The sequence below is a fragment of the Embleya sp. NPDC050154 genome (assembly GCF_044460165.1).
In the GTDB taxonomy this organism is placed as follows: Bacteria; Actinomycetota; Actinomycetes; order Streptomycetales; family Streptomycetaceae; genus Embleya.
Genome location: NZ_JBITJP010000022.1, coordinates 1 through 111,585, shown reverse-complemented (window position 1 = coordinate 111,585; position 111,585 = coordinate 1). Strand labels below are relative to the sequence as shown.

At 70.2% G+C, this 111,585-nt stretch carries 101 protein-coding genes and 17 pseudogenes (1 of these 118 only partly in view); 52 read left to right on the top strand and 66 right to left on the bottom strand.

Going from position 1 to position 111,585, the window contains the following annotated elements; genetic code table 11:
- From ACIBSV_RS36510 to ACIBSV_RS36500, 3 genes and pseudogenes are all read left to right on the top strand, one after another.
- Positions 1-251 (top strand): annotated as a pseudogene (locus tag ACIBSV_RS36510) (IclR family transcriptional regulator C-terminal domain-containing protein) (its annotated part extends 19 nt beyond the left edge of the window); the annotation flags it as partial.
- A gap of 933 nt (positions 252-1,184) precedes the next feature.
- Positions 1,185-1,763 carry an ATP-binding protein gene (locus tag ACIBSV_RS36505; RefSeq protein WP_395870859.1) on the top strand — a complete coding sequence of 193 codons (579 nt, stop codon included), beginning with the start codon at positions 1,185-1,187 and terminating at the stop codon, positions 1,761-1,763.
- A 199-nt stretch (positions 1,764-1,962) separates the two neighbouring features.
- On the top strand, positions 1,963-2,667 hold the full coding sequence (locus ACIBSV_RS36500; protein ID WP_395870857.1) for a TetR-like C-terminal domain-containing protein: 705 nt from the start codon (positions 1,963-1,965) through the stop codon (positions 2,665-2,667).
- Here ACIBSV_RS36500 and ACIBSV_RS36495 read toward each other — a convergent pair.
- Positions 2,607-3,002: a hypothetical protein gene (locus ACIBSV_RS36495; protein WP_395870855.1), complete on the bottom strand. Its 396-nt coding sequence runs from the start codon at positions 3,000-3,002 to the stop codon at positions 2,607-2,609. The genes ACIBSV_RS36500 and ACIBSV_RS36495 overlap by 61 nt on opposite strands.
- A gap of 441 nt (positions 3,003-3,443) precedes the next feature.
- Here ACIBSV_RS36495 and ACIBSV_RS36490 point away from each other — a divergent pair, with 441 nt between their 5' ends.
- A complete protein-coding gene (locus ACIBSV_RS36490; protein WP_395870853.1) occupies positions 3,444-4,277 on the top strand; it encodes a hypothetical protein in 834 nt (277 codons plus the stop codon).
- A 4-nt stretch (positions 4,278-4,281) separates the two neighbouring features.
- A complete protein-coding gene (locus tag ACIBSV_RS36485; RefSeq protein WP_395870852.1) occupies positions 4,282-4,659 on the top strand; it encodes a GntR family transcriptional regulator in 378 nt (125 codons plus the stop codon).
- A 300-nt stretch (positions 4,660-4,959) separates the two neighbouring features.
- Here ACIBSV_RS36485 and ACIBSV_RS36480 read toward each other — a convergent pair whose 3' ends face one another.
- Positions 4,960-5,172: a hypothetical protein gene (locus ACIBSV_RS36480; RefSeq protein ID WP_395870850.1), complete on the bottom strand. Its 213-nt coding sequence runs from the start codon at positions 5,170-5,172 to the stop codon at positions 4,960-4,962.
- 567 nt (positions 5,173-5,739) lie between these two features.
- Between ACIBSV_RS36480 and ACIBSV_RS36475 the strand changes: the two genes are divergently transcribed.
- Both ACIBSV_RS36475 and ACIBSV_RS36470 read left to right on the top strand, forming a co-directional pair.
- The gene (locus ACIBSV_RS36475; RefSeq protein ID WP_395870848.1) at positions 5,740-6,327 is read left to right on the top strand and encodes an ArsR/SmtB family transcription factor; all 588 of its coding nucleotides are present in this window, start codon (positions 5,740-5,742) and stop codon (positions 6,325-6,327) included.
- A gap of 5 nt (positions 6,328-6,332) precedes the next feature.
- Complete coding sequence (locus ACIBSV_RS36470) at positions 6,333-7,601, top strand: retropepsin-like aspartic protease (RefSeq protein WP_395870846.1); 1,269 nt, start codon at positions 6,333-6,335, stop codon at positions 7,599-7,601.
- A 266-nt stretch (positions 7,602-7,867) separates the two neighbouring features.
- Here ACIBSV_RS36470 and ACIBSV_RS36465 read toward each other — a convergent pair whose 3' ends face one another.
- Positions 7,868-8,656: an AraC family transcriptional regulator gene (locus tag ACIBSV_RS36465; RefSeq protein ID WP_395870844.1), complete on the bottom strand. Its 789-nt coding sequence runs from the start codon at positions 8,654-8,656 to the stop codon at positions 7,868-7,870.
- Between the two features lie 131 nt (positions 8,657-8,787).
- Between ACIBSV_RS36465 and ACIBSV_RS36460 the strand changes: the two genes are divergently transcribed.
- From ACIBSV_RS36460 to ACIBSV_RS36445, 4 genes and pseudogenes are all read left to right on the top strand, one after another.
- Positions 8,788-10,062, top strand: a complete 1,275-nt coding sequence (locus tag ACIBSV_RS36460) for an alpha-L-fucosidase (RefSeq protein ID WP_395870842.1) — start codon at positions 8,788-8,790, stop codon at positions 10,060-10,062.
- Between the two features lie 104 nt (positions 10,063-10,166).
- A pseudogene (locus ACIBSV_RS36455) lies at positions 10,167-10,454 on the top strand (transposase); the annotation flags it as partial.
- A pseudogene (locus ACIBSV_RS36450) lies at positions 10,447-10,635 on the top strand (IS481 family transposase); the annotation flags it as partial. The pseudogenes ACIBSV_RS36455 and ACIBSV_RS36450, both read left to right, overlap by 8 nt.
- 428 nt (positions 10,636-11,063) lie before the next feature.
- Positions 11,064-11,621, top strand: a complete 558-nt coding sequence (locus ACIBSV_RS36445; RefSeq protein ID WP_395870840.1) for a hypothetical protein — start codon at positions 11,064-11,066, stop codon at positions 11,619-11,621.
- Positions 11,622-12,400: 779 nt separating this feature from the next.
- On the opposite strand, the gene ACIBSV_RS36440 is transcribed toward ACIBSV_RS36445, so the two are convergent.
- Together ACIBSV_RS36440 and ACIBSV_RS36435 are read right to left on the bottom strand one after the other, a co-directional pair.
- The gene (locus ACIBSV_RS36440; protein WP_395870838.1) at positions 12,401-13,498 is read right to left on the bottom strand and encodes an alkene reductase; all 1,098 of its coding nucleotides are present in this window, start codon (positions 13,496-13,498) and stop codon (positions 12,401-12,403) included.
- A 59-nt stretch (positions 13,499-13,557) separates the two neighbouring features.
- Positions 13,558-13,983, bottom strand: a complete 426-nt coding sequence (locus ACIBSV_RS36435; RefSeq protein ID WP_395870836.1) for a RidA family protein — start codon at positions 13,981-13,983, stop codon at positions 13,558-13,560.
- Between the two features lie 145 nt (positions 13,984-14,128).
- On the opposite strand from ACIBSV_RS36435, the gene ACIBSV_RS36430 reads away from it, so the two are divergent.
- A complete protein-coding gene (locus tag ACIBSV_RS36430; RefSeq protein WP_395870834.1) occupies positions 14,129-14,725 on the top strand; it encodes a TetR/AcrR family transcriptional regulator in 597 nt (198 codons plus the stop codon).
- A 365-nt stretch (positions 14,726-15,090) separates the two neighbouring features.
- Here the strand turns inward: ACIBSV_RS36430 and ACIBSV_RS36425 are convergent, their stop codons facing one another.
- A complete protein-coding gene (locus ACIBSV_RS36425) occupies positions 15,091-15,516 on the bottom strand; it encodes a hypothetical protein (protein ID WP_395870832.1) in 426 nt (141 codons plus the stop codon).
- A 151-nt stretch (positions 15,517-15,667) separates the two neighbouring features.
- Between ACIBSV_RS36425 and ACIBSV_RS36420 the strand changes: the two genes are divergently transcribed.
- From ACIBSV_RS36420 to ACIBSV_RS36410, 3 genes are read left to right on the top strand one after another with little or no spacing between them, the layout of a single operon-like run.
- Positions 15,668-16,342, top strand: a complete 675-nt coding sequence (locus ACIBSV_RS36420; RefSeq protein ID WP_395870830.1) for a DUF998 domain-containing protein — start codon at positions 15,668-15,670, stop codon at positions 16,340-16,342.
- A 16-nt stretch (positions 16,343-16,358) separates the two neighbouring features.
- A complete protein-coding gene (locus tag ACIBSV_RS36415) occupies positions 16,359-16,730 on the top strand; it encodes a YciI family protein (protein WP_395870828.1) in 372 nt (123 codons plus the stop codon).
- A gap of 49 nt (positions 16,731-16,779) precedes the next feature.
- Positions 16,780-18,129, top strand: a complete 1,350-nt coding sequence (locus ACIBSV_RS36410; protein ID WP_395870826.1) for an RNA polymerase sigma factor — start codon at positions 16,780-16,782, stop codon at positions 18,127-18,129.
- A 60-nt stretch (positions 18,130-18,189) separates the two neighbouring features.
- On the opposite strand, the gene ACIBSV_RS36405 is transcribed toward ACIBSV_RS36410, so the two are convergent.
- The gene (locus tag ACIBSV_RS36405) at positions 18,190-19,488 is read right to left on the bottom strand and encodes an SMI1/KNR4 family protein (RefSeq protein WP_395870824.1); all 1,299 of its coding nucleotides are present in this window, start codon (positions 19,486-19,488) and stop codon (positions 18,190-18,192) included.
- Positions 19,489-20,030: 542 nt separating this feature from the next.
- On the opposite strand from ACIBSV_RS36405, the gene ACIBSV_RS36400 reads away from it, so the two are divergent.
- Positions 20,031-21,260 carry a PP2C family protein-serine/threonine phosphatase gene (locus ACIBSV_RS36400; RefSeq protein WP_395871001.1) on the top strand — a complete coding sequence of 410 codons (1,230 nt, stop codon included), beginning with the start codon at positions 20,031-20,033 and terminating at the stop codon, positions 21,258-21,260.
- Between the two features lie 349 nt (positions 21,261-21,609).
- On the opposite strand, the gene ACIBSV_RS36395 is transcribed toward ACIBSV_RS36400, so the two are convergent.
- Both ACIBSV_RS36395 and ACIBSV_RS36390 read right to left on the bottom strand, forming a co-directional pair.
- The gene (locus ACIBSV_RS36395) at positions 21,610-22,827 is read right to left on the bottom strand and encodes a phosphatidylserine/phosphatidylglycerophosphate/cardiolipin synthase family protein (RefSeq protein WP_395870822.1); all 1,218 of its coding nucleotides are present in this window, start codon (positions 22,825-22,827) and stop codon (positions 21,610-21,612) included.
- A 186-nt stretch (positions 22,828-23,013) separates the two neighbouring features.
- Positions 23,014-23,895 (bottom strand): SigB/SigF/SigG family RNA polymerase sigma factor, encoded by an 882-nt coding sequence (locus tag ACIBSV_RS36390; RefSeq protein WP_395870820.1) that lies wholly within the window; start codon positions 23,893-23,895, stop codon positions 23,014-23,016.
- A 422-nt stretch (positions 23,896-24,317) separates the two neighbouring features.
- Between ACIBSV_RS36390 and ACIBSV_RS36385 the strand changes: the two genes are divergently transcribed.
- On the top strand, positions 24,318-24,956 hold the full coding sequence (locus ACIBSV_RS36385) for an ATP-binding protein (protein WP_395870818.1): 639 nt from the start codon (positions 24,318-24,320) through the stop codon (positions 24,954-24,956).
- Here ACIBSV_RS36385 and ACIBSV_RS36380 read toward each other — a convergent pair.
- The 9 genes and pseudogenes from ACIBSV_RS36380 to ACIBSV_RS36340 all read right to left on the bottom strand — a co-directional run bounded on the left by ACIBSV_RS36380 (position 24,918) and on the right by ACIBSV_RS36340 (position 33,501).
- A pseudogene (locus ACIBSV_RS36380) lies at positions 24,918-25,529 on the bottom strand (PP2C family protein-serine/threonine phosphatase). The gene ACIBSV_RS36385 and the pseudogene ACIBSV_RS36380 overlap by 39 nt on opposite strands.
- A 459-nt stretch (positions 25,530-25,988) precedes the next feature.
- A pseudogene (locus tag ACIBSV_RS36375) lies at positions 25,989-26,237 on the bottom strand (alpha/beta fold hydrolase); the annotation flags it as partial.
- Positions 26,238-26,578: 341 nt separating this feature from the next.
- Entirely contained in the window at positions 26,579-26,977 is a 399-nt protein-coding gene (locus ACIBSV_RS36370) for an STAS domain-containing protein (RefSeq protein ID WP_395870816.1), read from the bottom strand.
- A gap of 70 nt (positions 26,978-27,047) precedes the next feature.
- Positions 27,048-27,443 carry an ATP-binding protein gene (locus tag ACIBSV_RS36365; RefSeq protein WP_395870814.1) on the bottom strand — a complete coding sequence of 132 codons (396 nt, stop codon included), beginning with the start codon at positions 27,441-27,443 and terminating at the stop codon, positions 27,048-27,050.
- 155 nt (positions 27,444-27,598) lie between these two features.
- Positions 27,599-27,781 (bottom strand): YegP family protein, encoded by a 183-nt coding sequence (locus tag ACIBSV_RS36360; RefSeq protein ID WP_395870812.1) that lies wholly within the window; start codon positions 27,779-27,781, stop codon positions 27,599-27,601.
- 190 nt (positions 27,782-27,971) lie between these two features.
- Positions 27,972-28,361, bottom strand: coding sequence for a PRC-barrel domain-containing protein (locus ACIBSV_RS36355; RefSeq protein WP_395870810.1), 390 nt, complete (start codon positions 28,359-28,361; stop codon positions 27,972-27,974).
- An 892-nt stretch (positions 28,362-29,253) separates the two neighbouring features.
- Positions 29,254-30,141: a class I SAM-dependent methyltransferase gene (locus ACIBSV_RS36350; protein ID WP_395870808.1), complete on the bottom strand. Its 888-nt coding sequence runs from the start codon at positions 30,139-30,141 to the stop codon at positions 29,254-29,256.
- The gene (locus ACIBSV_RS36345; RefSeq protein WP_395870806.1) at positions 30,135-31,556 is read right to left on the bottom strand and encodes an FAD-binding oxidoreductase; all 1,422 of its coding nucleotides are present in this window, start codon (positions 31,554-31,556) and stop codon (positions 30,135-30,137) included. The genes ACIBSV_RS36350 and ACIBSV_RS36345 overlap by 7 nt, the downstream gene beginning before the upstream one ends.
- A gap of 754 nt (positions 31,557-32,310) precedes the next feature.
- Complete coding sequence (locus ACIBSV_RS36340) at positions 32,311-33,501, bottom strand: NAD(P)/FAD-dependent oxidoreductase (RefSeq protein ID WP_395870804.1); 1,191 nt, start codon at positions 33,499-33,501, stop codon at positions 32,311-32,313.
- Positions 33,502-33,690: 189 nt separating this feature from the next.
- Here ACIBSV_RS36340 and ACIBSV_RS36335 point away from each other — a divergent pair, with 189 nt between their 5' ends.
- The 3 genes from ACIBSV_RS36335 to ACIBSV_RS36325 all read left to right on the top strand — a co-directional run bounded on the left by ACIBSV_RS36335 (position 33,691) and on the right by ACIBSV_RS36325 (position 36,487).
- Entirely contained in the window at positions 33,691-34,296 is a 606-nt protein-coding gene (locus ACIBSV_RS36335; RefSeq protein WP_395870802.1) for a TetR/AcrR family transcriptional regulator, read from the top strand.
- Positions 34,293-34,982, top strand: a complete 690-nt coding sequence (locus ACIBSV_RS36330; protein WP_395870800.1) for an SGNH/GDSL hydrolase family protein — start codon at positions 34,293-34,295, stop codon at positions 34,980-34,982. The genes ACIBSV_RS36335 and ACIBSV_RS36330 overlap by 4 nt, the downstream gene beginning before the upstream one ends.
- A gap of 875 nt (positions 34,983-35,857) precedes the next feature.
- Positions 35,858-36,487 carry a YidB family protein gene (locus tag ACIBSV_RS36325; RefSeq protein ID WP_395870798.1) on the top strand — a complete coding sequence of 210 codons (630 nt, stop codon included), beginning with the start codon at positions 35,858-35,860 and terminating at the stop codon, positions 36,485-36,487.
- Between the two features lie 7 nt (positions 36,488-36,494).
- On the opposite strand, the gene ACIBSV_RS36320 is transcribed toward ACIBSV_RS36325, so the two are convergent.
- Both ACIBSV_RS36320 and ACIBSV_RS36315 read right to left on the bottom strand, forming a co-directional pair.
- Complete coding sequence (locus ACIBSV_RS36320; RefSeq protein WP_395870999.1) at positions 36,495-36,905, bottom strand: RidA family protein; 411 nt, start codon at positions 36,903-36,905, stop codon at positions 36,495-36,497.
- Between the two features lie 132 nt (positions 36,906-37,037).
- Positions 37,038-37,442 (bottom strand): hypothetical protein, encoded by a 405-nt coding sequence (locus ACIBSV_RS36315; protein WP_395870796.1) that lies wholly within the window; start codon positions 37,440-37,442, stop codon positions 37,038-37,040.
- A gap of 191 nt (positions 37,443-37,633) precedes the next feature.
- On the opposite strand from ACIBSV_RS36315, the pseudogene ACIBSV_RS36310 reads away from it, so the two are divergent.
- Positions 37,634-38,084: pseudogene (locus ACIBSV_RS36310) on the top strand (DUF4265 domain-containing protein); the annotation flags it as partial.
- Positions 38,085-38,425: 341 nt separating this feature from the next.
- Here ACIBSV_RS36310 and ACIBSV_RS36305 read toward each other — a convergent pair.
- The gene (locus tag ACIBSV_RS36305) at positions 38,426-38,707 is read right to left on the bottom strand and encodes a hypothetical protein (RefSeq protein ID WP_395871007.1); all 282 of its coding nucleotides are present in this window, start codon (positions 38,705-38,707) and stop codon (positions 38,426-38,428) included.
- Between the two features lie 956 nt (positions 38,708-39,663).
- Between ACIBSV_RS36305 and ACIBSV_RS36300 the strand changes: the two genes are divergently transcribed.
- A complete protein-coding gene (locus ACIBSV_RS36300; RefSeq protein WP_395870794.1) occupies positions 39,664-40,440 on the top strand; it encodes a hypothetical protein in 777 nt (258 codons plus the stop codon).
- Positions 40,441-41,106: 666 nt separating this feature from the next.
- On the opposite strand, the pseudogene ACIBSV_RS36295 reads toward ACIBSV_RS36300, so the two are convergent.
- Positions 41,107-41,574, bottom strand: a pseudogene (locus ACIBSV_RS36295) (DUF3995 domain-containing protein); the annotation flags it as partial.
- A gap of 462 nt (positions 41,575-42,036) precedes the next feature.
- On the opposite strand from ACIBSV_RS36295, the gene ACIBSV_RS36290 reads away from it, so the two are divergent.
- Positions 42,037-42,543 (top strand): hypothetical protein, encoded by a 507-nt coding sequence (locus ACIBSV_RS36290; protein WP_395870792.1) that lies wholly within the window; start codon positions 42,037-42,039, stop codon positions 42,541-42,543.
- A gap of 21 nt (positions 42,544-42,564) precedes the next feature.
- Here the strand turns inward: ACIBSV_RS36290 and ACIBSV_RS36285 are convergent, their stop codons facing one another.
- Positions 42,565-43,107: a hypothetical protein gene (locus tag ACIBSV_RS36285; protein ID WP_395870790.1), complete on the bottom strand. Its 543-nt coding sequence runs from the start codon at positions 43,105-43,107 to the stop codon at positions 42,565-42,567.
- Between ACIBSV_RS36285 and ACIBSV_RS36280 the strand changes: the two are divergent.
- From ACIBSV_RS36280 to ACIBSV_RS36265, 4 genes and pseudogenes are all read left to right on the top strand, one after another.
- A pseudogene (locus ACIBSV_RS36280) lies at positions 43,081-43,194 on the top strand (AAA family ATPase); the annotation flags it as partial. The gene ACIBSV_RS36285 and the pseudogene ACIBSV_RS36280 sit on opposite strands and share 27 nt — an antisense overlap.
- A gap of 1,176 nt (positions 43,195-44,370) precedes the next feature.
- Positions 44,371-45,174 (top strand): alpha/beta fold hydrolase, encoded by an 804-nt coding sequence (locus ACIBSV_RS36275; RefSeq protein ID WP_395870788.1) that lies wholly within the window; start codon positions 44,371-44,373, stop codon positions 45,172-45,174.
- Positions 45,174-46,085 (top strand): annotated as a pseudogene (locus ACIBSV_RS36270) (PP2C family protein-serine/threonine phosphatase); the annotation flags it as partial. The gene ACIBSV_RS36275 and the pseudogene ACIBSV_RS36270, both read left to right, overlap by 1 nt.
- Positions 46,072-46,344: pseudogene (locus ACIBSV_RS36265) on the top strand (winged helix-turn-helix transcriptional regulator); the annotation flags it as partial. The pseudogenes ACIBSV_RS36270 and ACIBSV_RS36265, both read left to right, overlap by 14 nt.
- A gap of 325 nt (positions 46,345-46,669) precedes the next feature.
- Here the strand turns inward: ACIBSV_RS36265 and ACIBSV_RS36260 are convergent.
- The 3 genes and pseudogenes from ACIBSV_RS36260 to ACIBSV_RS36250 form a co-directional block, all read right to left on the bottom strand.
- Complete coding sequence (locus ACIBSV_RS36260; protein WP_395870786.1) at positions 46,670-47,653, bottom strand: serine/threonine-protein kinase; 984 nt, start codon at positions 47,651-47,653, stop codon at positions 46,670-46,672.
- 986 nt (positions 47,654-48,639) lie between these two features.
- A pseudogene (locus ACIBSV_RS36255) lies at positions 48,640-49,452 on the bottom strand (RICIN domain-containing protein); the annotation flags it as partial.
- 572 nt (positions 49,453-50,024) lie between these two features.
- A complete protein-coding gene (locus ACIBSV_RS36250; protein ID WP_395870784.1) occupies positions 50,025-50,279 on the bottom strand; it encodes a hypothetical protein in 255 nt (84 codons plus the stop codon).
- Between the two features lie 90 nt (positions 50,280-50,369).
- Between ACIBSV_RS36250 and ACIBSV_RS36245 the strand changes: the two genes are divergently transcribed.
- Positions 50,370-51,110, top strand: a complete 741-nt coding sequence (locus ACIBSV_RS36245) for an alpha/beta fold hydrolase (RefSeq protein WP_395870782.1) — start codon at positions 50,370-50,372, stop codon at positions 51,108-51,110.
- A gap of 443 nt (positions 51,111-51,553) precedes the next feature.
- On the opposite strand, the gene ACIBSV_RS36240 is transcribed toward ACIBSV_RS36245, so the two are convergent.
- The 4 genes from ACIBSV_RS36240 to ACIBSV_RS36225 form a co-directional block, all read right to left on the bottom strand.
- Entirely contained in the window at positions 51,554-52,777 is a 1,224-nt protein-coding gene (locus tag ACIBSV_RS36240; protein WP_395870780.1) for a hypothetical protein, read from the bottom strand.
- A 749-nt stretch (positions 52,778-53,526) separates the two neighbouring features.
- On the bottom strand, positions 53,527-53,856 hold the full coding sequence (locus tag ACIBSV_RS36235) for a hypothetical protein (RefSeq protein ID WP_395870778.1): 330 nt from the start codon (positions 53,854-53,856) through the stop codon (positions 53,527-53,529).
- A 37-nt stretch (positions 53,857-53,893) separates the two neighbouring features.
- Entirely contained in the window at positions 53,894-54,760 is an 867-nt protein-coding gene (locus tag ACIBSV_RS36230) for a hypothetical protein (protein WP_395870776.1), read from the bottom strand.
- The gene (locus ACIBSV_RS36225; RefSeq protein WP_395870774.1) at positions 54,757-55,401 is read right to left on the bottom strand and encodes an RNA polymerase sigma factor; all 645 of its coding nucleotides are present in this window, start codon (positions 55,399-55,401) and stop codon (positions 54,757-54,759) included. Before ACIBSV_RS36225 ends, ACIBSV_RS36230 begins: the two co-directional genes overlap by 4 nt.
- Before the next feature lie 206 nt (positions 55,402-55,607).
- Here ACIBSV_RS36225 and ACIBSV_RS36220 point away from each other — a divergent pair, with 206 nt between their 5' ends.
- Positions 55,608-55,898 carry a hypothetical protein gene (locus ACIBSV_RS36220; RefSeq protein WP_395870772.1) on the top strand — a complete coding sequence of 97 codons (291 nt, stop codon included), beginning with the start codon at positions 55,608-55,610 and terminating at the stop codon, positions 55,896-55,898.
- A gap of 70 nt (positions 55,899-55,968) precedes the next feature.
- Here the strand turns inward: ACIBSV_RS36220 and ACIBSV_RS36215 are convergent, their stop codons facing one another.
- From ACIBSV_RS36215 to ACIBSV_RS36195, 5 genes and pseudogenes are all read right to left on the bottom strand, one after another.
- Positions 55,969-56,277 (bottom strand): hypothetical protein, encoded by a 309-nt coding sequence (locus tag ACIBSV_RS36215; protein WP_395870770.1) that lies wholly within the window; start codon positions 56,275-56,277, stop codon positions 55,969-55,971.
- A 207-nt stretch (positions 56,278-56,484) separates the two neighbouring features.
- A pseudogene (locus ACIBSV_RS36210) lies at positions 56,485-56,673 on the bottom strand (hypothetical protein); the annotation flags it as partial.
- Positions 56,674-56,732: 59 nt separating this feature from the next.
- A complete protein-coding gene (locus ACIBSV_RS36205) occupies positions 56,733-57,146 on the bottom strand; it encodes a hypothetical protein (RefSeq protein ID WP_395870768.1) in 414 nt (137 codons plus the stop codon).
- Positions 57,147-57,421: 275 nt separating this feature from the next.
- Positions 57,422-57,566: pseudogene (locus ACIBSV_RS36200) on the bottom strand (IS110 family transposase); the annotation flags it as partial.
- Between the two features lie 678 nt (positions 57,567-58,244).
- The gene (locus tag ACIBSV_RS36195) at positions 58,245-59,174 is read right to left on the bottom strand and encodes an NADP-dependent oxidoreductase (protein ID WP_395870766.1); all 930 of its coding nucleotides are present in this window, start codon (positions 59,172-59,174) and stop codon (positions 58,245-58,247) included.
- Positions 59,175-59,251: 77 nt separating this feature from the next.
- Between ACIBSV_RS36195 and ACIBSV_RS36190 the strand changes: the two genes are divergently transcribed.
- Positions 59,252-59,632, top strand: coding sequence for a winged helix-turn-helix transcriptional regulator (locus ACIBSV_RS36190; protein WP_395870764.1), 381 nt, complete (start codon positions 59,252-59,254; stop codon positions 59,630-59,632).
- Positions 59,633-60,217: 585 nt separating this feature from the next.
- On the opposite strand, the gene ACIBSV_RS36185 is transcribed toward ACIBSV_RS36190, so the two are convergent.
- From ACIBSV_RS36185 to ACIBSV_RS36170, 4 genes are all read right to left on the bottom strand, one after another.
- Positions 60,218-60,940: an alpha/beta hydrolase gene (locus tag ACIBSV_RS36185; protein ID WP_395870762.1), complete on the bottom strand. Its 723-nt coding sequence runs from the start codon at positions 60,938-60,940 to the stop codon at positions 60,218-60,220.
- Between the two features lie 132 nt (positions 60,941-61,072).
- On the bottom strand, positions 61,073-62,044 hold the full coding sequence (locus tag ACIBSV_RS36180) for an alpha/beta hydrolase (RefSeq protein ID WP_395870760.1): 972 nt from the start codon (positions 62,042-62,044) through the stop codon (positions 61,073-61,075).
- A 299-nt stretch (positions 62,045-62,343) separates the two neighbouring features.
- A complete protein-coding gene (locus ACIBSV_RS36175) occupies positions 62,344-63,174 on the bottom strand; it encodes an alpha/beta fold hydrolase (protein ID WP_395870758.1) in 831 nt (276 codons plus the stop codon).
- Between the two features lie 294 nt (positions 63,175-63,468).
- Positions 63,469-64,716, bottom strand: coding sequence for a PucR family transcriptional regulator (locus tag ACIBSV_RS36170; protein ID WP_395870756.1), 1,248 nt, complete (start codon positions 64,714-64,716; stop codon positions 63,469-63,471).
- A gap of 699 nt (positions 64,717-65,415) precedes the next feature.
- Here ACIBSV_RS36170 and ACIBSV_RS36165 point away from each other — a divergent pair.
- The 5 genes from ACIBSV_RS36165 to ACIBSV_RS36145 all read left to right on the top strand — a co-directional run bounded on the left by ACIBSV_RS36165 (position 65,416) and on the right by ACIBSV_RS36145 (position 69,122).
- Positions 65,416-65,586 carry a hypothetical protein gene (locus ACIBSV_RS36165; RefSeq protein ID WP_395870754.1) on the top strand — a complete coding sequence of 57 codons (171 nt, stop codon included), beginning with the start codon at positions 65,416-65,418 and terminating at the stop codon, positions 65,584-65,586.
- A gap of 133 nt (positions 65,587-65,719) precedes the next feature.
- Entirely contained in the window at positions 65,720-65,980 is a 261-nt protein-coding gene (locus ACIBSV_RS36160; RefSeq protein ID WP_395870752.1) for a hypothetical protein, read from the top strand.
- 754 nt (positions 65,981-66,734) lie between these two features.
- Positions 66,735-67,529, top strand: coding sequence for a SigB/SigF/SigG family RNA polymerase sigma factor (locus ACIBSV_RS36155; RefSeq protein WP_395870750.1), 795 nt, complete (start codon positions 66,735-66,737; stop codon positions 67,527-67,529).
- A 325-nt stretch (positions 67,530-67,854) separates the two neighbouring features.
- Positions 67,855-68,292 carry a hypothetical protein gene (locus tag ACIBSV_RS36150; protein WP_395870748.1) on the top strand — a complete coding sequence of 146 codons (438 nt, stop codon included), beginning with the start codon at positions 67,855-67,857 and terminating at the stop codon, positions 68,290-68,292.
- A 428-nt stretch (positions 68,293-68,720) separates the two neighbouring features.
- Positions 68,721-69,122, top strand: coding sequence for a hypothetical protein (locus tag ACIBSV_RS36145; protein ID WP_395870747.1), 402 nt, complete (start codon positions 68,721-68,723; stop codon positions 69,120-69,122).
- A gap of 408 nt (positions 69,123-69,530) precedes the next feature.
- Here the strand turns inward: ACIBSV_RS36145 and ACIBSV_RS36140 are convergent, their stop codons facing one another.
- Positions 69,531-69,701: a DUF5670 family protein gene (locus ACIBSV_RS36140; protein ID WP_020554947.1), complete on the bottom strand. Its 171-nt coding sequence runs from the start codon at positions 69,699-69,701 to the stop codon at positions 69,531-69,533.
- Positions 69,702-69,842: 141 nt separating this feature from the next.
- On the opposite strand from ACIBSV_RS36140, the pseudogene ACIBSV_RS36135 reads away from it, so the two are divergent.
- Both ACIBSV_RS36135 and ACIBSV_RS36130 read left to right on the top strand, forming a co-directional pair.
- Positions 69,843-70,165: pseudogene (locus ACIBSV_RS36135) on the top strand (hypothetical protein).
- A 32-nt stretch (positions 70,166-70,197) separates the two neighbouring features.
- Positions 70,198-70,365, top strand: a complete 168-nt coding sequence (locus ACIBSV_RS36130; RefSeq protein ID WP_395870745.1) for a hypothetical protein — start codon at positions 70,198-70,200, stop codon at positions 70,363-70,365.
- A 356-nt stretch (positions 70,366-70,721) separates the two neighbouring features.
- Here the strand turns inward: ACIBSV_RS36130 and ACIBSV_RS36125 are convergent, their stop codons facing one another.
- From ACIBSV_RS36125 to ACIBSV_RS36095, 7 genes and pseudogenes are all read right to left on the bottom strand, one after another.
- Positions 70,722-70,952: a hypothetical protein gene (locus ACIBSV_RS36125; protein WP_395870743.1), complete on the bottom strand. Its 231-nt coding sequence runs from the start codon at positions 70,950-70,952 to the stop codon at positions 70,722-70,724.
- Between the two features lie 208 nt (positions 70,953-71,160).
- On the bottom strand, positions 71,161-71,511 hold the full coding sequence (locus tag ACIBSV_RS36120) for a MerR family transcriptional regulator (protein WP_395870741.1): 351 nt from the start codon (positions 71,509-71,511) through the stop codon (positions 71,161-71,163).
- Positions 71,512-72,972: 1,461 nt separating this feature from the next.
- Positions 72,973-74,130 carry a bifunctional 4-hydroxy-2-oxoglutarate aldolase/2-dehydro-3-deoxy-phosphogluconate aldolase gene (locus ACIBSV_RS36115; protein ID WP_395870739.1) on the bottom strand — a complete coding sequence of 386 codons (1,158 nt, stop codon included), beginning with the start codon at positions 74,128-74,130 and terminating at the stop codon, positions 72,973-72,975.
- A complete protein-coding gene (locus ACIBSV_RS36110) occupies positions 74,127-74,303 on the bottom strand; it encodes a hypothetical protein (RefSeq protein ID WP_395870737.1) in 177 nt (58 codons plus the stop codon). The genes ACIBSV_RS36115 and ACIBSV_RS36110 overlap by 4 nt, the downstream gene beginning before the upstream one ends.
- A gap of 9 nt (positions 74,304-74,312) precedes the next feature.
- Positions 74,313-74,888, bottom strand: a complete 576-nt coding sequence (locus ACIBSV_RS36105; protein WP_395870997.1) for a carbohydrate kinase family protein — start codon at positions 74,886-74,888, stop codon at positions 74,313-74,315.
- 134 nt (positions 74,889-75,022) lie between these two features.
- Positions 75,023-75,166 (bottom strand): annotated as a pseudogene (locus ACIBSV_RS36100) (PfkB family carbohydrate kinase); the annotation flags it as partial.
- Between the two features lie 220 nt (positions 75,167-75,386).
- Positions 75,387-76,037, bottom strand: a complete 651-nt coding sequence (locus ACIBSV_RS36095) for a type III effector protein (protein ID WP_395870735.1) — start codon at positions 76,035-76,037, stop codon at positions 75,387-75,389.
- Positions 76,038-76,181: 144 nt separating this feature from the next.
- Here ACIBSV_RS36095 and ACIBSV_RS36090 point away from each other — a divergent pair, with 144 nt between their 5' ends.
- A complete protein-coding gene (locus ACIBSV_RS36090) occupies positions 76,182-76,616 on the top strand; it encodes an Hsp20/alpha crystallin family protein (protein WP_395870733.1) in 435 nt (144 codons plus the stop codon).
- Between the two features lie 219 nt (positions 76,617-76,835).
- Complete coding sequence (locus ACIBSV_RS36085) at positions 76,836-77,270, top strand: DUF2267 domain-containing protein (RefSeq protein ID WP_395870731.1); 435 nt, start codon at positions 76,836-76,838, stop codon at positions 77,268-77,270.
- Positions 77,271-77,375: 105 nt separating this feature from the next.
- Here the strand turns inward: ACIBSV_RS36085 and ACIBSV_RS36080 are convergent, their stop codons facing one another.
- A complete protein-coding gene (locus ACIBSV_RS36080; RefSeq protein WP_395870729.1) occupies positions 77,376-77,552 on the bottom strand; it encodes a hypothetical protein in 177 nt (58 codons plus the stop codon).
- 256 nt (positions 77,553-77,808) lie between these two features.
- On the opposite strand from ACIBSV_RS36080, the gene ACIBSV_RS36075 reads away from it, so the two are divergent.
- The gene (locus ACIBSV_RS36075; RefSeq protein ID WP_395870727.1) at positions 77,809-78,408 is read left to right on the top strand and encodes a hypothetical protein; all 600 of its coding nucleotides are present in this window, start codon (positions 77,809-77,811) and stop codon (positions 78,406-78,408) included.
- An 822-nt stretch (positions 78,409-79,230) separates the two neighbouring features.
- On the opposite strand, the gene ACIBSV_RS36070 is transcribed toward ACIBSV_RS36075, so the two are convergent.
- The 4 genes from ACIBSV_RS36070 to ACIBSV_RS36055 form a co-directional block, all read right to left on the bottom strand.
- Positions 79,231-79,704: an ATP-binding protein gene (locus ACIBSV_RS36070; protein ID WP_395870725.1), complete on the bottom strand. Its 474-nt coding sequence runs from the start codon at positions 79,702-79,704 to the stop codon at positions 79,231-79,233.
- A 1,135-nt stretch (positions 79,705-80,839) separates the two neighbouring features.
- Positions 80,840-81,562 carry a DUF2637 domain-containing protein gene (locus ACIBSV_RS36065; RefSeq protein WP_395870723.1) on the bottom strand — a complete coding sequence of 241 codons (723 nt, stop codon included), beginning with the start codon at positions 81,560-81,562 and terminating at the stop codon, positions 80,840-80,842.
- 100 nt (positions 81,563-81,662) lie between these two features.
- Positions 81,663-81,848 (bottom strand): hypothetical protein, encoded by a 186-nt coding sequence (locus ACIBSV_RS36060; protein ID WP_395870721.1) that lies wholly within the window; start codon positions 81,846-81,848, stop codon positions 81,663-81,665.
- A gap of 1,496 nt (positions 81,849-83,344) precedes the next feature.
- The gene (locus tag ACIBSV_RS36055; RefSeq protein ID WP_395870719.1) at positions 83,345-83,683 is read right to left on the bottom strand and encodes a hypothetical protein; all 339 of its coding nucleotides are present in this window, start codon (positions 83,681-83,683) and stop codon (positions 83,345-83,347) included.
- A gap of 417 nt (positions 83,684-84,100) precedes the next feature.
- On the opposite strand from ACIBSV_RS36055, the gene ACIBSV_RS36050 reads away from it, so the two are divergent.
- Together ACIBSV_RS36050 and ACIBSV_RS36045 are read left to right on the top strand one after the other, a co-directional pair.
- Positions 84,101-84,511: a thioredoxin family protein gene (locus tag ACIBSV_RS36050; protein WP_395870717.1), complete on the top strand. Its 411-nt coding sequence runs from the start codon at positions 84,101-84,103 to the stop codon at positions 84,509-84,511.
- A gap of 29 nt (positions 84,512-84,540) precedes the next feature.
- Entirely contained in the window at positions 84,541-85,038 is a 498-nt protein-coding gene (locus ACIBSV_RS36045) for a hypothetical protein (RefSeq protein ID WP_395870715.1), read from the top strand.
- Between the two features lie 255 nt (positions 85,039-85,293).
- Here the strand turns inward: ACIBSV_RS36045 and ACIBSV_RS36040 are convergent, their stop codons facing one another.
- The gene (locus tag ACIBSV_RS36040) at positions 85,294-85,662 is read right to left on the bottom strand and encodes a hypothetical protein (RefSeq protein ID WP_395870713.1); all 369 of its coding nucleotides are present in this window, start codon (positions 85,660-85,662) and stop codon (positions 85,294-85,296) included.
- Between the two features lie 908 nt (positions 85,663-86,570).
- Here ACIBSV_RS36040 and ACIBSV_RS36035 point away from each other — a divergent pair.
- Entirely contained in the window at positions 86,571-86,705 is a 135-nt protein-coding gene (locus tag ACIBSV_RS36035; protein WP_395870711.1) for a hypothetical protein, read from the top strand.
- A 531-nt stretch (positions 86,706-87,236) separates the two neighbouring features.
- Here the strand turns inward: ACIBSV_RS36035 and ACIBSV_RS36030 are convergent.
- The 3 genes and pseudogenes from ACIBSV_RS36030 to ACIBSV_RS36020 form a co-directional block, all read right to left on the bottom strand.
- Positions 87,237-87,710 (bottom strand): SRPBCC family protein, encoded by a 474-nt coding sequence (locus ACIBSV_RS36030; protein WP_395870709.1) that lies wholly within the window; start codon positions 87,708-87,710, stop codon positions 87,237-87,239.
- 262 nt (positions 87,711-87,972) lie between these two features.
- Positions 87,973-89,342: pseudogene (locus ACIBSV_RS36025) on the bottom strand (FAD-dependent monooxygenase); the annotation flags it as partial.
- A 154-nt stretch (positions 89,343-89,496) separates the two neighbouring features.
- On the bottom strand, positions 89,497-90,360 hold the full coding sequence (locus ACIBSV_RS36020; protein ID WP_395870707.1) for a zinc-binding dehydrogenase: 864 nt from the start codon (positions 90,358-90,360) through the stop codon (positions 89,497-89,499).
- Positions 90,361-90,383: 23 nt separating this feature from the next.
- Between ACIBSV_RS36020 and ACIBSV_RS36015 the strand changes: the two genes are divergently transcribed.
- Both ACIBSV_RS36015 and ACIBSV_RS36010 read left to right on the top strand, forming a co-directional pair.
- On the top strand, positions 90,384-90,770 hold the full coding sequence (locus tag ACIBSV_RS36015; protein ID WP_395870995.1) for a MarR family winged helix-turn-helix transcriptional regulator: 387 nt from the start codon (positions 90,384-90,386) through the stop codon (positions 90,768-90,770).
- A gap of 275 nt (positions 90,771-91,045) precedes the next feature.
- Positions 91,046-94,486: a DNA polymerase III subunit alpha gene (locus tag ACIBSV_RS36010; protein ID WP_395870705.1), complete on the top strand. Its 3,441-nt coding sequence runs from the start codon at positions 91,046-91,048 to the stop codon at positions 94,484-94,486.
- A 369-nt stretch (positions 94,487-94,855) separates the two neighbouring features.
- Here ACIBSV_RS36010 and ACIBSV_RS36005 read toward each other — a convergent pair whose 3' ends face one another.
- Together ACIBSV_RS36005 and ACIBSV_RS36000 are read right to left on the bottom strand one after the other, a co-directional pair.
- On the bottom strand, positions 94,856-95,083 hold the full coding sequence (locus ACIBSV_RS36005) for a hypothetical protein (protein ID WP_395870703.1): 228 nt from the start codon (positions 95,081-95,083) through the stop codon (positions 94,856-94,858).
- Positions 95,084-95,088: 5 nt separating this feature from the next.
- Positions 95,089-95,838, bottom strand: a complete 750-nt coding sequence (locus tag ACIBSV_RS36000; protein WP_395870701.1) for an SDR family NAD(P)-dependent oxidoreductase — start codon at positions 95,836-95,838, stop codon at positions 95,089-95,091.
- A 93-nt stretch (positions 95,839-95,931) separates the two neighbouring features.
- Between ACIBSV_RS36000 and ACIBSV_RS35995 the strand changes: the two genes are divergently transcribed.
- Positions 95,932-96,540 (top strand): TetR/AcrR family transcriptional regulator, encoded by a 609-nt coding sequence (locus tag ACIBSV_RS35995; protein WP_395870699.1) that lies wholly within the window; start codon positions 95,932-95,934, stop codon positions 96,538-96,540.
- 387 nt (positions 96,541-96,927) lie between these two features.
- On the opposite strand, the gene ACIBSV_RS35990 is transcribed toward ACIBSV_RS35995, so the two are convergent.
- A complete protein-coding gene (locus tag ACIBSV_RS35990; RefSeq protein WP_395870697.1) occupies positions 96,928-97,296 on the bottom strand; it encodes a hypothetical protein in 369 nt (122 codons plus the stop codon).
- A gap of 550 nt (positions 97,297-97,846) precedes the next feature.
- Between ACIBSV_RS35990 and ACIBSV_RS35985 the strand changes: the two genes are divergently transcribed.
- On the top strand, positions 97,847-98,464 hold the full coding sequence (locus ACIBSV_RS35985) for a class I SAM-dependent methyltransferase (protein ID WP_395870695.1): 618 nt from the start codon (positions 97,847-97,849) through the stop codon (positions 98,462-98,464).
- A 19-nt stretch (positions 98,465-98,483) separates the two neighbouring features.
- Here the strand turns inward: ACIBSV_RS35985 and ACIBSV_RS35980 are convergent, their stop codons facing one another.
- Entirely contained in the window at positions 98,484-98,939 is a 456-nt protein-coding gene (locus tag ACIBSV_RS35980) for a tellurite resistance TerB family protein (RefSeq protein ID WP_395870694.1), read from the bottom strand.
- 454 nt (positions 98,940-99,393) lie between these two features.
- On the opposite strand from ACIBSV_RS35980, the gene ACIBSV_RS35975 reads away from it, so the two are divergent.
- On the top strand, positions 99,394-99,981 hold the full coding sequence (locus ACIBSV_RS35975; protein WP_395870692.1) for a GNAT family N-acetyltransferase: 588 nt from the start codon (positions 99,394-99,396) through the stop codon (positions 99,979-99,981).
- Between the two features lie 327 nt (positions 99,982-100,308).
- Here ACIBSV_RS35975 and ACIBSV_RS35970 read toward each other — a convergent pair whose 3' ends face one another.
- A complete protein-coding gene (locus tag ACIBSV_RS35970) occupies positions 100,309-101,214 on the bottom strand; it encodes a S41 family peptidase (RefSeq protein ID WP_395870690.1) in 906 nt (301 codons plus the stop codon).
- A gap of 57 nt (positions 101,215-101,271) precedes the next feature.
- Here ACIBSV_RS35970 and ACIBSV_RS35965 point away from each other — a divergent pair, with 57 nt between their 5' ends.
- Positions 101,272-101,811 carry an ArsR/SmtB family transcription factor gene (locus tag ACIBSV_RS35965; RefSeq protein WP_395870688.1) on the top strand — a complete coding sequence of 180 codons (540 nt, stop codon included), beginning with the start codon at positions 101,272-101,274 and terminating at the stop codon, positions 101,809-101,811.
- Positions 101,812-102,251: 440 nt separating this feature from the next.
- Here the strand turns inward: ACIBSV_RS35965 and ACIBSV_RS35960 are convergent, their stop codons facing one another.
- On the bottom strand, positions 102,252-103,193 hold the full coding sequence (locus ACIBSV_RS35960; protein WP_395870686.1) for a hypothetical protein: 942 nt from the start codon (positions 103,191-103,193) through the stop codon (positions 102,252-102,254).
- Between the two features lie 539 nt (positions 103,194-103,732).
- Between ACIBSV_RS35960 and ACIBSV_RS35955 the strand changes: the two genes are divergently transcribed.
- The gene (locus ACIBSV_RS35955; RefSeq protein ID WP_395870684.1) at positions 103,733-105,073 is read left to right on the top strand and encodes a radical SAM protein; all 1,341 of its coding nucleotides are present in this window, start codon (positions 103,733-103,735) and stop codon (positions 105,071-105,073) included.
- On the top strand, positions 105,070-106,086 hold the full coding sequence (locus ACIBSV_RS35950; RefSeq protein WP_395870682.1) for an aminotransferase class I/II-fold pyridoxal phosphate-dependent enzyme: 1,017 nt from the start codon (positions 105,070-105,072) through the stop codon (positions 106,084-106,086). Before ACIBSV_RS35955 ends, ACIBSV_RS35950 begins: the two co-directional genes overlap by 4 nt.
- Positions 106,087-106,146: 60 nt before the next feature.
- Here ACIBSV_RS35950 and ACIBSV_RS35945 read toward each other — a convergent pair whose 3' ends face one another.
- The 4 genes and pseudogenes from ACIBSV_RS35945 to ACIBSV_RS35930 form a co-directional block, all read right to left on the bottom strand.
- Entirely contained in the window at positions 106,147-108,822 is a 2,676-nt protein-coding gene (locus ACIBSV_RS35945; protein ID WP_395870680.1) for a cation-translocating P-type ATPase, read from the bottom strand.
- Positions 108,823-108,870: 48 nt separating this feature from the next.
- Positions 108,871-108,972, bottom strand: coding sequence for a universal stress protein (locus ACIBSV_RS35940; RefSeq protein WP_395870993.1), 102 nt, complete (start codon positions 108,970-108,972; stop codon positions 108,871-108,873).
- A 118-nt stretch (positions 108,973-109,090) separates the two neighbouring features.
- A pseudogene (locus ACIBSV_RS35935) lies at positions 109,091-109,780 on the bottom strand (universal stress protein); the annotation flags it as partial.
- 354 nt (positions 109,781-110,134) lie between these two features.
- Positions 110,135-110,695 carry a flavodoxin domain-containing protein gene (locus ACIBSV_RS35930; protein ID WP_395870678.1) on the bottom strand — a complete coding sequence of 187 codons (561 nt, stop codon included), beginning with the start codon at positions 110,693-110,695 and terminating at the stop codon, positions 110,135-110,137.
- A gap of 472 nt (positions 110,696-111,167) precedes the next feature.
- Between ACIBSV_RS35930 and ACIBSV_RS35925 the strand changes: the two genes are divergently transcribed.
- On the top strand, positions 111,168-111,503 hold the full coding sequence (locus ACIBSV_RS35925; protein WP_395870676.1) for a hypothetical protein: 336 nt from the start codon (positions 111,168-111,170) through the stop codon (positions 111,501-111,503).
- Positions 111,504-111,585 lie beyond the last annotated feature (82 nt).

Sequence of the window (111,585 nt, the reverse complement as noted above, 5' to 3'; positions counted from 1 at the left end):
CACACTCGATCACCGAGCCGGCCGGGATCCGAACGGCCATCGAGCAGGTCCAGGCGTCCGGCCTGGCCTACGAAGACCAGGAGTCGGCGCTGGGCGTGAGTTGCATAGCGGCCCCGGTGTTCAGCGGCGGGGAAGCCGTGGCCGCGCTCTCGGTCGCCGTACCCCGATCCCGCTTCCGGCCCGCCCAGCTTGCACCCGCGGTCCGCACCGCGGCGCTCGGCCTGGCGCGCGTCCTGCGGGCCGGCTCCTGAGCCCCTCCGGATCGACGAGCCGCCCTTCCCCGGACCCACCGACGCCGCACGGATGCACCAGCACCTCGACATGCACCCGCGCCCACCGTTCGTAGGTCGTCCAACCCTTCGGAGCCCTTCGGTTCGAGTTGGACCGGCAGTCGCAAGGAACGGCATCCCTGGTATCGGTGTGGACGGTCCTCGACCGATCACCCATGTCGCCCGGGAGTTGGGAATCCACGACACCACCCTCGGAACAAGGGTGGCGCGGTATCGCAGATCGACGACGGGGCCGAAGCCGGATCCCCGGAACCGCGTGTTCGGGTGAGGGTGATCTGGCGTACGAGTTGGTGCAAACAGACCGTGGTCGCCACCGCGGGAAGGACGGCGACGACGCCCTGGACGGTCATGGGGGCGTGGGTGAGGGACAGCGCCATGGACAGGCCGGCGAACGCGGCAACCACGATCCACGAATGCAGTGCCCCCGGCAGTGCAGGCTGGAACGCAGGATCGACAGCGACGCCACCACCCACGGCCCCTGGACCAGGATTGGCCACCACCGGGCCGGATCGGGCGGGGTGGTTGATCTGGACCCTGTCGTCCGCACCCCGGACGGCGCGGGCGAGTTTGTCGCCGTGGGCGGCGAGTACCGGCCCGGTCACGTCGTACGCCGCGAAGAAGTCGGCAGATGACCAGGTGACGATGCGGTGCCTCGTCCTGCCTGCCCGTCGACCGGTTCGGAGCACGTGCGGGCGCCCCTCTTTCCTCTCCTCTCGAATGTCCAGATCGTCATAGCCTTCTAATACGAAACATATCGCGTTAAGGTGTCCATATAGGGCATCGCCTCGTCGGTCGTCGGAGAGACCGGGGCGCGTCCGGACGGGGGTCAAGTAGGAAGCCATCCGACAGCCCACTGCCGCGGAGACCACCGTGAATCACTCGATCACCTGCCCAATGGCCCGGTCCGCTTTCCCGAGCACCCGCCGGGCGGATCCTCCTCCCACCGAGCGCTCGCCCGAGGCGCCGCGCGCCAAGAACGCGGACGGCGACGTGACGGCGGATCTGACCGTCCCCTCCGATCCTCGCTCCGCCCGCGCCGCCCGCGACTTCGTCCGGCTCCGGCTGACTGGCATCGGAGCTCCCGCAGAGGTGGTGGACGACGCCGTTCTGTTGGTTTCCGAACTCCACGGAAACGCGGTCCGACACGCACCCGGAGCCCATGTCACCGTGCGATTCGTGCACGACCCGAAACGATCCGTGTTCACCGTAGCCGTCCAGGACCACGGCCACGCTCACCCCCGGGCCGCCGACACCACCGACACCACCGACCCCGTCGAACTCAAGGACTCGGGCCGCGGCCTCGCGCTCGTGGCGGCAATCGCAACCGCCTGGGGCTGGCACCCGCTGCCCGACGGGAAGGCCGTATGGTTCACCATCGACCTGCCTCGGGCTTCCTGGCTCGAGGGCTACCCGATCAACGCGGGAACACCCGGCCCCCGACCACACAGGCATACCGTGGAGCGCTACCGATGAGAGACGGTCGGCCCTCTCGACGGGAGTCCGAGACGTGGTTCTTCCCCGCGCACGCGTCCGTCCCGTATCGCTCGCCCGAACAACTCGGCTCTCACCCCGAAATCGCCGGCGCGGGGAATGGCCACCGTCGAACACGGGTACCCCCCGCGGGCGTACTGCCAGTCCGACTGTCCGACCGTTGTGGAGCCCGGTGCCAGCCATGAGTGAACCAGCGCACACGCCCGGATCCGTTCGTCCCGGTGGACGCACGGCGCGAACCCGCGCGGAGGTACTGAGCGCTGTGTTGGCGGAACTCGGTGAGCCCGAACGGGGCGGACTCACCATGGAGAACGTGGCGCGTCGCTCCGGTGTGCACGTGGCCACCCTCTACCGGCGTTGGCGCACGGTCGAAGGCTTGATCGTGGACCTCCTGACGTGGATCAGTTTCAACGAGCTTCCCTTTCCCGACACCGGATCATTGAACGGTGACCTTCGGGCACTGTCGCGGTCGATCGTGGCGTTGTACCGGGACGACATCCGATTCCGCACCCTGATCGAGACCATCGTCGCGGGCGCCACCCGGGATCCGGTGGCGGAACGCGCCCTGCACGACTTCTTCGCCGACCGCAACGCCGGCGCCGCGGTGATCGTCGAGCGTGCGATCGCACGCGGTGAACTGCCCGCCGAGACCGACGGCGTCGAACTCATCTCGGCGCTGGGCGCGCCGGTCTACTACCGGATGCTCGTCGTGCGCCGGCCACTCGACACCGCGCTCGCGGACCGCGCCGCGGCCGCGGTCCACACCGCCGCCCTCGCCGGCGTCTTCGCGAGCACCGACCCCATCGTGAAAGCATCCGCTGGAACTCACGTCACCGACGGCGGCTCGCCGTCGCGAGGTCCCGCCGACAGCGACAAGATCCGGTGACGACTCGATGCACGGACCCGGAACGCGCGGTGAACACGGCTGAGATCGTCACCCAAGCGCAGTGATCGCAGGGCCGTGCCCCAGGCGCCCACCTGATCGAGCATCGAGCCCGCCGCCGCGTACTGATGTTCGCGCGGTCGCAATTCGGTCTCGTCGACATAGTCCGCGTGGATCGTGAGCGCCACCTGGGCCGCCACGTCCGCAACCTGGAGTCCGCCCAGGACGAGTCCGAGGTGTTCCACGGCCTCGGCTCCGTCGTCCGCGACTCCGCTCTCGTTCGGCAGTCGAGAGTCCTCGTAGGTGCCGACGGCCTTGTTCGCGTTCGGGAGCGTCACCAAGCGGAGGTTGGGATCGGCCAATCGCTTGGGCGCGTGCCGAAGTTGGCGCTCCCTCTTGTCTCGAACGCTCATGTACGTGCTGCCGCCCGTCACCCTCTCGGCCTGTGCCGCGAAGAGGTCGACCCGACTGTCGGCGTCGACGCTTTCGAGAGGAAGCCTGTTGCCCGGCCGCTCGCCGGGTGAGCGGCGCGATGGCGCCACGAGAGGCGCCGTGGGGTACACCCTCGGCGCGATGCCGCGCGGTGACGCCGAACGCGTGGCCGATGGCCTTTCGCGCGGAGCCGGAAGTCGACGATCCGAGGAGTCGCCCGGGAAACGGGCGGACTCGGATCGAAGGACGAAGGGCGAAGGAGGACGCCGCCGACGACCACCTCGCCATTGACTTGTCGCAAGCCTTGACGCACCCTATTGAGGCAAGAGATGAGACAAGGGGGCGTCATGTCGACAGGAACGACTCCCGATGGTGCCCGGTCGACGCGCCCGGCGGATCTCGAGCGGGCCGGCGTGTGGCTGGCCGGGCACGGCCTGGTCGACGTCCGACCGACACCTTTGCTGGCCGCGCGTCTGGCGGCCCGGCGAGGTACCCGTCTGGCCGCTCACGTCCTGCTGGCCGTGTTCATCATGGTGGTCGCCCTCATCTACGTCACCGACCGGCCCGCCGGCGCCTCGGATGACGGGTCCGGGCCCTACCGGCACTGGTCGTTGCCGGTCCTGACGGCGGCGGTGGCCGCTCTGGTGCTGGCCCAGTCGCTGCTGGACAGGTGGGTACGGCGGGTCGATCGACGGGCCGGCGCGACGTTGCCGCGGCGGGTCGCCCACCCGGTCCGGCTCGGCTGGCGCACCGTTCTCGGCGGGCCGCGGGCCGCGTTCGCGGTTGCCACGTTCGCGGGCGCGACGGCGTTGGCGATCGCCGCCCTGACCGTGCGGGACTCCGCCGCGCGCCACGCGGCACTCGTCCTGCTCATCGCCCTGTGCGGGGTCGCGGTCGCAACGGTCGTGCAGTTGCGCCATATTCTGACGCACCCGGTCGTGGCCGACGACGAGGTCTCGCTGACCGCCGACGTCATCATGCGGGTCGAGGACGCCCGCGAGGTCGCCACGCCCACCGTGGTGTGGTGCCTGCCGGTCGCGTCGGTCTTCGACACCGCGCTCGGCTGGTGGAACGCCGCCTGGCTCGTCTTCGTCGTCCTGGGCGCCGTCACGCTCGTCCTGATCACCGCGCGGACCGCCCGGAGCAGCACGGTGGCGCGGCACGCCACGAGCGGCCGGTGAACCGGTGATCGTCATCGACTCGGCCTCGCCCGTCCCGCCGTTCGAGCAGCTCCGCGCGCAGCTCGCCCGGCAGATCCGGGACCACACGCTGGCCGTGGGCACCCGGCTGCCGACCATCCGCCGCCTGGCCGCGGACCTCGGCTTGGCCGCCAACACCGTCGGCCGGGCCTACCGGGAGCTGGAGGAGGCAGGGCTGATCGAGACCCGCCGAGCGGCCGGCTCGTTCGTGGCCGCGGCCGGCGAGGAGGGACGCGAGCGTGCACGCCGCGCCGCCGCCGAGTACGCCGCCGTCATCGCCGGTACCGGCATCGACGCCAACGAGGCCATCCGTATCGTCCGAGCGGCACTGACCAACGGCACCGCGACATCGCCCTCGTCCTGACCGGCCGTCTCACACCTGCCGGCCGGCGACCCGCAACGATCCGGGCACGACGCCGCGCCGGGACTCTCGCGTAGGGCGATGTGGGTAAAAGAGCGTACTGTCCTGCGAGTTGTGCCCGGTTCCGGGTTCAGCCGAAGTCGAGGCCGTTGCCGCGGCGTTCGCCCCGCCAGGCCGACAGGGTGGGTTCGAGCAACTTCCGAGCAGCTGACGAACCGAATCGACGCGGAGTCCGGGACGGGCGAGGCGCCACGCTGCGGGCCGGGCAAGCCGTGACCGAAGCGGCCGCCGGCCCCGTAGCCGTCACCGAAAGCACCGGTCCTGGTGCCGCCCAAGACCGTTTGCCGGCCCGTCGACCCGGGCGAAGTGGTGGACCGACCGGTCGAGTCGGCCCAGGGTGCGCCGGCCGGCCGGGACGGCGAGGAGGATGTCCGTGCCGCCGTCCGGGTGGCCGGGTACGAGGGGCGGCAGCAGCGCGCCGCCCGCGCCGCGGATCAGCATGGCCGGCGGGTGCACACGCGGATGGAAGATCCGAAGGCGGCCGATGTTCGCGGTGGTGAGGCCGCAGGCGAGGACGAGCGTGAGAATGCCGGTGCACCGACCGCCACCGACTCAACAGCGGCAGCGACCGCCAGGCCAACCGCGCACTGCACACCATCGTGCTCGTCCGCACGCGCCACGACCCACGCACCCGCGCCTACGTCGCACGACGCACCCTTGAACGACTCGAGACGAAGGACATCTTCAGATGCCTCGAGCGCTTCGTAGCGCGCGAGGGCTACCGCTACCTGACCTGCGACTCGAGGAGCGACCCCGCAGTGTCGACGGCTCCTTGACCATCTGTAGGAGCTTCAGAGTCAAGCTCGGACGCTCACCGCCCGCCGGGCCACCTGGTTGATCAACGCCGGCCCGGACGGCTCGCCGAGGACACGGCGATCAAGCGCAAGAAGCCGCCGGCCCGCTTGCCACGCCGAGCTGAAGCCGTCCTTGGCTGCGCCTGCCCCCACCCACCATTCTCACAGGCCCCATTGGTGAGCCGGAGCGGGAAGCAACATCGTTAGCATTAGTGCTAACGTTAGTCGTATGTCTAGTAAGACGAGACGAGTTCTCACTACCGAGGCCGAGATTGCGGCGTACCTGCACCGGACGCGCATGGCGATCCTCGATGCCCTGCGCGACGGTGCCGCCACGGCAACGCAGGTCGCCAGAAGGCTCGACGTCCACCCCGCCAACCTCACCCGACACATCCGGATCCTGGAAAGTGCCGGCTTGGTGATCCTCGTCGAGAAGCGGGACACGGGTCGGAACCTGGAGAAGTACTACGCGGCGTCAGCCGAGCGTTTCACGGTCGCGCCCGCTCCGACCGACATGACCGCACCACACAAGATCGCGCTGACCTTCGCCCGCAGTGAGTTGTCGGCCGCGCTGGCGCGACTGCCCGACAAGTCGAGTGACCCCATCGTGGCCCTGACACTCGGCGTTCGTATCGCTCCCGGCGACGCGAGCGCGTTCGCCGACGAGCTGGTCCGGCTCGGCGAACGCTTCTCGGCGGCCGACCGGGAGGACGGTCGGCCCTATCAACTCGTCCTCGCCATCTACCCCGGGGAGGACGTCACGGCCGACGGGCGGCAGGAGATTCGGCTGCCACCCGCGAAGGACGAGAGGGGGTGACACGGGTGTCACGAGGAACCGAGGCACTGGCGCGCGCCGGACGGGCGGTGACACGCCGACTCGGCATGCGTTCCCGGCCCACCCGCGTCGCGCAGCCGGCCTGGGACGCCTGGCGGGCCGGGGATCTACCGCTCGCCCGCGAACTCGCGGCGAACCTGCTCGCTACGGGGCATGCCGTGGACGAAGCACGGCACGTGCTCGTTCTCGCCGACTCCGTGCTCGGCAACTACGACGGCGCCATCAACACACATCGGATGATCGCCCCTCGCTACGAACGTCTCGATGAACTGAACGAACCGATCCTGTGTGCGCACATCCACCGAGGAGACATCGCGGGCGCCGTGACGCTGGCGGAACGACGGGGCCTTGCGCGACGCGGCGCGATCGGAGCACGTTTGCGCCTGGCCGTTGAGCGGCCCCTCGGAATCGATATCGACGGCGTCGTCGACGTCCCCTTCACCGACGACCCGCTCACGCCGTTCATGCCCGGTTTCGCCGGGCACCTCAATGACCGACCGACCGTACTCCGCCTCGACACCGGCGGCTCATTCGTGCACCTTTCGCGGGAGCTTGCGGCCGCCCACGGGATCGACACGATTGCCTCGGCACGGGAGTTCGCGGCGCTCGGCCGGCACCGGGTCGGCTACGGACTGGCCGATCTGGAGATCGGGACGATCCGTCTGCGCAATGTGCCCGTGGCCGTGCATGAAAAGGGACTTCCGCCGGCCGCGGCCTTCGACGTCCCGCTCGGGCCGATCGTCGGCACCAACATTCTGGAGCGCTTCCTGACGACGGTCGACGCGCCGAATCGGCGTCTCGTCCTGTCCCGCCGTGGCGACAACATCGCCCGCGCCCGGCATCTGGCCCGTCTCGGTGCGGCACAGCACGTGGCACCGTTCGGCCTGTGGAGCGATCACCTGATGATCGCCCGTGGTCGCGTCGATGGGATCAGTGGCGTCAACCTATTCGTCGACTCGGGCCTGGTGGCGCTCACCCCCGATCAGGGACAGGTGGCGATGCTCGTGCCACGGCGCACTCTTGCCCGGTGGGGAGTGGCCAGGCCGCAGACCGGCCGGTTCGCCGAACTCCCCGGCACGCTTGCCATCGGCACGGCATCGAGAGAGGGAATGACCGCCTACCCCGTAACGGATCGCGTCTGGCGCGACTTCGGCGACTGGGGCGGAATCCGCGTGGACGCGCTGATCTCCTGGGGGTACCTCCGCCATTTCACCTGGACGATCGACTTCGAACGCAGGGAGTACCTGTTCGCTTAAGACCAGCCCTGACCGCGATTTCGCGAAACCACAACCGGATCGCTGCCGGGATGACCGCACCGTGAGAGTCGGGCCCGTCTGCGAAAACGCAACCGCTGGGGTTCGTCGAGGTCGGTGACCGGCTCGTGCAGCGCACGGAGCGGCGCCGCCCGCTGGAGCGTTCGGTGCGGCCTGTACGCATTGTCATGGTGATCCCCTGGACTGGTCAGTGGTCCCGGAACGAATCGCCCGCGTCGGCCCGCACCACGACCTGCCGCGTCGCCGAGTCAGTGTTCGTCGTTGCGCCCCGCACGAACAGTGCGTGGCGAAGCGCCGAGTTCACGTCTGCAGGCCTTGTTGAAGGCCTGCAGATCAGGAATTCCCACTTGCGAGGCGACCGCTGGGATCGCCAGAGTCGAGTTCCGCAACAGGTGCGCGGCGACCTGGAGGCGACGCCGCCGCAGATAGGCGACCACGGTCTCGGCGAAGGCGACGCGAAACAGGCGGGTGAGTTGGTTGTGCGAGACCCCCGCGGCCCGGGCGATGGCCGGAACCGTCAGCGGACTCGCCATGTTCACCTCGATGTGGGCCAGCGCCGCAGCCAGTGCCGGATGGCGCTCCTCCGCCTGTGGCACCTCGCCGGCCGCCAGCGCCCACAGCACTGTCCACACCTCTGCGGCGGCCCGCAACGGGGTCATCGAGTGCCACGCTACCGCCCTCAGCAGTGCGTCCGACAGATGTGGCGCCTCCGCGCCGCAGTCCAGCACGGCTGGTACTCGGTGAGGCGTACCGGTGGTCCCGAGCTCGAAGTGCGCGTACAGGTGCTCCGAGCGGCCCCGGTACCGGAACTCCACCACCGCGCCGGGTGGAACGAGGCTCGCACAGCCGGGCCGGACCTCGTGGGCCACCCCGTCGACGATCAACTCGGCGCTGTAGCGGTACAGGTGCAGCTGCCACAGTTCGGGCAGCTGGAACACCTCACGCTCGATCCCCAGCCCGTGCACTCCCACCCCGACCTGCGCCACGCGCGGAGGTGAGTCCAGGTGGGCGATATGCCTCGCCGAAGTTTCGACCATGGTGAGAAATTACCAGTAACTGGTGAACCTGGCCCACGTCAGGAGCACCTACTTGGTTCTACTGTGCACATCAGTAACCACTTGAGTCGGACGCCCTCCCACGTCCCCACACCTTCTTCAAGGAGCACCCCATGCCCATGCAGCCCTGGTTCACCGATGCCAAGCTCGGCATTTTCGTCCACTACGGGATCTATGCCGTCGACGGCATCCCGGAATCCTGGGCCATGTACGACGGAACCGTCAGCCGCGAGCAGTACCTGGCGCAGCTCGACGGCTTCACGGCCGCCCGCTACGACCCCTACGCGTGGGCCGCGCTGTTCAAGCGTGCCGGTGCGCGCTACGCCGTCCTCACCGCGCGTCACCACGACGGCGTCGCCCTCTGGGACAGCGAGTGCGGCGACCTCAACGTCGCCAAGCGCACCCCCGCAGGCCGAGACCTCGTCCGGGGATTCGTCGACGCCCTGCGCGGCGAGGACCTGAAGGTCGGCCTGTACTACTCCCACTCCGACTGGAACCACCCCGATTACGCCAGCGTGATCCACCCCGACCCGTCCCATCACACGTACATCCCCGGCAACACACTGGTCGAGCCCGCCGACGGCCGCGAAGACCCCGCCGCCTGGGTTCGCTACCTCTCCTACCGGGACGGCCAGGTCAGCGAACTGATGCAGCGCTACCGGCCCGACCTGCTCTGGTTCGACGGCGAGTGGGAGCGCAGCGAGCAGCAGTGGGGCACGGACGTGCTCGCCGACATGATCCTCGCCGAGAACCCGGACACCATCCTCAACGCCCGGATGCTCTCCCGGGGCGACTACGCCACCCCGGAACAGGGCATCCCCCTCCGGGCGCCCACGGGCCCCTGGGAGCTGTGCCTGACGATCAACGATTCCTGGGGCTATCGGCACGCCGACAACAACCACAAGAGCGTGCGTCAGCTCGTCCGCTACTTCACCGAGACCATCGGCATGGGAGGCAACCTGCTGCTCGACGTCGGCCCGATGGCCGACGGCCGCATCACCGCCGAGCAGTCGTCCCGGTTGGAGGGCCTCGGCGCGTGGATCGCCCGCCACCATGCGGCCGTCCACGGCACTGGCGCCGGTCTGCCGCCCGGGCACCACTACGGGCCCAGCACCCTCTCCTCCGATCAGCGAACCGTCTACCTGGTCTGCTACGGCACCCTTCGCGAGCACCTCGCCCTCAAGGGTCTGCGCACCCGGGTCAAGCACGCGACCGTAGTGGGCACCGGCACGGAACTGAGCCACCACGTCACCGGCGGCCTGGGCGAGGTCCCCGGAATCACCTGGATCAACGCCCCTGCGGAAAAGGACCAGGACGAGTACGCGACCGTCCTCGCCGTCGAGCTCGACGGTGAACTCGAGCTCTATCGGGGCCAGGGACGAAACTGACCGCGGGTCCGGATAAGCGGTCCCAACAAACAGTGCATTCGGTGTGCCTATCGGCTTGTTCGGTCGTTGGGCCCGGTGTGCGCAGAGGCGAGTCGCGTCCGTCGATCGTTTCGGACGAACTGTGCTCCCTGTTCGAGCCGTTGCTACCCGAGCCGGCGCCGAGATCGGTGCCCGGGCGGCCTCGTGCGCCGGATCGGCGCGCGTTGTGCGGGACCCTGTTCGTCCTGCATACGGGTATCCAGTGGGAGTTCCTGCCGCAGGAGTTGAGGTTCGGATCGGGGATGACGTGTTGGCGTCGTCTCGCGGCCTGGAACGAGGCCGGCGTGTGGGATCGGCTGCACGCGATTCTCCTCGCGAGACCGCACGCGGCCAAACAGCTCGACTGGTCGCGGGATCGACTCCAGCCATATCCGGGCCGCCCGACGCGCCGTCGGACGCAAAACCAGGTCCAACGCCGGATTCGCCTACCTCCACAACGCCGTCGACGACCACTCCGGCCTCGCCTACGGCGAAATCCTCACAGACGAGAGGAAGGAGACCGCCATCACGTTCCGTGAACGCGCACGCGAGTACCTGGGTGGGTGGCGCGACTACGTCGACGCCCCCGCGCCCTTACTCGCGATCGGGGCCGACGACTCCTCGTGGACGGCGGAGCAACAGCCCGACTACCACTCGCAGTTCGTCGCCGTGGCCACCCCCGGCCATGCGGGAGGTTTCGACCGAGCCGCAGTTGCTGCTGCACCTCAACCGTCGCCAACGGGGCACCGTCGGGCGTGGATTGGAGGACGAGAAACGTCCGTGCCGGATCATGCTCCGGCCCGCATCCGCGGCCCGGCGGTAGGTTCGGACATCGAGGCGTGGATGATCCCCCTGTCTGCGGCCAACCCCTGGCGCGGGCCTCGGAGATCGTGCACAGCCGAACCCGGACACCGCCCGCGCGTGCGCTACCGTATGCGGTCGGAGCCAGACGTGCGGCTCTTGGCGAGGGAGCGAGAGGCGACGTGAACATCGACGAGGCCGTAACCTTCTTCCGGGAATTCCTTACTGCGGTGTACGCGCAGGACGTCGCCAACCTCACCGAGCCCGACGATCGGCTCGAACTGCGGGTCGCGCGTACGGAGGCCTTCATGTACTCCTCACCCGGGACCAGTATGACGTCCCCGTTCATGCGTCCCCGGCGCATGTCGGCCGAGAGACTGGCCGAGATCGCGAAGAGGGCCGCAACACCGGTACGCCGCCCGCTGTACGTGGCGGTGGAGTACGAGGTACCCGGATGGGGCACCTGCTTCGCCGCCGACGTCGGCGGCGGGGACGAGCACAACTCCATCGCCTACGAACGCCAGTACTGGGCGATGACAGTCGACGGGCAGCCGAAGATCGTCGCGCAGTACGGGATCGACTTCTACGCCGAAGGTCTCGCCTGGGAGAACATCATGGGAGCGGTGATCGGACCCGTCGGCGAACCGGTCTCGGTCCGAGCCTTGGAGGAACCCCAAGTCCCGCGTGACCGGCACGACTACCAGCGCATCGTCGCCTCGGCCCCGCGGAACGGCGTTTGATGTGACGCTCGAGTGCCGGTCCGTCCAGTGCCCGCGCCGCATTCCGGCGCGGGCGTAGTACAGGCTCGGCGGGACCACGAACACCACGGCCGCCGGCAGACCCCAGCCCACCCCGACCGCACGGCTGCCTTGGGCGCTGTGGGCGCCGGTCAGCGAGAACACGGCGAACAGCGGGTACTTCGGGTCCAAGCCGTCGGTCACCCGACGCGCGAACAACGACGCCGGGGCCAGCGTGTGAGACACGCCATCGCAGTCGCGCAGATCCGAACCGCTGGAACCGCACCCCGACACAAGGGGGGCGTCACGCCCTGCACCCACACTCCTGGGAACCCGACGGTTCTGTCACGCACCACCACGCGCCCCGCCCCACAATCACCCTGGGGGCGCCCCGAGGCGCAGGCGACGTTCCCTCCTATCGGCATACCGCGACTCCGACCCGCTGACAACAAACCACCGCCAGGAAACTCGGAGGACATGGGACACGTTGGCCATACTCTCCAGCAGCGAGTTCAACTCATTGACCAGCCCGTTCGTGCTGTCGCCCGCGTCCTGGGTAGCGAGCTGGTGGAACAGGCCGAGGACGTGGCAGAGGCCGGACATGTCCCTGCCTGACCCTCCGTCGCGGCGGTACGTCTTGTGGTGAGTGTGGATCCCCCGAAGGTTCGCCGCGGCCCGCACCATCCCCCTGCCGGCACTTCGCCCCGCCGCGTAGCGGCGGGGCGAAGCAACCAGGCTCGGATCGGCCGACAGCATCCCTGTGGGGGCCGCGCACCGGGCGATTATGCGACTGCCGCGACCTTGGGGTCATCCGTCGCGGCCGGGTAGTCGATGTATCCCTCCGCCCCTCCCCCGTACAGGTGCTCCGTCGGTGGCCCCGCCAGCGGGATGCCGTTGGCCAGGCGGGCGGGCAGGTCCGGGTTCGTCATGAACAGGCGGCCGAGGGCGACCACGTCCGCGTGCCCGTCCCGCACCAACCGGGCCCCCGCGCCGGGGCTGCTCGGCACCGGACCGTTCGTGTTGGCGACGAGCGTCCCCGACCAGCGCGTCCGCAGGTCCGCGATCGCTCCGTACGCACCGTTCTCCAGCACGTGCAGATAGGCCAGGCCCAGCGGGTCCAGTGCGTCGACCAGCGCGCGGTACGTGGTGCGTGCGTCGGCCTCCGCGAGCTGGTTCTCGGCGTTGTCCGGCGAGATGCGCAGCCCCACCCGGTCCGCACCGACCTCGGTGACGACCGCCTCGACGACCTCCATCGCGAACCGCAGGCGGCCGGTGGCCGAGCCGCCGTACTCGTCCGTGCGCAGGTTGGTGTTGTCGGCGATGAACTGCTGGATGAGGTAGCCGTTCGCACCGTGGATCTCCACGCCGTCGAAGCCCGCCTCGATCGCACGCCGAGCTGCACTCGCGAAGTCGCCGACCGTCCGGGCGATTTCACCGACCGTCAGCTCACGCGGGGTCACGTGGTCGAGCATCCCGTCCCGGGTGAAGATCTGCTTCCCCTCGATGGCGACGGCCGACGGGGCCACCGGCAGCTCGCCGTCCGGCAGCGTCAGCGGGTGGGTCATCCGGCCCACGTGCCACAACTGGGCGAAGACCGTGCCGCCCCCGGCGTGCACCGCGTCCGTCACCTCCCGCCAGCCACGCGCCTGCGCGTCGGTCACCAGACCCGGGATGCCGGGGCCGCCCTTGGCGAGCGCGTTGACGTACACGCCCTCCGTGATCAGCAGCCCGGCTCCGGCGCGCTGCCGGTAGTACGTCGCCGCGTGCCGGCTCGGCACCCCCGTCACGTCGTCGGCCCGGCCGCGCGTCATCGGGGCCATCGCCACACGGTTGGCCAGTTCCAGCCGCCCCGCCCGGTACGGCTCCAGCAACTCCCGCATTTCTCCACCCTCGTTTGCCGTGTCCGTGTCCCGCGCCACTCCCCTCACGCCCCCGGCGCTCATGCGGCACTCCGGTCCAGCGCGACGACCTCGACCTCGATCTGCCAGTCGGGCCGAGCCAGCGAGACGACCTCGACGATGGTGTCGGCCGGGTAGGGCTCGGCCAGGAACTCACCGCGCAGTGTGATCACGTGCGGGAGATTCGTCGCCATGTCCCGCACGAAGATGCCGACCTTGATCACGTCCGCGAAGGCCAGACCGGTCGCATCCAACACCCGCGCGACATTCCTGAACGCCTGCCGTCCCTGCGCCAGGAACCCGCCCTCGACGGTCGTCCCGTCCTCCTCGAACCCCGCCTGACCGGACACGTACACGAAGCCCCCGGCCCGGACGGCCTGCGATATCCGATACGGCGCGTACCAGTCCGGCGTGGTCGCGATCTTCTCGACGCGCCCCACGGTGGTCGCGCTCTCGTTGCTGGACATACCTCTCCCCTTGTCTCGGCGGCATCCGGTACCGGGCCCCGCTCGATCACGTTACGAAACGTTCCGTAACGCCAAGGAAGTTAGATCCTCCCGAGCGACTTGTCAAAACGAAACGTAACGTCACGCCAGCGGTAGAGTGGGAACCATGACCCCCGACCCGAACAGTGAACGGCGCAGCGAGCGCGCCCGCCGGGCGATCCTCGACGCGGCGTTCGACCTGGTGAGCCGCAAGGGCTTCGCGAAGGTGACCATCGAGGCCATCGCCGCCCAGGCCGGCGTGGGCAAGCCCACGATCTACCGTTGGTGGCGCTCCAAGGGCGCGGTGGTGCTGGAGGCGATGAACGAGGAACTCGGCGACGACTTCGCCTTCCCCGACACCGGTGACATCGCCGCCGACCTCACGACCCAGATCACCGCGGTGAGCCGGCGGCTGATCACCGGCCGGATCAGCGAGGCCTTCAAGGGCGTCGTGGGCGAGGCCCAGAACGACCCCGCACTGATGAAGGCGTTCCGCGAAACGATCCTCGAGCCCAGCATCGCGCAGTGCCGGGCCCGCCTGGATTCCGCCGTCGCCGCCGGGCAACTCCGCTCCGACGTACCCACCGACGTGATGGTCGACCTCTTCTACGCGCCGATCCACTACCGGCACTTCCTGGGCTTCGGCGAAGACGCCGTCAGGCGCAGCGCCGATCTCGTCCAGGACGTCCTGCTCGGCCTGCGACCCCGGCCGGACACGGGGTGAACGACCGGCGCCCGGCCCCTCGTCGAGGATGCTGTCGGCCGACCCGGGCCTGGGATGCCTCGCCGGCCATGACGCGGCGGGGCGAAGTGCTGTCGGGGGGCTGGTGCACCAATCGACGCGCGCCGACGCCCACGTGACAGGCCGCGAACGCGAGGACGGGTCACTCCCGGCCCGCGCCGTCACCGTTCCTCGTCGTCGAAGTGGACCACGCAGGCGTTACCGCGCCGAACCGAAGTACGCCGCCCCGATCAGAGACGGTCCGTCCGTATCCCACGAAGGAGTGTGTCCGGCGGTGGTGGTCCACCGCGGCGCCCGCCGCCCACGACGCGGGCGCCGCCGCGTACGACCCCGGGTAGCCTCCGGGCTCAGACCCTGGTCATGGTCGACGTGTATCCGCCCCCACCGGGGTAGACCCAGTCACCGGTCATCACCGTGTCGTCGGCGTTGAAGGTGCCCCGGAAATACGCCGGGCTGCCTTTCGCCCCCGCCCAGATGGTGAGTGTGTCGCCGGCGAGTTCGTAGACGTAGTCGAATGTGTTGCCGTTCGAGTCGTAGTACCGCGACACCACGTCCGCGCCGGCGGGCTCGCCGAACGGACGGAGGTTCCCGATCACTTCCAGGCCACTGACCGGCTCACCGAACTGCGTGAGCTCGACCTGCTGGCTCAGGAAGAACCCGCCGGGCATCCACTCGTATCGCACGCTCCCCTCGGCCCCGCCGGTCACCGCCCAGGTGCCGACCAGGCGATCCAAGGCCTTGAGCTCGACGCTCGGCTGGTTGCTTTCGGACATGTCGTCCTCCTTCTTGTCGATGGTCGCCGATACCTCGAAGCCGTCGACCCGACCTCGACATCCGGCGCGTGTGGCGTGGATCACGCCTGGAAGGTGTCGAGACCCGGGATTCGGTACCGAGGTATCCGGCAGGACCCACCAAGGAGGAGTCATGACGAACACCGTCACCACCGACGCCGCCCCCGCGATGCGCCGCTCGGATCACCTGTTCATCGCCGGGGCGCTGGCCGGGCCGGTGTTCTTCGCCTCGGCGGGCGTCCAGATGGCCACCCGCGAGGGCTTCGACATCACCCGGCACCCGATCAGCCAACTCTCCACCGGTGGGGCCGGCTGGATCCAGATCACCACGTTCGTACTCGCGGGTCTCGGCGCTCTCGCCCTGGCCGCCGGCATCGCGCGGGCCCTGACCGAAGGTGTCGGACGACGGACGGTACCGGTCCTCGTCGCGGTCTTCGGCGTCGGGATGATCTCCGCCGGACTGTTCACCATGGACGCGGAGAACGGCTTCCCGGTCGGCACCCCCGACCGGCCGGTCGAACGCATGTCCTGGCACGGCATCGTCCACTCGGCCTCGGCCGTCGGCGCCTACATCGCCCTGGCCGTCGCCGCGATCGTGTTGACCGTGCGCTGCGCGCGCCGCCGGGCGATCGGCGCGGCTGTGCTGAACGGCGTGGTCGCGACGGTCCTGCTGCTGCCGATGTCGGAGGACCACATGAGCATCCGGATCGCCGTGAACGGCCTGGTCGCCTTCGGCTGGACGACCGCCCTTGCGCTGACGCTCCGCCGTGTCCACCGGCCCGATTCGACCTACCATCGGCAGGGATGATCGGAAAGGAAGCGTCATGAAATACCTGCTTCTCGGCTACACCTCGGCCGCCGCCTGGGACGCCGCGACCGCCGATGCCCCGACGGAGGACGCGCTGGCCGCGTTCGCCGCCTACCAGGCGTTCGAGAAGGAACTCCGCGCGACCGGCGAACTCGTCGGCACCGAGGGCCTGGGCCACCCCGCGGTCAGCACCACCGTGCGCCGGACCCCGACGGGTGTGACCGCGACCGACGGACCGTTCGCCGAACTCAAGGAGGTCCTCGCCAGCTTCGCCGTCATCGACGTGACCGGCCGGGAACGTGCCCTGGAAATCGCCTCTCGGATCGTGGAGGTCCTGGGCGAGCCGATCGAGATCCGGCCCATCATGGGCGAGGACTTCGCGTCATGAGCAACAGGCTGTCGCACGACCCGGCGCGGACGGCGCGCCACATCCCGCGATGAACGACGGGCCGGGCGCGACCGCGGATGTCGAACTCCTGCTTCGCACCGAAGCGCCACAGGTGCTTGGCGCGTTGACGCGCCGTTTCGGCCGCTTCGACATCGCCGAGGACGCCGTACAGGAGGCGCTGTTGACGGCGAGCCGGACGTGGCCCGTCGACGGCGTGCCGGACGAACCGCGGAGCTGGTTGATCCGGATCGCCCACCGGCGGATGGTCGATCTCCTGCGCTCCGAGCAGGCACGGCACCGGCGCGAGCAGAAAGCGGGCATGGCCGAACTGATCCTGCGCGAGCCGACCCGCCAGGCGGCCCCCGCGCGGGAGACCGACGACGGCCTCATCCTGCTACTGCTGTGCTGCCACCCCGTGCTGAGCCCCGACTCCCAGGTGGCACTCACGCTGCGCGCGGTCGCCGGCCTCACGACCGCCGAAATCGCGCACGCCCACGGAACGACCGAGGCCACGATGGCGACGCGGATCAGCCGCGCCAAACGACGACTGGCCGACGCCGGAGCCCGCTTCACCCTGCCCACCGACACGGACCAGGCCTCCCGGATGAGCGCCGTCATGCGGGTGCTCTACCTCGTTTTCAACGAGGGCTACACCGCCTCCGCGGGAGACGAACTCGCTCGCACCCGGCTGACGAGCGAGGCAATTCGGCTGACCCGGATGCTCGTCGACGCGGTGCCGGACGACGCCGAGGCGACCGGCCTGCTGGCGCTGATGCTGCTCACCGAGTCGCGACGGCCGGCCCGCACCGGCGACGACGGCGCGTTGATACCGCTGGACCGGCAGGACCGCTCCCGCTGGAACCGCGATCTGATCCGCGAGGGCACCCGCCTGATCGACGGCGTCTGGCACCGCCGTGAGCCGGGCCCCTACCGACTCCAGGCGGCGATCGCGGCGCTGCACGCCGCGGCCACCACGCCGGAGGCGACGGACTGGCCGCAGATCGCGATGCTCTACCTGTGGCTGGAACGACTCGCCCCGACCGCGCCGGTGCGACTGGCCCGAGTGGTCGCCGTCGCGCGCGCGTACGGCCCGGTTCGGGGACTGGCGCTGCTCGACGACCTCAACCGGCGCCACGCATTGGATCAGGATCCGCTCACTCACCGACGCGAACGCGCGGTGCGGGCCCATCTCGCACATGCCACCGGCGACACGGCGGCTGCGAGGACCCTGTACCGCGAGGCCGCCGCGCTGACCGACAACCGGGTCGAGCGCCGCTACCTGCTCGACGAAGCCGACCGGCTCACCCCCCGAACCGATCGTCCATCCCCGGGCGACGCCCGCGATGCCCCGGCGATTTCGAAGGGGACATCCCACCTGCCCCCTGAAACCAGCGAGTAGCGTCGGGGCCGGCGCGGTGGCCAACACCCCGTTTCCGGCCCCCGCCGCTTCGAACCGTGCCTACCAACCCTCGCGGCTGCGGAGCAGGCTGTTCCGGTACGCCGTCAGGAACCGCTCGAACGACGAGGCCCGCACGGGCAGCGGGCCGCCTTGGATCTCCCAGGAGAAGACCTGTCCGCGGACGCCGTCGGCCTCGGGGGCAAGGTCGATGCAGTGCAGATTGCCGCCACCGTCCCGTGCGAACGGGACCCAGCCGGGATGCCACCATCGGTATCGGACGGACTTGTCGTCCGGATCCAGTTGGTGTGGCTCCGCGCTGTCGAAGGTGCCCTCGGCGAGAAGGTCGGTGAGCCCGCGCCGGGTGCTGATCATCTCCGAGACGGACATCCCGTCGTACTCGAACACGTCCAGACCGGCCGAGCCGCCGAACAGCCGTAGGTACGCCCGGAATTCGGCCGGCAGCGGTTCACCGACCGCGGCCTCGAGTTCGGCGATCGCGGCCGGATCCGCCGCGCCCCGTCTGCTGCTCAACCTTTCGGCGGCACCGGCGTCATGCGCGGCGAGCCAGTCGGCGATGTCGGACACGGTCGTGGTCAGTCGCTCGGTGCAGGCGTCGATGTCGACGGAATTCGGCACCTCATGACGCACGAGCGACAAGGCCGTGGCGGCATGTTCGGCACGCCATTGGGCGACCTCGGATGCGCCGTCGATCAGATCGACCGCACCGTGCTTCCGCAACAGGGCTTCAATGTCGCGGTGATGGCGGACGCCGGCGATGTGCAGCGCGTGGGTTCTGCGATTCCCGGTACCCTTCACGGCGAGCACGTCCGCCCCGGCCGCCAACAGCGCTTCCACGACTTCGATGTCCCCGCCGTGTGCGGCCAACATCAGCGGGGTCCAGCCGTCCGGGCGGGGCACGTTCGGGTCGGCTCCGGCACGCAGCAGCGCGGACACGACCGGCAAAGGCTCGGCACACCCCAGCGCGTGGGTCAGGACTGTCCCGAAATTCGGATCGTCCGGGTCGTTCGGATCGCACGGATCGCTGTGGTTGACGTCGGCGCCCGCGCTGATGAGGTACTCGACGATCGGAAGGCAGCCATCCCGGGCTGCCGTACCCAACATCGTCGAGCCGCCGACGAAGACGCCTGCCACCTGCGCGTCGACCGGCAGTCCCGCGACGACGAACGGCCGAACCAACTCCACCGCACCGGTGTCGACAGCCCGGAAGGCGACCAGATCCACCAAACCGTGATCGTCGTACTCGACTGCCGGATCGACACCCTGGGCGAACAGGCGACTCAGCGCGTCGGGGTTCTTCTCGTCGATCGCGGCAAGAAGCGCACGTGTCAGCTGTTGCATTCTCGAAAGTTAGCACGCCTGTTCGATCGACATCCAAGCACATTCCGCCCGGGTCACCGAGCACACCCGACCCGCACGCGCCGGCGCGCCGGGGGCCGCGACGGCGACCCGGTTGTCGGGCCGCTTCGTCGAAGTCGCCGCCGAACTTGCAGCCACCACGTGCCGCCCGCCCCACGCCAACCGGCCGCACAGGACACGGCCGTTGCGACGGGACTGTAAAAACGTCCTGATACTCCCACCACCGGACATGAGAGCACCGGCGATCACCTCTCGAGGCCGCCATCGGCCCCGTGTCGGAGGTCCGCGGCGGGCGCCGCCGTCGATCCGCCGTCGTCGAGTCCTGGCAATACATGACCTTGACCGGGGCACACTCACCCCGGGAAATGCACCACACCGTCCCGCAGGCAGGCGAGACCCACTCGCCGTCCTGGCTCGATCCCGACTTCCCGGGGTCGGTGGCGGCGCGTTCCCGCCCGCGATGCGTCGCGGTTGTGGCTGTTGTCGTGTCGGCACGGAGGAGTGCCGGTGGCCTGGGGAGTGATCTGGTGCGTGAACGAATTGGACTGGCCGAGGTGTTGGCGGCTGCGGAGGGTACCGCGCCGGTGCGTTCCCTCGATGTCGTGGCACACAATCTGCGCGAGCGTTTCGACGCGCGATACGTGTCCTTCCTGTTCGTCGACGTCGTCGGACGAAGGCTGCTGCGCGTCAACGACAACCCCCGTACCGACCACGAACACCACGCCGAACAGGTCCCTCTCGCCGGCAGCAGCGTCTACGACGAGGTCCTGCGCGCCCAGAAGCCGGTCGTGACACCACAGGGCGACCAGGGTCAGCGGGTACTCACCCCCGTCACCAACCGCGGCGACACCATCGGTGTCCTGGAACTGTTCCTCACCCACGTCACCGCGGACGTGCTGGCCCAGGTCGAGGAGGCCGCGCACGCACTGGCGTACATCATCGTCACCGACCGCCGCTTCACCGACCTCTACCACTGGGGCAACCGCACCACCACCGTCAGCCTGGCCGCGGAGATCCAACGCCAACTCCTGCCCTCCGCCCCCACCTGCGAAGCCCCCGAATTCACCCTCGCCGGCGCCCTGGTCCCCGCCTCCGACATCGCCGGCGATACCTACGACTACGCCCTCGACCACGACACCCTGCACCTATCCGTCACCGACGCCATGGGTCACGACGTCGACGCCTCCCTCATGGCCACCCTCCTGGTCAACGCCTCCCGAGGCGCCCGCCGTGCCGGAGCCGACCTCGCCGAACAGGCCCGCCAGACCCACCAGGCCCTCCTCGACCACGGCCGGCAGACCTTCGCCACCGGCCAGCTCCTGCGCATCGGCCTCGACGGAAGCAGCGCCCAACTCGTCAACGCCGGCCACCCCTGGCCCCTACGACTGCGCGACGGAACGGTCGAAGAACTGCGCCTGGCGGTGAATCTGCCCTTCGGCGTCGTCGGACAGGGCGCCTACCGCGTGCAAGACCTCGACCTGCACCCCGGCGACCGCCTCCTGCTCCACACCGACGGCATGCAGGACCGCGAAGCGCATACCGTCGACCTGCCCGGCCTCGTCCGCAAGACGGCCGCCGAACACCCGCGTGAGGTCGTACGCACCCTGGTCGCCGCCGTCGCCGACGCCTACGACGGCAGACCGCCCAAAGACGACGCCACCGTCCTGTGCCTGGACTGGCACGGCCCCCGACCCGGCCCCGGCCCCGAAATCCGGCACCCGGACTCGGCCCGGTTCTCGTACGGCCATGGCTGATCCGTCGACGGCGACGGATCAGGCTTCTCTGCGCGTGGTTCGCCACTCGACCGCTCGGTGACGGCCGTGATTACCCAGGGCCCCAGACGTGTTGCCTTGGCTGGGGAAGTTGTCCGTCGGCGCCGGCTTCCCCCTGGTCGACGCTCGCGCGGTCCGGCACCCGCTCACCCCCGTCCGGCTGTCGGGCCGCGCTCTTCCCGGACTGCCCGGGAGGATCGGCCCGATGATTCGGCTCGGTGGTGGTGAACGGCGCGGAGACGGCGTAGGGGTGCCGGGGCGCGGCCGCGTCCGTCTTGAGCGAATCTCGCAGGCGCACTCGCTGCGCGGCCCCGGCAATCGTGTCCGGTGGCTACAGGAAGCGTCTGATGGGGAGGACCGCTGCCTCTCGCAGGCGTTGCCCGGTGGCCCGACGCCGCCAGCGGTCGGGGTCGATGGTCACGCTACGTTCGAGGTCCGCGTCGTAGTCCCGGTCGAGTTCCGCGGTGAACGCCTCGTCCAGGACGGCGAGCATGACTTCCTCGTCGTGGTCCATGGAGCGGCGGTTGAAGTTGGTCGAGCCGATCAGCGAAGCCACCCCGTCCACGGTCATGATCTTGGCGTGCATCATGGTCGGCTGGTACTGGCGGATGCGCACGCCCGCGTCGAGGAGTCGGGTGTAGTGGTGCTGGCCGGCGAGTTGGCAGGCACGTTGGTCGGTGTGGGGGCCGGGGAGCAGGATTTCCACCGTGACGCCGCGGCGGGCGGTGGCGCACAGCAGGTCGACGAAGTAGGTGTCCGGGGCGAAGTAGGCGGTGGCCAGGCGGAAACGTTGTTCGGCGGAGGTGAGCATGACGCGGATGAGGGTCTGCATGTCCTGCCATCCGACTCCGGCCGAGCCACGCACGACCTGGACGATCGAGGTCCCGACCTGGTCGTGTTCGGTGAAGCGGTCGCGGTCGTCGAAGAGTTCGTCGTGGCATTCGGCCCAGTTCTGGGCGAATGCGGCGGCGATCCCGTCCACGGCCGGGCCCCGGACCTTGACGTGGGTGTCGCGCCACTCGTCGGGGTTGCGGGCGTCGCCGCACCATTCCTGGGCGATGCCGACGCCGCCGGTGAAGGCGGTGTGCTCGTCGATGACGAGGGCCTTGCGGTGGCAGCGATGGTTCTGTTTGAACGGCGACAGCCACAACGGTTTGCGGAACCAGGCCACTTGGACACCGGCGTCGTCCATGACGTCGAGGAGGTCCTGCTCGATCTCCTTCGCGCCGAAACCGTCGAGGAGCAGTCTCACCCGCACGCCGGCCCTGGCCCGGTCGGCGAGTGCGGCGGCGAAGTCGCGGGCGATGCGACCTCGCCAGTAGACGAAGGTCATCATGTCGATGGTGTGCTCGGCGCCGCGTATCGCGTCGAGCATGGCGGGGAAGATCGCATCGCCGTTGCGCAAGGGGACGAGTTCGTTGCCTTCGGTGGCCGCCATTCCCAGCAGGCGCTCCAGTCGCCGACGCAGGCGCTGCTTGCGGGCCGGTACATCGTGCCGGGCCGTCACCTCGGTGCCGTCGGCGTGTTCCGTGTTCTCCCGAGTGCTCATGCGGCACCTTCCGACGGTTGGGATGGCGAGCGCGTCGGTCATCCGCGGACAGATCAGCAGCGGGGCGGTGGTGCCCGTGTTCATCGCAACGACTCGGCCGATGCGGTGCGTGGGAGGGTCCGCCACGCGCGGTCGCGAACGAGGCGACGCGGTCGTTCCCCGGGCAATACGTACCTCGATCGGGTTTCAGTCGGCGAGGAGTTGGGTGCGCAGTCCGGTCAGGGTTCGGGCCAGGAGGCGGGAGACGTGCATCTGGGAGATGCCCAGGCGCTCGCCGATCTGGGACTGGGTCAGGTCCTGGCCGAAGCGCATGGACAGGATGTCCCGCTCGCGCTGCGGCAGGGCCGCGATCAGCGGCTTGAGGGCGTGCAGGTTCTCGGCGAGGTCGTAGCCGGGGTCGACGAACGAGGCGCGCGAGGCGTGGACCTCGGTGGGGCCGTCGTCCGTGGCCGGGGCGTCGAGCGAGGCGGCCGTGTAGCCCGCGGCGGCGGCGAGGCCCTCGACGACTTCCTCGACGCCGATACCGAGCCTGTGGGCGAGTTCGGCGGGGGTGGGTTCACGGTCGTGTTCGATGGTGAACGCGTCGCGCGCCTTGGCCAGTTCCAGGCGCAACTCCTGCAGGCGGCGCGGGACGTGCACCGCCCAGGAGGTGTCGCGGAAGAAGCGCTTGATCTCGCCGGAGATGGTGGGGACGGCGAAGGTGGGAAACTCGACGTCGAAGGAGGGGTCGAAACGATCGATGGCCTTGATCAGGCCTATCGTGCCGACCTGGACCATCTCCTCCGTGGTCTCCGGGCGCGAGCGGAAGCGGCCCGCGACGAAACGAACCAGGGGGATGTTGAGCTCGATCAGGGTGTTGCGCACGTACTGGTACTCGTGCGTGCCCTCCTCCAACACCCGCAGCCGGTCGAACAGCACCTTCGACATCGCCCGCGCGTCGGTCGCCGAGACACTGCCCGGGTCGTCGATGATCGGCAGATCGGCGAGCGCGCCGTCCCCGGCTGCGGCGGTTGCGGTCGCGGTCGCGTCGGCCGCCGGGAAGGCGGTCGCGGCGGCGGTGGGGTTCATCTCGGCGTCCTCCTGCTTTCGGGCCGGCTGTGGGCCGCAGCATTGTGCCCCACATCGAGGGAAGTACACCCGATCGGGGGTGAGATTCCGCGCCGACGGCAGTGTCGTCCTGCCGGGGTCGTCATCCGAAACGCGGCGTTCGCGGCGTCGAGTGTCGATCCACTCGATCGGGCGACGCGTAAGGCGCGGGCCGCCGGGCAGGCGTGCGGGCACGGCGGCATCGGCCTCGGGAAAGGATCGCCCATGGTGCACGAACGGCCAGGTCACGGCCCCTACGGTGGAGTCGAGGTCTCCCGCTCCGATCCCGCGCTCGACGACCGGCCGGACGAGGACGCGAGCGCGTCGTTCCGCGCCTGGGCCCGTATGCCGGGGTCGCCCCGGAACACCGTCCGCCGTCCGCCCACGTGTCCGTGAGGAAGGTCATGCCTCGACATCGTCGTTGTCTCGTCCGGTGGCGCGTGCCACACCGGACCGGGGCTGCCGCCCGCGCCCGCACGGCCGTGGGAGCTGCCCTCGCCGACTGGGGGTGGGGCGAGGACCGCGTGGCCGCGGCCGTTCTGGTCCTGTCGGAGATGTTGACCAACGCCCAGGTGCACACCACCGGGGACGTGGTCCTGGCCGTGCGCCGGACCGGGCGCGGGGTGCGGTTGTCCGTCACCGACACCGGCTCGCGGATGCCGACGCGCCGCGATACCGGCCCCGAGCACGAGGGCGGCTTCGGTCTGCACATCCTCGACACCCTCACCACCGACTGGGGCGTCCGCAAGCACCGGGGTGGAAAGACCGTCTGGGCAGACCTGGACGTCCCCCGCCCCGACGCACGCCGGCACCCGCGTCCGGTGCGCGCCGGACCCGGGGCCGCCCCGATCCGGGCGGCCCTTGGCTCGATTCGTCGGGCGGGTCCGGCGGTGGCCCGCCGAACGGCAGTGCCGCGTCGCTCGGCGGCGTGGGTGCGGCGGCAGATCGGCTCGTCGGCGCGCGGGTGGGTGCCGGCGGCGATCCGGCGAATGCGGCACGAGAGTTCACGCCTGATGTTGGTGGACGTCCTCGCCGCGGTCTGATCCCGCGCAGCGGGCATGCCGGCCGAAAGCGGGGTGGTCGTCGGTCAGGGGTGTTCCGATGCCGGTGCCGTGCCGCGGCTGGAGCAGGATGGTGGCGTCGTCGCGAAGCCGGTCGTGGTGGTACTCGCGGAACGCTCGGATGAGTCGGCGCAGGGTCTCCGGCGCGGGCAGGCCGTCCGCCACGTGGCGGATGACGAAGTCGACGAACCGGTCGAGGCCGAAGATCTCGCCTTCGGGGTTGCGGGCCTCGGTGATGCCGTCGGTGTACTACAGGACCCAGTCGCCGGGTTCGGGCTGCTCGTCGTACACCTCGACGGGCAGGCCCATGGCGGTGCCCATCGGGTGCGCGGGCGGGCGTTCCAGGGTGGCGACCCATTGACCGTTGCGGATCACGATCGGCGGGTGGTGGCCGCGGTTGACCCGGGTCAACGCGCCGGTGAGCAGGTCGAGTTCGGCCAGGATCGCGGTCGCGTAGCGGCTGTGGCCGAACTGTTCCAGCAAGGCGGCCTCGATCTCCTCGGTGGTGTCGACCGGGCCCACGCCGTGCCGGCGGCTGCTGCGGCAGCCCGCCAGGGGACGGCGGTCCGGCCTGCACGGCCTCGGCGTACCCTGGGGCGCGCACTCCTGGCACCCGTGTTCGACCTGCCCGGACGGCCGAACAGCGCCCGCTTCCTGTTCCTCGACGAGGCCCTGGCCCGGGATCTGTTCCCCGAGTGGGACCGCACCCCGTTCCGGTTGGACGCGTCGGCGAACCCGCCGTGCACGAGGACGACGGTCGGCTTGGGCGGGCCGGGGTGGCGGTCGCCGGCGGAGGCGGACGCCGAGGGGGTGAACGCGGCGGCGCCGAGGCCGAGCTTCCGGGATCTCCGGTGTGATGCCATGTCGGGCTCCTCTGTGTTCGGGGGTCGGTGAAGTCCCGTCCGGGCGTGGGGCGTTGGGGCTGCCGGAGGGGTGGCTGTGACGGAGCGGCGCCCGCCGGCCCGCCCCTTGTGGGGGTGGGCCGGCGGGCGCCGGAGTGCCGGTCGGGCGGGTTCAGCTGCCGGCGGCCTGCTTGATCAGGTCGGCGACGGCGGCGGGCTGCGAGACGTAGACGGCGTGGCTGCCGGCCGTCTCGGCGACGCGGGCGCCGATTCGCTCGGCCATCGCGCGCTGCACGGGGGGCGGGATCATGTGATCCTCGGTGGCGACCAGATACCAGGACGGCTTGGTGCGCCACGCCGGGGTGGACACCGCGCCGCCGGCCGCGTCCAAGCCCCAGGGCAGCTGCGAGTCGGCCAGGAACCGGCGAGGCTGGTGCAGTGATGGCCCGCGAGGAGGTCGCTGTGGTCGTCGTCTGTCGGGAGGTCGACGGGGCGCGGGTGGCATACGGTGGCGGTCGTCTCGGTGATGTTCGCGGTGCTCGGGCTCATATGGGCATCCCCTTCGATCGCCGGACGGGCGCAGGGCCGGCCTGCCCAGGGGGCCACGGGATACACCCGTATGCAGTAGCGAGCCGAATAACGAACCGTGTCTTCCGCCAGGAACCTTGTCATCGCGGTGGGCCTGTAAGCGCTCGCAGGAGTGGATTTCGACGCCCGCCTCGGCGACACACGCGGCAAGCGTACGGAGTGCACACGCCGGTCCTAGGCGTCGTGGCGCGCCCCAGGAGACAAAGTGTCGTCGGGTTCGATCGCGGCCAAGGCGTGGTCGACGTCGTGGTGTTCGGCGACGACGAGGGACAGGCCGGTCACGCGCAGCATCCTGCGGAGGCGCTCGGGTGGGGCCGCGACGGCGACGGTGCCCCGATGGGCGCGGGTGCGGTGGTGGAGGGCGACCAGGACGGCCAGGCCGGTGGAGTCGGAGAACCCCAGGCCGGCCAGGTTCAGGACCACATGGCGGTGCCCTTGGTCGATCAGCTCGAAGCCGCGCCTGCGCAGTCGGGGCGCGGTGTGGTGGTCGAGGTGGCCGCGAACGTCGACGACCGCGACGCCCGGACGTGGGGTGCATGTGGTGAGAACGAGGTCGGGTTCGGCCACGCTCATCGGATCGCCGCCTTGCTCGTCGGGGATGTCCACATCGTCGCATTCGATCGCACGGCTGTGTCGCGCGGCTTCAACGTCGTATGCGGGCGCGGACGTGTTTGCCCGCCTCGTGTTGTTCGACGCTCCACGTCGTGGTGAGCATGTCGAGCAGGCATAGGCCGTATCCGCCGTCGCCGTTCGCGGGACGCTGGAGGACGAGGAGATCGCGGGCGTGGTCGCCCACCGCGATCTCGACTCCGTCGGGGGTGGGGCTCAAGGTCAATTCGGCTTCGCCGTGGGTGTGGCGAAGAACATTGCCGACGAGTTCCGAGACGACCTGGACGACGTCGTCCGCGCGGTCCGGGGGCCGGCCCCAGCCGCCGAGGGCGTCGCGGACCGTGGCGCGGACCCGGCCCAAGACACCACCACTGTGCGTCAGGGTCCAACTCAGTTCCTCTGTGGGCGGGTTGCGTGGCGGAATGGTCATATCCGGGCTCCCACCCGTGTTGATTTCGGTGAAGCACCGCCGACCCGCGCCGGCGGGCCGGCACGTGGAGAACGCGCAGTCGGCGCGCGCCGGGGCGCTGTCGACAACAGGACCCGGGCCCGCCGCGCTCGTCGGCGCGGCGGACCCGGCGGGAGTCACGAATCGAGGGTCTCGACCTTGGCGTCGGCCGCGTTGGTCCTCACCGATTCGACGCCCTTGAGGCAGGCGGCCTTGGTCTCGTAGGCCTCGCCGGTGGCGACGATCTCGCCGTTGCCCGCCTTGAGTCGGAACCTGAACTTGCCGTTCTTGTCGGTGTACACCTCGAACTTGCCTGCCATGGGATTCACCCGGCCTCTCGGTTCGTGCGGGCACCGGACCGATGGTGTCGGTACCCGCGGACGTGGGTCGTCAGGGCGGACGCGGAGCACATCGGCCTCGCCGACCGGCGATCACGGACGGAATTCCGGACGACGCCGCCGGCGGCGGACAGCCTCGCGGGTCGGCGTCGAAACCGGATCCGTTCGCCGGTTACGGCGTGCCGGCGGGGCCGGCCCCCGGGGTGCCCGGTGCGGTGTTGCCGTAGTAGTCGCCGGTCCGTGTGCGATGGTCGTGGTCGTCGAGGTGCTTGTCCTTGTCGAACTCGGGGGAGTTCTTGATCTCCTCCTTGGTGCGCGAGACGTGGACGACCTTGTTCTCGGTGTCGATGCTCGCGATCGTGCCCGCGGGGAGCAGGACGTGCTTGCCGAAGATCCACACACCCGTGTCGACCACCAGGTAGGACGCGTCGACGTCGTCGTTGTGCTTGTCGACCTTGCCGATGTGGCCGTCGGTGGCATCGACCTTGTATCCGGCCAGGCTCGTCCCCGCGGTGTAGCCGGACTCGGGACGGTGACCCCACACGTTGTCGCCGGTGCTCACGGAAATCCTCCTCGGATGTCGACTATCGACGACCCCCACGCGGCAGACAGCAGCCGCCCGGGAGTCGTCCGTGCAATGGTTCGGCGCACGCCTGCCCCGCCGTTCCCGCTCCACACCCGCCGCGAGGAAAGGCCGGCTCTTGAGAACTCGCCTTCGGATCGGACGGTGTTCCGGCCCGCGACCGGGAACGGGCGACGGCTGCGGCCACGGACTCCCGAAGGCGAACAGGTCGACCACGCGCCTGCACAGGCCGTTCGACGCCACCTGCGCAGGCACCAGCGCGGACAACCTCGCCGCGACCGAGAGACGCCCGGGCCGGCCGCCGGTCGTGGCCATCACCGCCGCGGCGGCGCACCACAACTTCGACCCTCCGCCGCCCGTCACCAGGCTCGGTCGGCACCAGCCAACCCCCACTGCATCCACATGGCAGTGCGAATGTCCCCGGGCACGCCGCCCCGTTCCCCACCACGGCCAGGACCCTCTCCCCCGCCGCGAAATCCCCGTCCCCGCCGTAGCGCGCCCCGGGGCTCCACCCGCCGTGACTGAGTGGTTTTCGAGGCGGGTACACGCCCTCCTCCCACGACCGGGGTGCGCGCCCGGCACCGGCGAACCCCGGCTCCGTACACACGCGCAGGACGAGTGCCGTTACGTTCGCATCCGAACCCCGACCACCCACACCACCGACGACGTCCGCGAGTCGCGAACCCGCCCCGCCCACCGGGCAATTCGAGACCTGGGCGCCCTCGCCCGGGCCATCCCCAGCAATGGGTTGACCACGGTGAGGGCGAGCATCGAGGCGACGGCGACCGCGTGCCTCGGCTCGCCTTCGTGGCGGCCGGCATGGGTGCCGCCCAGACGTGGCGACAGTCCCTGCTAGTTCACGAATCGAAGCTCAGGAGTTCCTCGAAAGACACAGATATTCACCACGGGCCACTTTGGCGTTTTTGCCTGGAGCGCGGCCTGCGAGGGTGTCCCGCTCTGTCATTGCGCGTACCGTGAAACCCGCCGTGGTGAGCATGTCGGCGAGGTGCTCGTGGGTGCTGCCCCAGCGAAATACCTCGTCGCGTCGACGAAGCCAGCCTTGCACGGGACTACGTTCGTCTACAAACGACGGTCGACCCGAGACATCGAGGCCCATAAAAGAAAACGCGCACCACGTCGTACCCGCCGGGCGGGCACCCAGCTCACCGAGCAGTACGGTGACCTCTTCTGCTTCCAGGTACATCAAAACACCTTCGACAACGAACAATGTCCGCGCTTGCCGAAAATACAGCGGGGAACGTGCCAACTGATCCTCGACCCCGCCGCGCGCGAGGTCGCCCTCGACCAGCGCATGATTATTCTTCAGGCCACCGTAACGCTCATACGCTGACCGCTTGAGATTCAAAGACGGGGCACGGTCGAATTCGATAAAGCGGGTGCCTGGAAATACTCCGGACAATTCCAGTGCCAGCGTATCGAGCCCTGAACCCAGAACCACGACTTGCTCCACCCCTTCGGAAATAGATTGGCGCGCCCATTCCCGCAGCAACTGCTTGCGCAGCGCTTGGTGTGCAAAGAGCCCGGGTAGAAAGATACGTTCCAGCCCGCGCAAAAGACCCCGTGCCATTCTCCATCGCGTCGCGGCGGCAAGCAATGACCATGGGAATGTGGCACCGCCCAGGGCAGTCCGCAGGAATGCTTGGGCCTGTGGACCCACCAGCGGACGCCATGTCGGATCCTGCCCGACGAGTAGCTGCCCTCCTGCTACAACCAGAGCTGTCGCGGAAACGGTCACCATGCTTGTGCCATTTCGAACAGGTCCCTGTGGTGACGGTACCAGTCGCTGGTGAAGCGTTCCTGCGGGTCGTGGGCGCGTTTGAGGGTCAGGAATTCGCTGAACTTCGGGTGGCAAACTTCTATTTGCTCGCGAGTCGCGTGCCGATGATAGGTGAGATAGAAGCTGCCGTTGTGGGTGATGGCCAGGTCGATCAGGCCACGGAACGCCGTGCCGGCTTCCTCGTGCCCCGTGGCGTCATGGCGCACGTGGAGATTGAAGATGATGCACGCGTAGTCGCGGCGGGCCCAGGCGAGGAAGGTTTCATCATCGCGCCGGACAAGCCGTATCGTGCCATAAATGAGATCGATGTCGTTGCTGCGCAGGTAGTCCGCGGCTGCGGCCATGTACTCGGTGAGTCGCGAGCGGGGCACAAAGATTTCGGTGATGACCTCAGAGCCCTGATGGCCAAGCACCTCATCGACCGCGAGATGGTAGTCGTCAATGTACGTGGCGAATTGATGACTGTCGGACCAATAAACCTGACCCGAAGTGGCCAGGTAGTGCTCGGCATAGCGATCGAATGCCGCCGACTTGTCTGTATGGGCAAGCATCAACAGGCCGCGCCAGTCATCAGGGGCTAGAATGCGCTGATCCTCGGGAATGGACGCATCACTGCCGACTGGCTGGTAGCACGAGAACACGCCGCGCTGCAGAAATGTATCTGCGACCGGGTCGATTTCGAACTGGAAGTCGCCGTACAGGAAGCCCTCGGCGATGCGTCGATCAAACGATTCTTGTAGATCGTCGATTCGACCGATTTCCACCACTCGGCGCACTTTGTACCGCTCCGTGAGGCGCAGCGTCACGTTCCCTATGACGCCGAAAAGGCCGTACCCGCCGATGGCGAGCGCGAACAGGTCTGCGTTTTCCTCCCGGCTGCACAGCTTTGGCTCACCTTGCGAACCGATAATGGTGAAGCTCTCCACATCGCTGACAAACGGGGGCAGAGTCAAGCCGCGGCCGTGTACGTTCGCTGCGAGGCAACCACCGATGCTCAGTCGATTGGCGCCTGTCTGCTTCTGTCGGAACGTCCACACTTTTTCGACTCCGGCCTGGTTCGCCAGGAGCCATTCGTGCAGCTCCTGCCACTGAATTCCGGAATTTACCTCGACCAGGCCACGTTCGGCGTCCAGAGAGACAACACTGTTGAATTCTGCGGTATCGACAAGTATGTCGTTGCTGGAAAATTGCTGCCCTCCCATGGCGTGGCGGCCTCCGCATATAGCCACCCCTCGTTCTGTGCGCGTCGCCTCCTTGACGGCGGCGCAGATATCCTCGATAGACCTGACGGGGACGATCTCGGCAACGTGCGTAAGGTTCAGCGCAGAATGCCTGTCGTTTACCGTAACGGGGTTCTGCGGAGCGCCTGCAGTCATTGTGATCCTTGCGATTGAATTGATCTCGGTGAATGCCAGTCGGGCCGGGGCCGACCCAGCCAGGCCGTGGCGCCGGGCGCACCGGGCAGCCCATCAGGAATGCCAATGCGTCGTAGTGCCCTCGGTTGTGGGGGGCGACCTGGACGGAGAGATCCGCGAGGCGAGATCGCCCGAGTTCGGTGGTGCTGCCGGTGAGCGCAGTCGCCTTGGTCTTCCCCCCGGAACCGGTGTCGTCCTCTATATGGTGAAGCCGGCCGGTCGTATCCGCCTGAGTACCCGTACTCATATGGGTCCGGTCTCCGGTCTCGCCCGCTCGGGCGAACCCCGGGGTACATGTACCGCATGGGCGCGTCCACTGGCCGGTCTTGATCGACCGGGCCCGGGAGATCGTCGCCGAGTACGACGCCGGCGTGACCTTGGGACAGCTCTGGCATCGGGCGATCTCCGAGCAACTGGTGCCGAACACGCCGTCGATGTACCGCCGGCTGTCCTCCCGTCCGGCCCGGGCCCGGCGCGAGGGGCGCTTCCCCGACCTGGTGGACACCCTGCGCGAGGTCCACGTCCCTCCGGCCCGGACCGACAACGCGGCGTTCCTGGAGCGGGCGCCCGACCGGTTCCGGCTGGCCCGCAGCCGCGGCCGGGAGGTCGCCGTGTACGTCGCGGCGGAAAAAGACTCCCTGCGGCGGAAGTTCAGTTCCTGGTTGGCCGATCCGGGTGTACCGGTGCCGGTCGTGCGCGGCTTCGGCAGCCAGTCCTACCGTCCAGCGGTGGCCGACGCCTCGCCGCGCTTGGCCTGCAGTAGGTGCCGGCGCTTGTCATCCTTCGCCCAGGTGTGCGAGCCGGGCTTGGCTGCCTCGGCGGCCAGGTGCTTGACGGTGATCTTGCACACGAACTCCTTGAGCTTGGCGCCGGGGCGTCCGCCGAGGTGGAGCTTCTTCGCGGTGTCGTCCTTGTCGGCGAACTGGAAGATGCCGGCGCGTCGGCCCAGGCTGATGCACTGGCCGGCGAACCCCAGGCTGATCGGCTCGGGTTGCTCACCCGCGATCCGGCTGAGCACCGTGTCGGCAGCCTGCGCACCCAGCGGAATCGCGGCCTGGCAGCTCATCCGGAACGGCAGGTCCGACGGCGCCGCCGAATCCCCGGCCGCGACGATGCGCCCGTCGTCCACGCTGGTCAACGTCTCGTCCGTGAGCAGGCGGCCCAGGGCGTCGGTGCTCAGCCCGCTGCGCGCGGCCAGGTCCGGCACCCCGAAGCCGGCGGTCCAGATGGTCACCGCACTCGGCAGCTCGCGGCCGCCGTCGAGCCGCACGCCATCACGGGTCACCGCCGTCACCTTCGCGTCGGGGCCCTCCAGCACGGTCACACCGAGCTTGGCCAGCCGCCCGGCCACAGAGCGCCGACCCCGGGCGTGCAGGTACGGGCCGAGCACCCCACCGCACACCAGGGTCACGGCCCGGCCCGCCTCCGCCAGTTCGGCGGCGGTCTCGATGGCGGTCGGACCGGCACCGACCACCGTCACAGCAGCCGTCGCGGGCGCGGCATCGAGAACCGGCCGCAGCCGCCCCGCCTCCTCGAAGGTGGCAATCGGATAGGCGAACTCCGTTGCCCCGGGCACCTGCGGGTCGGCGCTGCCACTGCCCACCGCATAGACCAGGTAGTCGTAGCCGACCGTGCCACCGGCCGCAAGCGTCACCCTGCGCCCGGCCGGGTCGATCCGGGCTACGGTGTCGACCACCAGCCGGACTCGCTCGCCCAGGACCTCCCGGTACTCGACGACCGCGTCGTCGGACCCGCCCACCAGCTGGTGCAGACGGATCCGCTCGACGAAGGTCCGGCGCGGGTTGATCAGTATCACTCTCACGTCGTCGCACTGTGTCAGGCGATTGGCCGCCATCACCCCGGCGTACCCGCCGCCGATCACAACCACATCGGTGTTCCCAGTCATGGTGTCTCCTTCGTTTCAGGGGTTCGGCAACAAGGCGACGCATCGTCGATCGTTGTGACAGCGTGTGAGGAAGATCACTCTGCACAGTGCCGCCGTGACGAGATGCCGACGCACCAGCTCCATAGGCGGGCCGGAGATGATCACAGGAGGATGTTGTAAGTAAGTAGTTACTTCTGACAAGATGTCGTCATGGGACCACGCAGCACGGCAGCACAACGCCGCGTCGAGGCCATCGAGGCAGGCATGCGAGTGTTCGCCGACAACGGGTTGACGACGACGGCGGTACAGCGGATCGCGGACGAGATCGGCGTGTCGCAGCCGTACGTGTTCCGGCTGTTCGGAAGCAAACGAGCGTTCTTCCTGGCCTGCATGGATGAGATGGAGGCCCGCGTTCTTGCGGTCTTCCGGCAGACGGCGGCAGCCGCTCCGGACGAGCCCTTCGAGGTGATGGGCGCCCGCTTCCGCGACCTCATCGCCGACGGCGTCCTCAGCGGACTGTGGATGCAGTCGTGCGCCGCGGCACGCGCCGACGAAACCATCGCGGCACGGTGCCGGACATTCCTCGCCCGCACGTTGGAGGAAGTCGAACGGGCCACCGAAGCAAGGTCGGAGGACTTGGCGCAGTTCCTCGCGAGGGGCGCGCTGGTCATGATGCTGCAGGCGGTGGGCGCGGATCTGACCGAGGGAAGCCGGGGAGCCATCGAAGCGCTGCGCGCGGAGGGGAGCGCTGCGACGCCGGTGCCCGACCCAGCGACGACCGTGAGCTCCGGGCCGGACAAGAAGGCGGCGCGATGAACCCCGTGCTGCTTCCGGTCATCGCGGCCCAAGCACTGTGGGTGCGTGCCCGGGCCGAGTACCTGCCTCCCCCCGCAGGCGCCGTCACGGGGAGCGCGGGAGCCGAGCATCGCAGTCCGCTACGGGTAGCCGTCGTCGGCGAGTCCACCGCGGCGGGCTACGGGGTGGAGACCCACGACGACGGCTTTCCCGGCGCGTTCGCCCGCGAACTCGCAGCCCGGACAGACTCGTTCGTCGAGTGGGAAGCGGTCGGGCAGTACGGCGCGACCGCCCGGCGCATCCGCCACCGGGTCGTACCGGAGCTCGGGGACGGCCTGCACGTCGCCGTCCTCCTCGCCGGCGTCAACGACGTGCTCGCAAGGCGCTCACCGACCGATTGGCGGGACGACCTCACAGCCATCGTGGACGACCTCTGCAAGCGCGCGGAACGGGTCGCGGTCACGGGCATCCCGCCCTTCAGCACCTTCCCGTCCCTCCCCAACACCCTGGCCCGCCACCTCACCCGGCGCGCCGGCGTCCTCGACGAAGTCTCCCGCCGGATATGCGCCGAGCGCCCGCACGCGACCTGGGTCCGTTCCGACGACATCCCGGTCGGCCCCGGGTTCTTCGCCCGCGACGGCTTCCATCCCGCCGCCCCCGGATACCGTCGCTGGGCCCAAGCGGTCGCGGACCAGCTGCCGCTGTGATCGCCGAGCAGGACCCGGGTCTGGACGGTGCTGGTCGGGGTGACGGACGCGCGCAGTCCTTGGCGTGGACCGTTCGCAGAGTTCTGCGCCGCGTGGATTCGAACCGCACGCTCGCGGCGCCCCGGAGACGTCGGTGATTTCGACTGCTCGGGCGAGGACGTCGAGCGGGACTGGGTGGCGCGGACGGGGTGTTGGGCGCGCGTGGAGCCGGTGCTGCTCACCTACGCACAGAGGAGAGCGTACGAACTGCCCACCACCGAGGGCAAACGCGGCGACCCGCGATGGCCGGCGACAACAAGCCGTACGTGATGTACCGCCGCTGACCCGCCACCCCCGGCAGCCGCGCGGACGGCCCGAGCATCCGGAAACCTCGTGACCTGGGTCGTCCGCGCACATCGACGGACGCGGTGCCCGTCCGGCACCGGCTCTGCCGCAATCGTCCGGCCGGAACCCCCACCCGTAATCGAGTGAGCGTCTCCGATCCTGCGTTCAGGACTGTGTGACATCCCCTGAGTTCTCCTGATGGCGGCCGAGCGTGATGCTCCTTCCGGAATGATGCGGGGCCGGCGAGGGTCTGTGCCCGTTGCGCGACCTGGACTCGCTCCAGGACGCCGACGACGACTTGCAGTGGAAGGCTTTTCGTACGTGGCGGCGGATCGAGGCGGCGCGAAGTCGGGAAGCGCCGAGTGGTGGCATCCGGATGCGTTGGCAGATGATGATCTCCCCTGGAGGCAGCAGGAGTTGCCGCTCATGATGCTCGGGAGGAACTCGCTCCGAGGGCGGGGATCTCGTGCCGCGTGGATCCAGGAGAGAAAGATGTTCCGGATGCGTGACTCTGTGACCAACGAAGACGGTGCAACGCGCAGCCGACGACCTTGACGATCTCGGCGAGGAGCCTGGCCGACGCCGGTCTGGAGTCGCAGGTCCGGTCATGGATCGGAGACGGCCCCAACGAGGCGATCACCGCCGAACAGATCGTCTCGGTCGTCGGTGAGAACCTGCTCGTCCAAACTGCCGCAAGCGTGGGACAGAAGCCGAGCGACCTGGCCGCGGGTCTGGCGGCCAAACTCCCGGGGCTCGTCGACGGTGCTGCCGGTGTACGTACCACGCGTCCACCACCGGGCGCTGCACGCGGCGGTGGAGCGCGGGCGTACGGTGACCCGAGCTCACGCCAGATTGAAGTCGGTGGCCTCTGCTTCGGCCGGGGTTCCGGCGCGGCGGTGCCGTCGCGTAGGGCACGGCCCGGCTCGACGAGATCGGTGGAACGCCCTCGCGTACCCGGTAGTCGGCCCGCGCCGTACTCCGGGCGGCAACATCTCACGGCCCCTGGTCACGCGTCGTTGCCATCGGCCCCGTCTCGGAGCTGTGTCGTTCGGATATGTCGAAGGTCGAGCTGCACGCGCGCGATCCGGCGTGACCATCGCGGCGGTATGTCGATGCGGGAGCTTGAGCGCAAGCACGGCGTGCCGGACGGCCGGCCATCCCGCGTTTGCGGTGTCCTTTGAACGGGTCTCACGAATCGAGCACGGCGGCGACGGCCTCGATCTCGACGAGTTGGTCCTGATAACCGAGCACGGTGACGCCCATCAAGGTGCTGGGGACGTCATGGTCGGCGAACGAGTCCCGGACCACCTGCCAGGCGGCCACCAGGTCCTCCCGCCGGGCCGATGCGACGAGAACCCTTGTGCTGATGACGTCCTGGAGCGACGCACCCGCGGCAGCAAGCGCGGCCTGCATGTTCTCGATCGCTTTCGCTGCCTGGCCCGCGTAGTCCCCGATCGCTGCCGTGGAACCGTCATCGTTCAGCGGACATGACCCGGCCAGGAAGATCAGGCGTGACTCGGCGGGCGCCGTGGCAGCGTAGGCGTACTCGGCGACGTCGGACAGGGAGGCGGAGCGGATCAAAGTAATGGCACGAGCCACGGTCGTGGGGCCTTTCCCTTGGGTGCTGAGCGCGGACATCCTGCCGGCATCCCGGCGGCTTCCGCCTTCCCTTTTGTCGCCGCCCCCCACGGCAACGCCATCATTTCTGCTCGACATTCATGAATCGCATGATCACCAGCCGACTCCGGAACCAATCGACAAACGCTGTTCCTGGAGATCAACGAAGCCGGCTGTCGATGAGCGTGTTCCGCAACAGCGCCCGGTCGGTTCCGACAGACACGTGGGGGTGTCCGCGGCGAGGAGGGCGCGGGCATGGTCGCGGACGCGTTCGGTGTGCCAGTGGGTGGCGTGCACGCCCTTGAGGAGCGCGGTGAGCAGGGCGAACGCGGCGGAACTGTCCGGGTTTTCGGCGGCCCGGGCGGCGTTGACCGGCGAGGCGTCGGGGAGTGTTGTGGCGGCGGTACGGGCGGCGAGGCCGACCCACGTGCCCGGGTCGAGCGCGCGGGCGTGCGCGAACGCCCCGGCGCCGGCGAGCCTTTCCGCGGGCAGGTCGGTGCCGAGGGCAGTGCGCCACACCTCCAGGACGACGTCGACGAGCCGGTCGCTCGCGTCGTCGGGCAGGGCCCGGCGGTCTCCTCCAGCAGATCGGACCCGGCCCCGGGAGCGCCCGGCCCCGGGGCGAGAGTCGTGAGGACGACGTCGAGGGGCGCAAGGACGCCGGGGTCGCACAGGTGAACGAAGGCGACGTCGACGCGGCGGAAGGGCGGATGAAGGACTGGTTCCGGTTCGTGCCGCGGGAGGGGTGGCTGCCTCATGACCGGGAAGTGTTGTGGGCCGTCCGGGTGGGCGACGACACCGCGCGTATCGAGAACGTGCCGTTCCTTCAGGGTGGCGTTGCCCAGGGCGACGTCGTGCGGCTCGCGAGCGATCACGAAGGTCTGCACTGGGCCGTCGGCCGGGTCGAGGCGTCCGGCGGCTGCACCATGCGCATCCTGCCGGTGCCGAGCGGCCCGCTCGGGCCCGGCGCGAACGCCGTCCATGAGCGCTTCGCGCCGTTCGGTCCGGGCGGTGCGGCGTTCGGCGACGACTTCCCCTTGGTCGCGTTCGATGTGCGGGCCGACGCGGAATGGGCGGCATCAAGCCCTGCTTGTTCGAGGTCGGGCGGAAGGCTGGTGGCACGTCGAAGAGGGCTGCGTCAACGACGCCTGGCGGAATGCGTCGAGGCAACGGCCCCGCTTCCCCGCCACACTGCGGACCGGACACCCGGCTCCCAAACCGCACCGAACGGAGCGAAGCCGCGCAAGAGGCTCGAACGTGCCCGCCGGACCGGTTCACCGCCGACGGGCACGTCGACCGCTTCGGGCGGATCCGGATCGAATCGGGCGACGGGTTGGTCGGGGGCGAACGCGGGGCCGTGCGTGGGCAAGGGGCATTCGGTGTCCGGCAGTCGGTGCCGGCAGTCCGGGCGGCCTCGGGCGCAGTGGCACACGAGCCGAGCGGATCCCCACCCGGGATCGGCCGAGGGAGGCGAGCACCGGGGACGATGCGCGGGCGGTGTCTCAGAACTCCCCGTGTCCACCGGCGGAACCCCCGCTGCGGGCAATGGCCGTGACGACGGTGAACAAGAGGGTCCCACCGAGCCACAACAGGACCGCAGACACATCGAGGGATATCGCGATATCGGTCCTGCCGTCGCCGAAGTACACATTCAACAGGCCCCATACCAAGGTGTCCTCGGCCCGGATCAGAGCGTAGACGAGTTCACCCACGACGGCCGCGACCCAGAGGGAGGCTGCGACGGAGGCGCCTACCCGGACGGCGGAGCTATCGGAGTTGCTCATGGCGTAGGCGTCCCCTTTCCCGTGACGCACCCGTCCGGCCGAGGGCTCGGGCACCGGGCGCGGCAAAGCACGATTCGGCGAGGCCGGCGTCCCGCTCGGGGCGCGACCGTTCGAATGGACCGAGGCACCCGACGTGCGGGGCGCGCCCGGCGGAGAGGTGGCAGGCAGTGCTCTGGTAAACCCTAGGGCGAATCCCGCCCCACGCACAGGACTTCGGCAGTTCGTGGAGTGGAGTACCCGGACCCGTTCTGGAGCCTGCGGGGATGGCTCGTCGTGTACCGATGGAGCGGGGCAACCACCGCCCGACTGCACCTGCCCGAAGCCGCGGACAGACCTGGTCACCGTCGTCGGGGGCCGGCACCTGCGGCACCCGCTCCGCCGCGACCCCGGGACCGGTCTCCGCGCCCCACGTCCCGCACCGCGCCCGGGCCTTCGCGAACCTGGTCGACCGGGCACCGCTCGGGGTGGCCCATCCCGCAGAGACGTGTCAGCGCCGGCGCAGTTCCACGAGCATCAATGTCGGGTCGTTCCCGGCCAGGTTTGGTCCGTTGGTCACATAGGCCCGATTCCCTCGAATGACGACGGCCGTGGTGCCCTGCATGCCGCGAAGTACCGGCACTCCCAGGCCTCCCGCCTCGACAGGTCCGATGATCCGTCGAGGGGCGAGGTGATCGATAAGGATGCGAACGGTGTTGTGCCGGAGGAGCGGTTCCGATCGCCGATACACAGTGTTCCCGGTGCCACTCTTCATGCTCATGGTGGAAGAACTGCTCCCCATGAGCGTTCCATCCCGCGGGTTCCGTCTGCTCCCATGGCGGGCCATGGGAATTGATGGCGATTGTTCCCGGGTTCGGGCTGGTCGGGTCGGGCCGGTCGGCACCGGTGGTCCTGGTGTCGGGTCTGCGTGGTGAAGTGTGGCCCTGTGACAACTACGACGACAGGGAGCACTTCTTCCGATGACCGCACAGCCCGCACGCCCCGAGCACAGAGGTCCCGAGACCGCCTCGGTCATGCGTATCTCGCCCTTCAAGCCTTCTCTCGTCAAAGCGGTGTTCAGGGACGTGACGCCGATGCACGTCTCCCGGTCGGCCGCGTGGGCCGCCGCGTCGGTGACGTGGACAGTACTGAGGGAGATCATCGACGGCGCGAGGAGAGCAGCGGCGGAGGAAGCTCGGAAGAAGCTGGTTCCCGGGGACCTTGTCTCGGCAATCGGCCGGAACATCGAACTCGAGGTGGGCGACACGTGGTACCACCACAGCCCGACGTTTCGAGGGCTGACCGGTGTCCTATATGACGCCGAGGGTGTCATCGTGCCTTCTCGTAAGCGCAGCAGGTCGCGCAAACCGAGTGCTGTGGTCGGCGCCCACAGGTTCGAGGCCGGGGTGAAGAAGCTGCTGCGGAGCCAAGGGGCGACGGCCGTCCCCGCGATGGTCCGCGACCTGGACGGAATCGCAAGCGTGTTCCTGACGGACCTCGCCCGGGACGCGGCCATGGTCGTCCGAGAGGGCGGGGTCAAACGCTTCGGCGCGGTCACCCTGGCGATATCAGGTGAACCGGCCTCGCCCCCGTTTCTCAAGGACTCCCCCCACGCCTACTCCGCCCGCAGGGGGGACGGGCGGACCATCGGCAGGGATGACATCCTTGCCGCCACCACGATTCAGCTGTTCGGCGGCGACCTCAGGCAGCGAGCCCTCACCGAGGCACGCGAGGCGACACAGCACACGCACACGTAGGCCGGCTGAGCGGGTACGACCGACATCGCCGCCCGTTCCGCCGTCCCGCCTCCCGCCCGTCGTTCACGGCAGGGCCTGCCAGGCGATACGCGACTCCGGTCGCTGATGGCCACTCACACCGCCGATGTCCCATCCTGGGGACGTTCGGGCAGATCACGGCCGGAGCGCGTATCCCAGGGCGGGATGGCACGTCGTCGCCTCCCCGTCGGAGCGCGGCGGGTTGGCACAGTTGAACTCGCCGGGCAGCCGGGGCCCACGGTGGGTGACTCCGGTTCGTGCTCGGCATGTTCGAACGGTGAAGCACGCCATCCGCGCCGGCACGAACCCGAAATGCGCCCCACGGACATGCTCGCCCACCAGACGACTGAAGCCCCGCGGGGCGACCTGTGGCCTCAACCGGATCCGGCGGCACGCACCTGCCGTCCGGCGGCCGACCAAGGCGGAGCGGGACGCGCCAGGTGGGGCGCTGCGGACCACCGCGCCCGTACCGTGCACAACGAGACTGGTGGGCCCCGCCCCGCTCGGCCCGCGGGCACCGGCAACCCGGTCCGCGACGGCGTTGCGTCCGGCGCGGGCGCGGGTCGGGTGTCACACGTCGGGGCGGCCGTGGCGCGCCCGCGCGACCAGCCCGCGTTCCTCGCCTGGGCGAGGGTGACGCGGCGGGGGTCAACCCTGCGGGCGGCTCCGACGCTCAGCCGATTCCCACGGTAAAGGCGCGGACAGAACCAGCGCACCTACGCCGCCGACCGTGCCCGCGGTACGGGCAGCGCGGCGGTCGGTGACGGTGTCCAGGTGGGCGCGTGCGGCAATGACGAAGGTGGCCCCGTCGGCCACGAACCACGGCCCCCACAAAAACGTGTACCAGCGGCTGACCGACCGCAGTTCGGGATCGATGTCGACGAGGTCGGCCCGAACGAGCAGCCCGTGCACCACGAACTCCGCGCCGTGCCAGACCAGGAGCACTCCCGCGCCCCACGCCGCGAAATGCACGAGGCGCTCCATGCCGCCGCCCCAGGCGCGACGGCGCACCAGCGCCAAACCCAGAAATCCGCCGGTCACCTTGAGCACACCCGTCACCCACAGCACCGCCAGGAAACCCGGGTTCCGGTCCCGTGCCTGCTCGATCAGCGACGGCGCGAACGACGGACCGGCGCCGCGGCCGCATCAGGTGCCACCGCAGGGGCGAACTGCCACAGGCTAAGCGAAGGGCGACTGCGTGCGAAGACGTCACGATGCCGGAATGCGCCTCTCCGCGCGGCCAGGCCACAGACAACCCACCGGTACCGGTGCGCCTGCGGGCGAGGGACGGGGGCGCCCGAGGCGGGAACCGGCAGGCGCGGCCGGGAGCCGGCCACAGCCACACACAGGACGCGAGGGCATGCTGCGCGTCCTCGACCATATCCCGCATCCGTGAGCGGCCTCGCGGACGGCCGCCGGGATGCGCCGGGCCGAACCGTGATCGGTTCAGGGGCTCGATGTGTCCGACGGACGCGGGATCATCGTGCAGACGGTCGCGGAACCCGTGCGGCGCAGCCGGCCGGGTGAGCCGGCCGAACACGCCCTCGGCGCGGGGCCTTCACTTCGAGGAGACGTCCGATGGCGCCCGATCCCGGCCCCACGAGCGGCCCGGCCGAGTTCGGCGGGCCCGGCATCAGTCGACTCTTTCCGCGATATGAGGACAGCGTTTCGATGCCGGCGGTGCTGCTCTTCCGAGTCGGCAGGGCCGGCCGAATAGTCCCGGGCGACATTCTGCAAGCGTTTCTGGCGGCCGAGTTGCGGAGCGTGTCGCCGCTGCCCGGGGCCCGGTGGGAGTGGTTGGGCGTGCTCGTACGCACCATTCGGATCGACCGGTCATGGTCCGAACGGCCCGGTAGCCTGCTCGCCGACGCGGTCCGCCGAGCCTCACTGGACCGGGGCGCGGAGTTCGCCGAACTCGCCGAGGCGTGTGCGGCTTGGACCAGGGTTCAGGCTCTGGCCGTGATCGACGCCTGCCAACGCGACGACATCGCGGCTCTGCCGACGCGCGACCGGGTCCAACAGACCGCGGACGCCCGAGACTTCGGCGTCGACCCCACCGGTGACGCCGATCCGCGCAGATGGTGAGGTTGTTCGGCCTCACCGGTGTCAATGTTTCCAGAAGTCGCGTTCCGGCAATCGAACCCACCGGTCGGGGGGTCCGACGACCGCCCGCGGTCCCGTCGGGCGCAGTCGCGCGAAGGCGCAGGTGAAGGCCACCGCGTGGTACTGGTGGAGGTAGGAGGCCAAGACCTCCTCGGGGGTGTCGTCCTCGTACGGTCCGCCGCCCGGATGCAGGTCCCAGCCCTCGATGGCCCCGTCGCGCGCGATCGCGCCCTGGTTGCCGCTCTTGGGGTTGGCGTAGAGGCCGTAACAGACGGTTCCCACCGACAACCGGGTCGGCACGCCCGGCATCTTCGGCGCGTAACCCCACGGCTGGGTCACGGCGCAGCCGCCCGGCACGGACGTCACACCGACGATCCGCAGGATCTCGTCCCGTTCGACGGCGTGCGGATCCTCCGGCGCCGCGTCGATGATGTCGGCCGATGCGGGTGTCGCCTCAAGGCGGCGGATCGCCTCGGCCGCGTCGGTCCGGGCCACGCAGGCCAATCCCGTGCCCTCGAAGACGAACTCGACTACATGGAACTGCACTGGCGCGGGGACGAGTTGCTGTTTCAGGTCCTGACCGAACGCGAGGACGAGAACAGCGTCGCCGCCGCCTCCGCTGAGTCGTTTGGAAAAGCGCCGCCGCACGCCGTTCCCTGCACCCCGGCCCACCACTTCCCACGAGACAGGAACGACCCCGACTTCCGCACCAAACTGCGGATCGGGGCTGCCCCGGCCCGGGAAGAGAAACAGGCCGGGGGGCCTTGTCCGACGTGAGCCTCCGGTCCTTTCGTTCTCCCCGGCCCGGGGGCGAGACGGCGCCGAACCCACCACGCACCACGCTCGACCGAAGCGCAGGCGAGCAGCGGGCCCGGATCGCGCGCCCGCCCACCCGGCGCGGGCGGACCCACCCCCGTACCCGGCCCCCGCACCGGACGCCCCCGAACAACAGCCACCGGGTCGAGCGGTCCACCCGAACTCACAGGGCTCGGGCCGCCATCGTGACGTCCACCGATCGCCCTTCCCGTTCGGCGAGAACGCGGCGCGTCCGGAGTTCACCGGAACGGGCGACCCATGAACCCCTCGACGCCCGGGTATGAAACCCTCGGGCGCGGGCCGGGTCCTCGGGGAAGAAAGACTCGGCACGCGCCCCTCACCAACCACCACCATGCACCGCCCGGCCCAACGCCAACCGGCCAACGGGACACGGGTATCGAGGCGTTCGAGTCCCCCGGCCGAGTTTCGCGCGGCCGGCCGGGCATCTTTCGACGGTGAACGTCCGACCACAGCGAAACCCCGTACGGGCGTCGACCCCAAGGACCCCGGCACCGCCAGGCGGACGCGACCGACCCCGCGTCCCGGGGAGCGGGCGCGGCGGGCGCGGCGGGCGCGGCGGGCGCGGCGGGCGCGGCGGGCGCGGCGGGCGCGGCGGGCGCGGCGGGCGCGGCGGGCGCCACCGTGCGTCGAAAGCGCGCCAAGGGTGCACGGCAACGCCGGAGAGTGTGTAAGCCCCGGGATCGAGCAGGGGTGGGCATCCGTCGCGTTCTCCTTTGCAAAGACGGTCGTCTTCCCGTCACGCCGCTCGGGAATCGAGCGGGATGCTTCGCCGTCGCAGGTACGGGCGGATCTTTCGGGAACCGTGACCCTTGTCGCACGGGACATCCCCGGCTACGAAGCCCACACTGCGCAGGACCACCTGCGTCCGGCGGGGCCGCCCGTTGCCACCTCGGTCGGCACGACCGTCACACAGCGAGGCGAGACGCCCGAGCCCCTGCGTCGAGTGGGGAGAGTGATGCGAGACTGGCGGGTATGGATATCCGCCGCAGGAACAACATCACCGTCACCGGCCGTGCGGACGGGCCGGTGCTGTTGCTGGCACACGGGTTCGGCTGTGACCAGAACATGTGGCGTCTGGTGCTCCCCGCTCTGGCCGAGGACTTCCGGGTGGTCCTCTTCGACTACGTGGGCTCGGGGCGAGCGGACCCGTCGGCCTGGGACGAGCGGCGCTACAGCTCGCTGGAGGGCTATGCGCTGGATGTGCTGGAGGTCTGTGACGAGTTGGACCTCCACGATGTGACCTTCGTGGGGCATTCGGTCAGCGCGATGGTCGGGGTTCTCGCGGCGGCAAAGGCACCACAGCGGTTTTCCCGTCTGGTGATGGTCGCCCCCTCGCCCTGTTACATCGACGAGGACGGGTACCGGGGCGGCTTCAGCGCCGACGACATCGATGAGCTGCTGGAGTCGCTGGAGTCGAACTACCTGGGCTGGTCGGCGGCGATGGCCCCGGTGATCATGGGGAACGCGGACCGCCCTGAACTCGGCGAGGAGCTGACGGCGTCGTTCTGCGCGACCGATCCGGACATGGCCCGGGTCTTCGCCCGCACGACCTTCCTGTCCGACAGCCGCGCCGATCTCGAGTCGGTTTCCCTGCCGACACTGGTGCTGGAATGCAAGCAGGACGTGATCGCTCCCCGGGAGGTCGGCGCCTACGTCCACGCCGCGATCCCCGGCAGCCGTCTGGTGACGCTGGAGGCGACCGGGCACTGCCCGCAGCTGAGCGCACCACAGGCCACCGCGGGGTCGATCATCGACTTCGTCGGAGCGAGCCGGTGATGTGCCGCACCGACCAAGCATCCGAGCCAGGCGAGGAGCAGGACGCGCACGCCACGGACGCGGTATTCACCTCGCTGCTGGAGGACAGTGCCGAGGAGCTCTACGAGCAGGCGCCGTGCGGATATCTGTCGACGCTGATGGACGGCACCATCGCGAAGATCAACACCACGCTGCTGCAGTGGCTGGACCTGGAACGCTCCCAGGTCGTGGGCCGCATGCGGTTCGCCGACCTGCTCACCGTGGGCGGCAGGCTCTATCACGAGACGCACTTCGCGCCGATGTTGCAGATGCAGGGCGAGGTCAGCGGAATCGCCCTGGACATCAGGGGCGCCGGCAAACAGCGCATGCCCGTGCTCGTCACCTCGAAGGTGAAGGTGAGCGAGGACGGCGAGCCGCTGCTGATCCGCACCACCGTCTTCGACGCCCGTGACCGCCGCGCCTACGAGGCCGAGCTGCTGCGCGGACGCAAGGCGGCCGAAGAAGCCCGTCGGCAGGCGGAGGCCGACCGCATACGGCTCCAGGAAGCCCTCGCCGTCCTCCAACAGAACCTGCTGCCCGCCGCGCTGCCCGCGATTCCGGGCCTGGAGGCAGGCTCCCACTACCACACGGCGTCCCCGGACCTGCTGGGCGGAGACTTCTACGACCTGTTTCCCCTGGGCGCCGACCGGTGGGCGTTCTTCCTCGGCGATGTGTGCGGCAAAGGCCCCCAGGCCGCCGCGGTCACCTCGCTCACCCGCTACACCCTGCGCGCCGCAGCCCTGCACGACCCCGATCCCGTCAACGTGCTGACCACCTTGAACACGGTGCTGCACGAGCGCTACACCAGCGGCGACACCCGCTACTGCACCACCATCTTCGGCGTCCTGGACCCCGGCAGCGACCACGTCGGCGTGCACCTGGCCGCAGGAGGTGCGCTTCGCGGAACTACAGCGCAGGATGGCCGGCGTCTCGCAGAAGATGTTGTCGGTCACCCTTCAAGGGCTGGCCCGTGACGGCCTGGTCAGCCGTCGGGTGGAAGCGTCAGTGCCACCACGCGTGTACTACGGGCTCACCCCACTCGGCACCACACTGGAAGAACCGCTGGCCAGGCTTCGTGAGTGGGCCGAGGAACACATGGCCGAGGTCGACCGCGCAAACCAGCGCAGCCAGGAACGCACGGCCGACGACTGATCACACCCACAAGCCGGCACAGAGCACCTCACGAGCAGGGGTCGCCCCCCGATCGAAGCAGATCCAGCCAGTACGAATCGGCCACCCTGAACGCGAAGCATTGCGAATCTGCCAACCGGACCGCGACGGGAAAGCAGCGACTGGGTTCGCTGTCAAAGGACAGTCGCTCAGTGCGTGACGCAGTGAGAATCCGCGACACGGGCGGATGGAGTGGGTTGGGTGGTCCAGGTAGGACGAGACTGCCACTCGTCGCGCCGACCAGCTGGTTCTCTGGCTGTCTCGCGCCGCGGCCAGACGCGTTTGTCCCAGCACGGGTGGCAATTCTTCAGACCGGCTCCAGCGGCCGTGACGACCGGGTCGCTATCCGCCGAGGCGCGATGTCCCCGACCTCCTCGAACTCGCCTGACGTCAGCTGCTCCGGCTCGCAACCCCCACTCCGAAGCGGGCAACTCCGCGGTGATCCCGAGCCTGTTGTCGTACTCGTCATGACGGGCCGCCTCAAAGGCCGTCTGCCATTCCGCAGAAGTCGGTGTACCTCGTCGGCGGTGTCGGGTCGGTCCCGGGGGTCCTTGGCGAGCAACGCGAGGACGAGGTCGTCGAGTTCGGTGGGTACGCCGTGGCGGTGTTCGCCGGGTCTCGTGGGCGTCCTCCGCAGGTGGGCGTTCATCATCGAGACCGGGCCGGTGGCGTGGAACGGCACGCTGCCGGTGAGGAGTTCGTGCAGGACACAGCCCAGCGAGTACAGGTCCGATCGGGCATCCCCGGACTGCTCGTCGAAGCGCTCGGGCGGCATGTAGGCGAGGGTGCCCATCACCGCGCTGGACCGGTTCGTGGACTCCACGAACCGGGCTATCCCGAAGTCCAGGATCTTGACCTGGTCCTCGACGGTGAGCATCAGGTTCGCCGGCTTCAGGTCCCGGTGGACGATCCCTGCGGTGTGCGCCCGGGCCGGTGCCGCGGCGGTCTGCGCCACCCACCCCACAGCGGTGCCCACTGAAGGAGGCCCCTCCTTGTCGAGCACCGCGGCCAGGTCGCGGCCCTCGACGAACTCCATCACCAGGAACAGCGAACCGTCCCCCTCGTCCTGGCCGAGGTCATAGACGGTGACCACACCGGGGTGGTGCAGCGCCCCCGCCGTACGCGCCTCCCGGAAGAACAACGCGGCACCGGAGGCGTCGGCCTTCGCATGCGGGAGCAGCTTGACCGCGACCCGCCGCTCGATCAGCCGGTCCCGCCCCTCCCAGACCTCCCCCATGCCGCCCCGCCCGACGAACCGGACCAGCTCGTACCGACCCGGCAACACCCGCACACGCAAACCCCGTTGCCACGCCCGAAGCCGACCCGGACCCTCCGCTCGGGAATGGTACGACCCCGGTGCGCACCAAGCTCGCCTGGTGCCGGCCGGGCCGGTGACACGCCCGCATTCTCCCGGGTCACGGTCCGGCTACGAATGCCCCGAACAATCGACCGGCTCAGAGCCCATCGAATGTGGTGCCGGTCGACACCGAATGTGGTGCCGGTCGACGAGGCGTATTGGTCCCGCGCGATCCGAGCGGGCGTTGCCGGGGTTTTCGCAACCAGGTAGAGGGCACTGGGCGGTGGACCTCCGGGCACCGCCTTCGGCGCCGACTCGGGCAGCAACGGCCCGATCAGGAAACATAGTTCGTCCGAAGCTACGCACGAACGCGTCTCACTTCTGCGCACACCATGCCCAGCGACCGAACAAGCCGATACTCACATCAGACCCTGTATTTGTTCGGACCCATAAGACCGTGGCCGCATCTCCCGAGCGGCCGGACATCGACGGCCGAACAGCCATGGATCCGAGACTTCCCGGTCGGAGCGCCGACTCGACGCGGCAACACCATGAAGCCGCCCCCTCGGCACGCGGGTGGCCGCCCCGCCATCCGGGATCCGATGCCAATCCGGTGCCAAATCCGGTGCCGACGGGGGGCTTTGCCCGGGCCGGGGAGAGGTTGGCTTCCAGCGGTGGGCCACCGAGGGGAAGGTGGCGCGGTACAGGATCACGAGCCCCGACCACCATCGGCGCCGGCGCCGGGCCCTGGAGGCGCGGCCTCCAGGGCCCTCACCGCAATTCGCGGGCCTGCCGGGCCGGCGCCGAGGAAAGCACACCGCCGCGAGACGGCCGCTCCGACCGAGCCGTGAGGCAGCCGGAGAAATCACGGTCGACGGGTGGGGAGGACCCCACCCGCCGACCATGCGAGGCGCGGAATGGGCGGTCAGGGCCTGTGAGAGCCCCCCGCGCCGGGTGCGCGACGCCGGGCCCGGTGGGGGCTACATCCGCCACTCCTGGCTCGACGTGCCGTTGCAGTCGAGGATGACCAGGCGTGTCCCGTTGCCGATGGTGGGTGCCGTCAGACAACGGTTTGCGGTGGTGTTGCGGATGCGATAGATCGCGTAGCGGTGGATGTCCCAGGAGGTGACCTCGACGACCCAGCGCTGGCCGGCGCGACGGGTGTCGCACGGCTGCTGGACGAGCGTGGCACCAGCTGCCGTCGAACCGCCTTCGAGGTCCAGGCACTTGCGGGAGTGGGTGGCCACCAACTGGGAGGCGTGGCCGTCGGGCAGGGTGTGGGCATACCACTCCTGGTGGGGGCCGGCCACGAAGTCCCACAGCCAGACCGGCACTCCGGAGGTGGTGGATGCGTACCACACGTCCATGACCCTGCCGCTCACCGGATTGCTCACCGGGCGGGTCATCGACCACTCCTGGGCGCTCTCGGCGGCGCACGGCGCCTGGTGCAGGGACGCGCCTTCCGGGAGCGGGGCGGCGGCTTCGAGGCACAGGTGGCTGTTGTCGTTGACGAGGCGGTAAAGCGGCTGACCCCAGCCGTCGTAGCGGACGACGAACGGCTCCCATGCCTGGCTGGAGCCGTTGTGACACGGGGTCTGCCGGACGCGCGCGCCGGGGGCGCGGCTGCCGCCCTCGACGTCCATGCACATGCGGCTGTGCGAGGCCATGATCTGCCACGTGTAGCGGTTCGAGGGGCGTGGGAGGAACTGCCAGCGCTGGTTCTGCCCGCCGTGGAAGGGCCAGAGCCGCACCCCGGTGCCGGATGCCACCGACGAGTTCTCCACTTCCGCGACCGCGCTGGAGCCTGGCCTCCCGAGATAGCCGGCGGTGGGCCAGAGCGGCTGGTCGGCCGCGGAGGCGGGGGGGTGCGCCCGCCGTCGTCGTCAGGGCGAGGAGCATGGCCATCACTGCCGCCCACAGGCAAGCGGAGCGCGGTACGCGACGCCTCCGCCGTAGTTGCTCGTTCATCGGCCGTCCCTTCGGCGAGGGGCCGCCGAAAGCGGCCCGTTCGGAGAGGACGTGGCCAGGCGCAGCAGAATCTCTCAAGGTCCGCCGAAATCTTTTTTCCCGGGCCGGTGTCGAGGCGGCAGACGGCGTCGGCGCGGAGGAGTGGCGACCGGGGCAATCGGCGGCGGGCTGCGCCGGCCCGCGGGAGCGCGCCGGTGTGCCGGTGTGCCGGTGACCCCTCCCGGGAGGGCCCGGCAGACCGTTCCACGGCGACGGCGGACGGGAATCGGACAATGCGTCCCGATTGTCGAAGTGCGCCTCCTCGCCCCGCGAAAATCTTCGGAGCGAGCACGCACGCCTGCCCGACCCCGGCCGTGTCCGCCGTCGAGTGACCGACCGGCAATCGTGTGTCGAGGGTCTACAGGTCGGTTCGGGCCAGGAGTGCTTCCGCCTGTTCCCGGGTGAGTATCGGCGGGACCGGTGGCGGTGTGCCTCCCACGTTGGAGTCGCGGCGGTACGCCAGGACCCACTCCGCGACGGGATTGTCGGTCTGCGGGGTGGCCACGATCCGCTCCCGCAGTCCCGGAGGAATGTCCGGGCGGGCCGCGATCGCGTTGCGGACGAACTTGTCCGGACCTTCCACGAACCATTTCGGGGAGGGCGACCCCGCCATCTGACAACTCCGTCCCCGTACATGACATTACTTGTCAGGTATGGGCTCCAAGATTGTTCTTGTCGGCACGACGATCGAAGGAGAACCACCATGGCGAACATCGTTCTCGTCCCCGGTTACTGGCTCGGCGCGTGGGCGTGGGACGACGTGGCCGGTCTGCTGCGCGCAGCCGGGCACGACGTCACGGCGGTGACGCTGCCGGGTCTGGAGGCGGACCGCGCCGACGTCACGGGCATCGATCTCGCCACCCAGACCCGCGCGTTGATCGAGGAGATCACCACGCGGGACCTCACCGACGTGGTCCTGGTCGCCCACTCGGGCGGCTCGTTCCCCGCGTACGAGACGCTGGACGCCATCCCGGAGCGGATCGCCCGGATCGTCTACGTCGACGCCGGCCCGGTCGGGGACGGCACCGCCCTGCTCGATGTGATCGATCCGGCCGAGCGCACGCGCGCCGAGGCGGAGGCCGCCGAGCGCGGCGACGGGCGATACACGAACGCGTTCGACCCGACGGCCGACCCGGAGGTGCTCGACGGCCTCTCCGACGCCGATCTCGCCGCCCTGCGGGCACGCGCGGTGCCGCAGCCGTACGCGGTGGCCGCGAGCCCGGTGCGCGTCTCGAACGAGGCTCGCCTGAAGGTGCCGGCGCACCTGATCACGTGCACGTTCCCCCTCGACCAGGTTCAGGCCATGATCGCGGCCGAGCACCCCTTCTTCGCCGAACTCGTCAAGGCCGAGTCCATCGACACGCGCGCGCTGCCCACCGGCCACTGGCCGATGTTCTCGCGACCCGCGGAACTCGCGGCGCTGCTCGACGAGATCGCCGGCTGACCCCTCGGCGGTGCATGCCGGTTGTGGGGGGGGGGGGGGGGGGGGGGCCCCCCCCCCCCCCCCACCCCCCCGGGGGGGGGGGGGGTGGGGGGGGGGGGGGGCCCCCCCCCCCCCCCCCCCCCCACAACCGGCGTGTAGTCGACGGTCATGTCCCGGTCCGTCTCAACCGGCGCGTCAGCCAAGTGCCATCAGACCACCGCGCCGAGGCAGCAAGGTGGAACCTCGTTCACAGCCTGATCGATCCCGATTCCTGATCGAGTCGTTGCTGCCCGAGTCGGTGCCGGGGCGGCCTCGTGTTCCGGATCGGCGGGCGTTGTGCGAGATCCTGCGTTCAGCATGAATACGCCGACACAGCCGAAGGGCCGGACTCGCCTGCCGGTGTCGGGGCTGGTTCACGGCCGACCCGGGGCAACCCGCCCCGGGTGCCGACTCGTTCGACGTGCTCACGCACCAACGGGCGATGCGAGGGGGGACGACGGCGCCGCGACCGGCTGGACGCGCGTGCTGAACAACAGGGCCCGGATCGGCGCCGAACCGTCCGGGGACTCCGCGAGGCCCGCTGCGGCGACCGTGAGCCGGCCGTTGTCGTACGCGATGGCGGTGGGCCACTGCGCCTCGCCCTTGGGGGCCTTCGGCAGTGCCAGCCGGGTCCACCGGTCTCCGGTGATGGTGTAGACCTCGTACCCCTCGCTGCGGTGCATCGTCAGCGCGGCTATGCCCGTCGGGGTCGCCACTGCCTTGATGACGCGCATGTCTTCCACAGGTGCGGCGGCCTGCGTCCACTTCCGCCCGTCGAAGTGCCAAAGCAGGGGGCGCTCTTCGCCGGCGGTTGGGTCCTGCATGAAACCGAGCGCCCACATGTCCTGGGGGCTTCGCGCAAGCAGCGAGGTCACCCCGGCCCACAGACTGTTCCCCTCGAACGGCAGCGGCACGTACTGCCACGTTCCGCCGCCGAAGTGCGCCAGCGGCGGGGCCTGCCCCTCGTATGCGTGGCCGGCCACCCACACATCGTCCGGTGCGACGGCGGCCACCGCGCCGAAGCCGCTCCAGCCCTCCACCTTCGGCTCCGGAAGCGGTGTCCGCGTCCATGCCTCGCCGTTCCAGTGCTCGACGATCGGCTGCTGGGGCGGGGACCCTCCCGGACCCTCCTCCGCGTAGTCCACGGTCCCCACCGCCCACGCATCGGTGGCGCTTACCACGTCCACGTCCGCGAGCAGGCCGCTTCGGATCCCGGGCGGAGCCGGTGCGGTGACCGCGTCCCAGGAGTCCTTGCGGGAGACGGCGGTCGGGAATCCGCCGGCGACGGGGTCGAACGTCCCGACGGCCAGGGCGGAATCCGGGGAGGCCAGGTCGACGTCCCGCAGCGAAACCCCCGCCCCGGGCGTCTTCACCGTCGACTGCCGCCACATGCCGGTGTCGCGGTCGCGGGACAGGACCGCGGGAACACTGTCGACGACACGACCATTCTCGCGGATGTAGGCGCGGCCGGCCCCTACGCCGCCGCCGGCATCGTCGAACGCCAGGCCGTGCACCATCACGTCACCGGGCTTGATCTCGGTCGTCCGCCACGGCGTCAGCGGCGGCCCCGCCGGGGCCGCCGGGGCCGTCACCGTGCTCAGGCTCAGGATCAGCACAACAAGAGGTGCACTGCGGGACAGGACACGCATCGTTTTCTCCAGTCACCGGGCAGCCATTGCCCGTCCCCCTGTTACTGTCCGACCCGCAGCTGCCGTTGCCCCCGGGAGTGACTTTTGTTCGGCTCCTGCCCCGCTGACCCGGCGGACCACGCCGAGCCGCCGAGCCGCCGAGCCGCCGAAAGCCTTCCACCCGCCGGGCCGGCGCGCACATCGGCAAGAACGCGCGGACGTCCTGACCAGCGCGGTCGGGTGTTCCATCGACAGGAAGTTGCCGCCGCGCACGGCCTCGGTCCAGCGCACGACGTTGTGATCGCGTTCGGCGAAGCGGCTGATCCCGACGTCGCTCGGCAGGGCGCCGAGCACAGCCGTGGATGCATCGCCGTGTGGCTTGTGTTGTCCCGGTTCGCCGGAACCACCACCGCACCAGGTCGTCCGGTGCGCCTGCAAGGCGGGTGAGTGCGCAACGACGCAAGGCAGCGCCCGAGGCGAGGCGGTGTTGCGCAAGGCCGCGCGATGCGGTGTCGTGGCCGGCGGGTGTTTTCGGGCAGCACGAAGTGAGCCCTGGCCGACACGCGCGGGGGCAACAGGGCGCTCACATAAGGGAATCGGGGCTCCGGCGGAGCGCGGGCCGGCCGGGAAGTTCGGGCGGCCGGGAAGTTCGGGCGGCCGGCCACGCGAAAAAAGCCCCTCGCGTGGCCGGTCCGGAGGTGGTGATCACGAGCCCACCCGGGTCCGTCGGGCTCAGGAGGCGTCCCGGCTCGGTGAGGCGACGATCGCCGTCAACCGGTCGGGAGCCAGGCCCGGTTCGGATCCGTGAAACTCACCCGGAGGAGATATCTGCGCGATTCGAGGTCGGCGCACAAGACCGAGCCGCCGAGGCCGCAGCCGGTCGCGTTCGCGACCTCGACCGCCTCGTCGTCGGCGACGGCGACGGCGACGGCGACGGCGACGGCGACGGCGACAGCGACGGCGACGGCGACGGGGTAAGCGACCACGACCGCGACCGAGCCAATGCGCTCGGTGTCGGGCGTGTCCGTGCGCCGGGGACTGATCCAACCCGCCTTTCCCGGGTCCAGCAGGTTGTCGACGACCCGATTCGGGCGCCGCACGGGGCATCGATGAACACGTTGGTGTCCGCAGGCGGGGCTACTTGGCGTTCTGCGTCCCCGTGCAGGCCGAGCCCGGCGCAACAAGGTCGCGGATCAGGACCGCGCCCGCGTCCGGGTCCGCCACCGCGAAGGCCAGGCCGGTCGTCACGCCCGGTTCCCGGGTGTACTCGACGTCCCAGCCGACGATGCCGACTTCGGCCAGGGACCGCTCGGCGAGCGCGCGGGCGTCGGCGACGGTCATGCACAGGCGGCTTCCCTCGTGATCGCCGACCAGCCTGGCCAGGCGCCGCACCTGCTCGATCGTCGCGCCGTGGTAGGTCGCGTCGTTGTCGGGCACACCCATCTCCAATGCGATGCACGCGTCCTGCGGGCTGCGATCCGTGGGCTGCGGCACGACCATCAGGTCGCGGCTTCCCTTGGCGGTGCACGCGACCAGGGCCGGCACGGTCGCCGCGTCGGGCGCGTCGCTGCCCGGCAGGGACATCCGGCGCGCGGTCTCGGTCATGTCCGGCCAGTACCGCGCGCACGCCTCCTCCGGGGTCTGGCCGGCCTCGATGTGTGCCGCGTAAGCGAACTTCGGCTTGGCCGTGTACTCGTAGGAACACGAGGCCTGCGTCGGAAATTTGGGGCGCACCGGCGAGTCGTCGATCAGCACCGCGGCGGCGGTCGCCCCCGCGACCGCGAACACCGCGACGGGCGCACCGACGCGCCACGCCAGGCGCTTGCGCCGAGACTTCGCCGTCGCGGCCGGGCCGCCGACGGCCGCGCCCTCGAACTCGCGCAGGAGGGCCGCGGACATCGCCCGCGCCCGGTCGTGCGGCAGGCTGCGCTCGGCGGGCGCCGGGAACATGGCGCCGAGCTCTGCGCGTACCGGCGCGTCGGTGTCGGTCGGGTTGTTCGTCATCGGAGGTCCTTTCCGGGCCGGGCGGCCGCGGGGGTCGGGCGGCCCGGGGGCCGCGATGCGGGGACGGGGTGCGGTGCGGCTTCGCCGGGCGAGAGCGGGGCGTCCTGCGCCTGCGGGCCGAGCATGCGCTTGAGCTTGGCGCGGCCCCGGGAGAGCCGGGAACGCACCGTGCCCTCCGGTATGCCGAGCGCCTCGGCGGCGGACGCCGAGTCCAGGCGCGCCCACACGCACAGCGCGAACACCTCGCGTTCCGAACGGCGCAGTGTCGCCAGCGACCGCCGGACCTTCGCGATGGTCTCGGTGTCGTCGATCCGCCCCACCAGGTCATCGGCGAAGTCCGGCACCGACTGGTCGTGCGGCATCCGGGCCAGCGCCGCCTCGTGCCGGCGGCCGGTGCGGCGAACGTTGCGCACGACGTTCACCGCGATGCCCAGCAGCCACGGGCGCAGGGAACCGCCTTCGGCGTCGACCCGGACGCGCAGCCGCCATGCCTCCAGGAAGGTGAGGGCGACGACGTCCTCGGCCGCGGACCAGTCGCCGGTGGTCCGGAAGGCATGGTTGTAGACGGATTTGGCGTGTTCGGCGAACAACTCTTCGAAGGCGTACGGGTCACCGTCTCTGACCCGCGCTCGCAAGTTCATCTCCACGCCCCTGAACTGTCCGCGGTCACCCGACACGCTCCCGATATGTGACCCGGGTCACTCCACCCGGTATCGGAGTCACGGCTTCCACGTGCACGCCCGCCGTCGGGATCCGCGGACTCCGGGCGGTCTCAATCGCCCGGAGTCCGCGGACCACGAACACGATCGACCTCATCGACCGCGACCTCGCCCACCATTCAAGGCTGTTGCCCCTGCAAGCCCCGTTTCGGGGTGGCGGCGATCAGGCCACCGCACCCAAGATCGCCCGACAACTCCCGGACACCCCGCCCGACATCCCCCTCACCCTGACCGACGCCACCGAGACCTACACCCTCGGCGCGGCCATCCGCTGGGCCTGGACCTGCACCACACCCGCCACCACCCGCAAAACGGCCGACCCCCACGTCACGCCCGCCGACGTCCTGGAGGACATCGCCACCGGCCGACGGCGTATCCCCACGACGACACCGCCTCGTGGCCGAAGTGACCGGCGCTGAGACGGCGACGGCCCCGTTACCCGACCGGTTTCGGGGCCACCACCGCACGCATTCCGCCGGGATGGGCCGCTCAGCACTGCGAGGCGTTGCTCGCCTCTGCCTCGGTGCCCCAGAAGATCAGGCGGCTGCCGCCCCCCTCGATGTCGATGCACGCGGGCGAGGGGCCGTAGGTCAGCGTCACCGACGCGCTGATGCCGAAATCGCACGCGTTCTCGATGGTGGCCCAGCCGGGCCCCTGGGGACCGAGCACCGCACAGTCGGCGGCGACCGTCGCCGGGGCGACGAACGTGTGGGTCACGGCGGATGCACCGAGTGCGCCCGAGCACAGGAACAGGGCTGACAATCCGGCGCACATGGCTGCACGGATGGTGGAACGCATGCGGATCTCCTCTGAACGACTACCAGAAGTGATCATTCAAGCGCGAAACGTGGCCAATGGCGGGATGGCGCGCACAGCCGAGCCGGTCTGCCTCTTCTGCCTCGACGAGCAGACCGACGCAGGGGCCATCATCGTGGGCTCTCGCCGCAGCAGCCCGTCAGCCGGTCGGATCGGCGTGGTTCGAGTGCGCGCCGGCCGAGCCGGTTCTCAGCCCTGCTCAACCCGGTCCGGGTCCCGCAGAAGCCGAAGCCCGCCGGGCATCTCGGACAGGAGGAACGAGTACCGTGCGAGCAATTCGACGTGGTGGCGTACGAACGGGGAAAGCCGGGCGACGTCCTGGTCCGCCACGGCGAAGCCCTCGGCACGGAGCCGGGTGAGGGCGCCGTCCATGTAGCGTCTCGAACGCGTTCGCTTCGGGTGGAATGTCGTGATGTACGGCGGCCCGACGCAGCTCTTTATAGTCCAAGATCGGATTTGAACAGGTCTATTACTTCGTATCGCCGGCGATCGACGTCGGCAACCATCGCGTCCGTCACGCCGGCGCCGGCGGCAATCCTGGTGTGCGTGTCGATAACGGCGTTCACAAGATCCCGAGCCGGTCCGGACACTTCCCTTCCGGAGAGGATCTCGATCTCGGCTGTCGCTGCAAGGAGGTTGGCGTCCTCCGAACGGCTCCTTTGACCGGACAGCGCCTGGGCGTAACTTGCGCTGATCGACCTCAGGTACTCGGCGTATACATGTCGCTTCGCATCGCCGAGCGAATCCGCTCGTTGCCACTTGCGGTTGCGCGATGCCTGCGCCTGCTGGAGAGCACCGCCGATCAAGACGCCCATCAGGGTCCCAATGACACCTACTACGACGGAGCCCATCCCCACTCTCCTGGCATCCTGTCGGCCGTCGCTGAACTATGGGAGGCAGCCTAATCCGTTGCCGACGGGGGTGTCTTGGCGTCCGCGGTGCGGACGGCGATCCGGCCGAACGTCGGCATGCCGAGGCTGACGGCAGTAAATCGACGCGCCGCTTCGCTGTCGAGCTGAACCAGGTTGTCGTGGGCGCCGGCGAGGCAGACATGCAGACCGTCGACCTCGCCCAGCCATGCCTCCCGCTCCGCCTCGACGATTCCCACCATGATCCCGCCGCGATCCTCGCCGGGAAACGCACTGTAGAGATCGGCGATTCTTCGCATCGCCAGGCCGGGCAGGTAGGCCACTTCACAGCCCGCGTCGCGGGCACCGTCAGCGGCACGTCGCCGATCGAGGCGGCTGGTCAACGATTACCGCCACCCCTCCGGTCGCACGCCGCACCATCTCGCCCAGGCATTGGGTCGCCGGTTGGGCCGGGACCTGACACCGGCCGGCCTCGGTCTCCGGACAACCTCCCGCCCACCAGGCGAGGATGTGGGACCGGAGGTACAGGCCCCACCGCTGGGAATCCCAGCGCTACTACCTCCAGTCCTACGCCCTGGCACTCGAGTCCGGGACGCCGGGTCAGGACGCGTTCGCGATGCGCACGATGGCCCAACAGGGCATGAAACTCGGCCGTCCTCAACACTGCGTGGACCTGGCAGGCGCGGCCGAGGAACGTGTACGCGGACGCGTGGACACGCTCACCCACGCCCTGTTCACCGTCGCCCACGCCGACACGGCGGCAGCCGCCGGCATCGACCTGCGCCCTGCCGACCCCGGCAGTGCGCCTGCTCGCCACGGTTCCGCCCATCTGAAGAACCGCAGAGTTCTCGGCAAGGTCCGCACGAATGCGAGGTGGGCAACCGCGCCCGGCGCGGTGCGGGTCCGTCGGTGCTCACGAAACGGGAAGTGTCCCGCTGACGCCCGACCTTGTCGGCGGACCGCTGCTCGGGGGCTGCCCTGGCTTCCTGATGCCTACACACCCCAGGCCGTCCGACGTGCAAGCTTCCTGACGCATGGATCTCGCGGGGGCCTCGCTCGCGCGAGGCCCCCGCGACGGGATCAGATGGTGAGGACGACTTTGCCCTGGAGGTGGCCGGCGTCGAGCAATCGGTGTGCGTCGGCGACGCGTTCGAAGGGGAACGTCTCCTGGACGTGGACCCGGAGCCTGCCCTGTTCGACCAGTTCGACGAGACCTCGCAGGGCCACCGGGTCGGGGTCGACCGCGACGCCGCTGAAGCGCATCCCGGCCGCCTCGTACGCGGCGATCAGCCCCGCGTCGTCCTCGGCGACCGCCGTCACCAGGTGACCGCCCGGGCGCAGTACGGCGAGGGAGCGTTCGACGGTGTCGCCGCCGATCGTGTCGAGTACGACGTCGACGTCGCGGACGGCCTCGGTGAAGTCGACCCTGGTGTAGTCGATCACTTCGTCGGCGCCGAACTGCTCGACGAAGTCCCGCTTGTTGCCGCCGGCGGTCGTGATCACGTGCGCGCCGAGTGCCTTCGCGATCTGGATCGCGACGTGGCCGACTCCGCCGCCTCCGCCGTGGACCAGGACCCGGTCGCCGTCGCCGACGCCGGCGAGGTCGACCAGGCCCTGCCACGCCGTCAGCCCGACGATCGGCAGCGCCGCCGCCTCGACGTGCGAGAGCGACGCCGGCTTGTGTACCAGGTGCAGCGCCGGCGCGGCGACGACCTCGGCGTACGCGTTCGCCGCGCGCGGGAACAGCGGCATCCCGAACACCTCGTCGCCGGGCTCGAACCGCCACGTCAGCGGACCGTCCTCGACCACGCCGCTGACGTCCCAGCCGAGGACGAAGGGCGGTCGGCCGAGCAGCGGGAACTCGCCGGCGCGCAGGCGCGCCTCCAGCGGGTTGAGCCCGATCGCCTTGACGCGGACGAGAACCTCGGTCGGCAACGCTCGTGGCTCGGGCGCCTCCACGACGGTGAGCACCTCGGGACCGCCGAGGGTGTGCTGGGTGACGACTCGCATGACTCTCCTGACGTCCAAAGAAGGGGGAGAAACCCAGGCTAGATTTCCGACGGGAACCCGCAGGTACCTTTGGCGCCATGAGCGGATTCGGTCTTGGTGATCCCTTTCTCTCCGACTGTCCGGCGCGTCTGGCGATCGAACTCATCGCCGACAAGTGGACGGCGGTCGTGCTGTATGGCCTCAGCAAGGGCCCGGTACGCCACGGCGAACTGATCGAACTGATCGGCGGCATCTCCCGCAAGATGCTCACCCAGACCCTCCGACGGCTCGAGGCGCACGGACTCGTCCGCCGCCACGCCTACGCCGAGGTGCCGCCCCGCGTGGAGTACGAGCTCACCCCGCTCGGGGCGACGCTGATCGATCCGATCCACATGCTGACCGAGTGGGCGAGGGCGAACGGCGACGCGGTGCTCGATGCGCTCGACGCCGGTCCCGAGCCGGTCGCCCACAGCGACTGATGCCCCGCTCTGCGTGTACCGGCTGAATTCGAGGATGGCGTCGTTGTAGTCGCTGTCGTCGCCGTTGTCCGCGACGATCACGAGCAGGTTGTAAGCGCCGATCCCGTACGGGCCGCCGCTGTTGAGGCTGCTCGGCTTGACCGCACCAGCGCCGTCGGCACCGATGGTTCCCGGGGGCGGGGCGCTGGGAGTGAGAGCTGAGCGCCTGCGGTGACGAGACTCCTCGAGGAGCGGTCGGCCGATGATCGCCCGTGGGGCCGGATCTGCTCGCCGTCGGGTTCCGGTGGCCGGAGCCGTTTCCCCTGCCCTGGAACGCCGTCCGATCCGGGGCCGGGTCGTGAGAAGCGGGGTCGGACATGCCGGGCCCCCGCGGGATGCAGGCGCGGGGGTCTCGGTGTGTTGCGCGCAACGCGGCCTCGTCGGTCGCCGCGCGCGACCGGGCCGGGTCGCCCGCCGTGGGCGACCGCGGCCTGGCCCCGGCGCGGGTCAGGTGCCATGGCGTGGGATTGCGCGCGGTGCGCGGGCGGACACGCCGCGCGTGATGTGGTGAGCATCCACACGGCGTGGCCGCGCCGGGGTCCGAGGTCAGGTCGTCGCGCGGACGGCGTCGCGGATCAGGTCCGCGACCTCCTTGGGCCGGGAGACTGCCACGGCGTGGGACGCGCCCTCGATCTCGACGGTGGTGGCACCCGCGCGCTCGGCGCCGAAGCGTTCGACGTCGGGGTTGATCGCCCGGTCCGCGGTGGCCACGAGTGCCCAGGAGGGCTTGCTCCGCCACGCGGCCGCGGTGGCCTTCTCGGTGAAGGCCGAGGCGGCGAGCGGACGCTGACCGACGGCCAGGGCCTTGGTCATGGACGCGGAGACGTCGGCGGCGAAGATGTCCGCGTACGCCTCGGTGGCGATGGTGACTTCGACCGCGGACGTCGCGCCCTCGGTCGGGTAGGTGGCCTGCTTCAGGTTGGCGGCCAGCGGCGAGTCGGGGAAGCGGCCCTGGAGCTCGCCCAGGCTCTCGCCCTCCTCCAGGACGTAGGCGGCCACGTAGACCAGTCCGACGACGTTCGGCGTCGTGCCGGCCACGGTGATGAGCGCACCGCCATAGGAGTGGCCGACCAGGACGACCGGTCCGTCGATCTGGGCGGCGGCGGAGGCGATGTACGCCGCGTCGGAGGCCAGTCCGCGCAACGGGTTCGGCGGGGCGACCACGGGGATGTCGTGGCTCTGCAGTTCCGCGATGACTCCGAGCCAGCTCGTGGAGTCGGCGAACGCGCCGTGGACGAGGAGGGCGGTGGGGGTGGGACGTGCGGTCATTCCGCTGCTTCCTTTGTTCTCGATGTGCTTCATCGGGTCGGTTCGTCGGGTCGGTCCGTCGGGTTGCTTCATCGGATCCGGTTCACCGGGTCGGCGCGTGCCAACGGTCGGCGATGCGTGCTCGGTGCTTGGTCAACGGGTGTGCAGCGCGCGGCGCAGGGCTTCGACGGCCATCGTGATCGCGGCCTCCGCGGCGTGGGTTCCGCGCAGGGCGTTGAGCATGACGAAGTCGTGGATGATGCCCTGGAAGCGCACGGCGGTGACCGGGACACCGGCCTCGCGAAGCCTGTTCGCGTACGCCTCGCCCTCGTCGCGCAGGACGTCGGCCTCGCCGGTGATGACCAAGGCAGGCGGCAGGCCCGTGAGTTGGTCGATGGTGGCTCTCAGCGGCGACGCGGTGATTTGGGCACGCTCGTCGGCGTCGGTGGTGTACTGGTCCCAGAACCATTGCATACCGTCGCGGCGCAGGAAGTAGCCCGTGGCGAATCGGTGGTACGAATCGGTGTCGAAGTTCGCGTCGGTCACCGGGTAGAACAACGTCTGCTGGACCAGGGGAACATCGCCTCGCTCCTTCGCCATCAGCGTCAGCGCGGCGGCCATGTTGCCGCCGACGGAGTCGCCGACCACGGCGAGCCGCGAGCCGTCCAGGCCCTTGGACGTGCCCTGCGCCACGACCCATTGGGCGACCGTGTAGTTCTGCTCGATGGCGACCGGGTACCGCGCCTCGGGGGAAAGGTCGTACTCGGGGAAAACCACGGCGGCGCCGGCACCGACGGCGAGTTCGCGAACCAGGCGGTCGTGCGTGTGGGCGTTGCCGAAGACCCAGCCCGCACCGTGGATGTAGAGGATCACCGGGAGGCTGCCCGCGGCGCCGGCGGGTTTGACGATCCGCGCTCGCACGCTTCCCGTCGGGCCGCCCTGGACCGTGATCCACTCCTCGTCGACGTCCGGCATCTCGACTTCGCCGGACTGGACCTCGTCGACCGTCTTGCGTCCGGTCACCGGACCGAGGTCGAACAGGTAGGGCGGCTGGTCGGTCGCCGCTGCGAACGCCGCGGCGGCCTCTTCGAGCACCGGTCGGACCGGCTCGACGGCATCGGACATGCGAATCTCCTCGAATTTGGGCACGTCGACTCCGCCGACGAAATCCCGGATTGTGTGGGGAACAACGGCCGCTCCGGTGGTTTCGACACGGAACGGCCAGCCCGTGGGCGTCGACGACGGAATCGAGTCGAAGCGCACGGAAGTGTGGGTGCCCAGCGACCCATCGACGCATCAGCGCATTGACGCGGACGGGCGGGAAAGCAGAAAAGATGTGCGGGATGGGGTGGGAATTCCATGGTGGACCGCGTACGCGGTTCACCATGGATGCCGCTCGACGACAGGATCTCCCTGTCCGGATCTCAGGACAGGAATTTGTCGACCACTGCATTGAAAGCGGCCGGATTCTCCAGGAAAGGGAAGTGTGAACTGGCCACGTCGGTCGGGAAGATGTGGAGTTGTGCGTCGGGAATCTGTTCGGCGATGAAACGTTGCGACGCGGGGGACACGTGGCTTCCGTCGCAACCGATCACGAGGGTCGGGACGTCCACCCGGGGAAGCACGTCCCGCCAGTCCTGAGCGCAATGGTCGAACAACAGGGGAACGCCGGCGTGCGCGGGAGTGGATTCGATCTGCTCCGCGACGAAGGCGAGGATCGCGGGGTCGGTGTCGCCGGAAAACATGCCGCGCACGAAGTCCAGCCGCACGCGCCTGCCGTCCCGACCGGCGAGCGCCGCTCCGAGTTCGAGCAGGCCCGCCACGTCGAAGATGGCGCCGGACTCCTCCTGTTCGGCACGGGTCATCCACGGCACCGCCGCGACGGCCGCGGGCTGATCGACCGCGACGAACCGGCGGATGCGGCCCGTTCCGTACTGATCCAGGAAACTCCACCACACCGAGACACCCATCGACCATCCGAGCGCGTCGAAGCGATCCAGTTCCAGGTGGTCGACGAGTTCGAGAACGTCCCGCGCCAGGCGAGCGATGCGATACCCGTGGTGCGGTTTCTCGGAAACTCCGTGGCCGCGCAGGTCCACCGTGACGACGCGACGGGCGGGGGAAAGACCGTCGAGCTGATTCCGGAACATCTCCTGGGTCTGTCCCCAACCGTGGAGCATGACCAGGGGCACGCCGTCGCCACCGCTGTCCCGGTAGACCAGTCGTACTCCGTCGTCCGTCGTCAGTTCGCCCATGACCGCATTCCTGTTCCGTGCCTTGCGTGGCGTCGGTGTGCGCCGACGCCCTCGATATCGCGTTCCCCGCGGCGCCGAGATTTCGATGTCCCGTCGTCCGCCTGGAACATTCTCGTTTCCCGGGCCCGGTCGCCGCTACCGCCGAACGTAGGGATCGGTCCGGGTGCCTTCATCGGTCTGTAGCAACCAGCCGACGACCGTATGGCCGCGTACCGAGGTTTTCCTCTCTTTGTGGAAACCGGGTCTGTCGGAGCGCGTATCCGAGGAATCGGTCGTGATGCCCGAGGGCGCTGCTCAGTCGGCGGCGGGCGCCCCGGCCGTCAACAGTTCCCGGATGCGTAGGCCCATGTGCAGCACGAGCCGGTCGGCACCGTTGTCCAGGTCGAGACCGGTGATCTCCTGGATCTGCCGCAGCCGGTAGTACAGCGACGTGCGGTGGACGTGCAGCGCTTCGGCGGTTCTGGGTACGGATCCGGCGTTCTCCAGGAAACAGCGCAGGGTTTCCTCCAAGCGCGCGGTGCCGTTGTTCTCCGTGAGGACACGCAGCGGCTTCGGTACGAGCGAGGCGTTGAGAGCCTGGTCCGGCAGCTGCAGCAGCACGGCATACTCGCCCAGCTCGTCCCAGTCGCCGACGCCCCTCAGGTTCGGCAGTCGGCGGGCGGCGCGCATGGCCACGAGCGCCTGCTCGTACGAACTCCACGCACCCACCAGACCCTCCTGGCGCCCCCCGACGCCGACCGTGGGAACCGCCGCCGCGTCGAGGAAGGTGCCGAGGGACTCGACGACGCGACGGGATTGCGCGGTGATCTCTCCCGAGTCCGGCAGCCGATCGCACAGTTGAAGCAGGACCGCGCGGTCCCGATCCACCGATATCGCGCCTGCGGCCCAACGCGTGCTGCGATATCCCTCCACCGCGGCCCGCAGCGCCGTCTCGACCTCGGCCGGCGAGCCGTGCGGGCGGGAGACCCGCACGACGGTCACCACCGAATGCGCCGCGTCCACCCACAGGCCGCGGTCGATCCCCTGCTCCAGAGCGACGGCGCGCCCGACGGGATCCGTGCCCAGGAGACCGCGAAGCAGTTCGTGTGTGCCGCTCTCCTCGGCCTCGGTAGCCACGTATTCCGTGTACATCTGTGCGGCCACCGCGCGCGCCGCCCGCCCGATCGCGTCGGTCTCCTCGGCCGAGAGCGTCTTGTCCGCTGCGACGACCATCAGCAGACCCAGCAGTCGGCCCCGCTCCCGCAGGGGCACGCAGTAGCGGGGCAGTAGGCCCAGGTCGTCCCGGCCCTCGATGAAGCCCGGCCCGGCCCACTGGGCGACGCCCTGACCAAGGACGTAGCGGATGACCTCGTCGTCCGCGAGCCCTTGCAACAAACTGCGCACACGCACCGGGTCCTCGTCCCCGAAGTGCCTGCTCGAGCAGATCAGACGGACCAACGGGTCGTCCAGGACGACGGACCGGCCCAGTTCCTCCGCGAGCGCATCGATCAATGCCCGGAGAGCGCCGCTGCCGACCTGCGCCCGTTGGAACCGCTTCGACATCCCTTGTCCCCTCTAAAAGACATATTTCTACAATCCGTGAAACCAGACGACCAAATTTTCGACACTTCGAGGCGGTGTGAGTTACGGCTCAGTAACTTCGTTCCGCGCACCGCGTCGGCTCACGAGCCGGTGGCCCGCTTGCGCCGCGTGCGATCCGCGGTCGGACCCGATACGGCCCCCGCGGGCGGAACTTCGCCGATCCACGCCGATCCGTTCGCACCGTCGCCCCACCCGGTGCACCACGACGGGAGGAGAAGACGTCTTCACATGCCGCCCTCCGCCAGGTGAGCGCGAGTGCCGCACAGGACGGCGCGGTGGCGTCGTCGGGGAGCGGGGAAGGTCACTCGGACGGGCGACCCATCCATGGCCGGGAGGGCCGGCAGGAACATGGCGGGCGCCGCTGGGTGAGCGCGGCCCGGAACACCGACGCCGTGGCGCGGGCGGTCTGTCCCCGGTCGTAGACACGGCCGAACTCGCGGATCTCCTCCTCGGACCGCCTCGGGCGCCGGAACGCGAACATGCCTTCGTCGAGCTCCGTCGGCTCCGAGCCCGACCACCCAGGATTCGGACCTCCCGCGCCCTGCCGTTCGACGCATCCGGCGTCGGAGCTTGGACACCGGGTAGGCGCCGGGTATCGGCGGTGGTCCGGGACCGGACACCGGACCCGGGCGGCCCCACCCGACCGGGAGGACCCCGTCCATGCCCACCACCCGCCACGAGGACCTGCGCGAGGCGATCGCCCAGGCCCGCGAAGCCCTCGCCGCCCACCCCGACAGCGCCACCTCTACGGCCCTGGCCGACCTCCTCGCCGCCGCCGGACCCTTCGCCAACCTCACCCCCGCCGTCCCTCACCCCGCACGGCGCGCATGAGCGGCCCACCACGCGAGCGGCCGGGCGTCACGGCGCCGCGAGGCTGCCGCCGGCCCGGGCCGCGCGGCCCCCGCACTCCCAAATCGGGCCCGGCCGGCGCGCGGGACGCGGGCGTCCGTCGCAAAATCGACGGGTGGACAGGCCCGGAGTACACGCCTACCTCGAACTCGCCGACGGCACCGGCGCCGAGGTCACCGTCGACCTGTACGACTGGCCCGACCCCCGCAGCCCCCTCCCGGCACTCTGGAGCGCGATCGTCACCGACGGCCCGCCCCTGCCCGAGGGCACCGAAGGGGTCCTGCACCCGGACGAGGAAAGCCCGGTCGACGGCCACCCCTTCGTCGTCATCGCCTCCGCCGGCAGTCCCCCGCAACTCCGCGGCCGCGAACACTGACCACCCCCGGGCGCGGCACCCGGCTCGCCCGCACCCGGGCATGCGGGCGGGCGCCTCCTCCCCTGCCGGAAAGAGACGCCCACCCACCACACGCGCCCCTCCCCGGGCCCAGAAACGGGGAGGAACCGCGCGCCACCATCCCTGCCCCGCCCGCGGCGCGCCGCACGCGCCCGAGCGGGTGAACCACGAGAGCGGTGAACACGGACTCGCCGCGCGTCTCCCGGCGATGCGCGACCGAACGGACACAACGCCACGGATTCCCGGTCACGGAGCGGCCCCACCACGCCGGAAAGGCGGGTCGGGATTCCCACGAAGGCCCACGAGCCCACCCGGACCCGATGCCCGTGCCCGATGCCCGCGCCCGCGCCCGTACCGCCCACGGACGATGCGGAGCGATCGGTTGAGGAGCACACCCCCACGCCTGCCCCGTTCGCCCGAACGGCCGCACCACCCCTCGGGCTTAGCCCGTCAACCGCCGTTTTGCCGAGAAGTTCCGATTTAGGTGTGTTTCCCTGTGATCGTCCCTGTGTTCAGGGTCGGCGGGAGTGTGACACGGCAGCACGCCTGGAGGGATGGTGTCGCGTATGGGCCGCACTCCCGTCGGCCGCGTGCGCGCGAATGCGTCCCACCGGGAAGGTGTGGACGGGTCGCGGGGTGGAAGGCATCGACGGACGACCCCGCCCCGGGCCGTCGTGCCCGCCCTTCCCGGCGATCCCCCGGCATCCGACACGCACCCGTTCGGAGGCCCATCTCGATGACCCTCACCCTCAACGGCGTCGACGCCCCGCGCGGCCCGCGCACCGTCACCGACCGCAACCTCACTCGCCTCGCCGGCCTGGAGCCGGGTACTCCCGCGCACGCCGCGCTGCGCAACGAGATCGTCGAGGACAACCTCAACCTCGTCGCCCACGCCTGCAACCGCTACACCCACCGCGTCGACCTGCGCGAAGACCTGCGCCAGGTCGCCGCGATCGGCCTGATCAAGGCCGTCGACGGCTACCGCCCAGGACACGGTGCCGCATTCCTGTCCTACGCGATCCCCACCATCGCGGGCGAGCTGAAACGCTACTTCCGCGACCACACCTGGGCCGTCCACGCCCGCCGCGGCGAACAAGAGCTCTACCTGCGACTCGTACGGGCCCGCGACGACCTCTCCGCGCGCCTGGGCCGCGAGCCCGACTTCGGGGAACTCGCCGCCGCCCTGGGCATGGACGAGAAGGAAGTACGCGTGGGCCTGGAGGTGGGAGCCGCCCTGCGCACCGACTCCCTCGACGCACCCCTCGGCGGCAACGACCCCACCGCCACCACCGGACACGACCTGCGCGGAGCACCCGACCCCGCACTCGACCTCGTCCTCAACCGCGAGACGCTGCGCCCGCTCATCGCCGAACTCGACGACCGCGACCGACGCATCCTCAAACTCCGCTTCTGGGACGACCTCACCCAAGCCGAAATCGGCACCACCCTCGGCCTCTCCCAGATGCACGTCTCCCGACTCCTCACCCGAGCTTTCACCACCCTGCGCGAAGGCATGCTCGCCACCACATGAACGCCGAGCCTCGACCGGCACGGTCGACGAACCGGCCGATCGGGCGACGAGGCTCCGGGCACGGCAAGAACCCACGACCTGATCAAGCCCGAACTGCAGCAAGGCGCAACCGCCGCCACCCGGCCGGGCGGGGGCGGCCGGAACTCCTGAACCACGGGCCCGGAGGAGGGGCATTCACGGCGACCGAGGCGCTCCGGCCCCATCTTCCGAGGGTCGGAGCGCCACGATCCAAAGGTGCCACCTGCACCGACCCCGTCCACCGTCGGGCCTGATGCGGCGGAGGCACCGGCTCGATACGAGGACCCGCCAGGCGAGAGGAACCGTCGTGCCCGATTCGACTTCGTCGTCCTTCGAGGACGCCCACCGTCGCCCCGACGGGGTGGACGACGCCACCGTGGCCGCTGTCGGGAAGGTGTCGGAGGCGTGGGAGTACACCGCCCGCGCCCGCGGCCACCTGTACGCGTTCCACCAGCTCACCGGCAGCGCCGACCGCATCCTCCAGGACGCGGTGGACATGCTGTGCCGGGCCGGGCACCAGGAGGCCGCCCGCGTCCTGGCGACCGAGATCGCCGGACGCAACGTCATCCCCGGGCACTGGACGTTCCAGATCGTCGAGGAATACGACCGCACCTACTATCAGCCGTTCGCCGACGCCGAGCAACGCCTGCGCCAGGACCTCGTCGGCGGCAGGCGGCACCTGTACGAGGCGGAGATGAAACGGCGCCTGCGCACTCGCGGACACCCCGACCACACGTGGGAATGAACCGGACCCCGAGGCCACAGGGGCGCCATCCGCGAAGTTTCCCCAGGGCAGGGCGGGTGCTCGATGTGGGCACCGGAACCGGGGCGGTGGCCCGCGCGGCAGCCGCCGCCGGTGCCCGGGCGTACTCGGTCGTCCTGGACCGGATGTGCGCCCAGGTCCCACGGCACCTCAGCCCCGCGGAGCGCTCCCGGTCGCGCACTCCGCGCTGTGCGGAGTGGGAACGACCCTGGCCCGCATGGCTCAGGGCAGTGCAGCCCGTCCGATACGGTCGCGAGCCTGGGGTTGCCCGAGATGGATGCCGTCGGCCGGCGCGTCGCGGCGCTTCCCTCCGGCACGACACAAATCGGGGGACGGCGCGCCGGGGACTAGGCTTGGGGGTGCCGCGTCCGCGCGGATGCGGTTCTCGGGGCCGAGATTGGCGGTATGCCATGACAACGCACAAGAACCAGCCGGACGAACATCGCAACAAGAGCGCCGGCGGCCGGGTCGACGCCGAGAATCGCGGCTGGTCCCCTTCGGTGAACGCCACCCACCAGGAGGACAACGACAGCGCGCACCGCTCGTTCCACCCCGACGAGTACGCCGCGCCTCCCGGGCCGGGGCGGATCGTGTCGAAGGAGGAGACCGAGGAGGTCCCCGGCGACACGGTCGAGAGCACCGGCCGACGCGGCGAGGAACAAGGCGGGAAATCCGGCGGCAAGGGCACCCACGACCGAGGCCCCAAGGGCCCGTCCCGCCGGCCGAGCGGAGGCGAGGACGCCTCCGCCGTCACGGGCATCGACCCCCAGGACGCGGACTCCCCCGACCCGCGCACCCCACGCCGCGCCTGACATCCGGACCACACCCGTCTCGTCTTCGTCGACATCTCCGAACGACAAGCTCCCCCAACCGGCGGGCCGGGTCGTGGCCCGGAATCGGCAGGCGCGCCGGCCCCGGGGCTGCGTGCCGCGAGACCGGGATCGGTCGGGATCGGGATCGGGATACCGAGAACGCGGCGGGAACGGCGGGGGCCGGGGTCGCCGTGTGGAGGTGTGGATCCCCTGCGGGATCACGGTGGCCCCGGCCCGTGGTGTGACGCCTGCCCCCGAAACCGGTATTCATCTCCGGAAACGGTGTCCCGTATTCGGAGACGGTTTCGAGAATTCGTCGGGGAATGCCGAAACGGGCTGTGGTCCGACTCGTGTACTCCGAGTCGGACCACAGCCCGTTTCATCGTGTCGCCCGAGTGGGCGGCGCTGCTACCAGCGGTACCAGCGGCCACGGCCGCCACCGCTGCCGGCCGAGCGGAAAACGAACCCGAGTGCCCACACGATCAGGACGATCACGGCGATCCACCACAGGGCCTTCAAAGCGAAACCGGCACCGAAAAGGATCAGGGCGAGAAGCAGGACTACCAGCAGGGGAATCATTGTTTTACCTCCGACCCGCTTGTGCCCCACCCATTCGGGCGCATGCCTGAAAAGATGGCGGTTTACCGGGATGATTCCTGGAGAGGATTCGGCGTCGTTCCCCACCGTTCCCCACCGTTCCCCCCGCGATTCGATGCCCCGATCCTCGACCGGCAGGGTCTCGTAGTTCGTGTCCTACGCCGACGCTGTGATCTGGGGCTTCGCGCGGTGTCTCGTGACGTGTCCGGTCCCGAAACAGATCGGGGGCTGCCGTCCCGACACCGACTGGTGTTCGTGCCCCTGGACGGCGGCGTAGTCGGCCCCGGTTACGTCAAGGTCGCGTTCGACAAACCGTTGGTGAAGAAGGGCCCCGCGATCGGCACCGACGACGTGCTGCCCGCCGAGGACGAAGAAGCCGTCTTCACACACTTCGGCCTCCCTACCGACCGGGCACCGCCGGCGAGCGGCAACTCGCCCGCCGCTGAACACCGCCCCAACGAATTCCCGGGAGGCGACGATGGCGCTCTCCCTCGCCCTGATCCTCGTCGCGATCGTCCTCGGCCTCGTCGGCACCGTCGCCGACGGGCTGGGCTACCTGCTGATCATCGGCATCGCGGTCCTCCTCGTCGCCCTGGTCTACGCCGCGGCGCGGTGGCGCCGCTCCGGCCGACGCCCCACCCGCTGACCGGGCCCGAGCGCCGGACAAGGCGACGACGACCGATGGACCGTCTCGGTGGCCTCCGGTATTCCGGTCGGCTTCGTGGTGTGGGTGGAGATGAGGTCGAGGTCGCCGCGCCGGCTTCGACCGGCCGCCTGCTGACCACGGCGTGGGCGTCGCCGGAGCAGGCCACGCAGGCGTGACAGCTCGCGGCGAAACAGCGCCGGCGCATCGACGGCCACGTGAGTTCTGCCCGCCGTGCGCACCTCACGTCCACGAACGACGACTTCGACGACTTCGACGACGAGGAATGGTGGCGGCGCACGGGCGAGGACGGACCCGTCCTCGGGTTCGCGGGCGGCCGAGCGGTGTCGTCGCGTTCGTCAGCGCGCGTGTCCGGCCGCGTCGTCGCGGGAGCCGTGGAGTCCGTGGAGGGCGGCGATGCGCATGGCGCTGTTCGTGAGGCAGCTCGCGATGTCGCGCAGGTGGGACCTGTTGTACGAGTCGGTCGTCCAGCCGAGGTCGTCCATGCCCTTGACGGCGAGGAGCAACTGCTCCGCCGCCGCGGCCAATCGCTTCGCCAGGGCGGCCATGTCCGCTGGGTCCGGCTCCATCGCTGCCTCCAGATCATCGACCGGGCCCACGGCCCGCGTAGGTGTCCTCGTTGCGGGCTCCGCCGCGTTCCGGATGGGGGTTGCCGCTCATGCCGAGGACCCCGGTGGGATCTCGGGGAGGACCCGGCTCGGCGGTTTCGACGGCGGTGGCGTCGATCCGCGCCGGGGCGCGTGCCCGTGGAGGGCCGCGCCTGGCGTCCTCGGCGGGTCAGGGGCTTTCGTGTGGCCGGGTCTCGTTGGCGTCGCGCAGTTCGGCGTTCAGGCGCAGGGCTTCTTCGAGTTGGTCCTCGAGGATGACGATGCGGCAGGCGGCGTCGACGGCGGTGCCCTGGTCGACGAGTTCGCGGGCACGCTGGGCGATGCGCAACTGGTAGCGGGAGTAGCGGCGGTGGCCGCCCTCGGAACGCAGGGGGGTGATCAGGCCATACTCGCCGATCGCGCGCAGGAAGCCCTGGGAGGCGCCGATCAAGGCGGCCGCGCGGCCCATCGTGTAGGCGGGGTAGTCGTCGTCGTCGAGCCTGTCGGCCCTGGTCGGGGTGGAGCGGGAATCGGGGGCCATCGGCGCCTCTCTTGAGTTCACATTCGTCAAAGTCGTCAGGGAAACGCGTCGAGGGGCCCTGGTGCCGTACGGCACCAGGGCCCCGAAAGAAATCCACACCATCCACCGACACCGACGTGTCGGCCTACCTGTTCCGCATCCGCCCCAACGAGTGGGGGTGCGGGGATCGCAATTGCGTGACCGTAGACCACCTTTCGTACCGGTGTTCTCCACGGATCCCACTCGGCCGAAGTCTCACCGCACCGAGCGGGCGATCCGGATGGCGTTCGCTCCTTCCTCTCCTGTCCTGCGTGTGCAACGTGTACTGCCACTGCGGGTTACGACCGAATTGCAGGTACTGCCGGGTACTGCTCGTCCTGCACGGCGACCCCCGTGGGCCGCCTTCAGTTTCTCCTCGGCCCGACAACCAGCCTCCGGAACCCTTGCCGAACAACGAACGGCCCCGGGACTCTGCTGTCGAACCCTCAACAACGCGCGCCAGTTCGTCTCTGTCGCGCCTCACTGATTCGCTTGGCTACGACAGAAAACATACCCACCGACCTTCCTGATGTCTACTCCCGGCACAATAGATTTTCCGGCATCGCCGAACGCGGAGACGACTCGTTCGTCGCGAATGATCACTCGCTGCTCGGGAACGCCTCCGCGGCGCGATATCCCGTTCTCGTCGAGGGCGCGACGAACCCTCGGGCGCTTCGGCCGCCGCGCTCGACCCGACACATGCCACCCCGTGCCGGGTGGCCGGGGGCTGGTGCAGGCCGGTGACGCCGGCAATCAGGGCGGTGGGCCCGTCGTCACCCGATGTCCGGTGCCGGGGTCCCCCGCACGAGCGAGAACCAACGGTCGGTGAATGTGTGACCCGGCCACCAGGCACCGCACGCGGCGGCGTAGTCGCGGGCCCGGGCACCGGCGGCGCGGCGTTCGCCGGTGGCCGACGAGCCCCCGGGGCGGTGGCGGCCGGGAGCGATGCGGCCGTACCCGAGGGGAGCGGACCGCGCCTGTTCGTGTGGAACACGTAGAGGGGCCCGGTGCCGTACGGCACCGGGCCCCGAAGGAACTGCTACACCACCTGCCGGCTACGACTGCTGCGCCGGCCTCGTGTTTCCGCCCACCCGACCGAACTGCCGTCGGGGGTGCGGGGATCGCGGTTGCTCGACCGGAGACCACCTCACTATCGATGTCCTGCGGTACCCGGGCCCAAGACTTCCGCCCGGGCGATCCCGATGGTGCCCGGCTCCTCCGTTCTTCCCTCGAATATCAACTGCTCGACTGCGTACTACAGGTGATGCGAACGTTCGGTGGCCTCTCACGGCGCCACCCTTCGACGATCAGCCCCGTCGCCCGTCCTGCGTCTCGCTTCGGCTTGGAACCCCACCGTCGAACCTCCCGGTGCGCGCGCCCGCAGCCGACGCCTTCACCGAGGTACTGCTCACCCACTCCACTGCCGGGTGCTGCGACCTACACCTACCGGTACTGCATTGCTCGACCACGACACTGCCTGTGGTGACCCCTATTGCCGCGGGCCACCCGGTCCGGCCGTCGATTCCGTCGCCCTTTCACTTCAACCGCGGCTTCGGAATCCCACCACCGAACCGTCCTGCGCACTGCGACTACCCGCCTGCCGCCCGGCAGTTCGTTCTCTGCCGGGCCCTTCGATCTCTCTGGGCTACGAGAGAAACCATAGCCACACGAGCACCCAATGTCTACTCCCGACACAACAGATTTTGCGATGTTCGAAGAGCAGGCAATCTCCCCGGGCTGCGGGGGTATCCCCGAAGGGCCCGGGGGCATACGGCCGCCGCAGGATCGGTGGAACCGCCGCCGGTACGCCCTTTCACTCCGGGAGTCGTCGTGAACCACGGCCGTACCGACATCAAGCGGGCCGCGCACCTCCGCCCACCCCCTTCCGGCCGGCAGCGCGCTGGTCATGCACTCCGACGGCCTCACTAAACGGTGGAACCCCGAGGTGGAAGAGGCCGCGTCCGTCACGCCAGGTCTGCCACCGGACGACGCCGCACGAGCGCAGCGCGTCGAACACGGCAATGGGGACGCGTGGACGGTGTCGTACCGCGTTTGAAGGCCGGGGCGCAGGCGGGTTCCGCGGCCGGTCACGCGGATCCGTCCGGTTCGGGGGGACGGTGTCGGGATTGCGGTCATCCGGCCTCGTCGGCCAACGCCTTTCTGAACGCGTCGACCCGCGTGCGCGTCGACACCGCACCGGAGCGGGTCAGCGTCGACCCCAGCCCGACCGACCGCGACGGCGCCGGCCAGGATCCAGGCCGGGGCCGCCTCCAACGAGATCCCTCCGGTGGGGATGAGCGGGAGCTGTGGCAGGGCCGCACGCACGTCGGCCGGCGCGCCGGGCGTCCAGGCCGAGGCCGGGAAGACCTTGACCGCGTCGGCTCCCGCCTCGATCGCGGCGGTCATCTCCGTGGGTGTGGCGCAGCCGGGGAGTACGACCGCGCCGTAGCGGTGGGCGGTGCGGATGACGTCGGCCGACAGGGTGGGGCAGACCAGCAGCCGGGCGCCGGCCGCCACGGCATGTCGGGCGGATTCGGCGTCGAGGACGGTGCCCGCGCCGATGAGAACGTCGGGACGGGCGCGGGACGCTTCCCGGATCACGTCCGCCGCCCGGGTGTCGTCAGAGACACCTCGATCACGGTCAGGCCTGCGTCCACCAGGGTTTCCAGGTCCTGGGCCGCTTGGTCGGCGGACCCGGCCCGGATGATCGAGACCACGCGTTCGCGCGCGATCCACTGCATGAGGTCCCAGCGGTAAGACCGGCGCTCGGCCATGAATTCTCCTCAGCGAAGGACGTTTTGGTGGGATCCGCAGAGCCGGTCCCGGGTGGAGCTGTCGGGCAGACCGGTGATGTCGCCGCGGGCGGCGACGGCGCAGGAGGCGACGACGGCTGCCTCGCACAGTCTTTGACGCAGGGTCAGGTCGCGGAGGGCCGCGGAGATCCAGCCGGCGGCGAAGGCGTCGCCCGCGCCGACCGGGTCCACTGTGGGCACCTGCCGGGCCGGTGTCCGTTCGACGGTGTCGCCTTCGACGGCCCAGGCGCCGTTCGCGCCGTCCTTGACGACGACTGTCCGTACGCCCCGTGCGGACAGTTCCGCCGCGTCGAGTTCGAGAAGGCCAGTTCGTCGGCGCCGACCAGCACTGTGTCGGCCAGGGGGATCAGGTCGTCGCAGACTTCGCGCCAACTCTGGAGGGGGCCCAGGCGCAGGCGCAGGTTCGGGTCGAAGAAGACCGGGACCCCGTGGCCGACCGCCATCCTCGCGGCCTCCACGACAGCCTCGCGGGCGGACGGCGAGAGCATCGCGGTGATTCCGGTGAGGTGGTGCAGCCGCGCCGAGGCGATGCGCTCCGGGGGACATCGGACGCCCGAAGGGCCGCGCCCGCGCTGCCGTCCCGGTGGTAGAGCACGGTGACCGGCCGCCCGGCGGGTGCGTCGCGGACGAGGAGACTGGTGGGGAGTTCGGCGTCGACCACGAGTCCCGTGGTCGACGCCTTCACCGCGCAGGGCCCGTCGTACGCCGGTTCCGAAGGCGTCGTCGCCGACCCGACCGATGTACGCCACGCTGTGGCCGAGCCGGGCCAGGCCGACGGCGAGGTCCCCGATCCGCCTCCCGGGAGGTCGGCCACACGACGCCACCGCACCGCCCGTGCCATTCGCGGCCGCGCCACCAACATCCGCGTCTCGCAACCACTTCTCGTCGGCGTCGAGCCGTACGCCCCGAGGCGGACGTCCGTGGCTCGCCTGGAGCTTGGGTTCCGGTAGCAGCGCCCCGCACCCCGGCAACCACTTTGCCTGCCGGATCCGTGAGATCTCGACCTGCCCGGCAGAGTCCACCCGCACGGGAGGCCGGCCGGCGTCATGTCACCGGGGCGTGGCCGGTCGCGGTGGGCGGGTCCACGAGGGCGTCGATGCGGGCGGCCAGTTCCGGGTGGGCGGCGGCCAGGTGCGCACGGGCGGCGTTGAGGGGGTCGATCAGGGCGGCGGGGTCGTCCTGGCCCAGGGCCTGGTCCAGTCTTGCCACGCTCGGGCGGGATGCGGCGGGGAGGTCGGTGAGTGCGGTGATGTGGCCTGCGAGGCGTCGCAGGTCGGCGGCGTTGTCGCGGGCTCGGGCGCCGGCGGCGCGGTCGGCGGCGCGGCGTTCGCGGGTGGCGGTGACGCGTTGTTCGCCGGTGGTTCCGGCGGGGCCCGGGCGCAGTCGCAGGTAGCGGCGTTCGGCGGCCTGTCGACTGGCGACGCCCAGGGGGTGGGCGAGGTCCGCCCAGCTGGCGCCGGCGTCGCGGGCGTTCTCGATCAGCCCGCTCTCCCATCCGGCGAGCCGCTCCCGGATCTCGCGGAGCAACAACAGCGAGGCCAAGGCCTGTTCGGGGCCCGCGTCCGGGTGCGGCGGCCCGGCCTCGCCGTCCTGGGCCGTGCGGACGGCTCGGTCGATGGCTTCCAGGGCCGCGGCGGCGGCCAGGAAGGACGCGGGCCCCGCGGCGGGATTGTCGGGTCGGTCGTTCGCGTTCACCGGAGCCCCTCTCACAACGTCGTCCCCTGCTTCGTCATCATGTGGACGACCCACGTGTTTGTCATCCTTCCGATGACATGCTACAACGGTTCCAGGGAGCCCGTCAGGGCGCTACCGACCGAAACTTTCGGAGGTGTTCTCGTTATGTTGATGCGTACCGACCCCTTCCGCGAGCTCGACCGGCTCGCGCAGCAACTCCTCGCCCCCGGCGCCGCCTCCCGGCCGACCGCGATGCCGATGGACGCCTGGCGCGACGGCGAGGTGTACGTGGTCGCGTTCGACCTGCCGGGCGTGACCCCCGAGGCGATCGACATCGACGTCGAACGCAACATGCTCACCGTCAAGGCCCGCCGCGAACCCGTCGCCAAGGCCGACGAGGTACAGGTGGAACTGTCCGAACGACCCGTGGGCGTCTTCTCCCGCCAGATCGTCCTCGCCGACACCCTCGACACCGAACGCATCGACGCCGACTACCAAGCCGGCGTACTGACCCTGCGCATCCCCATCGCGGAGCGCGCCAAGCCCCGCAAGATCCCCATCGGCGCCGGCACCCCCGACCGCAAGGTCATCACCGCCTGAAGCAGGGCCACGACACCCCCCTGCGGGGCCGACGACGGACGCACCGCCTCTCGGCGCGCCCGCCGCCGGCCCCCAACCGCCCTTCGCGGGCGGCCACATGGGCCGGAGCCCTCACCGGAACGCGGTCACTCGACCGCGCGCACCGTGCCAACCGTGCTCCCCGCCCACGCCCACTCCGACACCCAGCCGGCTCCGAGACCGGAAAGGCGATCCGCGACGATGCAAACCCGAAACGAACCCTCTCCGACCACGACAGTGGGCACCTACACCGAACTGCTGGACAAGGTCCGTCTCGAAGGGGCCTACCGCACACGGGCCCAGGCCGAGGACGCGGTTCGCGTCGTGCTCTCCGGGCTGGGCCGCCAACTCGGCGGGCAGGAGCGCCTGGACCTCGCCGCCCGACTTCCCCTCGAGGCCGCCCTCCTGCTCACCTCGCACACCGCCGAACCCCGACCCGCCGGCGGCCTGGGCTTCGTCAAGGACATCGCCGCCCGCACCGACACCACCCCCGGCGTCGCACGTTGGGACACCGGATCGGTCCTGACCGTCGTCGCCGCGCTCGCCGGCCCCGACCTCCTCACCCGCATCCTGACCCGGCTGCCCTCCGGCTGGGCCCTGCTCTTCGGCCGCGCCGAACTCGCGCCCGCAGCCTGAAACCCGGTATCCGGAACTCCCCCGGCGCCCGGACGGCGGCAGCGTAACCGCCGCCCCCGACAGCAACGTTGGCCGAACGGTCCCCGGCGGGAGCCGGATCCCGCGCTACCGCTCGCCGACATCGACCACCTCGGCGCCCGCATCCGTGCCGGCGAACCGGTGGTCTCCTACGCCCAGTCGGCCGACCGCGACGAGAGCGTCCATCCCCGACGCCCACCCCTTCGACATCATCCGCACACCCATCCCCCACGTCGCGTTCGGACACGGCACCTTCCACTGCATCGGAGCCTCCCTCACGCGCCTGGCCCTGACCACCCCCGTCGACAACCCCCGACCCGACCGCAACGACTGTGCCTGGACCTCGCCTTCCGCGGCGCGCCCGAGATCGTCCGTAGCGACCGCGGCGGAAGCGCGAGGCCCGCATGCGTTGACCGACCCACGGGCCAGGACAGATTGCGCGGACTCTCATCCGACAGGACGCGGGCAGTTTAGGCTGCTTCACTGCGAGGCAGATCAGCCCGCTCAAGAGGGGAGTTCCATGAAGTTTCCGAAGCTCGCCGCCCTGGCCATCGGGGCTTTAATGGCGACGAGTTGCGCAGGCGGCGACGATGAGCCGAAGGCGCTTTCGACGCCCGCCCCCGGGGCGGCAACCGGTGGCCCCGGAGCCGATCCCAACCCGAGCACGCCGGCCTCCGGGCTGCCCAGGGCGCGCTCGTTCGAGGAGATCGCCGCGCTGCTGAAGCCGACCCTCGGCCCCTGTCAGCGTATGGAAACGACGGGTCCCGCAACGGAACTCGACACGGCGGACAAGGTTCGCGGGGGCAAACAGAAGGCCTTGTGCTGGTACGGCGGCCAGAAGTTCTCGGTCGTGTTCCTGCTCGTCGACGAGGACAACACTACGCTGGAGACCTTTCATAAAGGCAAGGACACGTATTCCGGCGATCGGGTCGGCATGGGATTCACCGTGCGCCTCCTCGGGACCGCCGACGCCCAGGTGAAGTCCACGGCCGAACAGCAGCTCAAGGCGGCCGGCCTGCTTTTCCTGAACTGCGAGCAGGACTTCGCGCCGCGCGACGGCGTCCCCATCATCGAGGCGAAGACGACGGGCTGCCGCTACATCCCGACCTTCCGCATCTGAGCCGTCATGACCCGCCACGCAAGACATGCCGCGACAGCGGAACGGAGTCTCGGACCACGAACCCGCGTTCGCCGTCAGCCCGGGCAACCCCGACGAGGACGAGAGCGCCCGCCACGTCGACGGCGCCCTCCGCCACCAGGGCAACACGTTCCTGCCCGATCGTCGGCAAGAACATCCCCGCAGCACTCCACCGCGTGATCGACACCGCCCTCCGGGAACAGAACCGCGCGGCTGGGGGAAGGATGTGCACGGAGTGGCAGGGCGACCGGGCCGGGCAGCGCCTGGACCGCGACGAGTACCCGTCCGCCGCAACCAGGAAGTGCGCCTCGCTCGGCGATGGGCACTTCTTCGCCCGCCCGATCGACCGCGACGACGACGCGTGGCCCCTTATGCGGCGAACAGCGCATGCTCGACGGCGACGCCTCCTCGTCGGCGCCCTCCCCTGACTGACCAGGAGCCCGACCGCGTAGAAGGTACGGATGTCCCGCGTGATCAGCCGGGGGATCCGCACGAGCGCCGCCGCGAACCCCGGCTCCACCGATGTGACCACCCAGAACTGCTATTGCGCGGCGGCGCCGACCTCACCGACGCATCACGACCATCAAGAACCGAACCGCCCACCTTCGGGTGACGACCTGGCGCGTGAGTCGCCGCGGACAGGCAACAGGCCGCCACCCGGACACGCTTGCGAAGCGCTGCTCCACCAAGGCGCCGACGTCGCGTCGACACCAATGCCCGTCGTCCGGCCGACTCCCACCGAGACCCTGATCCCGCCGGCCCTCGACCGGTTCGACGGCGGCGGCCGTGTGGTGTCGCGGGTCCTCAGGCCTGGCGACCGGCGACGTGCCCGCCCGGATCGTCGGCCAGCACAACGGACGCGCAGATCCGCTTGCCCACGGGCTCACGATGCACCGCGAAGCTTCGACAGACCGCCATCACGATCTCCAGACCGTGCCGGCCGATCCGGGCCGGATCGGGCGCGAGGATCGCCGGCGGCGTCGGATCGCCATCCCACACGCTCACCTCGACCGCACCGTCCCGCACCTCCAACGTCAACAGACACGGACCGGGCGCGTGCCTGCGAGCGTTGGTCACCAACTCACTCACCACGAGCCGCACCGTGTCCATCGCGCGCTCGGACACCGGCAGCCCGTGCTCGGCCTGCACCCCACCGAGAAAGGCAACGGCCAGATCCCGCGCGGGCCGAACGCCCTCGCCATCTCCGAACACCGCCGACGCCGAGGCGACCACCCCCACCAACGCCCGCCCATCCACACCGTCCGCAGTCCACCCCATGCCGCTCCACCTCTCCCAGCGCCCCAACCCCACGCCGCTCGCCTACCCCGAAACCCCCACATCAGACCTGCGCAAATCGAAACCCTAACCGCCGGCGAACATGACGGCGGACACGTTCGTGGACACACAGCCCAACACCCGCACGGCCGGTGGAGTGCGAGGGCGCACAGGCCGAGTGTCCTCGCCTCCGGCCGGCCCGGCGCGCGGCCCGAGGCCGGTGACATCGTTGAATCCGCGTGACCACTTCCTCGCCCCGCCCGCGCCTGACCATCACCGTTGCCGTGTGTCACCTTGCGAGGAGACCGGGCCCCGGCCGACGACTGACCGCCCGTGGCCTTGCCAACCGCCCTCGGGGGCCCCGGCCGGTACGGCTGTGTGCGCGCTGCCGCACCACCCGGCCGGACCGCGAGAGCGGCGAACTCGTCGCCGACGACTGGACCTGGGAATTCCTCGAACGTGATGTCACCACACTGGGCAGGGACCACCGAGCCGGCCGGTGGCTGCCCCACCGCAACGAACTCCACCGGGCAAGGAACCTGCGCGCGGTGGCCCGGACGCGAAGCGTCGTGGATCGGGCCCTGCGCGACGCCGGCAACCACGTGCGCTCCGGACGCCCGATCCGCGTCGTCGAACCCCTGCCGCGCCTGCTCGCACTCGTCGACGACGGCGACCGCGCCCCGCGCCGCACCGACTCCTGGACCTCCTGGCGGTCGGGCCGAAGTAGCGCGGTGGGCAGGGTTGTTCGACCGACCCTCTCGCCCGGGCGACGCCCGGCCGCTGGGCTCACCCGGACGGGCCGTCCATGCGGGGTCGATTCCCCCTCGTCCGGCGACGGCCAGGTCCGGCGCCGGCCGCGCCGGGGTCGTCCCGTTGCCCCACCACCCGAAGCGCACAAGGCAGGAGCCGGCGTCTTGGGCGCACCTCCCACCGCGCAAGGTATCCCACGGCAGGGCGCCAAGGTCCCGGACGAGCAGCGGGGGTGAGCCCGGACGAGGACGACCGGCCGTCGTTCGTCCCCGTCCGGGACACGATGCGCCGATAGGCGCAAGGGTTCACGGCCGTCGACCCGCAGGAACGGCCACCCGGAATACCGGCGTTCGGATGTGGCGCCTTGCGGCACGTGGGCGGGCGTGGTTCAGGGTGGAGGTTTGCGGACTTGGCCGGGGGTGGATCGTCGGGGTGGTCGGGTGAGGGTGATCTGGCGTACGAGTTGGTGCAGGCAGGCCGTGGTCGCCACGGCGGGCAGGACGGCGACGACGACGCCTTGGAGGGTCATGGGGGCGTGGGTGAGGGACAGCGTCATGGACAGGCCGGCGAAGGCGGCGACCACGATCCACGAGTGCAGTGCCCGGCGGCGGTGCAGGCTGGAACGCAGGATCGACAGCGAGGCCACCAGCCACGGCCCCTGGACCAGGACCGGCCACCACCGGGCCGGGCCCGAGGTGGCGCCGCCGGTGTGCCCCAGCGGCGCGAGGGTGATCACCGCGCCGAGGACACCGATCGCGGCGACCAGCACGACGCTGACGACCACCAAGGTGCGGCTGAGCCGGTCCAGCCGCCGTCCGCCCGTGACCGGGGGGACGGCCTGCGGCGGCTGCCGGCGATGACTGCCCGGCCCGCGGATCGGGGCCGGGAGCTCGACGGTGGCGGGAATCTCCTCGACCGGGCCGGCCAGCAGCCGGGCGAGATCGGCCTCGAACTGCGGGTCCCCCACCACCGCGAACGACGGAGAGAGCCCGTCGGGTGACACGGCCGCGTTCGACGTCGACCACTCCACCACGCCGGGAGACGACGCGACGCTCGGGGGAAATTGCATGCCGGGCGGGGGATACGGGTCGTATCCATAACCTTCGTACATGGGCCTGACTCATTCAAGGGATCGGGCGTCGCGCGGCACCGACACGAATATCGATGCCAAATACACATTTCGATGGTCGGCAGGCGGTCGGTCCCGGAATTCACGAACGGGGATCGTCCAGGACGTCGTCGAGTCGGCGCGAGTACTCCGCGACGATCAACACCATCGCCAGGGCGAACTGCTCCATGTCGGCGGAACAGTGACGAAGCGCGACGCGATGTCCCGCACGCTCGATGTACGCGTGCGGAGACCGTTTGCGGAACGTCGCCGCGCGAGGGGTGAGCACCCAATCCCCCATGGGAAAGGCGCGTTGGGCGAGAGCGGGAGAAGCCGCGGCGGACGCGGAAGCTCGGGGAGTCACGCCCGGCTAACGACGCACCCTCCCCGACGAAGCTGGTCCGAAACGGTGAACGGCACCCCGGATTCCTGCCCGTTTCCGGCCACGCGTCGCACATTTACGAACACCCGCACCACCCGACCCGCACCGCCGGGAACGCGAATTCCGCGCCAACACAGGGAAACGGCACCGTTCACCCGAGGCACCCTTTACCTGCGCAACAAGAACCTCACGAGTCGGTAAAAATTCGGGACACCCACCAGCCGCAGCCCCATCCTCCGCCGTGCACATATTCGCGAGAACACCTTGTAACCCCGGCCCCACGCCGCGCAGGCTCGGCGAACACGGCGAACACCGCAAATCCTCGACTCCGTCGGCACGCTCCGCGACCCGGGCGAACACACCGCCGGGATTCCCCGCACGTGGACCGCCGCGAACGCGCACGGGGCCTCGGTCGGAAGATGCGACCGAGGCCCCGTACTACGACGCCGGGCACAGCCCGCACAGCACATCGCGAGTGACTGTGAGGACCCGACGAAGCGCGCCTACCCGGCCGGAGCGTGGCCCACCCGACGACACGCCGAACCTCACCTGAAAGAGGCACCGGCGCGTGGGAGTTCCACTCACGCGAAGCTCACCCGCTCACGCCTTACACAACCCGGCGGCACGGACCCCGACCTTCGCCCACGAGACGGGCCACGGGCCGAGGCACCGGGGCCAAGGGCGCAGAAACGACGATCCGCGCCGGAAAATGTCTGCTCCACCGTCTTGGTGCGACATGCCCGTGATCGTTGATAGGCCGTACGGCGCGACTACGCGGGCAACCGCAACGGCATGAGGCACAGCGATCCACCCCCGAAGGTCGATGCCGAAACGCCGACGCGCCGGCGGCCCTGGTCGCCCAGGCGCGATCGTGGAGCGACCCGCAACCGCCTCCGGATCGGGGATGGACATTCCCGAAAGCCATCGGCAACCACCTGCGACGCCCCAGCGTCCCGCCTTCGCGCGCTCCGGGGAGACCGCGCCGAACCCGCCACGCACCACGCTCGTCGGACCGCCCGTGCGCGGCCACCACGCACGACCCAGTCCCCCGCACCCCGAAGACCGGCAGGACACCCCGGTCTTCCATGCGCCGACGAACGAATCGATCACGGCCGGACGCGAACTACCTGGCAAACCACCACAGCGCAGGCGGGCAGCGGGCCCGGGCCGTGCTCCCGCCCACCCGGCGCCGGCGGACCCACCCCCGTACCCGGCCCCCGCACCGGAAGCCCCCGAACAACGGCCACCCAGCCTCCATACACCGGCTCGCGCAGCCCGGCCCGCTCGTATGCGGTCACGGGCCGCCACCGTGACGACCACCACCCGCGTCCCCCGCACCAGGCAACGCGCCGCGCCCTTCACATCAACCACGACCTGGGACCTGCCGAACCCCGTTGCGCGCGTCAGGCGCCGCCGGGGAGACGGGCGATCGCCAGATGGGAACCCGCCGATACGCCGGACCGCGTCCAGGAACCCTTCCAATCCACCGCCGCCGCCGAGATCGTGTTCGAGGCGGGTGCGTCACGCCGCTGCCGTCGGCCTGCGGAGGCGAGCACGATGTCGGGTGGGCCCGTCCCGTTGCCCATGTGTGGCCACACCGCCGCGCCGTGCGTGAGTTCGTCGCGGAAGGTATAGGGAGCGAAGCCTGATCCGGGGTGCTTGCCGGTGATCAAAAGGTTGACGCGGTCGCGGCCGGCGAGCATCGCGGACAGGCTGTTCACATCGGCGGCACTGTGCCCCACCCGACCGACGACACCATCGGTCCACCGGCCCGGCCCGGACGGACTTCCCGACTCGTGACGCGCGGCGCGTTGGCGAAGGGAAAAATGCCACCAGAGCCCGACGTTCCGTATTCCCGCCTCCGTTCGGGCCAGGGCCCCAGGTGCGAACTCCATTCGTAGTACTGGTAGTTTCCGGCGACCATTCTCAGCAAGGGGGATAACGTGCGCGGCCTGCGTCCATGCCTGACAGCCGTCCTGGCGGCGGTGTTTCTTACTGCGGGGTGCGGCGCGAACGACTCCGCCGACATCCCACGGGCCGAGGACGACGCCACAGCCCCCGTTTCCCGAACAGCGGCCCCGTCCACGTCCGTTCCGACGGCATCCAAAGGCCCTCTCGACGGGGCCGGTAACACGCCGTCGTCTCCCGGAACCTCGACCGTGCCGAAGGGGTTCGACGCCACACGCGACGCGGACGCGGACATCCGTACCGCGCTGGCGACCGCCGCACAGAGTGATCGCGCGGTGTTGCTCGACTTCGGCGCCAACTGGTGTCCGGACTGTCGGGTCCTGCACAACCTGTTCCGATCCCCACAGGTGGAACCACTGCTGGCGAAGAACTATGTCGTCGTCCCGGTCGACGTCGGCGAGTTCGACCGCAATCTCGATGTCGCCGCCCGCTACCTCGACCTCGCGACGAGCGGAATCCCCGCGTTGGTCGTACTCGCACCCGACGGGAGCGTTCGCACCGCCACCAACGACGGGTCGCTGGCCAACGCCCGCAATCTGGACCCGGGGCAGGTCGCCGCATTCCTGACCCGCTGGGCACGCGGCAACGCGGGGCGGGAATGACGACCCGCCCGCGCCGGCACCGGTCCGCCATGGCGTCGGCGTGGGTGGCGGCAACGGTCGTGGCGTTGTGCGGATGCGGATCGACGCCGGCCCCGGCCCCGGCCTCGACCCCGCTCACGGCAAGTGTCACCGCGAGCGGCGTCACCGTCACCGCCACGCTTCGCCCGCCACACGAGGACCGGCGCGAACTCGAGGTGACGTTCACCCCCCAACCGGGCTTCCACATCTACGGCGTCGATCTCCCGGCGGAGGGAATCGACGGTCTGGGGGTCCCGACCCGCATCGGGGTCCGGGGCGACCTCGCCGCCGACGGCCCGCCGGCGACCGGGAGTTCGACCCGGCTCCTGCGGCTGACGGGTCTCACGACCGAACTCCCCGTCTACCCGGACGGTCCGGTCACGTTCACCCTGCCCGTGCGCCGAACGGGCGGCCATCGTGCCGAGGTGGTCGTCAGCTACGGCGCGTGCAGTGCGAACGCGTGCCTGAAGCCGGAGGTGGACAAGGCGATCCCCTTCGACCTTCGCTGACGCGAACCGCCGTGCGCGGAGGCGGCATCCCTGGGCCTGGGCAGGCAAGCGCAGCGGCGCGCCCGGCGACGCGAGAGGCGCAGCGCCCGGACGGCCCCGGCGAGGCTGCGGGTATCTGCTCGAGGGCCCGCGCGAGCGGATGCCGAGCACGCAGGGGCGCGCCGGCTCACATACTCATGCCGGGCCCGGCGAACGCGCGGAAGCCGACCCGACTCGTCGACGTCCGAAGCATCGACAAAGGTCGAAGACCTCCGCTCAAGCCCGAGAAGTCAGCAGGATCGCTGCCACCGAGAGCACGAAGGCCGCGATGAACCCCGCCAGTTGATTCTGCACCGCACCGGTGGACAGATCGGCCTGGGCCACCATGCTGCCGATCGCCACTCCGGACAAGCCCGCAGGCACCATGAGCAACTGGATCAGCCGATCGTCCGCCCCGGGCTCCCCTTTCAGGAGCTTCCACCCGTTGCGCGCCAGGGCCACGCCGAGCGCGACGACGAACACGCCGAGGAAGACCAGCCACCCCACCTCGCCGAAGGAGCTCAGCCCCCACACCATGCCGGCCGCTCCGGCGCACCCCACGATCAGCCCGTACGCGATGCCGAGCACCCCCGCAACCGTTCTCATCGGACAACCTCCAGGACAGGACCGGCACTTGACGGCCTCGGCAAGCTATCCGCCCTGATCCGGGAAAACAGAGGGACTTCCCAACGCTTCGTCCCACCACCACGACGCCGATCGCCGCGTGACGGGTCCATCCGGTGCAACCACCCACGCCGCCATCCGTCCCCCCGGACATCCGCACTTGGGGGACCATGCAACGCATCACCCAACACGCCACGACCACCGACCTGGTGGTGGCGCTCCTGCTCACCGCGGACTTCGACGGCCGGGACGACAGGAAGGCCACCGTCGACCCGACGGCCATCCACCCGCCTGCACGACCACCCCGGCAAAATGCCACCGAAGCCGACGACAACGCGGTGGTCGACCAAGCCGCGAAGGTCCACGGCGTATTGCTGAATGCCCTGCCTCCGATGATCGGAGGCAGGGCGCTCGACTCGCGGCGAACGTGGCCAGGCGGCCGGTCGCCGCCGTCGGCGCGAGAGGACCGACCGACGCGTAGGCGCGGGCACCCACAGCCCGGCCCTCCGAGGCCGAGCCTCCCGGGGCCAGGCACCCCGGAAGCGCCGGACCCGATCTCCCCGGGCACGCTCACGCGCGCCGCCCCTGTCCAACGGCGAAACCGAGCCGAACAAGACCGAACCAGACCGAATCAGGCTGAACCAAGCCGGACCGATCCGCCCTGACCCGGCTCGCGCCCGGGCTCAGCGCGCCTCGAACGCGCTCACCGTCGGCTACCGATTCCCGGCGTCGGCGACCGGGGCGCCATCGAGGCTTGCGGGTGCGAGGTCGTGGCCGGGCGCGGCCGTGGGACGTCCACCCCTGCCGTCCCTGTACGCCTCGAACCGCCGCCCGGTGGGTTCAGGTGTCGACGAGGCGGTCAAGGACGCACGCAGGAGATCCACGACGCCGTGATCCCGTGGAAGAAGGTCCAGCCGCCCAGGCTGCGGGACTTCGGCGCCACCGTCGGCCCGCAGGGAAGCGTGTACCGGCTCGGCGAGGCCGCTCGGCCCTCCGCCGAGGTGCCGGGCCCACCTGTCGGGTAGCCGCCGAGTCGACCGGGACCCGCGTACACGCCCGAGGTCGGCATGCAGGGCCGCCTGGGCGACGGGGCCAGGGTCGCGTTCGGCGACGATCGCGAACACCTGCTCACCCTCACGGGTTAGGGGTCCCCGGGCAGCGACGACTCCGCGAGCTCGGCCAGGAAGTCCGCCAACACCGCGTCGGGGAAGCTCGTGCGCGGCGTGGCTTCGTGGAGTTGCGCGGCCAACGCGACGACGGCAGCGCCGGATTCGACGCGGCGCGACACTCGAGGGCGGGGCCGCGTGACAGTTGTGGGGAACCGAGGACGTTCCTGGGCGCTGGCCGACGACCGACCCGGTATCGGCAAGGCTGTCCAAGGCGGGCCACGTCGACTGTGGGACGAGGTCGACGCCGCCCCGCATGGCAGAACGAACTCCGCTTCCACGGCTACGACTTCGGCATCACTGGCGAACGAAGTCTGCTCGTATCCGAAGGCTCTCGCCGGTGGGGCTACTTCTGCCGCTCCAAGTCACGGAACACGGCGTGGGTGCCGGTCAGGCTGGATGATGGTCGGGGACGGCGCCGAGTTCGATGCCGTGTTCCAGCAGGGCTTTCATGGCGCACAGGGCTGTAGCGAATCCGCCGACGGTGTCGTTCACCCAACGCACGGCATCATCCCCCGAGCCCTCGAAACCGGTCTCGGTGACCTCGACGAACGTGGCTCCTGCCGTGTGTGGGGTGAACCGCAACTCAACGGTGGTCGGCTGCCCGTAGTTGCCCCATTCGAACCGGATCAGCCGGCCCTCTTGGACCTCCTTGACCCGGACTTCGGCCGATGCACCGTACGTCTCCCACTCCCAGCGCAACTCGGCCCCCGCGACCATCGGCCCGCTGCTCTTGCTGTACCAAAATCGGGAGGTCACATCCGGGTCGGCGAAAGCACGGAACACCTCCTCGGCGGGCTTGCGAACGATCATGCAGGCGTATGCGACAGGGGCGCGCGAGAGCGTGAAGTCAGGCTTCTCCATACGGATAATCATGCACTACGGACACCCTTGTCCCCAGGATTCCGACCTTTCATCCAGGACCGCTACGGCGTTCGCGCTCAGTTCGAACCTGATCGGCTCGGCTCGCCGCTGGAAACATTGATGCCGTCATGTCACGACGCCCAAGATTCCGCAGCGAGAGCTCCGGTAGACGCAACCGGCTGACGCTGGTGCTTGCGTGGGAGACAGCCAGGCTGCCGAACCGATTCTGCGGGCTGCCGAACCAACGGGTCGCGGCCTGCTATAGCGCCTCGAGGTCGGGGACGTGATGGTCCGCCCAGGCCACGACGCCGTCCGGGCGGATGAGCAGGGCGCTGAATCCGAGGTCGTTGCGTGCCACGCCGCCGCGTACTGGATCCGGCCCTCCCAGCTCTTGGCCACACGCTGCAGCGCGTGGTCGCCGCTGAAGTCGAGGACCACGCCCCGGCCCTGGCGCAACAATTCACCGAGGCGAGTGCCGTCCTCGAAACAGAAGTCAGGGGCGGTGCAGCCGACGAGCGGCTGCGGGCCGCCGCCCAGGTCGTAGCGGTCGAACAGCCCGGTCGTCTTCCGGTAGGCGAGGGTCGTTCCGTCTGTGGTGCTCAGCAACTCGTGGACCAGCTGCCGCAGCGCGGGGGCGTTGGGGCCGGGCTCCATGGTGGTCACCTGGGCGCGTGACCAGTCCAGGATCGCGGCGCCGACGGGGTGGCGCTCACGGGTGTAGGTGTCGAGCAGGCCCTCGGGCGCGGTGCCGTGCACGGTCGCGGCGAGCTTCCAGCCAAGGTTGGCGGCATCACCGATGCCGAGGTTGAGCCCCTGGCCGCCGAGGGGGGAGTGGATGTGCGCGGCGTCGCCGGCGAGCAGCACGCGGCCCTTGCGGTAGGTCGTCGCCTGCATCGCACGGTCGGTGAAGCTCGATGCCAGATGAACATCGGTGAGCGTCACGTCGGTATCGGTGATGCGGCGCAGGACCTCCTGGAGGTGCTCGCGGGTCCAAGGCTTGGAGCGGTCGAACGTGCCGCCGTCGAAGTCCATCATGCCCAGGTGCCCCTCGAAGGGCGTACGCAGATACATGCCGTTCGGCGTCAGGTTGAAGCCCAGTGGCAGCTCCTGCGGGTCGGCGAAGGTGACGCGCGCGACGTAGCCGGTGAAGAGCGGGTCCGTGCCGACGAAGTCGAAGCCGGCGAGGCCGCGCACCGTGCTGCGTCCGCCGTCGCAGCCCACCAGGTAGCGGGCCTGGCACCCCTGTCCGCCTGCCGTGACGGTGACGGACTCGTCGTCCTGCATCACGGTCGTGACCAGAGCGCCGCGGACGATGTCCACGCCGAGCGCGGTGGCGCGCTCGGCCATGACCGTGCCGCCCGCTTCGAGGCTGGTCATGAACCCTTCCATCGCCGGGCTGGGCAGCCGGAACGGGAGGGCGGATACGTCGATGTCGGCCGCGTCCAGGCCCATGCCCGCGAAATGGCCCACGTCACGGGGGCCCGGCGCCTCGATCGCGTCGGCGGCCGCGCCGACCTTCTTCGCATCGGCGCCCGAAGCGTTGATCACTGCTTCGAGCAGGTCGCGGCGGTGGAACACCTCGGCCGATCCGGCGCTCAGGCCGCGCAATCCGAGCGGGAGCGCCTCGTACGGCATGGAACGGCGGTCTACTTTGGCGTATTTCAGACGTGCCGAGGCGCTTGTTCGAGCCCAACACGTTTGTCATGACCCACTCCTTGTTTTGCCCGGCCGCCTGCCGCGTGGAGCGGCGGCAGGCAGCCGGGACACGTGAGGTGGGCCGAGGGCTTCAGGGCACGAAGACCAGGCGCTCGCCGGTCTTCTCGGACCATGCCTGCGCGATCTGGGCCAGTGGCACGGCACGGGCCTGGACGTCGATGGTGCCCTCGGTCACCGCTGTCGCCAGCTCGGGCAGTTCGGCGATGAAGTCACGGGCGGAGACCGAGCCGATGCCGCTGCCCACGATCTTCAACCGTGCGCCACGCAGCGCCGCGGAAGGGATCGGGGCGGACTCGCCCGCCATGGAACCGATCTGGACCCAGGTCAGCGGGACAGAGCGGTCGGCACGGGCGGTAAGCATCGCAAGCATGGCGCCGGCGGCGGGAGCGCCCCACACGAAGTCGAGGACGACGTCGACCTCGGCGGCGGCGGTGATTTCGTCGAAGGCGAGCGCCCGGTCCGCACCGAGGTCGGGCAGCACCTCGAGGCGAGTGGTGTCGCGGCCGGCGGCGAAGATCCGGGCGGCGCCGAACCGCTTGGCGATCTGGACGGCCATGCGTCCGGCGCTGCCGGTCGCGCCGAGGATGAGAACGCGCTGCCCCTCACGGAAGGTGATGCGGCGGCGCAGGGCGACCCAGGAGGACATGCCCGGGTTCATCCCGGCGGCGATCCGGACGGGATCCACGTCGTCGGGCAGGACGACGCTTCGACGTGCGTCGATCACGGTGCGGTCGGCGAAGGTGCCGAGGTTCGTGTCGTCCAGTACTGCGTATCGCACGCGGCCCGACGGGTCACGCACGACGCCGTCGACGCCGGGCACCAGCGGGAAGACGCCGGTGGCGGAGTAGTGGGTGCCGTCCGCCTTGGCCCGGGTCAGATGGTGCAGGCCCGCCGCGAGGACGTCCACCACCATCTCGTGCTCGCCCTGGGCCACAGGCTCGGGGTGCTCGCACCCGCATCGGCGCCGAGCACGACCTGTCCCTCACCCAGCTGCGCGTGCTCGGCATCCTGCGCGACCGACGCCCCCGCATGAGCGACCTCGCGGCCTTCCTCGGCCTGGACAAGTCGACCCTGTCCGGCCTCATCGCCCGCGCCGAACGCCGCGGGCTGCTGACACGTGGTGCCGACCCCGACGACAAGCGCGCCGTCGTCGTCCTGATCACCGACGCCGGACGCGACCTCACCCGGCGCCTGTACGAGGAAGTCCGGGACACCCTCGCACCGGCCACCGGTCGACTCGATCCAAAACAGCGCGAGCAGCTCGCTCGGCTGCTCGAGCCGCTCCTCACCCCTCCCCTGTCGGCAACGCCGCGACCCGAGCGCCCGGTGCGCGGCACGCCCTGAGTCCGGGACCGCTGCCGGCGGCGGCCCGGCGCACGGACGCCGACACGCCCGAAGCGAACCTCGCGGACGCTCTCGACCGGCTCATGTGCCGCGCCCGCACCGGGCGGGCCACCCGAACCCAGCACAACCCCGCCGGCCCGCTCCCTGCACGAAGGGCGTGCCAACCAACGCTGCCCGTCGTAGGGAGGACGGTTGGCAAAGTTGATCCATTCGAACTATTGTCCGAATGAGAGGTGGTTTTCGGACAGGGGGGTGGACGCGGGCGGAGGTGTGCGGTGGACGGTTTCGCGCACTTGCACACCGCGTCGGGCTACTCGGCCCGGTACGGCGCCTCCCATCCGGAGGACCTGGTGGCGCGGGCAGCCGAGCGAGGCATGTCGGCCCTGGCCCTGACGGACCGCGACACCGTCGGCGGCGCGGTCCGCTTCGCCCAGACCTGCGCGAAGCGCGGGGTGCGCCCGATTTTCGGCGTCGACGTCTCCGTCGCCCCCGCCGCGCCCGACACACCTCGCGCGCGGCGGCGCCGAACACCGGTCCGCGGCGGGGCCCACGTCGAACAACCCCCGCTGCGCGTGACCCTCCTCGCCCGGGACCGCGAGGGCTGGTCGCGGTTGTGCCGTCTGGTCTCGGCCGCACACGCCGTCGGAGGGCCGCCGGTGGTGCCGTGGTCGGCGCTGCGCGAACACGCGGGGCCCGGGTTGACCGTGCTGCTCGGCCCGACCTCGGAACCGGTGAGGGCACTGTCCGACGGCCGCCCGGACACCGCGGAGCACCTGCTGGCGCCCTGGCGTGAACTGTTCGGCGATGCGCTGCGCCTGGAGTGTCTGTACTACTGGTCGTCGGGTACCGGGCCGGGTTCGCTGCGTCTGGCCGCCCGGACCGTCCAGCTGGCCGACCGGGTCGGGGTGGCCGCCGTGTTGACCAACGCCGTGCGCTACGCCGACCCCGACCAGTACAAGGTCGCCGACGTCCTGGACGCCGCCCGCCTGCTGCGCCCGATCCGTTTCCACCGCCCGGACTTTCTCGATCCGCGCGAGCGCTGGTTGAAGGACCCGGGGGCGATGGCGGCGGTCGCGGCCCGGATCGCGGACGCCGCCGGCGCCGGACCCGACCGCGCCCGGGTGCTGCTGGCACGGACCGCGGCGACCGCGGACGAGTGCCGGGTGGATCCGGTAAAGGACCTGGGTCTGGGCGGCACGTTCTTCCCCGAGCCGGCCGTGGTGGGCGCCACGGACGACTCGGCGGCGCGGGTGTTGCGCGAGCGTTGCGAGGCCGGAATGGTCCGGCGGGGCCTGGACCGCGACGAGGTCGCGATGGAGCGGTTGGCGCGGGAGCTGGAGGTGATCGGACGGCTGCGGTGCGACACCTACTTCCTCACGGTCGGCCAAGTGGTCGCGGATGTGCGGGAGATGGGGGTGCGGGTGGCGGCGCGCGGGTCGGGGGCGGGGTCGATGGTGTGCCACGCGCTGGACATCGCCACCGCCAATCCCCTGGACCACGGCCTGCTGTTCGAACGGTTCCTGTCCGAACGCAGGTCCTCGTTGCCGGACGTCGACATCGACGTGGAGTCCGCCCGGCGCCTGGACGTCTACCGCAGGATCTTCGAGCGGTTCGGCAGCGAGCGCGTCGCGGTGACGTCGATGCCCGAGACCTACCGGGCCCGCCACGCACTGCGCGACGTCGGCCTCGCCCTGGGCCTGGCCGCACCCGACATCGACCGCATCGCCAAATCCTTCCCCCACATCCGCGCCCGCGGGATCACCACCGCGCTGGCCGAGTTGCCCGAACTGCGGCAGCTCGCGGCCGAGGCGGAGCGCCACGGCCCGCTGTTCGAACTCGCCGAGCGACTGGACGCGTTGCCGCGCGGGATGGCGATGCACCCCTGCGGGGTCATCATCACCGACGCCACCCTGCTGGACCGGCTGCCGGTCCAACCCACCCCCGGCGACGCCTTCCCCATGGTCCAAGCGGCGAAGGAGGAGGTCGAAGCCCTCGGCCTGATCAAGCTGGACGTGCTGGGGGTGCGGATGCAGTCCGCGATGGCGCACGCCGTCGCCGAGGTCGAACGCACCACCGGCACACACATCGACCTCGACGACCCGCATCAGGTGCCGCTCGACGACTTCTTCGCGTTCAGGCTGATCCAGGCCTCCGACACCATCGGCATGTTCCAGTTGGAGAGCCCGGGCCAGCAGGACCTGCTCAGCCGCCTGCAGCCGCGCGGCGTCCAGGACGTCATCGCCGACATCTCCCTGTTCCGGCCCGGGCCGGTCGCAGGGGGCATGCCGGAGCAGTACATCGCCGCCCGCCACGGCGCCGCCCCCACCTACCCCCACCCCGACCTGGAACCGGTCCTCGCCGACACCTACGGCGTCACCATCTGGCACGAGCAGATCATGGGCCTGCTGGCCACGACGACCGGCTGCGACCTCGCGCTCGCCGACGTCGCCCGCCGCGCCCTGTCCGACCGCGACCGCATGCCACAGGTCCGCGACTGGTTCCACGAACACGCCGCCACCCGCGGCTACACCCCCGAGGTACGCGACGAGGTGTGGCGCATCGTCGAGAGCTTCGGCGCATACGGCTTCTGCCGCGCGCACGCGGTCGCGTTCGCCGTCCCGGCGTTGCAGAGCGCATGGCTCAAGGCCCACCACCCGGCCGCGCTGTACGCCGGGCTCCTGGAGCACGATCCGGGGATGTGGCCGCGCCGGGTGATCGTCGCCGACGCCCGCCGCCACCGGGTCCCGATCCTGCCCGTCGACGTCAACCACTCCCGCCCCGGCCACACCATCGAGCAGACGAGCGACGGTACGTGGGGGGTGCGGCTGGCGCTGTCGGCGGTGCGCGGCATCACCGACGAGGAATGCGCCCGCATCGACGCCGGCCGCCCCTACACCTCCCTGTCCGACCTGTGGCAACGCGCCCGACCCGCCCTGCCCACCGCCGAACACCTCGCCCGCATCGGCGCCCTCGACTGTCTGCACAACGGACGCCTGACCCGCCGCGACCTGCTCCTGCAACTGTCCGAACTCCACCGCCGCACCCGCAGGGTCGGCGACGGCCAACTCCCCCTCGCCGACAGCCGACTCGACGCCACCGCCCCCAGCGGACTCCCCGAGATGACCACCCGCGAAGCCGTCGGCGCCGAACTCCACGTCCTGGGCATCGACCTCTCCCGCCACCTGATGGAACACCACCACCGACTCCTCCGCGAGATCGGCGCCGTCGACGCCACCCACCTCGCCGAACAACCGGCAGGCCGACAAGTCCTCGTCGCCGGCGTCCGCGCCTCCACCCAGACCCCACCCATCGCCTCCGGCAAACGCGTCATCTTCGTCACCCTCGAAGACGGCTCCGGCCTCGTCGACCTCGCCTTCTTCGAGGACTCCCACCCCGCCTGCGCCCACACCGTCTTCCACTCCGGGCTCCTCCTGGTCCGAGGCAAGGTCCAGGTCCGGGGACGGCGGCGCACCGTCGTCGGCACCATGGCCTGGGACCTCGACGAGATCGCCACCCTCCGCCGCGACCACGGACCCCAGGCCGCACTCGACCTCCTCGGCGCCCCCACCCCACACCCCACACCCGCCCAACCACGGCGCGTCCTCGTCCACGGCACCGGCGCACTCCAACACCCCTACGCCGACCTCCAACCCCCCGGCCAACGCTCCGCCGACCTCACCCGCTACGGCCACCGCAGCCCCGGAAGCCCCGGCTGACGGCCACGAGGGGCAGGGGAGCGTTCCTATTCCGTCCGGGACAGCTCCGGGCGTGCGGCCCGCGTGCCCGCACCGGCCCGGGCCGGTGACGAAGCATTTCCGGCCGGATCCGATACCGGCCGCCGCGCGCAGGGCGACATCCTCACCCCGCAGACCATGCTGTGGCCGGACGAGCTCCATGCCCCGAGGGCGTCGCCCCACGGGGCGAGGTGACGACCCGGAACTATCAAGAAATAAATCCTGATACTCCCGACGATCCAGCCCCAGACACGAGAAGGCCCGAGACCGGCTCGCCCGCCGCGCGGGCGAGCCGGAAGGGTCGTCCCAGACCGTGGCGTTCGTGTCGGTGGGCTTGCGGGTGAAGCGCAGTTACCCGCCATCGACCTCGGCGGTTGCGGCGGGAATGATCCGGCGCGCCCTGGCGAGGTTGGCAATCAGTTCGGCACGGGTCTGGTGCTCGTGCGCGACCCACGCGGGTTGACCGGGCCCGCTGCGCCACGACTCGCTGAGCGGGCTGCGATCGAGGCTGCCGGGCTCGCCCGTCCCGAGCGAGCGCGGCCGGCCACGCGCCGCCATCCTCGCCGGATGCGCGGCCATGGAACTCAGATCTGGTTCAGGCCGCCGTCGACGTACAGGCTCGAACCGGTGATGAAGCTGCTCTGCTCGGAGGCGAGGAAGGCCACGGCGGCGGCGATCTCCTCCGGGCGCCCGAGCCGGCCCAGCGGCACATGCGTAGCCAGTTGCCGCTTGAGTCCGGCGGCCTGCTCCGGGTCGGGCGCGAGCCCCGACAGACCAGGGGTATCGGTCGGGCCGGGTGTAATGGTGTTGACCCGGATGCCGCGTCCCTTGAGTTCGTTGGCCCAGGTCCGGGAGAACGATCGGGTGGCGGCCTTGGTCGCCGCGTACACGCCGAACGCCTCCGCGCCGACGTCCACGTTGGTGGAGCCGTTCAAGATCACCGAGGCGCCGTCGTTGAGCAGTGGCAGCGCCTTCTGCACGGTGAACAGCGTGCCCCGGACGTTGATATCGAAGAGGGTGTCGAAGTGCTCCTCGGTGACCTCCTCGAGCGTCACGAACGCGGCGACGGAGGCATTCGCGAACAGTACGTCCAGGCCCCGTCCCCGGCTGCGGATCGTCTCGTAGAGCCGGTCCAGGTCGGCCGGGTTCGAGATGTCGCCGATCACGGCGGTGGCCGCTGAACCGATCACTTCGACGGCCGCGTCGAGTTCGGTCCTGCGCCGGCCGGTGATGAACACGTGTGCGCCCTCGGCGGCCAGCCGCACCGCACTGGCCAGGCCGATTCCGGTGCCGCCTCCGGTGACGAGAGCGGTCTTACCCTCCAGTAGTCCCATGGGATCAGCCTCCTTCGACTTCCGCATCGATCGATGCGGAAGTCGAACGTAGCACTTCTGTAGCGATCGATGCGGAAGAGATAGACTGCGGGCGTGGAGACCAAAAAGAGCGGCCCGATCGGTCGACCGCGAGGATTCGACGCAGACGAAGCTCTCGAGCGCGCCGTGCTGGTCTTCTGGGAGCACGGCTACGAGGGCGCCAGCCTGGCCACTCTGACCGACGCGATGGGCATCTCCACCACCAGCATGTACGCCACCTTCGGCAACAAGGAGGAGCTGTTCCGCAAGGCCCTGGAGCGCTACACCGAAGGCCCGGGCGCATACCTGACCCGGGCCCTGGAGGAGCCGACCGCCCTCGGCGTCGCCACCGCGATTCTGGCCGGCACCGTTCGAACCACCACCCGCCCAACCCATCCTCACGGGTGCCTGGGCGTCCAGGGCGCCTTGGCCGTCGGCGACTCCGGGCGTGGAGTCCGTGACCTTCTCGTCGCCTGGCGCAACAACGGCTGCTCCTGCGTCCGGGAGCGATTCCAGCGAGCCGTCGACGACGGCGACCTGCCTCCGGAAACCAATCCGGGGCTGCTGGCCCGCTACGTCACCACCTTGGCATTCGGCATCGCCGTGCAAGCCGCGAGCGGTGTCGGCCGCGATGAACTCCAGGAGATGGCTGACGTCGCCCTACGCAACTGGCCGCTCTCCTGAGAACCGCCCGGCGTTCGTCTTCGCGCGCTCCGGCGCGGCCACCGGCGCCCGTCACACCGTCCGGTTCACCAAGGTCCCCCGACTCGCGAAACTCCTGCGGGTGCCCACGTCGGCCCACCGCGAGCGTGGCGGCCGCAACCAAGAACCGCCCCGACATCGCCAAGCGAACCGCGACGAAGGCCACGACCACAGGCGACCCCGAAGCGCGCGGCCCCACGGCCCGACCACCCGAGAAGACGGGCTGAACCCGACCCACCCGGGCAGTGCGGGCGGGCCGCACAGGACGACGAGACGGCCCCGACCGCGACATTCGTGCGGTCGAGGCCGTCCCTGTCGTCGCGCGGGCGGGCCGGCAGAGGGGGATGCCGGGCGCGCCCGTGGACGGGTCTACCGGGGTTCGCCGCGTCGGATCCCGTCCGCGATGGTCTCGATCTGCCGGTCGAACATGCGGTCCATGGTCTCCATCAACTGCGGGTCCAGGTCCGGGCGGAGCAGGCCGGGGACCAGGTCGTTCAGGCCGATGTGGCGGCCGGGGGTGTGCAGGCCCTCCAGGCGTTCGAGGACGAACGCGTCCAGGTTCGTGTTCAGCGTGCGGTTGATCGAGTCCATCGCGGCATCCGGCGTTCGGCGTGGTGAATGCTCGAGTCGGCGGTGCATCGCGCGGAGTTCCTCGTCGGAACGCGCGGCGACTTCCTCGCTGACGACGGCCTTGCACGGGTTGCCCTCGTCATTGATCCATTCACGGATGACCCACATTCGGGACCTCCAAGATCGGGATCGAGAACGCTACTCCGCCGGCCCGAGGAGGTGAAGTGGCCCGGGGTCGACCGTGATCGAGTTGTGCCCGGCATCGCCCGACGTCGCGGCTGCGGTGCCGGCGCGTCCCATCGGGTGAACGCATCTCCCGGGTGCGGCGCGGCGCGCCGGGCAGGGATCCACCGGGAAACGATCGTGGGCGGCGTCGCGGCGTGTTCGTGTGTGGGCTCGAACGCTCCCGCAGACACGCCGCGGCCGGCCCCGCCCCTCGGGCACCGGCCGCGCCGTGCGTGAAACAACCACCGCAGCACGTAACACGGCGCGGCTGCCGCGTCCGCTCCGCAGGTCGGGGACGGGGCGGCCATCCCCGCCCACTGTGCGCGTCGCGAATGCACACGAACCCTCGGATACAACCGGCCGGCGGTCCACGGGCGGCCGAATCCCGTGGAGGATGCGCGTTGGATCGCGAGGTCTTGCACCGTGTCGTCGTGCTCCGCACCGTCCGGTTCGTCCGCTGTCGCACCGAGCGGCACCTGGCAGGATGCCTGGCATGACGAGAGCCGGGGAGCAGGAAGAATTTCGTCAGGCGCGGTCGTTCGGTGCCGCAGCGGACGCCTATGAGCGTGGCCGCCCGCCCTACCCGCCGGAGGCGGTGGCCTGGCTGGTGCCCGAGGACGCGCGAACCGTGGTTGATCTTGGTGCGGGTACGGGCAAGCTGACCCGGGCGCTGCGTGCCGCGGGCCGGGAGGTCGTCGCGGTGGAGCCCTCGGTCGGGATGCGCGAGCAGTTCGCGCGGGTGCTTCCCGATGTGCGGGTTCTGGACGGGACCGGGGAGTCGATCCCACTGCCGGATTCAAGCGTGGACGTCGTGGTCTGTGCGCAAGCGTGGCACTGGGTGGACCCGGAACGAGCCGTCCCTGAAGCTGCCCGGGTGCTGCGCCCGGGCGGGCGGCTCGGCCTGGTGTGGAATTTCCGTGATGTGTCGGTGCCTTGGGTGGCGGAACTCGACCAGATCCTGCGTGACTGTGCCGCAGCGCCGACGGATGACCGGCAAGTGGAGGGCGTGGGAGCGCTGTTCGGGCCCGTCGAGCGGCAGGGGCCCGTCTCGGCCGGCAGGTGTTCCCGGCGATCCGGCCCCCACCGGGCTCGGGTCCGCGGCGGGCCATGACGACTCTGCGGTCCTCGTCTCAGAGTCCGAACTCGGCACGGGCGATGCCCAACGCGACGCACGCCTCACGGATGACCGTCCGCTCGCTCGGGTCGAACCTGCCGTCCGCGCCGCCGATGACGATGCCGATCCGGATGACCGCGCGCGCCTCGTCCGGCTTCACCCTGGCCTTCGCGATGTCCTTCATGACCTGTGCCTTGCCGAGCCGGAAGTCGGTCGACAACCGGTCGGCGTGGGCGTGGAAACGACGCTGCAGGTCGTCCTTGTCGAACTGGCGCAGCGCTTCGTTGCCGGCGATCAGCTGCGCGACCTTCCGCGTCTCGGCCTCGTCGATCGTCCCGTCCGCGGCGGCGACCAGCGCGCACATCGCCATGCTCGCGTCCCGAAACGCGTCACTGGTCAACTCCCGCCTCTTCGCCGTCAACTGCGTCTGCATGTGCCGGACGGACTGCTCGACCTTGTCCCACAAGGGCATGACGTCTCCGTACGTTTGCCGCGTCGCCGGTCCCGCGCGATAGCCGCTCGGGCGCATTCCATCCCGACCAACGTAGAGGAACACGTCGTGCGAATGCGGCGCGGGTCGCAGGTGTTGCCGCCCCCGGATCGCATCGGCCGGTTCCGCGCGAGTCCGGGTGGGCACACCGCGTACATTGGGCCACGCAGGGGGTGCGGCCGGCACGGGTCCGGCACGGCGTGCTCACCCACCTCGGCCGCACCTCAGGCGTGAACCTCCTGCTGCCGGCGATGCCTGCGAGAACCGAGAACGTTCGTGCCGCGATTCCGAAGCGGGGCCCTGTGGATATCAGGGAGTTGTCCATGAGATCCGGGAACACCGTCGGTTGTGTCGCGCCCGGCCGGCCCGATACCGAGCACCGGCGTGATTTCCCCACATGCGCGGGAACCCGGAACCTGGGCTATCGTCCGCGCCTATGACGGAAGCAAAGATCACCATCGCCACGCCCGCGGATCGCGAACGGGTCGTGGCCTCGCTGGTCGCCGCGTTCCCCGGCGACCCGGTCTTGCGGTACCTCTTTCCCGACGATGTCACCTACCCGCCGTACGCCGCAGCGTTCTTCGGTCACCTCTTCGACAAGCGCGTACACAAGGAGACGGTGTGGACGGTCGGGAGCGGCGGGTCCGTCGCGATCTGGGAACCGCCCGCGACCTCGACGCCGGCCGCCGCCGAGAGCGGTGCCGTGGGCGAGCCCTGGACCTCGGTGCTCCCCGCCGACGCGGCCGCCCGGGTCCGGGCCTACGACGTCGCCGTGCACGACGTGCTGCCCACCGCGCCCTTCTGGTACCTCGGCGTCCTGGGCACCCACCCCGAACACGCCGGACAGCGCTGGGGCCACGCCGTCATGGCAGCCGGACTGCGGCACGCCACCGAGCACGGACTGCCGGCGGTTCTGGAGACCGGCAACCCCGAAAACGTCGAGATGTACCGCCGAGCCGGCTGGGAGGTCCTGGACACGATAACCGAGCCCCTGCCCACCTGGATCATGCAGCACAAGCCCTGACCCGCACAGGGTCGAGCCCTCGCACATCGCGCTTGCGGCCGTCGATTCTCTCTCCGGCGTCGATGCCCCGGGTTGCGGTGGGCACGCCGGGACCGGCTCCACCAGCGCCCGGCGGGCGTCGGACAGATCACTTGGATAGGCTTTGCACTGCGGGGAGTTCGTCATAACCACACCCTCGGCCCGGTGCGCGGAGTGCCGGCCCGGTCCTGCGGGGTGTGAGCACGCCGAGGGCCGCCGGAGACCAGGCCCCCGCCGCCGGAGCCGGCTGCCGAAGCCGAAGTGCATATGGGGAGCACTCGCGTGCTGCTGTCGGTGAGCTGGACTGGGTCAGTCTGCCAGTCGGGCGAGGGCCAGTACGTGCGCGCGGTCGAGGGAGTCGCCTGCAGCGCAAGGGATGTCCGGTTGCACACCGGTGCCCTCCCAGTTCGTGCCGGAGACGGGGTTGATGGCGCGGCCGACGGGCACGGTGGCTTCCAGGTGTGGGTGCACGGTCCAGCCCTGGCATGGATGTGCACCGCCGCGGGTGCGCTCGCCGACGACGACGGCGCGACCGAGTTGCTGGAGGTCGTACGCCAACTCTTCGGCGGCGGAGAAGGTGCTGCCGCTGGACAGCACGTACAACGGCTTGCTGCCGCCGAAGCGCGCGCCGGGAACGTGCGGCAGGCTCCAGGACTGCTCGATGCGCTCGCCGCGGCGCCAGGACATGGTGTTGAGGTGGGTGCGCTCGTCGAGCAGGTAACTGCAGACGAAGGCGACCGTGTCCGGGTCGCCGCCCCGGTTGGACCGAAGGTCCACGATCAGCGCCTGGGCGCGGGAGGCCACGGTGAGCGCGGCACTCAGCGGCTCGGCGGCCCACTCCAGCGGAAACAGCATCGGTGCCAGCTCGACCACGGCGACCCCTCCGTCGAGCAACTGCACCCGGGGCGCACCGCCCAGCGAGGTGTCGAAGTCCCGGCGCATGGAGTCCAGGGTGGCCGCCCCCCGCTTCGGGGACACCGGGTCGACGTGGTGCTTCAGTCTCAGGTGTCGGTCGCCGTTGACGGACTGCAGGTCCGCGGTGACCAGCCGGGCGAGCTCCTCGGGGCCGTCGACGTCGTAGGCGCCCTCGGTGAGGCGTCGTTGCAGCAGGCCGGCGAGCTGCTCGGCTATGTCGGGGAAAACGTAGTGCTCGGTCAGCAGCCGGGCTGTCTCGTCGATGACAGGGGCGGGCGGAGTCTTCGTCAGAGTCGTCATGGCGAGGAGTAGAGCACTGCCCTTGCGAAAGCGTCAAGAAGTTTAGACACTTTCGGTATGCGTGATCAGCCTTCCTTCCCGCCGCCTCCTGAGGATGTCCTGGAGATCGGCGCGCCCGAGCAGTTCGCGGCGCTCGCCCACCCGTTGCGGCAGCGGTTGCTCTTCGCCCTCGGCCAAAGGCCCGCCACCATCAGCCGGCTCGCGGCGCAGCTCGACGCGAAGAAGGGCAACGTGGCCCACCATCTCAAAGTGCTCCGCGAAGCCGGGCTGGTCCACATCGCCGAGACCCGCCAGGTCCGCGGCGGTACCGAGCAGTACTACCAACGCACGGCCCGCCACATGGTCGTCGCCGAACCCCAAGCGGCAGGCACCGCCGCCATGCTTGCCGCGTTCGCCCAGGAGCTGGACCGCTCACCCGCCGAGACCCTGACGATGCGCCACCTGCGTCTCAGCCCCGCGCAGGCACGAGAACTCGGCGAGACCCTCACCAACCTGGTCGACGAGGCCGAGGAAGATACAGAGGACCAGCCCGTCCACGGCGTGCTGGTAGCGCTCTATCAACAGGCTCCGCCGACCGGCACCACCGGTTCCGCCTAGCGGCACCAACCCCACCGGACAGCACACCTGGCTCACGCCGGACGAGCCACACCCATCGACATCCAACCTGGTCGCCCCAGATCAGCGCCCTGCACGCAACCATCTTCGATGTCGAACGACACGCACGGCGCGCCATCGCGTGCAGGTCGTCGCCCTGACGTCCGCACGGTGACCGACCGTTCCGGGGCACGGGCAGGTTGCCGAGGCCTGTGCCGTTGGTCGGTCTGCGAGGAGAATTCGTCGTCGTGGGAGTGCGAAGCTCGCGCGCCCGTCGGTTTGGCGATTGAGCATTCTGGCCCGGTCCACGTGGCCCGGCGCCCCGATGGTCGTGCTGCGGCACGGCTGGCCGGACTCGGTGTTGCGGTTCGAGCGCGTTCTGCCTTTGCTTGCGGACATGCACGTGTGGTTCCCGCGCTGCCGCGCTTCCCGTTCGCCCCCCGCTAACCCTGCCCGGCATGTCGGCCAATCGCATCGCCGGGATCGTTGCGGATGCTCTGGATGAACTCGGTTACTCGCGGTACACGGTGTCCGGCGGCGACGTTGGAGACACCGTCGCGGAGCTCCTCGCGGCCGAACACCCGGACCGGGTCGCTGCCCTGCACCTCACGAACATCGCCCCGCAACGTGCGCTCACGGCGGACCCCGCGAAGCTCGCGCCGGACGCGGCGGCCTACCTCGGCCGGGCGGCGCAGTGGTTCCGGACCGAGGGCGGGTACATCGCGGAGCAGTCGACGCGACCGAACACGCTCGCCGTCGCGGCCGGTGCAGCACCCGCAAGGCAGGTCCGCGACGCCTTCACCATCGGGCCCGCAACGTGGCACCGGCGCACGCGGGTGCCATCTCCGGGTCCCCGCAGAGCACGGCCGAGCTCGGACAGGGCCGGCCGCGCAACACCACCGCGGCCGCGGCGACATCTCCACCGCGGTGTTCGTCCGCGCGATGCCCGACTCGCGGGCTCGTGGATGGGTGAGGCCGACCTGGCCGTCGACTCCGGACAATGCCTGCTCGACCTCGGCGAACGCCCCCACGCGCTCCACCTCATCGGCGAGGGCCTCGACGTCCTCCAACGCCCGCGCGACAAGACCCGCGGCGTCTTCCTCACCTACCAGGCCCGCGCCTGTCTCCGGAGCGGACAGATCGACCGGGCGGCGGCCGCCGCCACCGAGGCACCCACCCTCGCCCACCGCATCGGCGCACCCCGCTGCGTCACCCTCGTCCGCGCCCTCGCCCACGCGTTCGCACCCCATCACGCCGTCGATCACGTATCCGCCGGCGCGCCGGCCCCAGCTCGCGCAGTAGTCGCCGAGGTCCTGCGGGACGCCGTGGCCGAAGTTGTAGCTGCCGTAGTCGTAACCCCGGCCCGGCAGGTGACCGTGGGACATGGGTGGGCCGGCCTGGTCGTAGCCTGCGGCCGGATTATCGGGTGCCGGCTCGTGGCTCGGCGCCGCCTCGGAGGCAGGCCGGTCGTAAGGGAATGCCGGAGACAAGTGGGACTCCCTGGAAAGTCGCGTGCCGCGCATGCGAAGAAGACGGATCCAGGCGAATCGACGCGCGGTGCCCGGGACGGGCGGCGACGTCTTCCCCACCCGCCCGGGATCCCGTTGACGCGGCAACCTACCCCGAGCGGTTGGCGATTGACAGAGGTTGTTCAGGCGCGAGCGCGCTCCCGGCCGGGAGGCGGAACCCCGGAAGCGAACAACCGGCCCGGAGCCTACGGAAGCAACGAAGCACCGACATTCCCTGGGCGTACGGCTGCGTCTTCCGTGCCTCGGCGCCGAGGTGGTCCCGGTGGTTCCGGTGGTCACTCCAACTCCCGTGCGGATCACGCGCGAGTCGTTGACGACGGATCGGATCGGGACACCGCGTTCCGCCTGCAGGTTCGGCCCATGTCGTCTGGAGTCCGTTCATGCATGATGACCGGATGAACCATACCGACCAGCGCTTCCACGTCATCGTGCTGTCGAACTTCGCGAAGGGCTTCGACAAGTACGCCTTCGCTTACGATAAAGAAGGAATTCCGGAGAGTACCTACCCCGACCGGTTCCACCTGCTGACCCGTGCGGAGTTGGGAATCGGCATCGGCAAGGCGCGACGCTTGCTGGACCGTCTGGCCATTCCGGGCGATCGGCTGCTGGTGCTGGAAACCACGGTGGACCCCGGCAAGCTGATACCCAACGTGTCGACCGGCCTCGGCACGGAACTGCACGAGGCTCGCATCCGGTTGTCAGCAGTCCACGAACTCGACCAAGTAGGCAACGAGTTCACTCTGCGTCCGACAACCGTCGAGGATGCGATGGCGGCCTCCCTGCACCTGCACGAATCGGCACAGCATCGCTACGCCGACACGCGACCGCGCACGGTTTCGCTTCTGCCGGTCGCCTCCGCCTGCCAGGCCCGGTGTTCGTTCTGCTTCTCCTCGGCTTCGATCTCCAGCGACCAAGCACCGGCACGGGTCCCGTGGGACGCGGTCGCCCACTGGCTGGAGCGCGCCCGTGCGGCGGGGGCCGAGCGTGCAGTGATCACCGGCGGCGGGGAGCCCACGCTCATACCGTTCGAACAGCAGTTGCGACTGGTGTCCGCCTGCTCGGCGGCCTTCCCGAAGGTCGTCCTGATCACCAACGCGCACACTCTGGCAAGGGGCGGGCACGCCGACCGAGCCGACCGCCTCGCAGCCCTGAGCGCCGCAGGTCTGAGCGTACTGGCGGTCTCCCGGCACCATCAGGACGACGCCGTCAGCGAGCGGCTGATGATGCTGCGCACGCCGGTGAGTTCTGTCATCGACACCTGGCGCGTGGGACGTGACCGGTGGCCGGGGCTGCGGATGAGGCTGATCTGCGTGCTCCAGCACGGCGGCGTCGCCGACGCGGCCGAGGTCGCCGACTACCTGTCGTGGGCCGCGTCTCTCGGTGTCGAGGAAGTCTGCTTCAAAGAGCTCTACGTATCCACCAGTACCGAGTCGCTCTACTTCGACCGCGCCGCCAACGTCTGGAGCCGAGAGCACCAGGTATCGCTGTCCATCGTCACCCGGTTCGCCGAGCAGCACGGCCTCGAACTGGCGAGCCGCCTGCCCTGGGGCGCGCCGGTCTACCACGGCAGCTGGGACGGACAGCCGATGCGGATCGCCGCCTACACCGAACCCAGCCTGCTCTGGGAACGCACCAACGGCATCGCACGCAGCTGGAACGTCATGGCCGACGGACGCTGCTACGCCTCGCTGGAAGACCGGGCCAGCGAAATCGTGCCGGAAGGTGCGACGGCATGAGGTTCGACGAGTTCCAGGAATTCCGGCAGCGGCAACTCCGTGCTTCCTCGTCGCTTCTGGACGCCGCCGAGACCAACGTGTACCGGGCGCTTGCTCCGATGCGACCGGAACCGCCGACCGACACGAGCACGGTGCACCGATGCGATCTCGCCCGTGCCTGGCTGCGGCGCTTCGAGCTGCCGGAAGAGTGGTCCGGCCACGCCATGGTCTGTCGCGGGGTCCGTCACGGGCTCGGCGTGGTGTTCCACCGGCTGCGCGCCGTGCAGGCGCGGTTGTGGCTGCCCAGCGACGTGTACCCGGTCTACTTCGAGCTGGCCCGCGCCGCGGGCCTGGCGCCCGCGTCCTACCCGACGCTACCCGCGCCGGTCCTGCCGGGGTCGCCGGCGGACCACCGGCCCGAATACCTGCTGCTCGCCAACCCCAGCAAGCCGCTCGGCCGATACCTGTCCGATGCCGAGTGCGCCGCGGTGATTTCGTGGTTGCGGGTATCACCACACCGCCGCCTGCTGATCGACAGCGTCTATGACCTGGGAGTCCCGCTCGCTGCCGGCACACGGCGATTGCTGGACACCGGTGGTGCGGTCCTGCTGCATTCGGTCACCAAGGGATGGCTGTGGCCACGTACATTCGGCGTGGTCCTGCTGGGTCCGGCGCAAGCCGAATTGGCCGAAGCGTTCCGGGCGGATCCGCCGACGTCGGCACAGCTGAGGCTCGCCGACCGTCTGCTGACCGAGCACAGCGACGTGCCCCGGCAGGTCGCCGACGAACTGGCCGCACGGGCTGAGCGGCTGTTCGAACGGTTGCCGGACGAAGTGCTCGGGGCGATTCCCACGGCGAGCCGCACTTGTCCCGGCAACTACTTCTTCCCGGTTGAAATCCCAGCGGAGACGCTCCGGCACGAGTGCGGCGTGCTCGCCATGCCGGTCGGCGTGTTCGGGGAGAGCAGTTGGTCCGGCTCCATCCTGACCAGCCTTGCCGACGCTTTCGGCCCGACGCCGGCGGTGGCACGATGAGCCGGCCCAAGCCGGCCGGAGTGCGCGTTGGGTTCCCGGTGCCTTTCTCGATCGGGCAGGTCAACTGGGACCCGCCGGATCGGGGGTCGGCGCCGGCCCGCCGGAGGCGATCGGTGCGCGATCGTTTTCGGCTGATCCTCGGATGAGGAAGCGGATCCACCGGGCGGCGCGTGCGGCGGCGAACCCCACGAGCACGCCGATCAGTGCCGGAGCGAGATCGGCGGCGGGAAGAGTCTCGGTGCCGAGCAGTTCGCGCAGCCACGGGACGTACACGCCGGCCAGGCCGAGCGCCGCGGAGGCGAGTACCGCGATCGGCAGTGACGGGTTCGCCCGGGTGAGCAGCCGGGTGCGCAGGCCCGTCACGACGCCGAGTTGGGCGCCCAGCAGGGTCAGGAACAACAGGGTCTGCCACCCGCGGCCGGTGTGGTCGGCCCAGGTGCCCACGGCGAGACTGATCGCGGTGACGACGACGCCCAAACCGAGGACGCGTTGCCACAGGCCGTCACCGAGGATGCTCTGCTCGGGCGGGCGCGGCGGGCGGTGCATGGTGCCGGGGTCGACCGGTTCGGCGCCCAGGGCCACTCCGGTGAGGCCGTGGGTGAGCAGGTTGATCCACAGGATCTGGCCGGCGACCAGTGGGATGGGCATCCCGAGGGCGGGTCCGATCAGCATGATCGCGATCTCCGCGATGCCGCCGGAGAGTGCGTACAGCAGGAAGCGGCGGATGTTGTCGTACACCCGGCGCCCTTCCTCCACGGCGGCGACCACGGTGGAGATCTCGTCGTCGGCCAGCACCACGTCGGCGGCCTGGCGTGCGACTTCGGTGCCCCGCTTGCCCATCGCGACACCGATGTCGGCTCGTCGCAGCGCAGGCCCGTCGTTGACGCCGTCGCCGTTCATCGCGGTCACGGCGCCGCGAGTACGCCACGCCTGGATGATCGTCAGTTTCTGTTCGGGGGTGGTCCGGGCGAACACACGGGCGGAGGTGAGGTCCAGGGTCGAGTCGGCGCTCATGTCGGCGCCGGTCAGGACAGTGGCGCCTCGCTCACCGATGATGCCCAGGCGCAGCGCGATGGCGCGGGCGGTGGCGGGGTGGTCGCCGGTGATCATCACGGGGGTGATGCCGGCGGCGCGGCAGGCGGCGACGGTGTCCCGGGCGGTGCTTTTGGGTGGGTCGGCGATCGCGATCAGGCCGAGCAGCGTCATACCCGTCTCCGCCGACTCGGCCGGCTCCGGCAGGGTTTCGAGCCGGCGCGTCGCGAAGGCCAGGACACGGTAGCCCGCGGCGGCCAGTTCGTCCGCCGCATGCCTGGCGATCCGCAGGCCGGTCGCGTCCGTCGTGAGGAATCGTGAGGTGAGCACGACTTCGGGGGCGCCTTTGAGGAATGCCCGCAGGCCGTCGTCCGGGTCGTGGTGGATCGTGGTCATGCGCTTGCGCACACTGTCGAACGGGGCCTCGGCCAGCCGCGTATGGCCCTCACGCAGGCAAGTGCGTTCGAGGCCCGCCTTGCCCGCCGCGGCGACGAGTGCGCTCTCGGTGGGGTCGCCCAAGGCCCGCCATTGGGTGTTGTCGGTGTCCGGAGGGACCAGTGTCGCGTCGTTGCAAAGCACTGCGGCAGTCAGCAGATCGCGAATGTGCGGGACGGCCTCGGCGTCGACCGCTGAGCCGGCGACGCGGAGTTGTCCGACCGGGCCGTATCCGCTCCCGGTGAGTTCGGCTGTTCCTGTCGGCGTCCACAGCCGCTCGGCGACCATGCGTCCTTCGGTGAGGGTACCGGTCTTGTCGGTTGCCAACACCGTCACCGAGCCCAGTGTCTCCACCGCCGGCAGATTGCGGACGATGGCGTGTCGGGCCGCCATGTGCCGGGCTCCCAAGGCGAGTCCGAGCGTTACCACCGCGGGCAGCGACTCGGGCACGGCGGCGACCGCGAGGCTGATCGCGGTGATCGCCATCGCCTCGATCGGTTCGCCGCGGAGCAGGCCGAGGCCGAACACCACCGCGCACAACGCGATCACCGCGACCGCGAGCACCCTGCCCAAGTGCGCGAGCCTGCGCTGCAACGGTGTGGGGCCCGGGTGTTCCCGCATGAGCACGGCGATCCGGCCCAGGGCGCTGTTCGAACCGGTTGCGATCACTTCGACCACGGCCCGGCCGCGGAGCACGACGGTGCCCGCGCCGAGCAGGTTTTCCGGCTGTACCTCGCCGGACGGGTCCGGGGCGGACTTGTCCGCCGGCATCGACTCGCCGGTCAGCGCGGACTCGTCGACGAGCAGGGCCGACCCCTCGGCCACGCACGCGTCCGCAGGAACGACGTCCCCCTCGACGAGGAGCACGACATCCCCCGGAACCAGTTCCGCGGCGGTGAGTTCGCACTCGATTCCGTCACGGCGGACCCGAACGCCGGGGGCGGCCAGATCGGACAGCGCGGTCACCGCGTGGTCGGCTCGGATCGCCTGCGCCACGCCCACCACCGTGTTCACCATGACCACGACGAGGATGATGGCGGTATCGGCGAAGTCGCCGGTCACCGAGGTCAATACGGCGGCGGCGAGCAGTACCAGGACCAGCGGATCCCGCAGTTGTGCCACCACTCGCGCCCATACGGGTGTCTGCTCGGCTCGTTCGATGGTGTTGGAACCGCACTCGGCGCGTTTGGTCTGCGCTTGACGCGTGGTCAGTCCCGTTGCGGACTCCGTGGGTCGGGTCGGGGGGTACCGGGCCTGTGCCTTGTGCATCGTTGTCCGCCGTTCCGAGGGGATGCAAGGTGGGTCGGGGCGAGCCGATCAACGCTGCGCAGGTTCCCGGTCGTCGTGCGCGCCGGGTACGACGACCAGGGGGCAGTGGGCGCGATGGATCAGTCCTTGGCTGACCGAGCCGAGCAACATGCCCCGGAATCCGCCGAGTCCGCGGCTGCCCACGACCAGGCACAGGGCGTGCTCGGAACGCCCGTACGAGGGTGGCGACGGGGTGGCCGACCAGGACGTCCCGGGACACCGCGACCTCGGGATATTTCTCGTGCCACCCGGCGAGCGTCTCGGCGAGCCGGATCCGGCCCTCCTGCATCTCGTCCGGGATGGAGATCCCGCTTATCAGCCCGGCGAAGGGCTGCCGGACATGCAACGCGAGCAGCGGGAGAGCGCGTACGGAAGCCTCCTCGAACGCGTACGCCACCGCCGTCTCGGACCGCCGGGCCCCGTCCACCGCGACGACGATCCGCCGCGTGTCGACGCCCGCCGGCTCACCCGCCCGCACCACGACCACCGGACACGAGGCGTGCGCGGCGACCGGCACCGCGATGCCACCGGTCGTCATCAACTCCTTCGCCGACGAGAGCTGTCGCGACCCAAGGACGAGCATCGCGGCTGTACGGGCCCGATCCCGCAGTACATGCGTCGGTTCGCCGTCGACCAGGTCGGTGTCGACCTCCAACCCGGGGTGTCGGTCCGTCGCCAGGACGCGGGCCTCGTCGAGCGCAACTTGCCCCGCGTTGCGGAAGCGGCCCGGCCAGGTCTGCGGGTACGCGGCGCCCCTGGCGTCGCGGTCGATTCCGAGCGGCCAGTCCAGGGCGTGCACCAGAAGCAACGGGAGCTTCCGTCGCGCCGCTTCGTCCGCCGCCCAGGCGATGGCGAGCTTTCCACCGTCGGTGTTCTCGACACCGACGATGATGGGCGGCAGTCCTCCGTGCGCCGTCATGGGCACTCCAATCGACCAGGGCCGACGCGATGTCGGCGCGTTCGAACTGTGCTCCATCGGAGCGTGCCGACAAAGGACCGGTCGACCCCACCGAAAGGACCGATGGTCCCCTCGGCCATCGAACTCGGCTGCCCCGAGGGAAGTTCGGTGGCAGCCGCCGACGAGGGGATCCCGTCGGCGGCCCACTTCGCAGTGTCTTGCCGCACTTGCCCACGGGTGGGGACGATGGGCCGCCGTTGCGCTCGGCCTCGACGTGGCGGGCCATCGCCCGCTTCATGTGGTGCGGGAGTCGGGTGTCCTTGAACTCCGCCCGGGCCGATCGCGACGGTTCGACCGTCCGTTGTCGAGGCCGTGTCACGGGTCGTGTCGTCTTCGATCCGGTCGCGCGGCATCGGCGTCTCCCGACGGGGTGCGGCCGGCTCGCAACGTGCGGGCGATGTCGTCCGCCCAGGCGTCGATCTCGCCCCAGTCGCGATAGTCGCCGTAGTGACCTCGGAGCATGCGATAGAGGTTGCGCCCGAACCAGGGGAGATCGTCTTTGTCCAGCGCCCCTGCGAACACGTGGTGTTCGTGGATGCGCATGACCTCGCGGAAGCACGCGACCTGTGCGGGCTCGGGGGTGCGACGACCGAGTCGGCCGGCGACGATTCGGGTGAGACCGACGCTGAACAACCATCCGGGCCGTCCGTCGAGGTCGGCGGCGTGGCCGCGCAGGAACGCCTCCGCGGGCGGCAGCCAGCGACCGTTGCGGATCGCACTGCCCAGGACGAACGCGTCGTAGCGTCGTGGGTCCGTGAACGCACTCATGGGCGCGGTCTCCGCGTGTACGCCGTCCTGTTCGAGCAGCGTGGCGATCCGGTGCGCTATCTCGTGCGTGGAGCCGTGAACGCTCGCATAGCCGACGAGAACGATCACCGCGTCACCTCCCTGAGGCTGTGTCCACCCACCATCTCTCCACGTACGACCACACGGCAGGGCCGATCGGCCCTTCACAGTTGTCGTTGCCTCGATCTGCGAACGCCCCGGCACATTTCGACGCTGACGCTGTGGGTCAATTCGGGTCCTCGCGTGACGTACGGCCTTCAAGACGGCGGTTGTGGTCCTGAGGGCCGACGCGGTCGTTTGGGAGGGTGTCGATGTCGATGCAGCCGAGGGCTCACGGGGAGATCCCGGTCGAGACGGTGCGGGTGGCGTGGGCGGAGCCACGTCCGCGTGGACGCCGACAGCTGGTCCGGCCGGAGATCGGCCGTCGGACAGCCATGCGCGCCGCAACTGTGGTCGGTTGCGGGCAACCATCGCCCATCTCCGGCTGCCCGACCACATCGGCGTGTGGTCGGGTCGAGCGCTTCGGTTGGCCAGTCGAGCAAGGGCCCGGCAGGGTTGGCGTATGACACGCGACGACCTCCTCACCATGCTCACCGAGCAGACAGCGGCATGTGGTCCCGCACGCCAGGCCCTGCTCTCCGAAGGAACCTTCGTCATCTGGGACGGCCTCGTCCCCGCCAACCGCCACGCGCAGACCTACCGGACCCGGCTCCGACGACTGCGCAAGCGAAAGCCGGAGCAACCGACACCCGGCCTCGCCGAGACCGTCGACATCCTCGAACGCGCAGACGACGAACTCCTTCGCCTCGGCCAGATCAACACGGCGGATCGAGCCTGGACATTTATGCTCTTCCTCGACGCCGCAGCCACAACGGTCCTGGCCTGTGAGCTGCTCTGAGTTTGGTGGAGTCCTTGAAGCCGGGTTATGGTGCCCGGCGTAAGGAGCACCACGAACCATGCCAGCACCACGCAAATACCCC

Excerpts from the sequence above, each read along its gene's own strand:
- ACIBSV_RS36505 (WP_395870859.1), top strand. The coding sequence starts at position 1,185 with ATGGCCCGGTCCGCTTTCCCGAGCACCCGCCGGGCGGATCCTCCTCCC.
- ACIBSV_RS36500 (WP_395870857.1), top strand. The coding sequence starts at position 1,963 with ATGAGTGAACCAGCGCACACGCCCGGATCCGTTCGTCCCGGTGGACGC.
- ACIBSV_RS36490 (WP_395870853.1), top strand. The coding sequence starts at position 3,444 with ATGTCGACAGGAACGACTCCCGATGGTGCCCGGTCGACGCGCCCGGCG.
- ACIBSV_RS36475 (WP_395870848.1), top strand. The coding sequence starts at position 5,740 with ATGTCTAGTAAGACGAGACGAGTTCTCACTACCGAGGCCGAGATTGCG.
- ACIBSV_RS36465 (WP_395870844.1), bottom strand. The coding sequence starts at position 8,656 with ATGGTCGAAACTTCGGCGAGGCATATCGCCCACCTGGACTCACCTCCG.
- ACIBSV_RS36460 (WP_395870842.1), top strand. The coding sequence starts at position 8,788 with ATGCCCATGCAGCCCTGGTTCACCGATGCCAAGCTCGGCATTTTCGTC.
- ACIBSV_RS36440 (WP_395870838.1), bottom strand. The coding sequence starts at position 13,498 with ATGCGGGAGTTGCTGGAGCCGTACCGGGCGGGGCGGCTGGAACTGGCC.
- ACIBSV_RS36435 (WP_395870836.1), bottom strand. The coding sequence starts at position 13,983 with ATGTCCAGCAACGAGAGCGCGACCACCGTGGGGCGCGTCGAGAAGATC.
- ACIBSV_RS36430 (WP_395870834.1), top strand. The coding sequence starts at position 14,129 with ATGACCCCCGACCCGAACAGTGAACGGCGCAGCGAGCGCGCCCGCCGG.
- ACIBSV_RS36425 (WP_395870832.1), bottom strand. The coding sequence starts at position 15,516 with ATGTCCGAAAGCAACCAGCCGAGCGTCGAGCTCAAGGCCTTGGATCGC.
- ACIBSV_RS36420 (WP_395870830.1), top strand. The coding sequence starts at position 15,668 with ATGACGAACACCGTCACCACCGACGCCGCCCCCGCGATGCGCCGCTCG.
- ACIBSV_RS36415 (WP_395870828.1), top strand. The coding sequence starts at position 16,359 with ATGAAATACCTGCTTCTCGGCTACACCTCGGCCGCCGCCTGGGACGCC.
- ACIBSV_RS36410 (WP_395870826.1), top strand. The coding sequence starts at position 16,780 with ATGAACGACGGGCCGGGCGCGACCGCGGATGTCGAACTCCTGCTTCGC.
- ACIBSV_RS36405 (WP_395870824.1), bottom strand. The coding sequence starts at position 19,488 with ATGCAACAGCTGACACGTGCGCTTCTTGCCGCGATCGACGAGAAGAAC.
- ACIBSV_RS36395 (WP_395870822.1), bottom strand. The coding sequence starts at position 22,827 with ATGAGCACTCGGGAGAACACGGAACACGCCGACGGCACCGAGGTGACG.
- ACIBSV_RS36390 (WP_395870820.1), bottom strand. The coding sequence starts at position 23,895 with ATGAACCCCACCGCCGCCGCGACCGCCTTCCCGGCGGCCGACGCGACC.
- ACIBSV_RS36385 (WP_395870818.1), top strand. The coding sequence starts at position 24,318 with ATGCCTCGACATCGTCGTTGTCTCGTCCGGTGGCGCGTGCCACACCGG.
- ACIBSV_RS36370 (WP_395870816.1), bottom strand. The coding sequence starts at position 26,977 with ATGAGCGTGGCCGAACCCGACCTCGTTCTCACCACATGCACCCCACGT.
- ACIBSV_RS36365 (WP_395870814.1), bottom strand. The coding sequence starts at position 27,443 with ATGACCATTCCGCCACGCAACCCGCCCACAGAGGAACTGAGTTGGACC.
- ACIBSV_RS36360 (WP_395870812.1), bottom strand. The coding sequence starts at position 27,781 with ATGGCAGGCAAGTTCGAGGTGTACACCGACAAGAACGGCAAGTTCAGG.
- ACIBSV_RS36350 (WP_395870808.1), bottom strand. The coding sequence starts at position 30,141 with ATGGTGACCGTTTCCGCGACAGCTCTGGTTGTAGCAGGAGGGCAGCTA.
- ACIBSV_RS36345 (WP_395870806.1), bottom strand. The coding sequence starts at position 31,556 with ATGACTGCAGGCGCTCCGCAGAACCCCGTTACGGTAAACGACAGGCAT.
- ACIBSV_RS36340 (WP_395870804.1), bottom strand. The coding sequence starts at position 33,501 with ATGACTGGGAACACCGATGTGGTTGTGATCGGCGGCGGGTACGCCGGG.
- ACIBSV_RS36335 (WP_395870802.1), top strand. The coding sequence starts at position 33,691 with ATGGGACCACGCAGCACGGCAGCACAACGCCGCGTCGAGGCCATCGAG.
- ACIBSV_RS36330 (WP_395870800.1), top strand. The coding sequence starts at position 34,293 with ATGAACCCCGTGCTGCTTCCGGTCATCGCGGCCCAAGCACTGTGGGTG.
- ACIBSV_RS36305 (WP_395871007.1), bottom strand. The coding sequence starts at position 38,707 with ATGAGCAACTCCGATAGCTCCGCCGTCCGGGTAGGCGCCTCCGTCGCA.
- ACIBSV_RS36300 (WP_395870794.1), top strand. The coding sequence starts at position 39,664 with ATGACCGCACAGCCCGCACGCCCCGAGCACAGAGGTCCCGAGACCGCC.
- ACIBSV_RS36290 (WP_395870792.1), top strand. The coding sequence starts at position 42,037 with ATGGCGCCCGATCCCGGCCCCACGAGCGGCCCGGCCGAGTTCGGCGGG.
- ACIBSV_RS36275 (WP_395870788.1), top strand. The coding sequence starts at position 44,371 with ATGGATATCCGCCGCAGGAACAACATCACCGTCACCGGCCGTGCGGAC.
- ACIBSV_RS36250 (WP_395870784.1), bottom strand. The coding sequence starts at position 50,279 with ATGGCGGGGTCGCCCTCCCCGAAATGGTTCGTGGAAGGTCCGGACAAG.
- ACIBSV_RS36245 (WP_395870782.1), top strand. The coding sequence starts at position 50,370 with ATGGCGAACATCGTTCTCGTCCCCGGTTACTGGCTCGGCGCGTGGGCG.
- ACIBSV_RS36240 (WP_395870780.1), bottom strand. The coding sequence starts at position 52,777 with ATGCGTGTCCTGTCCCGCAGTGCACCTCTTGTTGTGCTGATCCTGAGC.
- ACIBSV_RS36230 (WP_395870776.1), bottom strand. The coding sequence starts at position 54,760 with ATGACGAACAACCCGACCGACACCGACGCGCCGGTACGCGCAGAGCTC.
- ACIBSV_RS36225 (WP_395870774.1), bottom strand. The coding sequence starts at position 55,401 with ATGAACTTGCGAGCGCGGGTCAGAGACGGTGACCCGTACGCCTTCGAA.
- ACIBSV_RS36215 (WP_395870770.1), bottom strand. The coding sequence starts at position 56,277 with ATGCGTTCCACCATCCGTGCAGCCATGTGCGCCGGATTGTCAGCCCTG.
- ACIBSV_RS36205 (WP_395870768.1), bottom strand. The coding sequence starts at position 57,146 with ATGGGCTCCGTCGTAGTAGGTGTCATTGGGACCCTGATGGGCGTCTTG.
- ACIBSV_RS36195 (WP_395870766.1), bottom strand. The coding sequence starts at position 59,174 with ATGCGAGTCGTCACCCAGCACACCCTCGGCGGTCCCGAGGTGCTCACC.
- ACIBSV_RS36190 (WP_395870764.1), top strand. The coding sequence starts at position 59,252 with ATGAGCGGATTCGGTCTTGGTGATCCCTTTCTCTCCGACTGTCCGGCG.
- ACIBSV_RS36185 (WP_395870762.1), bottom strand. The coding sequence starts at position 60,940 with ATGACCGCACGTCCCACCCCCACCGCCCTCCTCGTCCACGGCGCGTTC.
- ACIBSV_RS36180 (WP_395870760.1), bottom strand. The coding sequence starts at position 62,044 with ATGTCCGATGCCGTCGAGCCGGTCCGACCGGTGCTCGAAGAGGCCGCC.
- ACIBSV_RS36175 (WP_395870758.1), bottom strand. The coding sequence starts at position 63,174 with ATGGGCGAACTGACGACGGACGACGGAGTACGACTGGTCTACCGGGAC.
- ACIBSV_RS36170 (WP_395870756.1), bottom strand. The coding sequence starts at position 64,716 with ATGTCGAAGCGGTTCCAACGGGCGCAGGTCGGCAGCGGCGCTCTCCGG.
- ACIBSV_RS36165 (WP_395870754.1), top strand. The coding sequence starts at position 65,416 with ATGCCCACCACCCGCCACGAGGACCTGCGCGAGGCGATCGCCCAGGCC.
- ACIBSV_RS36155 (WP_395870750.1), top strand. The coding sequence starts at position 66,735 with ATGACCCTCACCCTCAACGGCGTCGACGCCCCGCGCGGCCCGCGCACC.
- ACIBSV_RS36145 (WP_395870747.1), top strand. The coding sequence starts at position 68,721 with ATGACAACGCACAAGAACCAGCCGGACGAACATCGCAACAAGAGCGCC.
- ACIBSV_RS36140 (WP_020554947.1), bottom strand. The coding sequence starts at position 69,701 with ATGATTCCCCTGCTGGTAGTCCTGCTTCTCGCCCTGATCCTTTTCGGT.
- ACIBSV_RS36130 (WP_395870745.1), top strand. The coding sequence starts at position 70,198 with ATGGCGCTCTCCCTCGCCCTGATCCTCGTCGCGATCGTCCTCGGCCTC.
- ACIBSV_RS36125 (WP_395870743.1), bottom strand. The coding sequence starts at position 70,952 with ATGGAGCCGGACCCAGCGGACATGGCCGCCCTGGCGAAGCGATTGGCC.
- ACIBSV_RS36120 (WP_395870741.1), bottom strand. The coding sequence starts at position 71,511 with ATGGCCCCCGATTCCCGCTCCACCCCGACCAGGGCCGACAGGCTCGAC.
- ACIBSV_RS36110 (WP_395870737.1), bottom strand. The coding sequence starts at position 74,303 with ATGGCCGAGCGCCGGTCTTACCGCTGGGACCTCATGCAGTGGATCGCG.
- ACIBSV_RS36105 (WP_395870997.1), bottom strand. The coding sequence starts at position 74,888 with ATGTCCCCCGGAGCGCATCGCCTCGGCGCGGCTGCACCACCTCACCGG.
- ACIBSV_RS36090 (WP_395870733.1), top strand. The coding sequence starts at position 76,182 with ATGTTGATGCGTACCGACCCCTTCCGCGAGCTCGACCGGCTCGCGCAG.
- ACIBSV_RS36085 (WP_395870731.1), top strand. The coding sequence starts at position 76,836 with ATGCAAACCCGAAACGAACCCTCTCCGACCACGACAGTGGGCACCTAC.
- ACIBSV_RS36080 (WP_395870729.1), bottom strand. The coding sequence starts at position 77,552 with ATGCAGTGGAAGGTGCCGTGTCCGAACGCGACGTGGGGGATGGGTGTG.
- ACIBSV_RS36075 (WP_395870727.1), top strand. The coding sequence starts at position 77,809 with ATGAAGTTTCCGAAGCTCGCCGCCCTGGCCATCGGGGCTTTAATGGCG.
- ACIBSV_RS36070 (WP_395870725.1), bottom strand. The coding sequence starts at position 79,704 with ATGGGGTGGACTGCGGACGGTGTGGATGGGCGGGCGTTGGTGGGGGTG.
- ACIBSV_RS36065 (WP_395870723.1), bottom strand. The coding sequence starts at position 81,562 with ATGTACGAAGGTTATGGATACGACCCGTATCCCCCGCCCGGCATGCAA.
- ACIBSV_RS36045 (WP_395870715.1), top strand. The coding sequence starts at position 84,541 with ATGGCGTCGGCGTGGGTGGCGGCAACGGTCGTGGCGTTGTGCGGATGC.
- ACIBSV_RS36040 (WP_395870713.1), bottom strand. The coding sequence starts at position 85,662 with ATGAGAACGGTTGCGGGGGTGCTCGGCATCGCGTACGGGCTGATCGTG.
- ACIBSV_RS36030 (WP_395870709.1), bottom strand. The coding sequence starts at position 87,710 with ATGGAGAAGCCTGACTTCACGCTCTCGCGCGCCCCTGTCGCATACGCC.
- ACIBSV_RS36005 (WP_395870703.1), bottom strand. The coding sequence starts at position 95,083 with ATGGCCGCGCATCCGGCGAGGATGGCGGCGCGTGGCCGGCCGCGCTCG.
- ACIBSV_RS36000 (WP_395870701.1), bottom strand. The coding sequence starts at position 95,838 with ATGGGACTACTGGAGGGTAAGACCGCTCTCGTCACCGGAGGCGGCACC.
- ACIBSV_RS35990 (WP_395870697.1), bottom strand. The coding sequence starts at position 97,296 with ATGTGGGTCATCCGTGAATGGATCAATGACGAGGGCAACCCGTGCAAG.
- ACIBSV_RS35985 (WP_395870695.1), top strand. The coding sequence starts at position 97,847 with ATGACGAGAGCCGGGGAGCAGGAAGAATTTCGTCAGGCGCGGTCGTTC.
- ACIBSV_RS35980 (WP_395870694.1), bottom strand. The coding sequence starts at position 98,939 with ATGCCCTTGTGGGACAAGGTCGAGCAGTCCGTCCGGCACATGCAGACG.
- ACIBSV_RS35975 (WP_395870692.1), top strand. The coding sequence starts at position 99,394 with ATGACGGAAGCAAAGATCACCATCGCCACGCCCGCGGATCGCGAACGG.
- ACIBSV_RS35970 (WP_395870690.1), bottom strand. The coding sequence starts at position 101,214 with ATGACGACTCTGACGAAGACTCCGCCCGCCCCTGTCATCGACGAGACA.
- ACIBSV_RS35965 (WP_395870688.1), top strand. The coding sequence starts at position 101,272 with ATGCGTGATCAGCCTTCCTTCCCGCCGCCTCCTGAGGATGTCCTGGAG.
- ACIBSV_RS35960 (WP_395870686.1), bottom strand. The coding sequence starts at position 103,193 with ATGTCCCACGGTCACCTGCCGGGCCGGGGTTACGACTACGGCAGCTAC.
- ACIBSV_RS35955 (WP_395870684.1), top strand. The coding sequence starts at position 103,733 with ATGAACCATACCGACCAGCGCTTCCACGTCATCGTGCTGTCGAACTTC.
- ACIBSV_RS35950 (WP_395870682.1), top strand. The coding sequence starts at position 105,070 with ATGAGGTTCGACGAGTTCCAGGAATTCCGGCAGCGGCAACTCCGTGCT.
- ACIBSV_RS35945 (WP_395870680.1), bottom strand. The coding sequence starts at position 108,822 with ATGCACAAGGCACAGGCCCGGTACCCCCCGACCCGACCCACGGAGTCC.
- ACIBSV_RS35940 (WP_395870993.1), bottom strand. The coding sequence starts at position 108,972 with ATGTTGCTCGGCTCGGTCAGCCAAGGACTGATCCATCGCGCCCACTGC.
- ACIBSV_RS35925 (WP_395870676.1), top strand. The coding sequence starts at position 111,168 with ATGACACGCGACGACCTCCTCACCATGCTCACCGAGCAGACAGCGGCA.